This window comes from Streptomyces sp. LHD-70 (assembly GCF_031157275.1).
Classification (GTDB): Bacteria; Actinomycetota; Actinomycetes; order Streptomycetales; family Streptomycetaceae; genus Streptomyces.
The window spans coordinates 1-114,446 of sequence record NZ_JAVIFW010000019.1 but is presented as its reverse complement, the minus strand read 5'-3'; the positions used below and the strand labels follow the sequence as shown (position 1 = coordinate 114,446).

The following is a 114,446-nucleotide window of genomic DNA, read 5'->3' as shown; positions in this document are numbered from 1 at the left end:
CGGCTCTGGCGGCTCGGCCGGCGGCGCCTCCTCCAGCCTCAACAGCTACTGACGAGCGCCCAGCACCAACCCCACTGAGACCACACGAACTTGAGACAGCCGGAGGAACCATGCCCGCAAATGACGGCACGATGCTCGTCACATACGCGGAACTCGAGCGCGCCGCAGGAGACATCACCAGCCAGGCCAAGCGGCTGGACGCCGACCTGCAGGCCCTGCAGACCCGTATGAAGGACATCTCCGCCTTCTTCGAAGGCGAGGCGAAGACCGCCGCCGACGGTCTGCACCGCGAGTGGGACACGAAGTCCCGCGAGATCCACCAGGCCCTCAACGCCATCGCCAACGCCGTCCGCGAGGCCAGCGCCGCGTACAGCGCCGCGGACCGCAAGGCAGCAGCCAACTACTGATACAGCAGCAGCACATGTCGGGTTGATGGGGTGGGCACGCACGGGAGGTGCCCACCCCCTCCTGCGCATACGGACTCGGCAAGCCCTTAAGCAGGAATGGCAAGCGGACGGCCAACGTGGCCCAGAGTTGGCTCGACAGTTCGGTCAACGCCCATACGGGGGAAGGAGCCAGGGTATGGCTTGGGACGAGTGGGAACAGCTCAAGGCCGAAGCAGCCGAGAAGCATTCGACAGGCATGCAGTTGAACGGTGTGGATACGGGGGGTCTGGGCTCAGGCGCGCCGAGCGGATCTGATGTCGGGGTGCTAGCCGTCTCCCAGAAAGACTTGGCAGCGATCGGCAACGAGGCCTTCCAACTGTACAACCGCCTATGGGACAGAGCTCGCTCTGCCGGCGACAGTAGCGGCACCACAGGGAGCGATCTCTCCACTCAGGGCTTCGCCATCGGCAGTGCCCTCACCCACGTCTCAAATCGGTGGGACAAGCAACTCAAGTCCCTAATGGACGCGTGCGCGCACATCTCCAATCACCTTGAGTACACGAAGAAAACCCATCGAGATGGCGATCACTTCATCGCCCGGCACATGAGCAGCATCAGCGCCCTTGATGAGGGGTTCAACGAGACATACGCAAAGCCAGGCAAGCAGAGCGAGAAGGATAACTAATGGACTTCGACGCTCTCCGCTTTGCACGCTTCGGCCAACTCGACGACACGGTCAAAGAGTGGTCCACCGCAGTCCGAAACCTCGAAGAATTGAACAAAGATGCTCAAGACGGCCTCAGGGGGAAGGCCATTAAGGCCAACTGGGCTGGCATCAACGCCAACGTCACGCGCGAATTCGTGGGAAAGACCGCGAGTGAGTTTGGTGATGCTCTAAAACAAGCAAAGACACTTCGCGACATCATCAGTGACACGCGGGACGAACTCAAAGAGTCCCATCGCAAGCTGGTCGAAGCCATCGAACGCGGACTAAAGAAGAACCTTACGGTGGTGGCCACAGGAGACGGCGGATTCACCGTATCAATGAACGTCCACCCCGATCGCGCGGGTGCCGAATCCAAGCTGCCCGACCACAGCGAGGCGGACGTCACGGCCTTCCGGGATGAGATTCAGAGAATCCTAAACAAGGCTACGGAAGTCGACAGCTCTGCCGCCCGCGTATTGAAGGCCCTAGCAGACCAGACCGACTACGGCTTCTCAGGCGCTTCATACAAGGACAGAGAATCAGCAGCAGGCGCCCTCAAGAAGGCAGAGGAACTCGCAGCCCTAGCAAAGCAGGATCCAGGGGATCTGTCGGCCAAGGAGTTCGATATCCTCAATGCCGGCCTGAAGCGTTACAGCGGCGACGAGCTCTTCTCTCAGAGATTCGCCGAAAAGCTGGGAGCAAAAAACACACTGGACTTCTGGGCCGACCTCAACGTCCTCCCTCAGAATCCTGATCTGCGAAGCCGTGTCGACCAGTACGACGAGCTGCAGAAGAACCTGGGCATGACTCTGGCCACTGCGACACACAGCGACAGCCGCGGAATGGTCGAGTGGAAGCGAGACACCATTGACCTCGGCGGGCAACTCGTAGGCAAGGGCAGCGGTGCCGTCGGGTTCCAAGTCATGAGCAACCTTATGCGTTGGGGCAACTACGACGACGAATTCCTCAAGAGCTACGGCAGTGAGCTCATCAAGACCGAAAAGGCGCGAAGCGATAACGGCAGCAACGCTGCCGTCGCTTGGCAGCAGGCAGGCGCAGGTTCGTACCTGAACCGGACCGGGAGTGACACTGGCTCGGACCCGATGACCGGCTTCATGAAGGCTCTGTCTAACAGCCCGGAAGCGGCTACGGATTTCTTCAGCAAGGATTTTGTAACCACCGACGAAGACCACAACTTCACTGAGGAACGCAACGGAAAGGAAGTCAAGCGCGGACTCAGCAACTTTGACTACCTGTTCGAGGAGCGAGACTGGCCGGCGGACGCGAACAGTAAGGGAGAAAAGAGCAACGCCGGTAAGAACGCGATGGCTCTCGCACTGGAGGCGGCTACAACAGGACATGCCGCGGGGCAACATCCGACGGCTGAGACACCTCAACACAACGCCGACCAAGCTAAATTGGTCGAAAGCCTCGTAGCTTCAATCTCCGACGATCCAACACGCTTGACCGACCACTCCTACATGTCTGACAGCATCGGTCAAATCACTGCCGAATATCTACCGGATATCAACAGGGCCACCGCAGATGCCGACTCCGGCAATGAAAGCGTAGCCAAGCTCTTCCCCATCGATGGTGAAGCAGCCGAAATGAAGCGCAGTGACGTCACTCGATTCCTGGTGACCCTCGGTCAAAGCCCCGAAGGCTATGCAGCCGTAGAGGTTGGACAGAAGGCATATATGGCCAACCTGATTGATTACCACATGAGTCCGGATCTACCGGATGAAAAACGTTACCCTCACCCTGCCGAGGACACCATCCGAGAGATCGCCCGTCGCTCTGGAGAAGTCGGAGGGTCCCTGGCTATCGGTCGCCAAGAGTCCGTTCTCGGCACAGAAGCCGAGAAAATGGAAGACTACGAGCACTCCATGAACCAAAGGAAAAATTTCAGCTCAGGAGCCATCGCAACGGCAGTAGGCGTAAGTACAAGTTTCGTCGCCAGCCCCCTTGCCGGAGCCGTCATCGGTGGTGCGACAGGAACTGTGAGCAGCTTGGTTCTAGAGCAACTCTTTAAACAACCCGAGCCCGATGTTCAGGACGCCGGACAGGACGCGGCAGTTCTATGGGAAGCCACCGAGGTTCAGAATTCGACTCTAAGTCGCATAGCGGCAGAATCCGTAGCAGCGAAGTACGAAGCGCCCTGGGCAGATCAGGCTGAAGAGTGGACCCGGCAAGGCACGAGGGATGGTTTCAACGATGCAGCCATCGCCGGCCATCGCATGGCAGGAGACCTGGAGTCCGAAGTACCCCCAGGTTCATGAAGCACCGATCTGCCAACATCATCGGAAGCAAAGGGAACGCCTTGAGCAGGCTGCAAATCTCTGCACTCACTGTATCCACGACAGCACTCGCCTTGGCATTTTCCGTCGGGTGCTCCGCCCCGACAAAACAGTACGCCATTCCCAAGGATTTGTGCGGAATTCAAGTCAAACCAAATTTGGTCGAACCTCTACTGCCGCCTGGCGAGAAGTTGAACTTTCGCTCGAGCTCGACTGGGGAGCACAGTTGGTGTCGGGTTGAGGTCGACGGAAAGACGCCACTGTCGGTCATGCGTGAATGGTGGTCCGCCGACACCACGGTGAGTTATCTGGCACGTGGAGCCCTTGGCGTCAGCCCCTACGACAAGCAAACAAAGGATCGGCGATACATTTACTCACGCACCGGAGCAATTGGCCAGGTCGAGTGTCCGGAGAGTCGCAAAGACGGCAAGAAGCTCTTCGCCTCAGTACGTGTCACAAGTGAAGTAACGGAAGCCGAAATGAAGAGGTTCATCATCGGATACACGAAATCTGTTGCAACCTCTGAGGCGTGCGAGGCCGGAGCGTAGCAAGAGTGAGAGCCCTGGGCCGACTCGCTCAACTGCCCGCCAGAACTCCCCCTTCGGGGCGGGCTCGAAGACCTCAAATCCATGTTAGGGCCTGCTCTGATGGCATACGCGGGATACCCGTCCGACAGAGACACGAGCACCTTCGACAAGCGCTGGCGCTGGGTAGCCATAGCGCTCACCCTGGCGTGTGGCCTCTTGGTCTTCTGGGAGTTGGACGTCTACGACGAAGCGTGGAACGCGTGCCCCTTCACGACCGGCTGCAAGGACAACGTCGTCGATGCCATGGACACCTCGCAGATCTGGGCGTACGTCGGCGGTGGTGCAGGGATCGGCGCGATGCTGCTCCAGCTCCACCCCAGAAACCGGGGGCTGCGGATCGGCCTGATAGCCGTGGCAGGAGTCGTGCTGCTCGTTCGCATCGGCATCGCCATGTCGGTGTAACTGCGCAGCCGCCCCGTCCAACGCCTTGGCCCAACTGCTGCCGCCCCTGACCACGAACCCGACGCGCGGTCACACCGTCCACGGACTCCCTGGGGACCGGCCAGCTCGCCGTTCCCCTCGGACTGATCGGCAAGCCCTTCGAGCAGCGGCGCGCGGGCCTGTGGCAGGACTTCTCCAGCGAGTCCGGCCACCTGGTCGTCGGCGGCCCGCAGTCTGGCAAGTCCACGCTGATGCGCACGCTCATCGTGTCCTTCGCGCTCACCCACAGCCTGCACGAAGTCCAGCTATACGGGATCGACTTCGGCGCCGGAGGCATGGCGCACCTCGCCGACCTTCCGCGCGTCGGCGGGAGCGCCTCACGCTTCGACCCGAACGCGTACGCCGCACGCTCGCCGAGGTCGCTGGCATCCTCAACTGCCACGAGGAGTCTTTTCGCGCTCACACCATCGACTCCACGGCTGGGGAGCCTTCAAGAACGACTACGAGCTCCTCGAAGAAGTCGTGGGCGACCTCGCGGGCCGGGGACTCGGCTACGGCATCCACATCGGGGCCACCGCCTCCCGCCACATGGAGATCCGAGCCTCGATCAAGGACCAGCTCCTCGGCCGCCTCGAACTCCGGCTCGGCGACACCATGGACTCGGAGTTCAACCGGAAGATCGCCGCTAACGTCCCCGTCGGCATGCCCGGCCGCGGCCAGACCCCGGAACACCTCCACTTCATGACGGCGCTACCCACCATCGACCAGGTGGAGACAGGCGAGGACCTCGCCGAAGTCACGGCCCGCTTCGTCCAGACCGTCCGCGGAGCCTGGAACGGGCGTGCCGCCCCCACAGTCCGCCTTCTGCCCCGCAAGGTCCCGGCCGACCACCTCCCCAAGGGCTCCGAGTCGACGGACCAGGGCCTGGCGATCGGCCTGGACGAGACGAACCTCGACCCGGTCTACGTCAACTTCGACACCGACCCGTTCTTCCTCGTCTTCGGCGAAAGCGAATCAGGCAAGACAGCACTGCTGCGCCACCTCGTCCGCAAGATCTCCGAGCGCTACACACCGGACGAGGCGAAGATCGTGGTCGGCGACTACCGCCGCTCACTCCTCGAAGTCGTCTCACCCGCCCATCTCTTGGAGTACGCCCCGACAGCAAGCTCCCTCCAGATGCACATGAACGCCCTCGCCCAGCTGATGGAACGACGCCAGCCCCCGGACGACCGTCACCCCACAGCAACTCCGCGACCGCAGCTGGTGGACCGGCGCACAGCTCTTCGTCGTGGTCGACGATTACGAACTCGTCTCCACCCAGGCCGGCAACCCCCTCTCCGCCCTGGTCGACCATCTCCCCTTCGCCCGCGACACCGGCATCCGTTTCATCATCGCCCGCAGCACCGCCGGCGCCTCCCGCTCGATGTACGAGTCCTTCATGGAAGGCATCAAGGAACTCGGGGCGCAGGGTGTGGTGTTGTCCGCCGTTACATGCAAGGGAAATCTGTAGGGTTACGGCTCGGGCTTCCTGGTGAGTGCGTATGCAGTGACGTTACGCATAGCAATAGATCGGAACCTATGGGGGGAATATGCAGGAAATGCCCAAGTTGAAGCTCTCGGTATCGCAGCAGGCGCGTTTGACGTTGCCGGTGATGGCGGACGCCGGGAGCAGCTGCCGGTTCACGGGCGCGTCACCGCTCGCTCAGCAGCTGACGATGAGCGTGTCCAGGGAAGTCTCAACTCACCCTCTACGGCATGGGCATCTGACATGAATGGCCAGGACAGCGAGACTCGCCGGGCCCAACTCCTCCTAATTGTCATGGGCCTTGTGGTCGTTGCAGCCCTGGCTGGTGGAGCCCTGGCGTTCTTCCTGACGGCTGGCGGAGACGGCCCGACCGGCAAGCGGAATGTGGCCCAGCCCTCTCGGAAGCCGGCCTCGCCGAAGCCGCCCGAGGGCGAGATGACTCCGAGCAAGGCCAAGAAGTTGGTACTCAAGGCGGGCACCAAGCAGAAGGGCGGAGCGAGCAGGGGCTTCCCCTATACCGCTAACGGTGGAATCTCGGCGGTGGTGTATTTCTGGGAGGAGTACGCATTCCTGGATGACAGCGCCGCCCGTGAGCAGCTGAAGGCCGTCACTTCCCACGACTCCACCGGATACATCGAGGAACAGATCTCCGAAGTCCGCAAACTGCGAGAGTACGCCGGACTGCCGCCGAGCGGAGGAGCCCCAGCCGGGATCACCTTCACCACCAACGTGAACGCGGTGAGGGCCACCTCGCTGGATGACACCGGTGCAGTGATGCAGATCTGGCTCGCCTATGACCAGTACGCAACCAAGGCCGACGGCGGAGCCGACCAGGACCCGCTGAAGGGCGAAGAGGTCGACTTCATCGTCAAGTGGCAAGACGGCGATTGGAAGATCACCAACGAGCCTCAGTATGTGAAGCAACGCTCGTTCCCTGTCGCGTACCACCCTGCCTCCCCCTACGCGAGTCGCGACGGCTGGCAGCGGGTACGCCATGAAGAGTGAGCCAGGACGTCGTAGCCGGCGGAGGTGTGCCTCCCGATAGACCGAAACGTACGGCCCGTCCTCCGGCCTGTGTTGTGACCGCAGTGACCTTTGACTGTGCAACTCCACGGTCACCGCAGATCCGGCATCCAAGCCAACTGCACCAGCGGCGTCCCCCGCTTCCGCGACACGAAGTGTCCGCGCCCTTGGGGCATCGGCTTCGCCCGGACGTTGCCGAGGATGTCGCCCTCGTTCGGGTCAACGACCACTACGGTTGATCTGCTCATGTCGCTGGGTCACATGGATTCACGCGCACTATCGGGGGTCGGTTCCACTCTGATCCACCTGACATCCGCGATAGGAGAGCGAAGTCACAAGAGGGTTCGTGACTTGCTTTTGGCTTCCGGGTGAGGCTTCGGCTCCGGTGCGGCGGACGAGGCCCGTAGCGATGGCAGGTGACCCCTGGCTCGAGGTGGCTGGAACCGGGCGGCTCACGCCCTCACACGACTGTACGCAGCCGGCGAGCGCTTCTCGGAGGCCGTGAAAGCAGCCGAAGTGCAGCGGCAGGCCACAGTCTGGTTGCGTGGTCCCAACGCCCCCGAGCTGGTCGACATCGACGCGTTCCTTTCCCGCCTGCGTCGCTTCACCACTGAGTGATGTCTGAACTCAGCTCTGCGACGGGATGCTCGGCCCATCGCTGCGCGCCAGGCGGGAGAGGACCATGGAGTACACCGTGGTCGCTGAGGCGGCGACCGACGTGATCACCGCCAGCGCCAGGATGCCCAGAAGCGGGGTCCACTGGCGTAGGTCGCTGTGACATTCGTTGTTGCCAGGCAACGGCTCGATCAAGACACCTCGGCACAGGAGCTCGGAGGTCGACGACATGTCTGTAGGGCCCCAGGGGGCGAGCATCAGGTAGCCGAACCATCCCCAGGCGGCCGCGGCGAGGAGCATCAAGATAAACGCCGCCCTCCCCACCCGACGTGCGTCTTCGCTGACACTCCTGGGAACGAACGCTACAGGGGCCGTCTTATCGGCTGTCATTGTCTCCCCCTCTAACTCTCTGCGAACGAACGTAAGTTCATCACAGCCAAGTGCCCCGCACCGCAGGCGTATTGATCACGCAGCTCAGCGGCTCCGGCTGCGCCACAGCGGTACGGGTACTGCGTGGGTGTTGATGCTGTCGTCCACCGCGAGCTCCTCAAGTGCCGTGATCTGACGCTCAAGCGCTCGGACGTTCTCCGCATTGTTGACCGTGGCAACGCCCTGCACCGTGACGGACAGCGGGTCGGAGACGAGGGCTGCTTTCCGCTCGCGTAGAACCTCCGTGGCGACAGCCTGGAGAGAGCCGAGCCGTTGGTAGCGCGGGTCCAGGTCAGCTGGGTCCGTCGGCCCCAACTCTGATCGTAGATACGCGTAGTCGTTGTCGGTCAGTCGCATCGGACTGCCTTTCGGTGTGGCGCCGGCGAGCGGAGTGCTCGTTCACCCCGCCCGTCGACGTCAGTCGGTCGAACGGGTCCGGCGAGGGCTCCGCGGTGCCGAGAAATTCGGCTCCCAGGCGTCGGGGTGGGTGATCTGCGCAGCCAAGGCCGGGTCTTGGACCTCCGACCCGGCCTTGAGGACGACGGTGTCATGGGTGGTCGGGTCGGTCACGAAGACTGTCTCGGCGAGACGGCGGCCGCCACCGGGCGATGGCCCTTCTCTCTGGGCAGCCATGTCACAGCACCTTCGCCGTCACGTGGATATCCGGTACGTACAGCACCGGCATCGCGACCGCCGCGCCCTTCGTCCACACCTGGACCGGGTCGTCCTGATGCCCGCTCGTGATGACAATGCCCGGGGCGTCCTCGCGGAGCAGCGCGGGGTTGGAGCCGCTGGTGAGGACAAGGGACTCGGCCGTAACGCCGTACTGCGTCTCGGCCCAGGACTCGGGGTTCGGCGGGATCAGGATCCACCGATCCTCCGGGATGACGCGCTGGTACGTGTCGTCCACCGAGATCTGGACGTCGTACACCGTGATCGGAGGCAGGTTGTAGCGGGCGCGGACGACCTCGACCTCGTTCGGCGCGAGGACCGCGGTGGGCGTCGTGGAGCCGTTGACGCTGCCGTAGTACGCCGCCCGGTAGGCGTCGTTCGCCGCGAGCACGGCGCGGGCCTTGTACGACGTGATGACGCGAGCCGGGAGCGGGGCGCCGATCGACCTCAGGTACTCGATCCAGCGCAGCTCGTCCGCAATCGGATCGCTGGTCGGGTCGGACCAGGGTTTGGCCGCCGTGGGCTTGTTGGCGGTCGGTACGCCGAAGTCCGCCTCCAGGTTCAGCCCGTTCTCCCCATTGAGGGTGAAGATGCCGTCGACGAGGAGGTCACCGGCGGCCAGTTCCATACGGTTGTGGATCGACTCAACGTGCCGTTCGACGTCGTCGTAGAGCAGCTCCACGAACTCCGACGCGTCCGCTCCGCGCGCCGTGTCCAGGAGGATCTGCTCCAGTTCACCGACGATCAGCTTCTGGCCGAGCGGCGGCAGCATGCCTTCAGTGATGATGCGCTCGGCCTGGCGCCGGGCCACGGCGGTCTGCGCGTCGTAGGACCGGAACTTGGCGGCGTTCACACGACGCTTGCTGCTCTTGATCCTGAACTTGACGGAGTTCAGGCGCCGTTCGGGCATCACCGTCCGGGTCAGCTCGAAGTCGTCCGGGGTGGTGATAGTGCGGGCGAAGGCGTTGATGTCCGTCGCGTCGATGTCGCGTAGCAGGGTGTCCAGCATGGGTGCGTCGATCCCCCTGCCTAGACGAAGTGGATCTGTGCGGTGGAGCAGGTGATCGCCGCCGGGTCGAGACCGCACGGGAGCTGGGCTGCAGCGACGACGCCGTGCCAGTGCAGCGCGCCTGCCGCACGCCGCGAGCCGGGGGCGAAGTGCACCTCGGCGAGCAGGACGCCGGCGAACACCTCGCGACCGTCACAGGCGTCCGCCTCCCACGGGCCGTACAGGCCAGTCGAGGTGACCCGACCGAGGGGAATACCCGAGGTGAAGCAGGACCGCGGCTGGGTCTCATGGCCCGGCGTGTAGTGCTCGCCGGGGGAGAAGAGCGCGACGTCCAGGGTGACGCTCAGCGGGGTGTCGAGGCCGTGCCGCGATACGAGCCAGGGGCGGTCGGCGGTGACGTGCTCGGTGGTCGTGATCGGCTGAAGATCCATGGTGGGCGGTGTCCTTACGGGAGATCCGGTACGGGGGCTTTGCCAGCGCGCCACGTTGTGGCGCCGTCGTCCGTGATCTCGGGGGTGGGGCACGGTCCCTGCTGCGGCTGAACGGTGTGAGGCGGCTACGGGATGGTGGTCAGGTGGCCGCGACGCCGTGCCATCTCCAGGCCAGCCGTACCCGGTCGGGGCGGGTTCTTGCCCTGACGGGGCGGTGCACCACCGTCAGGACTTCCGGAGGGCGGCGGGGTGGCCGGACGCTGACCGAAGAGCTCCGGCCGCCTGCTCTTGAGCTTGTCCGCCGCTTTGCGGAGCGCTGCGTCGTCCGCTTCCTCGTCCGTCGTACGGGACAAGAGGACGGCCGCGTCCTCCAGCTCCACGCCTGCGGCGCCAAGGCCGACGAGGACGGATCGCCGTGCGGCGTCCCGCTCCCGGGCGGCCGCGGAGCCTTCCAGCGCGGCGACCTCTTGCTCCCGCGCGGCAAGTTCCTGCTCGCGGCGTTCCAGGTCAGACAGCCTCGACTGCTCGGCGTCCCGCTGCGACTGCACGAACTCGTGCAGTGCGCGGGCGTTGTCGAACCCGAGCTGCGCCAGAAGCTCGCGCACACCGGCCCGACGGCCCTGGTCCTTCTCCCTCGTGAAGCGACGGGACAACTCGTCCTGAGTCAGCGTGACTTGATCAGCAGCCTGGTTCGATGGAAGAGCAGGAGTTGTGCCCTCGCTGGTCTGGTCTCCGCCGATCTCGTCGTCCGCGGCGCCGAGGATCGGCAGGATCGGGCGTCCGTCTCGGCGGAAACCGAGGGGCGCGAGGGGGAGGGGCGGCCGTGCCGGGCGCGCGTTCAAGAGCACACTCTCCTTGCCCAGCCGCCCCCGCGCGGGCGCAGTCTAAACCCGGCGCGCCGCACGACCGATAGAGGGCAGATTCAGGGTGGCTTGTCGGCGGATGAGGTGACACGGCTGCCGACCCCTCGCTCAGCTCTGGCGCCGGTGGTTGTTCTTGCGTGGCCGCTGGAGTTGACGAAGCCAGAACTCGGGTGGCTGGGGATCTGTGGCTGCCCTCAGCCAGCTGTCGTCGCCTTCTTGGGGGTTTCTGGGAGCCCAGGACCGCGGGCGAGCGAGTGAGAGCACGTCTCTGACAACCGCTCCCATGGCGTCAGGAGTGTCTCGCGCAAGATCGTTCAGCATTGGCGGAACGCCCTGCGGGCCCGGCCGCGGCGCTGACGTCCGGTAGGTGACCTGGCAGAAGGAGCTCGATTCGAACACGACACCGCGAGCGTCCGCCGGTCCCTCCGCGTCCGACAACCAGACCAGCCGATCTCCGGCTACCAGGCGCTCCCGGCCGTGAAGCATGCCGTTGGGCGCGCTGCCGTCTCTGTTGAGGAACGGAACAGGGTCCTCGGAGGCGCCCGGATCGTTGTCGCTGATTCCGGCCACGTGTCCCGGATCATGCGTGGCGTGGATCTCGAGGAGGTCGTTGTCCCCGTCGGCCTGCCAGCTGTCGAGGATCTCGGCGGACGGGCTGGCCAACTGGGTGTACGCAGTCAGCGCGAACAACTGCCCGGCCTTCAGGGGCAGGACGACGCGATCTCCTGCTCGCAGGTGGTGGATGACCGGGGCAGGTGCCCAACTCCTGATCCCGGTCACCTCCGCTTGGCATCGGCGGATCGCCTCGACGGCCACCTCCAGGGAGACGTAGAAGAACTCTCTGTTCGAGGTCACCCGTTGGGCCGTGAGGAGGCGATGGACAGCACGTTCGACCTCTTCTGGGCGGGCGGTGTTGGCCCGGAAGAGCACCTCGAAGGGGAAGGGGACCGATGTCCGTGACAGGCCCCTCGCCCTGTCCTCCGAAAGCTGGTCTGTGCTGCCGATCTTGAGCATGGACGGGAAGGCGGGGTTCCGCTGGACGTACACGAAGCCGGTGGTTCGAAGCGGAGAAGCCCCGGTGCGTGCCTGCTGCGACTTGCCGGGCTTCTGACGCCCCTTGGCGCCCTTGAAGAATCCAGACAGAGCGACTGGCGGGTCAGTCGACAACGGTGAGATACCGCCCTCGAGATCGCGTTGGGACGAAGCAAGGATCTGGCGCCCCGAGGAGAAGTGCTCCACCCGAGCACGGGGCAGATGTCGCAACGCTGCGGAGAGCGACTCGACTCCCTTGTATTGATCGTGGTCGCAGTCGCGAGCCCCCGGCAGGGATCGGGTCAGTGCTTCGGTGGCGACTTCCGCGATCAGGCTGGCAAGTTCAGGGCCGATCGGCACGTACAAGGTGCCGAGGTTGGCGGACTCGATTTCGTCGTACTTGTTGACCGAGTGTGCGTAGAAATCAACGGGAATGCCCGAGCGCTTCGCTATGAGGAGCAGCTCGCAGGCGTGGGCCGGGTTGTCCAGATCGAACGTGAAGGTGGCGCGCATGCCCAGAGACTCGGTCCTCGGCTTACGGCAGATGAGCAGGAGCTGGCTTGCGTTCTCCGGATCCCGCTCGAAGCCGAGGGGCAGCACTCCCTCATCGAGTGTGGCGCGGACAGACTCAGCTTCCTCTTCACTACGAACGACGATGTTCCACCAAGGCAGAGGCCCATAAGTGCCGTGCAGCGCCTCCGCATCGAAGAGGCATGAGCCGTCGGAGTATCGCGTTCGGGCCTCGAGCGAGTGGTTCAGGAAGGTCAGGATGCAGGCGTCCTGGAAGCGTTCCCGCTGCGTACGGTCCCGCAACAGGTCGCGCTCCGTTGCGCTCAGGCATGCGACTGCCTCGGTTAGCGCCTTCAGATGGCGGTCTACCCCTTCCAGAGCGCGGGCGAAGAGCTGCTGCGCGTCTCGGCTCAGCTTGGGCGAGCGGCGTTCCTCTTGCAGGTAGGCAAGGGCGGCGGTGCAAGAAACCAGAGCGGCACCCAACTTCCACAGGTGCCCGGCTTCGTGGGCGGAAAACTGCTTCAGCCAGAGTTCCTGAGCCGGGTTGCCGCTCTTGATCATGGCCAGAGCTACGACATTCCGGACGCGTATGTCCGGCTCTGCTTCGAGTCTGGTCCAGATCGCCTCGGTGCATGTCTCCAGTGGCTTGAGTGGACCGGGAATCAGGTTATCTGGGAAGCCAAGGGTCTCGATGCTCCAGTGCCGTCGCAGTTCCTTGGCCACTTGGGAGGGGGAAGCGTTGCGGGAGAGCTGCCGAGACCACTCTTCCAGGAGGAGCCTGTACGTGCCTTCCGGGGCTTCAGTGCGCAATCCGACGCCGAACAGCATCACGGTGCTCGTGAGTCCACCATGCTCCATGCGCCAGCGGACCCGCTTGACCAAGCTGGTGAGCTGATCTGAGTCCGGCTTGGGGTCGGCGAAGACCGGGTGGTCGGCGAGTAGTTCGGTGATGTGCGTTGCAGACTGGCCGCGCGCGTCCAGGGTGGCGATCTGCAGGATGAGAAGGGAACGCAGCAGATCGAGATCGTTTGGGTTACCGGCGATCCGATTTGCATCGAGCAGCGGATCACGATGGGCGGTGGTAGCGATGCCTGCGCAGACCTTCTGGATCCACTGATCGCGCAGGTCATTTAGGGCAGTGCTGGAACGCACAGTTCTTAATCCCCCTTGGTTGCACGGCTGCGGTAAGGGCTCCGGACTGCATGGTGAGTTCCACTCCGTGAAGCTCTGCCAGCAGGTGATGACGGTGAACTACCGCGTATGCAAGCGACCTTGTAGTCGATACGTACCCGTGGGCGTTGCATCAGCGGAGTGTAGGAGCTACCACTGACAAGACCCGTACAGGGAACCAACTGTGCGATTCCACCTGCCTGCCGACCCTCTGCACCTAAGGGACTCTGACCGCAGAGTTCGCCCATCAGCCCCCCGCCGACCTCGATCGTGATCACGTGAGGCGAAGCGTGGAGAACAGCACTCGACGCGAGCAGCTGCGTGCCGAAGCTGAACGCTTCGGTGTCGATTCTGCGGCGGTTGAGTTCGCCGTGGAGGTGATCGCCGCTGTCCAGCACCATGACCGTGACGACTATCGAGTGAGCTTCGGCGGCGACCTGACCCTGGATGAATGGCTCGCGGGCTATGGGCCCGACGGGTTCCAAAAGCTGCTCGCCTTTGCCTCCCGCAAGGCTGAGTTGGGCGAGCGCGGCCCGGCACTACTGCAGCACCTCATCGGGTCAGCCGCGATCCGCGATGCGACAGGGCAGCAAGAGCCAGATGCCCAGGAGGCCGAGGACGGGCTGGGCCTCGCTGAGAGCAGTGCTGAAAGAGAGGATCTCTCTGGTGAAGCGCCCATCGTCTTCGGCGAGCACCCTGAACTCGGCTGGATCGCTGATGGTCCGTGCGGCGGTGCCGTCGCTACCGCCCTGGAGCATGCTGGATTCGTTTACGACGAGGGCTCGCCATCCGCCGCATCCCGGCAGAGGCGGACCCTTGGGCCGTCCTACACCAGGCGGTGCCCATGCTCCAGAAGATCGAGAAGAGCTTCTTCATCCTCAGCGCTCAAGACGCGACACAGGTTGCTGGCCTGCCGCTGAGCTCTGAGTAACAGCTCGACTGGCGAGGCCATCAGCGGCTGGCTCAGTTCCCCTGGAGCTCCAGGCGGAACTTGGGGCAGACGTCGGGGTCGGCGTCCTCGTAGATCACAGTCCGTTTGCTGTCGTAAGCGACGCTCAGCATGTCCACCGTGTCCTCGGGGGCAAACTCCTTCGGTTCTTCGAAGTGCAGTTGCAGCAAGGGGTACTTGACGGTCTTCGAAGCGGGCTGGATCTCCCACGTTCCGGTGCCGTCGAAGGTGGCACCCAGGGTGTCCCGGTAGTACTCCCCGGTGGGCCAGTTGTGCACCGAGAGCGTGCCGCCGTCCTCGCCGGGCTTCTCCTTCAACACGATGCCAGCGCCGTCCGCGTCCTTGGCTCCCTCGAAGGTGCCGACAAGGTCGGAGGCACTGACCGACTTCGACTTCGGCGGGACGCAACTTGCTGCGACGCCTGCTGGCGAGCAGGCGGTCAGCGGTGCCGACAACAGCGCGCAGACGGCGGCCGCAGTGGGTATGCGACGGCTTCCCCGCCAGGTTGGGCCCCACGTCATGTCCATTCCCCTTCACTGCACCAAGAGTCCCCCCATCACCTCACCATGCCTCCAGTCGTTCCCGTCACGCGTCGGCCGCACCGTCCGCAGGTTCTGTCTCCTCAGGCTCCACCTGCCGCGCAAGGGCTGATTCTTTCTCCACTCGGAGACGGCCCAACTCAAGCCCGACCTCCGGGACGGGGAAGCCGCCTTCAGACATCATCCGCACCCCAGTCTCCAGCGACAGCACGCCAGCCTGAACCCCGCGGACCACCAGGTCCAACGTTCCCGCCTGGTCGCTGGGCAGGTACGAGCCGAAAGCCACCTCAGCGCGCGGATTCTCCCCAGCGGGCAGCACACCGCCAGCCTGGTACAGGCGCATCACCATCTTCAGCAGCAGCGCGTACTTTTCGGCCCGCGCCAACCGCATCGAGCGCACCATCGCGTCCAACGGGCCGAAGCTCAGCTGCATCGCGTACCCGGAAGGCACTTCGGACGGCGCCACCGTGCCGAGAACACTGCCCGGCAGCCGACTGATCACCGACAATCGGTCACGCAGCACCCCTACGTAGGAACGCATCTCGGCGAGCTGAGCAGACGTGTCCACCGTGCTCAACTGGCCACTCTCACCGAGCGGCCACACCACGCCCGGTGCCACCTGAACGGGCAGCGGCTGACCCGTCTTGCGATCAACAGGAAGCCGGGCCCCTGACAAACCGATGATCGGCGATCCAGTCGTCGCAGCGGCGCGTTGACTGTCGGTGTCCGCGGCACCGAGGTCGTCGAGAAGCTGGGCGGCCGACAGAAGGCTGGACTGCCCGAAGTGCTCCGGCCCGGTGATGGTGTTCGGTACATGGACGATCGGGAGGAAGTCCAGCCGTAGGTCGAGCCGATTGAGTACGTCGCCGTCGGCGTTTGTTCGGAATCGAGCGTGCTTGAGCGAGAGCGCATCGATGCTGTCGGCTCGCTGAACGTGCTCCAAGTCCCATTCGGCGTCGGTGAGATAGCACGTGCGGCTGCTCGGCTGGGGTGACCAGGGGTACTGGCGTTGAGTATTGGGTTCATCATCGATGGGGCCGAGTTCGTAAGTGACTCGCCGGAGTGTTGCCCGGCGTCCGGTGGCAGGGTCTGCTGGGACCTCCCAGGCCAGATGTACCCGCTCCGGGTACTCGTCGGCACCGAGCGCGGCGTCTGTCAGAACCGGGAAGTAGAAGCCAGGGTCGATGGTCTGCAGCACGGGGCGATTCTTGGTGCGTGACCAGGCCAGCAGGTACACGGTGTCACCCAGGAGGACAGCGGTGCGCTCGGCATGCTGCATCCGCATCCAGAGGTGCTCGGACTCTGCCCACGCTTGCACGAGATGCTCGCGCTCCCCGGAGTCGGCGTCGGCGTCGGCGTCTTGGTCGTCCCCGATCACGATCTTCGGCGTCTCGCCGAGCAAGTGGCTCAGCGTTTGATCAACGATGAGGGAGGCGTCGCCGTACTCGCGGCGGTCCTCGCCCTCGTCCCCCAGCAGGGCCGCCGCCTGATTGGTGTCGTACGCGGCAAGGACCGAGTAGGCAGCCAGACGGCGCCGGTCCGTTTCCGGAATCCACGAGGCTGCCGTGGGACCGGGGAGAGTGCTGGCTCGCCCCTTGGCTGCCTGCTGGAATGCGGGCTTGTATGAGAGGGCTCCCCAGGTATCGATGATCAGGTTGCGCCAACGACTCATGGCCAGCTCCGTTCCGGGGCACGAGGAGGGCGCAGTCTAAGTCCCGCTTTGCGTACCGCCGTTGACGCAGAGAGCTCTCCGGCCCGCGGGTTGCAGCAGGGCCTACGTCCTTCGCTGTTTCCGCGCTTGCCCGGGAACAGCTGCTCGTGCCCACGGCCCCATCCGTAGCTGCCAGTTGGACTTCGCGCCCCGAAACGCGGAGGCGTCTCGGGGTGGCCATGGCGACCCGGTCGATGCTTAGCGAACCAGGGACAGTGCCCGCGCGGGAGGGCCGGACACACCCTCGCTACCCACGTCTTTTGCTGTGACCGTGGTGGTCAGGTCGAAGAGCATCTTGTTCATCTCGTCCAGGCTGATGCCGACTTCAGAGGCCACGTCAGAGGGACTGACTCCTGTCGACCAGAGACCTTGAAAGACCTTGGTCAGGACTTGCGAGGTCTCCCGCCTCTTCATGCCCTGAGGTTCGTCAGTCCGGTATCCGCGCTTGCTCAGCTCCGCGCACACTGACCGGTACTGCCAGTCGCTGAGCAGGTCCAGGTCGTGCATGCGATAGGTCAGGGCCATGGCGGACACCTTCCAGATGCGCTTGCCCTTGAGGATCTGATCAACGTGCGCCCCGGCGGGCATGTGCCCGAGGACGCTGGATTCGGGCATGAGGAAGGCACTGGCAAACGTGTTCGCCTGCCGTTCGGCCTCGGGGCCCGTGCAGTGGTGATCGCTACCGTGCATGACCAGGTGCCCGAGCTCGTGCGCAGCATCGAAGCGCCCGCGCTCCGGTGACTTCATCATGTTCAGGAACACGAAGGGCGTAGTCCCGCGCCATACCGCGAAGGCATCGACCTCCACATAGTCCGGCGCAAGCGAGAAGACGCGAATGCCATGAGCCTCAAGGAGGTGGACCATGTTGGGTGCGGGGGCGCAGCCGAGTCCCCAACGCGTCCGGAGCATCTCGGCAGCGGTCTCCGGGTCGGGCTTGCCGAGCGATGGGATATCTGGATGCGGGAGCCGGAAGCGCTGGTTGATCCACTCGTAGAGTTCGGCGGCGAGGGTGCCGGCGGAGCGGGCTGCTTCTAGCGTGCGTGGCGGTGTCTTGGTCCGAGCTCGCCAGGAGATGCCCTCTGCGGGCAGTTCGTCGATCTCCGGACCGTGGAAGAAGCTCTCCGGGAAGTCGACCGCGGAGGCTAGGCGCGCGATGGTGGCCGGGCGCGGGGTGGTCCGGCCGGTCTCGTAGTTGGACAGGCTCTGCAGGGAGACACCCGCACGCTGGGACAGCTCCGCGAGCGTCAGTCCACGGCGCTTTCTGGCCAGCGTGATACGGGATGGAGTCACCATAGTGAGACTGCCTCAGTGTTCGGTGGTGCGCGGTGCGGCACCGGGTGGCCCGGCACCGCACGTCTGTGGACGTCAGCGGAAATCGACCTGGATGTCGATCTCGTCGGGTCCATCATCGTCCGACAGTTCGATTCCGTCCATCTCGATGACGGGCAGAGGGATACGCCTCTTCCAGTCCACGACGAACCCGCGCTGCACCTGCCCCGGCAGCGAAAGCTCGCTGTGGATCCGTACCGCGTCACCTGTCTGAACGCGGTAGGACACCAGGAACCAGAGCTGGAGCTCGGCCGACTCCTCGGTGTCGAGCAGAACCTCTTTCGAGGCTGTCGGACGGGGGAACAGCTCGAGCTGAGTGTTCTTCTCCGCCGCCCTCTGTGTAGCCGCTCCACGGCGGTGGAGGTTCGTCGGGTGCAAGCGGCGGTCACCCGTTGCCGCGTCGCCCACCATCACGCCGATTGCCCGGGTGCGGGCGGGGTTGCAGACCACTTCCAAGTGGTCGTGCACGAGCCGCTTCCAGCCCGCGTGGCGAATGTGCGCCTCTCGTATGAGTCGCACGTGCTCCTGGTATGCACGGGTCCCCGGGGTGTTTGACGGGTGGTTCGGCGCTGCCGTTCGCCGCGCGGCCTCGCCTGCGTGGAGGGCCGGGTGCAGGTAATCGAGCTTGGTGCCGAGTGTGGCGAGCTGCGCGTGGACGTCATCAGGATCGGGCGCAGCGAGGGGCAGAACCATGAAGCCTCCGGTTGAAGTCGACCACAAGACCTTATAAGAACGGTACCGCATCTGCGGCGGTGAATTTATAACCTGTCTCCTCGTGTGGCGGGGACTTGGTGGTGTGGGCGGCCACGGTTCGCCGCCCTCATGCGGCCAGCCCGCCGCCGAGAGCCCGAGGGGGATTACGCCTTGAACAAGCTGACTGTAGGCATCGGCGCCTTGCTCCGTGGAGCTGTCAGCGGCGCCCGGTGAGCCGTTCGTCCGTTGGTCGTGACGGGGCGCCAGGCGCCGAAGAATCCAGGAACAGATCCGTCAGCGCCCAAACCGCCGAGTCCAACAGATCCGGCGACTTCTCCTCGTGTTCGCTGGCTCCGACGTACGCCGTCATCTGCTCCTCAAGCGCCGCGAACGTACGCGCCGGACCGGCGTGCGTGATCCTGGACTGCTCGTACAGCATCGCAACCGGGGCCGCACGTGCCCGCTTGTTGCGCGTGGCGTGGACGATGCGCCACTGCACTGTCGGGTCGACTGCTTCAAGGAGCGCCGGGAGGTACTCGCCTCCGTTGTTGGCCTCGATGACCACGCAGTCCGCCTGGTGCTCGTGGTAGAGCGTGGCTGCGCGACGCATCGCCGCTGTGGGGGTGTAGCGGTCCTGCTCGGTATGGAGGAGATAGCCGCGGGGGCGGCGGTCGCCGTACATCTGCTCCAGGGGGTACGAGCGGCCGGCCACCGTGAAGGCCGTGAAGTCGGCGTCCTCGGCCGTCGTGACCGCTGGGTCCACCGCGACGACCAGGCGGTCGAGCGGCGGGACGGCGGCACGGGCAACACGGAAGCCCTCGACCTCGAACATCCACTGCTTCCACAGCGCGCCCTCGACATCCTCCAACAGCACGCCGTCCAACTCCTGTTGGCCGAGCCGGGTCCCGCCGTACTCGGAGTCGAGCTCGGCGAGTGCGGCCGCGGAGAGGTTGGCGCGGTTGTCCTCCATGCGCCCGGTGGTCAGTACGACGCCCGGGCGGGAGGCTGATGGCGTCGTACGGCCGCGTTCAACCAGGCGCCGGATGTGTGGGAGCGGCTTGGGGGTGGTGGAGATGACCACCTGCGGGCTCGGGGCCTCACGCAGGCAGAACCAAAGCATGTCGTACACGGACTGCGCGGTGTGCCGGTTCCACGCCGCGTACTCGTCCAGCCAGCCCTTGTCGAAGGCGAAGCCACGCAGGTTGTCGGGGGTCTCGGCGCCGAAGCCGTAGATCGCCGAGCCGTTCTTCAGGCGGAGGGTCGTCAGGCCGTTTCCTGGGCTGTAGCGGCGGATGTCCTCGGGCGGGATCACCGCGAGGAGGCCGGACTTGGGGGACTCGAAGCAGATCTCCTTGACCAGCGTGGCATTCTTCGCGACAACCGCGATCATCGTGCCAGGCGTCGTAGCCCAGTCTCGTACGGCCTCGGCGGCGGTTCGGGTGTTGTGTGTGGGGATCATCCCCTCACCCGCCAGATACATGCGGTGGGGCGAGTCGACCGACAGGCACCGCATCGGTTGTGGAGGAATCGGCTCCGCACGGACGATCATTCGGTGGTGATTGCGGAGCTGTTGGGGTGCCCTGCCGAGAGCATGTCGGTCCTGCTTCCGGGGAAGCCGGAACACCGGGATTGTGGACCTCCATGCCACCCGCCACCGAGGCCCGTGATCCTTGCCCGCGTGCCTGGCGCGCTCCTCGTACACCCGTGGCTTCTGCCCCAGCGATCGGGCGAGCTCTACGACAGCGTCAGCAAGTTGGCGTTTCGTGGTGCAGAACTCGACCTTCGAAGCCTCGGCATACCCGTCCGCGTCCATCAAACCCGCGAGCAGATCCATGCGCTGCTGCCGAGAGGCCCGCAGGTAGACGCCTGGTACGTGCTTGTTGGCAAGTACGCCCAGGGTTCGAAGCCGCGGAAGCAGCCTGCTGATCGACCAACGAGGGCAGAATCCCTCGCGATGCTCTACCTGAAGCACCGGATGGCCAGCCGCTTCGAAGGCGGCGGGAACTTCTTCGTCGGCCGACGTGATGACTGCCTGCCCGCTGTCGCCATCTCCGAGCCAGACACCAAAAAGGTAGGGATCAACCGGGAGTTCGGCTTCAGGGAGCTCCAGCGGCCCGCAGGTCGGCACCGCGTGATTCGTGTCGCCGCGTTTGCCGACAGTGATGGTGTCGACGATCTGCTGCGTGGTCACCATGCGAGGCCCACTGCCGTCAGACCGTCCGATGCCCCACCTCCCGGGCGCTCTCCAGGACGGCCAGTCTTCCGGGAACTGGCCATCGGTCCCCGCAGACCGATTGAGAGCCTTGCGCGCCGCCGAGTCCCATGTGACCCATTGGTGGTCCGCGCAGGCATCGATCGTCGTGCCGTCTGAAAAGTGCAACCGGTACGCGCGGTCGGGCACAGCATCGAACACTGCCGTAACCGTGCACGGACGCCCGGACTCGTCGAATACCTGGTCGCCGACGCGGAGTTCACCATTCTTCTTCCAGCCGTTCGGCGTGGGGATGACTGTGTCCACGGCCAGCATCTTTCCCCAGCCGCGTCCAGTGAGAAGGAGCCACGAAGTCCATTCACTCGCAGGAGTGTGCTGGCTGCCGCGGGCGTGGTGATGGAGCCAGCCTTCGTGTGGCAGTCCGTCGCACTCCTGACGGTCGCAGGCCCAGCGGCGGGCTGCCTGGACGTCTGCCTCCAGGAGCGCGGCGACCTCGTGATGCAGCTGGGCATCTGACATGACGGCCGGGTTCGGGAGGGAGGCCCCTCTGTCCGTCATGACGCACCGCTTCCCAACACCCCGATACGGGCTTCGAGTTCACGTCGGAGTTGTTCCATCCGCGCTCGACGTTCCTCATCACTCAGACCGGACACGTCCGCTACGTCGATGGCGGAAGGGCTGTTGGCAGCGACCTCAGTGAGATCGATCCCGTAGGCCTGGCGCTCGATGCGGACCGTGACCTCCAGCCAGCGGATCACATCGGACGGGCTGAGCCGCGCGGGATCGAGCTGTTGCAGCTGTGCGACGAGCTTGGCCTGCGCGGCCGAGGCGAGGCGGGCGTGGCGGCGGGCGACCTCGCGAGCGGCTTGCTGGCGTTCGGTGCGCCACAGCCGGTCCTGCTCGCGGTCCCATGCCTCTGCACGCAGCACCCACTGATGCCCAACGGACCAGCGTTCGATCAGGCTGCGGTTCTTACGAACCGTATTGGTGACCTTGCCGAGACTGCGAGACAGACCGAGGTCGCGATAGCAGGCAAACGCCTCCCACGCGGCGGCCGACTCACCCGGCTGCCGCTCCCACTCTTCGGCCCGCTCTGCCATGACCGGCTGCTGCTCCTACCTTCCGCCCTCCGGATCGTCCTCGTGTCCGCCTAACTCGTCCGATGTGCGCACGCCTCGTCAGCGGGTCCGCAGTTCCTGGTCCAGAAGACCGAGCTTGTCGAGCAAGGAGCTCACGTCGTCCCGACGCTCGGCCTGGCTGCCGCCCGTGGCGTGCGCTGCCACGTACAGAGCCGCCCTTCGACGGACCTCGACCGGCAGCGGCGTCACCGAGAGTGTGCGCTGCCAGCCGACGTTGTCCTTCGCCAGGTTCATCGCTCGCCCTCCGAGGCCGGGGCCAAGTCCTCAGGTTCCAGGCCCCCTTCAAGGAGCTGGGCGAGTTGCTCAGCCGTACGAGACGGGCCGTCGGCCAGGTGCTCGGTGAGGGAGCGCGCCAGGCGTGCGGCAGCCCGGTGGACGGTCGTCAGCTGGTCGATCTCGGCGTGCAAGCGGCTGCTCTCAGCGGCGTACGGGCAGGTCACGACGTGGGCCTCCGGAAGCTCGGCGGCAGGATGGCGCGCTGCCGGGCGGGACCCAGAACGCGCAGCACCGTGTGCAGGTCGCTCGGCCGCCACAGGGCGACCTCGAAGCCGGAGTCGGACAGGTGGGCCAGCCATGCGCGCTGTGCGGGGCGGAGGCGGCCGTCGTCGGTCTTGAACTCGATGAAGAGCGTGCGCCGTTGCTTGATGTGCCCGAAGACCTCGTCCGGCCAACCAGCATCGGAACGGCGCGAGTCGGCCGTGTGGTACTGGAGCTGCCAGCTGTACCGCGTGGCTATCTCGCGGACCTGCCTGCGCCACTGCTCTTCGCTCGCGCCGCCCTGTGCTCGCTCGGCGGAGACCGCATCGCGGGGGTAGCGCTCGGCCTCGAGCTGGTCCAGAGAGCCGTAGCGCTCCTTGAGCAGCTTCGCGTAGAGCTGCTGTTCCGCACGCGTAGCCGGGTTCATGAGCCGCCTTCCACACGTGTGCCGTCATGGCGGTAGAGCAGGGTGTAACCGGTGCTCGTGGGCCGCATGCGTTCCAGAAGGATCCTGACGGTGTGGCCGACCGCGCCACCGGCTGCGGGAGAGGTGAGGACGGCGCACTGCGCGTGCCGCGCGGATACGGCAAGCACCCGCAGGGAGCGGCCGGCCATCGGCTTGTAGTTGTCGATCCAGACCTGACCTGGACGGACCTCATCGGTATGCGTCATCCCGTCGCCCCGGCGAGGTAGTCGGCCGCCCACAGCACCAGGGCGCGCCAGCGGTGCCCGGTCTCGATCTCGCCGTCCCGCTCCATCCGGTCGATGGCCTGCTGGACGACGGCCGCCGCATCCGCCGGCATGGTGCGCGTCGCAAGCACCGTCTCGATGGGGGCGCTGCCCTTGCGCGTGGCAAGGAGTGCGTCGGGGTCGTACCAGCCATCGGAGAGTTCGCCGAGGTGTCGCTCGACCATCGCAAGCAGGATCGCGAATGCGGCGGCGACATTGCCGATGTTGTGCGCGCCCTTCACCGAGTCCAAGGTGTCGAGAACGGCTTCGTATTGATCGATGCGCGCCAGCCAGCGGGCGTCCGCAGAGGCCGTCTTACGAGCTGCTTCCAGGGCCCGCTCCGCCGCCTCCTTCTCGTCGGGCAGGAACACGATCTGCACCGTGGCGAAGTCGAGGTTGGCCTCGGCCAGGCTCGGCACACTGACCTCTTCGAGGAGTTCCAGGGTCTTGTCGTCCAGGCCCGAGTACAGGCGCATGGAGACGTCCTCCAGCTCGTCGTACAGCGCCCTGAGGGTGGCCGGATCGTCCTCGCCCGTGATCGCGTTGTGCGACAGCTGAAGCGCGATTTGCCGTTGCCGGGGGAGCGGCTCTGTGATCTCCATCCACCAGATCCGCTCAAGGCCGGCCTCGATCGCCGCCTTGGTGCGGTGGTTGCCGGACAGGACGATGCGCCGACCGGAACCAGCGTCGTTCCACACCAGGGGAGTAGAGGTCAGGGTTCCGTCGTCACGGATGTTCGTGACGAGCCGCTGGAACTGCTCGTGCCGCATGAACCGGGCGTTCACGTCCAGCAGCGTCAGGTCGCGCGGGTCACCCTCGACCATGCGGGGCTTGAGTGGCTCACTCACCTCGGGTCTCCACCTGCGGTCTCCTCGTTCCTCTCCAGTTCGGGTCCCTTGAGTCCCTCTGCCTGCCCGTGCCGGTCACGCCATCGCCCGTACCCCTCGGCGAGCGACCAACGGCCGAGCTCGGCGCCGTAGTCGAGCTGGTAGCGATACGCCGGATCGGTCGACTCCTTACGGGAGTTGAGGTGCAGCAGGCCGCGGTACTTCATCGACACCGGCCGCTGGGTGAAGGCCGTCGTGTTCAGCCGGGTCAGGCGGGTGTTCATGGTGCGCTGAGCCAAAAACTGCGCCTCCTTCGACAGGGCCGCGTACAGCACGAGCTTCGCGAGACGGCCGTACGAAGTGGGCGCCACCGGGAAGTCGGACAGCAGGTACACGTTGTGCGGGTCGTACTTCGGCGTGGAGAACGCGAACGCCCCCACCACGACCCCGTCGACCAGGACCGCGAGCGCCATCGTCGGAGTGCCGGGCCGGATGTTGTGGTTCATGTACTGCGACCGCAGGGTCGCGAACTGCCCCATGCTCAGCGGCGCGATCGCGAGCCGGTCACCGAGGCACTGCCCTGGTACGAGCCGTGGAGCCTTGACCAACTCCAGCCGCTGGGACGGCCGTACGATCCGCGACCGCGGAACGGACGAGTAGACGTTGATCGGCAGACCACGGTTCGCAGTCTGGACCTGACCGCGCAGGTGGCCGCCCAGCTCCTCGACGTCGAAGTGCAGTCCGAGCACCCAGTGCGGCCGGTCCGTGATGCGCTCCACCAGCGTCTGCTTCGCCGCATCGTCCAGCGTCGGGTACTCCGGCGCCGGCCATTGCAAGTGCTTGTCGAGGGCCGCGAACTGCGACTCGTAGTCCCCGGCGAAGAACGGCGGGAAGGCCACCACGGGGGCATCGCCGGGAACCTGCTCCGCAAGCCATTGATTGACGTCCATGGCCGCGTACGAGGCCAGTGCCAGCGGCAGTGCCTCGATCTTCGCAACCGTCTTGGCGTGCAGCTCGGGGAACTGATGCCGGTAGGCCGCCAACATGCGCCCGTAGTACGGGTGATCGTCCCGGCCGAGCCATTGGAAGAACCGTGAGCCGAGGAGTACGACGGCCAGCGTCCCGGCCCGGCCGTCCATGTACGAGTCCAGCCAGTCGAGTTGGGGTGTGGACTCTGCCCGCAGGGTGATGGGCAGTTCCTGTCCGGCGAGGTACCAGCCGATCGCCGACGAGTAGAGCTGCACGTCGCAGCCATGCAGTCGGAAGCCGGAGTCGTGCAGGACTCGCTCGATCGTGAAGTTGCCCGAGCAGCCGACGTAGATGTCCTCGGCCTGCCCGGCCCAACTGGCCGTGTGCTCATGGATGATCGCGCGGAGGTCGGCGGGGATCGATCCGTGAAACATCGAGCCTCCGACTGAGGGTGCCGACTTACTTAGTTAGTTAGATAGTTAGAACGGGGTGGGATGCGGGCCCGGAGGGGCAGGGGGCTGGTCCTGCCGTGCTGGACCGCCTGGGAACCAGGAGGCGCGGGGGACGCCTGGAGGGTTGGTTCCGGGGGCTGGTCGGCTCCGCACCACGAACCCGTGCGGACGCATCCTCGAGCGCCGGGCCCGACTCGAACGGGCTCCTCCCCGCCGGGGGCGGGGCGTGCTGCCAGGTGCACTACCGGCGCGCGGCGATACCCGCCCCGAAGGGCGGGCTCTCACCAACAAGCAAACGCTATCAGACGGAGTACTGTCTATACGTATGGAGAGCGCGGATTGCCGCGCTCGCCAATCGAGCGACCCCGGGACGCCTGGGGGTGATTGCTACTCGTCAGCCTCAGTGAGGCTCATCAAGTCGATCGTCCCGTACGGGCAATCCTCAACCGCTCTGGCCTTACCGGCCTTCGGGCGGACAGGCGGCGCTTCGAACAACTCGCCCTGGCCGGGAGGGGCGGGCTTCGGCTCGGTCGGCTTCTCGAAGTCCTCCCTTGCCATCTCGGCCCAATTGCGCCTTTCAGGAGCGCAGTTCACATCAACACCCCCTGCTCATACGCGGGCCCCAGCGGGCCGAGTTCCCTGACCTGGCCGCCAGTCCGTTCCTGCCACCAGGCAGCGAACATGCGCCGATGACACCACTCGCCCGGCTCGGCCAAGTCCTCGAAACACAGCAGTACCAACCGCAGGTCTCCGGCCGCGACGGCGATCCGCTGAAACCGTGCCGCCAACGCTTCGACCCCGCAACGATCGAGCTGCGCCCGGTAGGCCAACTCGAACTCCGCACGCCCCGAGCCGAAGTACGCCCGGCTCGGAGCGAGTTCAGTCACCTTGTGGTCCAGGGAGTAGGGCAATGCCCATCGGGGAGGCGACAGGGTGATGCGTACCGGCACCCCCATCTCCGCCTTGAAATCGCGGTACCTGTGCGTGAATAGCTCGAACATCCTCAACCCTCCACCGCCCGCACCGCTCGCTCCACGGCCGGGCGTCGATACGACCTGACGGCCCGGGGTGACCGATTGGGTCCCACCGAGCCGCTTTGGCCAGTTGACTAACCCTGCTCGTTCTCGCCGTGGCCCCAATGGTCACGGAATACCCTCAGGGCCGCACTCGACTGGGCAGTCCACTCGCGGTGGAGGCCTTCGAACCCGCGGGTCGTGTCCTGGTGGTGCTCCTGAAGCTCCCGGATGTGTTCGCAGGTCGCCCCTTCCTCGATGGCTTGCGCGAGGGCCCCCGTTACCTGAGCCAGTTCCCGGCCAGCTACTCCGAGTCGACGAGCCGTTTCCCTGCTCTCGTTCGCGAAGGCCAAGGCGATCTCGGAGCTTCCGTCCTTCGGGCCCTTCATGGTGGGCTCGTACGTGACCCCGTGGAACGTGAATGCGTACATGGCATTCCCTTCTGCACTTGTCGAATAGAGCTAACTTCTGGGCAATATAATTCTATTCTGCATCAACTTTGCTCGACAAGTGTTTTTGTTCATTGAAGGTCCAAGAATTCCGCCCCCGACAGTGCGCGAGCCGCGCTCCGCAGAATTCAGGATCACCCCACTTCAGCCCCACTTTCGCCCTACCCCGGAGGCGGGTAGCTCCCTTACACGCGTGTGGCCGGGGCTCGCTCGGAGCCCCGGCCACACGCTGCGCAACCGCCCTCTCAGGCAGCCTCGGTGACGCTCTCGCTCAGCTCCTGCTCGGCCGCCGCAGTGAGCTCGGCGAGCTCCCTGGCCGCCTCGGCCAGCTCAGCCTCGGTGGGCTCCTCTGCGACCACGGCATCGGCCTCTGGAGCGTCCCGCTCGTCGCCGTTCTCCTGGTCGCCGTCGACCTTGAGATCGGGACGCACGGTCAGCTGCTTGGCCTCCGACATCGCCTTGGCCTTGCGCAGCTTCTTCACCGACTCGGCCGCCGCCTTGCGTACGCGCTCGATCGCGTCCAAGTGCTTGCCGACCTCGCCCTCGAACAGCTCCGCGAGCTCGGTCGGAGTCTTGCCCGCCAGTTCCTGCAGAAGGGCGCCAGCGCGCTCCACGTGATCGACCTTGCCCTTGGCCTGCTTACGCTCCTTGACCTTCTCCTCCTTCTCCTTCTCCGACAGCTCCTTGTCCGAGAAGAAGCCCTCCTGCTTCTCCTTCATCCGCATCGCCTGCGCGAAAGTCGAGGCGTCCGTCTCCGACCTGAAGTCACCCTTCATGTAACGGATGACGGCAGCCTTCTGATTGGCCGGAGTGAGCCGGGAGAGGTGCCACGCGAAGTCCGGCTTGATCTTCCCGTCGGCTACGAGCGCCGCGATATCGGTCGTGAGGTTGAGCAGGTCCATGCGCCACTTCACGTAGTCCGGCGTCTTGCCGAACATTTCAGCAATGCGCTCCGCGGAGTGCCCGAACCCGACCAGATCCGCGTACGCCTGCGCTTCCTCCATGAGCGTCATGTCGGCGCGGCCGACATTCTCCGAGATGCTCATCACGAACGCCTTCTCGTCGTCGACGCTCTTGACGACCTGGCCCTTGATGGTGGTGGCGTCGTCCACGAGGTGCATCGCCCGCCAGCGACGCTCGCCCATGATGATCTGAAACTTGCGCTTCCCCTTCGGCCGGCGGACCACAATCGGCTGGAGCTGGCCAACCTCTTCGAACTGCGCGGCCAATTCCTTCAGCTTGCCCTCATCGAAGAACTTGCGGGGCTGGTCGGGGTTGGGCTCGACCTGGTCGAGAGGGATGTCCAGGACTTCGGTCTTGGTGGCGTTCACGTGTGTCACTTCCTCGCACTCTGAGGGCTCAAAGAGGTGTTCTTTGAGGTGATGACATCACTTTATTTCTAAACGATCTTTACCGTCAATTCTTTTGCATCATAAAGGTGCAGGGAAAATGCCTCTCGCCCGGCGGTCCCGGATCGGCAGGGCGGGGCGAGAGGTTCACCGCGAGGGCTTCACATCTTGACCGCAGAAGACTTCACATTGTCTCCACGAGTGCAGAGTCCAAAAGAAGAGCCCCGAGGCTTACGTGTCGGGGTCGGCGTCCGCCCCGCCGAGAACCTTGAGCATGTCGTCCAAGTCGATCCCTCCGTCCCATGAGTCCGCCCTCGCCCTGCACGCCTCGGCGTCTTCGGCGCCTGCTCCCAGTGGCGAGTCGCCCGCTTCCACGTTCCAGCCCCTTGCTCCCAGGCGTGATCTCGAGGCCCACGCTGCGATCCATCGGCCCGCACGGTAGGTGCGCGCAGCCATGCCGACGGCATGTGCCAACCGCGCTACGAGTCGATGGGGCGTCAGGTTATGTCGCGCCCGCAATCGTGCGCAAACACCTGTACGAACTGCGTACAGGAGCCGAACTGCCCCTCTGCGCTGGCAACTTCCTATCGGAAGACGATGTTGAAGCGCTGCTCGTCGAACTTGTTGGAACCCCGCTTGGCGGCCGGCTCCACCCGTACTTCGCGGATCACGAGCTGCAGGAAAGCGCGCCGCTGCTCATCGCCCGCCGTGTTCTCCCACCAATCCCTGATCGCTTCCTCGGTCAACTCAGGAAGCTGGCCGAGGTACTTGCCGCGCTGCCTTGTCTCCTGGGCCGCCTTGCGAGCTGCATCCAGGCTGGCCTTGGCTTGCTTGTACTCCTGCAGCGTCAGGCCGTTGGCCCCCAGCTCACCGGCCAACTCGCCCTTTCTCTTGTCGAGTTGAGCGAGTTCAACCGCGGCCGCCTCAGCCTCGCGCTTCAGCTCGTCACGCAACTTGGCCAGCTTGTCGAGAGTGTTGGGCCGGGAGAGCCTGGCCAGAGCTCGATCAGACACGTACGCATCGAGTGGCGCGGCGGAAATCCAGATCTTGCCGCAGCCCTCCGCCTCGCACTGATAGCCGCGCACGCCCTTGGACGTCGATCGTGAGACGAGGGTCGTGTCACTCAGGTCGCACTTCGCGATCCCGCCGGAAAGCAGATAGGTGTGCTGCGGTACCTGGCCGCGCTCTCGCTCCGCGAAGTGGCGGTCGATCGCCTCGAACAACTCGCGGTCCATCAGCGGCTCGGTGACGCCAGGCACCAACTCGCCCTCGGCGTTGCGCCGTAGTCCGGCGACTGCCGGATTCCGCAGCCGACGGCGCAGGGACGTCGGCGACCACGGGCGCCCGGCCACCGTCGGCCCTGCGGTCTCCGTCATCCACGCGGCGACGCCCCCCAGCGTCGCCCCTTCTTCCTCGAGGAGCTTGCGCGCAGCGGCCACCAAGTACTCGGCCTCGCGCGGGACCTTGGTGATTCCATCGTTCTCGTGGCCGTAAGCCCTCATAACCTCTCCAGCCCAACTTCCCCCACGTACGTGACAAAAGGGTATGACAAGTCCCTCCACTGTCATCCCTAGATGTCCGATCCGACGAGCGGCCCAGCCACTCCGGCTTGGACTAAATTCCAGCCTCGGGCGGACTGTAGTAACCCGTCACGCACTGAGTCTATTGAGATCCAACGATCGTTGGTTCGACGTCGGTGACACCCATACCCGCAGGTCAGCCCATACGTTCATGCGCAAGCAAGGCCCCCACCTGCGAAAAGCGCAGGTGGGGGCAGTCAGTACTCATGTCAACCGGTTGACACGGCTCAAGGCGTCACGCCCGGTGCACCCTGAAGAGGCGGTTGCGGCCTCCCTGAGCCCAGTGGCGCAGATCACAATCAATGCCCAGTCAAGCGGACCCGCATGAGCACCTACGAACGTTCCTAGGTGCTCACGAAGTTGTGCACCGAGCCGTATGGCACAGACTCGCCGGCACGCGGCACATGCTCCCGCTTCGGGAGCCGCTCACGGGGTGACGCCCAGCGCCTTCCACAGATCTGTCGCCAGCACTCGCCTCGCACCCCCGTAGTCGTGCACCGGTACGGGGAACGCGTCAGCGTTGACCAGGTCGTACGTCTTGTTCCGCCCGAGGCTGAACGCCTTGCCGGCCGTCACCACGTCGACGGCGACCGGTAGAGCCAAGAGCTCCTCACGTGTCATCACGCTGGCCCCACCGCCAAGGGGCTGGGGCGGGTGGCTGGAAAGTGTCGATGGGGCATGTTCGGGCACTCCCGTTTCGCCCCCGCGCCTCCCGGACCGCCACGGATGACTCTAGATTCTCCTTCGGGCGGCGACAAGATCGGAACGCAGTACGTGCTCTTAGCTAGCACGTGTGTCTCTACGTACGCAGATCAAGGTCTGGCTGCAGTAGAAATCTCTGTGGCTTGTGCATCGCAAAATGGCGCTGATCTGTCTCTACGTATGATCACGAGCGCCGCCGCAAGTCAGCACACGTCATGGGAGGGATGCGTGTTCAAGGGGTCTGTGTACCGGCGTTGCACCTGCCGAACGCCCGTCGTCGACGCGGAAGGCCGACCGGAACTGGGCTCCGACGGCAAGCCGAAGCGTAGAGAACTCGGCGCCGACTGCCCGGACTTGGGCAAGCGCGACCACGGAAGCTGGTACTACTACATCGAGTTGCCGCCCGGCCTGGGAGCCACACGACGGCGCCCTCGCAAGGGTGGATTCCTCACCAAGCGGAAGGCCGAAGACGCAGCCCAAGAACTGTGGGACAAAGCGCACGGCGGTATCGACGTCACGTCGGACGAGACCTTCGAGCAGTTCGTGCGCCGCTGGTTCGAGAAGAAGGTCGACCTCAAGAAGAGCACCCGGGCCGGCTACGAGGACCACATCGAGCGCGTCTTCATCCCGGCCGTCGGGAAGTTCAAGATGCGGGACCTGCGCACCCGCCACCTCCAAGAGATGTTCGAGCAGATCTGGCGCGCCAATGAAGATCACGCGGCCAACCGCGCTGCCGTCGAGCTCGCCAAGCTGGAAGTCGAGGCCGCTCACAGCGCCTGGAAGCAGGCCGCCAGGCCGCGACCGCCGGAGCTGCGGCAGCGATGGAGCGAGGCCAAGCAGAAGCTGCGCAAGGCGCGGCGAAAGCCGTGGCACATCACCGGCCCCGGCACCCAGCTCAAGATGAAGAACGAGCTCAGCTCAGCACTCGACTACGCGCACCGCGTCGAGAAGCTCATCAGCGAGAACTGGGCCCAGCACGTCGTACTGCCCAAGTACACACCGCCCAAGCCGCTCGTCTGGACCGACGAGCGCGTAGCCCGCTGGCGTGAGACCGGAGAGAAGCCGGGCCCCGTGATGGTCTGGACGCCGGAACAGACCGGCGAGTTCCTCGACGGCGTAGCGGATCACCGCCTCTACCCGATGTTCCACCTCATGGTCTTCCGGGCCCCCAGACGAGGAGAATCAGCGGGCCTCCCCTGGGCGGAGACCGACCTCCAGACCGGCGTCGTCCACATCAGCGAGCAACTCGTCGCCTCCTCCTACGACGTGTGGGAAGACACCCCCAAGAGCGACAGCGGCGCACGCACGTTCCTCCTGGACGCACAGACCCGGGAACTCCTCTTGTTCTGGCGGCGCCGACAGCAGGTAGAGAGGGAGGAATGGCAGCAGAGGCACGAGGAGTGGAAGGCGGCGCAGACCGATGAGGCCAAGGAGAAGCTGAAGCGCTACGACCACCCGTACGTCGAATCCGGCCGCGTCTTCACCTGGGAAGACGGGAGCCCGTACCACCCGGAATACCTGTCCCAGGTCTTCATGCGGCTCGTAGAGAAGCTGAACCTGCCACCGGTGCGCCTGCACGACCTGCGGCACTGCGCCGCCACGCTCTCCCTCGCCGCCGGCGTCCATATGAAGGTCATCCAGGCCCTGCTCGGGCACTCCTCGTTCAAGCTCACCGCCGACACGTACACGAGCGTCCTGCCGCAGATGGAGCAGGCCGCCGCGGATGCGCCGATCGCGGTCGTCCCGCGAAAGGGGCAGCAGTCCGCTGCTGGTGAAGGCGCGGCATAAGGCCCTGACGCCCCGGGAGTTGACGCCGTGACAGGCAGGTCACGCAGAGCCGTGTCCCCGCACTGTCCCCGCACCCATACCGGGAGTTGATGCCGTGACAGGCCGGTCACGCAGAGTTGTGTCCCCGCATTGTCCCCGCACGCATGAAAAAGCCCTCCCGGAGCGTTCTCCGGGAGGGCTTCTCACCTTGTTTTGCCTGGTCAGGCATGGTGCCCCCGGCAGGATTCGAACCTGCGACACCCGCTTTAGGAGAGCGGTGCTCTATCCCCTGAGCTACGAAGGCAAGGCGTGCTCGTCAGTGTAGCGGGTGAGGGAGGGGCGGGGCCGGGGGTTGTGGATCAATGGCGGGGAGGGTCAGGTGCGGGTGATGTGGATGCGGTGGGTGCCGTCCTTCTCGGCCGGGCCGACCGTGACCCGGAGGTCGTTCTCCTTGTCGGTGAAGGTCTGGCCGGAGGCGAACGGGGCGTCGGAGAGTTCGGCGTGCACGTTGGGGCGGCGGGTGCAGCCGCCCGAGTCGCGGGCGGAGTCGGTGACGGTGACGGGGCCTTGGCCGGTGTCGATGTCGGCGTCGACGCGGTAGATGAGGACGCCGGGCTTGCACACCGCCTCGTCGTTGCCGCCGCGGGTGCGGACCTCGACGGCGTAGCCGGTGCGTTCGTCGAGGGGGACGAAGGCGAGCTTCGTGCCGCCGCCCTTCGCGGCGAGGGGCTTCAGGGTGATGTCGGTCGTGCCGTGCGCCGCGGCGCAGCGGATCTGTTCGTCGTCGAGCCAGCCGAGCTTCCACTTGTGCCAGCCGAGGAGGTCGTTGTTGGCGCCCCAGTCCTCGCTCATGATGTCCCAGTGGCCGACGGCCCCGCCGCCGTCCGAGGTGTAGAGGTCGGGCAGGCCGAAGACGTGGCCGTTCTCGTGCGGCAGTACGCGGTAGCCCGTCTCGCGGTACGAGCCCGAACCGTCGTCCTGTCGGGAGTAGACGAAGGAGGCGTTGGCGACGGGCACCCCGTCCGCGACGGGCGCCTCGTGGTTGCCCGCGAACGTCACCGAGAGAACCGTGTCGAGCGCCGACGGCCCGGCGTTGGGCGTCATCAGCACATTGACCAGGTCGTACTCACGGAAATCCACATCCGGATCTGCAGCCTCCACGATGTCCTCGACCAGCTGGCGATAGCCGGGGTCGAAGGGGGCGCCGCGTTCTATCCCGTACGAGGCGAACGAGCGCGGCATGCGCAGCCAGTCCTTGATCGGGGCGTGCGGCTGGTAGTCGAGGCGGCCGTAGGAGCTGGTGCGGAACCACTTCTGGGTCTGCGGGAAGAACTCGCCGAGGCGGTCGGTGGCGCGGCCCTGGCCGCGGGCGTCCGAGAAGTCGATCATGAGGTTGAGGGCGTGCACGGTGCCCGTCGAGCGGGCGTAGCCCGGCTGCGTGGGGACGCCTTCGGACATCTGGATGCTCATGGTTCCGCTGATCATGCAAGGTGCGAGCGCACCGGCTCGGCCGGGGCTGCCGGGACCCGCGGCCTGCGGGTCCGCGGTGAGGCGCCCGGTGCTTGCCGTCACGGTGACGGCGAGGACGAGGGCTGCGAGTGCGGCGAGTACGGGCCTGCGCCGCGGCCTGGATATCCAGTGTCGGGACAGCTGCATCCGCCCGCCTTCCGGTCCGTGGCAGCCGGCAGGTCCTGGCTGCGCCCTGTTCGATCACCCTGTGTCGGGGGGTGCGTAGGCGCTCGCTGAGGGCGACCGATCGTGTGCTTTTACCGGAATGACGCGTGAGGCGGGTCACATGCGAGGCGGGAAATAACCGGGGAGCCCTTCCCCGTTTACACAGGTGTTCCGCCAAGCGGGGAGAGTTTCCCCGCATCGACGGTTCCCCGCATCAAGGGAACGGATCCGCCTCGCAGCTGAGGCTCGGGCCGGTTCGTTCCTGGCCGTGTACGTAGCGATGCACGCGCCGGTCTGCCGACCGGTGCACGTATCGACCGACCTTGAGGAGTGCAGCCGTGGACGTCGACACCGCGTCGAAGCAGCCGCGCCGCATGCCGCGTCCGCGCGCCGATGCGCTGCGGAACCGGGAGCGGATCGTCGGCGCTGCGCGGGAGATGTTCGTCGAGTTCGGCCCCGAGGTGCCGCTCGATGAGGTCGCCCGCCGCGCCGGAGTCGGCAACGCCACGGTCTACCGCAACTTCGCCGACCGCTCCGTACTGATCCGCGAAGTCGTCTGCTCGGTGATGGACCGCACCTCCGAGCGGGCCGAAGAAGCGCTCGCCGAGGAGGCGGACGCCTTCCAGGCGCTGCGCCGCTTCGTGCATGCCGCGGCGGACGAGCGGATCGGCGCGCTGTGTCCGATGCTCTCCGGCACCTTCGACAAGGACCACCCCGACCTCGACGGTTCCAGGCGTCGCCTGGAGCGGCAGGTCGAGGAGGTCATGGAACGGGCGCGCGCCGCAGGGCAGTTGCGTACCGACATCGCCGTCGGTGATCTGCTCGTCGCGCTCTCCCAGCTCACCAGGCCCCTGCCGGGCAGCGACTGCACGGACTTCGACCAGTTCGTGCACCGGCATCTGCAGCTGTTCCTCGACGGTCTGCAGACCCCGGCCCGTTCCGAACTCCCCGGCAGCGCCGCGACGTTGGAGGACCTCCGCCGCCCCGCATGAACCTTCTGACCTTCTGACCTTCTGATCCTCTGTCCGCCTGACCTGGCCGTCTGGCCTGATCGTCTGACCTGGCCGTCTGACCTGACCTTCTGGCCTCCCGACCCGACCTGGCTTCTTGGCCACCTGGCCACCTGGCCTCAATCCCGAGATCGCCGTTTGACCTCGAGCTTGCTTGAGGTTGCACGCTTTTCGCAGTTACTCGTCCCTTCACCGGCTCGCTCCCGAGCCGGGTTCCGATCCGACGGGCGTAGGCGTCTTCCGCGCGTGACGAGCGCAGACGTCTCTCCCAGTCCGTCGACACCGAAGTCCCGAGGTGGGTACCCCCATGTCCGAAGCAGCACCTTCCATATCTGCAAGAAGCGGTACCTCCGACCGCCGTGGAATCTCTGACCGCCGCACCCCTGACCGCGGCATCCCTGATACCGGCCCCGACCCCACGCGCTGGAGAGCCCTCGTCTTCATCGCGCTCGCCCAGCTCATGGTCGTCCTGGACGCGACCATCGTGAACATCGCCCTGCCCTCCGCCCAGCAGGACCTCGGCATCTCCGACGGCAACCGGCAGTGGGTCATCACGGCCTACGCCCTCGCCTTCGGCGGGCTGCTGCTGTTCGGCGGTCGCGTCGCCGACCTGTGGGGCCGCAAGCGCACCTTCGTCACCGGCCTGATCGGCTTCGCCGGGGCGTCCGCGCTCGGTGGTGCCGCGACCAGTGAGGCGATGATGCTGGGCGCTCGTGCCCTGCAGGGCGTTTTCGGCGCACTGCTCGCGCCCGCCGCGCTGTCGCTGCTCGCGGTGATGTTCACCGACGCCAAGGAGCGCGCCAAGGCCTTCGGTATCTACGGTGCGATCGCCGGTGGCGGTGGCGCCGTGGGTCTCATCCTCGGTGGCTTCCTCACGGAGTACCTGGACTGGCGCTGGACGTTCTTCGTGAACATTCCGTTCGCCGTCGTCGCCGCCGTGGGCGCGTACTTCGTCATCCGTGAGCCGGCCGGTTCCCGCAACCGTTCTCCTCTCGACATCCCCGGAGTCGTGCTCTCGACGCTCGGCCTGGTGGCTCTGGTGTACGGCTTCACTCGCGCCGAGTCCGAGGGCTGGTCCGACGCCACGACCATCGGCCTGTTCGTCGGCTCGGCCGTGCTCCTCGCCTCCTTCCTGCTGGTCGAGTCCCGGGTTAAGGCGCCGCTGCTGCCGCTGCGGGTGCTGACGGACCGGAACCGCGGCGGTGTCTACCTGTCGCTGGGTCTCGCGGTGATCGCGATGTTCGGCCTGTTCCTCTTCCTCACCTACTACTTGCAGGTCGTGAAGGGCTACTCGCCCGTGATGACCGGCTTCGCCTTCCTGCCGATGATCGTCGGCATGATCACGGGCTCCACGCAGATCGGCGCCCGCCTGATGACCCGCGTGCCCCCGCGTCTGCTGATGGGCCCCGGCTTCCTCGTCGCCGCCCTCGGCATGCTGCTGCTGACCCAGCTGGAGATCGGCACGTCGTACGCGGGCCTGATCCTGCCGGCGCAGCTGCTGCTCGGCCTCGGCATGGGTACGGCCTTCATGCCCGCCATGTCACTGGCCACCCACGGCGTCGAGGCACGCGACGCCGGTGTCGCCTCCGCGATGGTCAACACCTCGCAGCAGGTCGGCGGCGCGATCGGCACGGCACTCCTCAACACCATCGCCGCCTCCGCCACCACGGCCTACCTGACCGCCCACGCGGCGGACGCGACGACTCCGGCCGCGCAGAAGCTGCTCCAGGCGCAGGCCATGGTGGACGGCTACACCAGCGCGATCTGGTGGGCGGTCGGCATCCTCGTGATCTCCGCGAGCATCGCTCTGACCTTCATCACCACCGGCCACCAGGGCGGTACGCCGGTGGCCAAGAGCGACGCCGCCGGTGCGGACGAGGAGGCCGAGGTGCGAGTCCCGGTGATCGCCCACTGACCGGCCCGGCCCGCACGACGGCCCAGGTCGTCACCTGAGCCAGGGCAGATCGGCACCCGCCTCGTTCGGCTGAAGTCCCTCCGCGATGATCCGCATGATCTCGCCGAGGGATTTCTGCTGTTCGGCGGTGAGCCGGTCGAAGATCGCCTGGCGTACGGCGGCCACATGACCGGGCGCCGACTGCTCCAGCACCTCGTATCCCGCGTCCGTGAGGATCGCGTTCTGGCCTCGCTTGTCGGAGGGGCAGTCCTCGCGGCGCACCCAGCCGTGCTGTTCGAGTCGCGCGACGGCGTGGGAGAGCCGGGAGCGGGTGATCTTCGCGTTCCGCGCGAGCTCGGTCATGCGCATCCGACGGCGCGGTGCCTGGGAGAGCTGGACGAGCAGTCCGTAGTAGACGTGCGGCATCTTGGCGTCGCGCTGCAGCTGTCGGTCGAGATGGTCCTCGAGGAGCATGGTGGCGTGCAGGTACGCCCGCCAGGTGCGCTGTTCCTCGTCGTCGAGCCAGCGCGTGTCCTCGTTGTGCGTCGTCATAAGCCCACTCTACGGAGCCTATTCTTGAAACTTCAACAAACATAACGTACCGTCCGAAGTAGGAGCTTGAACCTTCAAGCTTGCTTGTCTGCTTCGAGCCCGTCGGGCACGCCCACCCACCTGCGCGTACCCGCCCCGCCGATCACGTCCGCGCGAGTGTCAGGAGCCGTCATGAACGCCGCCGCCCCGGAGCGCATGCCCGCCCTCTATCTCAGTCACGGTGCGCCGCCGCTCGCCGACGACGCCCTGTGGCCCGGACAGCTCGCCGCCTGGTCGGCCGACCTTCCGCGCCCCAAGGCCGTACTGATGGTCTCCGCGCACTGGGAGGAGGCCCCGCTCGCCCTCGGCGCAACCGAGACCGTGCCTCTCGTCTATGACTTCTGGGGCTTCCCCGAGCACTACTACCAGGTGCGGTACGCCGCGCCCGGGGCTCCTGAACTCGCCGACTCCGTACGCAAGTTGCTGCGCAGCGCCGGCACGCCCGTCCAGGACATCGAGGATCGCGGCCTCGATCATGGCGCCTATGTCCCGCTCGTCGAGATGTACCCCGACGCAGACGTCCCGGTCCTGCAGATCTCTCTGCCCACGCTCGACCCGCAGCGCCTGATGGAGATCGGGCGCAAGCTCGCCCCGCTGCGCGACGCGGGCGTCCTGATCGTGGGTAGCGGGTTCTTCACCCATAACCTGGCCGCGCTTCGGCAGGGTGGCGTGCCGTCCTGGTCGGCGGAGTTCGACGCCTGGGGGCGCGAGGCGCTGGACGCGCAGGACGTGGACGCTCTTCTCGACTTCCCGCACAAGTCGCCCGCGGGGCAGCTCGCGCACCCGCGCACGGAACACTTCGCCCCGCTCTTCGTGGCGATGGGGGCCGCCGACGCGACCGGTGAACTCGGCGCGCAGCGCTCGGTCATCGACGGCTTCTGGATGGGGCTGGCCAAGAGGTCGGTGCAGTTCGGCTGAGCAGCGGGCGGGCAGGTGAGCGGGCGAGCGGGCATGGCGGTGCCTCCTGTCGTGAGGGGGAGCGCTTGCTCGGGAAGCAAGCGGCTCTCGCACCGTAGGAAGCTCGCGGCAGCGGACGACAGACTTCCGGAATTGGTTCACGCGTTCGAGTGAGGGCGAACCGTTTCCGCGCCCCGAAGGCCCGTCGGCCGTGGCAGGCTCGTCAGCAGTCGGGGCCGAGGCGCTTCTCGTACCAGGCCACGTCCCAGTACCGATCGAACTTGCGACCCACTTCCGCGTACGTCCCCACGTGCCGGAAGCCGAAGCGTTCATGGAGGTGGACCGATGGCGCATTGGGCAGGGCGATGCCCGCGTATGCGCGGTGGACGTCCTCGGTGGACAGGGCGTCGAAGAGAGCCGTGTAAAGCAGAGCGCCCACGCCGCGCCCGGCGGCGTCCGGAGTGAGGTAGACCGAGACTTCGACGGATGTCTCGTAGGCCGGCTTCGGGCGGAAGGCGCTGCTGGTTGCGTACCCCAGAATCGGGGAACCCGAAGCTTGCTGCGCAACCAGGAGACGGTGACGGCCGTCTTCAGGGTGGGAGCGCAGCCATGGCAGGCGTTCCTCGGGCGTGAAAGGCACCGTGTCGAACGTGATGGCGGTCTCACGGACGTAGTGGTTGTAGATCTCCGTGAGGGGGTCGAGGTCGCCTTCGGTACCCGGCCTGACCTGCACCGCTGTCGGCTCCATCGACGTCTCGCCTCCTTGGTGGCGGCACAGGGTACTGCAAGATCAGGAAAATTGTTGAGCGGCTTGGGAATTCTGTCCGGATTCCAGTCGTTGTTTCCATCGGATGCAGGGCACCCGGACGGTGTGCTCTTCGCCACGGCCGCCGTGGATCCCCGCCCCGGACCGCGGAGCCCCGTCAGAACTGCCGACCCACTCAACGCAAGGGAGCACGCATGGCAACCCGTGCCGTCGCCCGTCGTAAGTCTGCAGCCGGATCGGCCGGCAAGACCGACGCGGCAAGCAGTGTTCGCGCCGTAGGCGGGGAGATCGCCGACCGCGACCTGGTCGGCATGTATCTCGACGAGATCGCCCGCACGCCTCTGCTGGACGCCGCTCGCGAGGTCGAGCTGTCGCAGGTGATCGAGGCAGGGGTCTACGCCCAGAAGATCCTCGACGGCGACGTCGACGAGCAGAGCAAGGCAGCCGAGGGTGCGAGCCGCGAGGAACTCGAGGCGCTCGTCGCCGACAGTGAGCGCGCCAAGGACATCTTCATCCGCTCCAACCTTCGCCTGGTCGTCGCGGTGGCCCGTCGCTACCCGCGCAGCGGCCTGCCCCTCCTTGACCTGATCCAGGAGGGCAACGCCGGACTGGTGCGCGCCGTCGAGAAGTTCGACTACCGCAAGGGCTTCAAGTTCTCGACGTACGCGACGTGGTGGATCCGTCAGGCCATCACCCGATCCATCGCCGACCAGTCCCGCACGATCCGCCTTCCCGTCCACTTGGTCGAGGAGCTTGGCCGGATCCGCCGGGTGCAGCGCGAGTTCAACCGCGAGAACGGCCGGGACCCGGAGCACACCGAGATCGCCGCCGAGCTCGGCTCCACGCCGGAGCGTGTCGCCGACGTCCTGGACTGGGCTCGCGACCCGGTCTCGCTGAACATGTCGGTGGACGACGACGGCGACACCCAGTTCGGTGACCTCCTCGAGGACACCTCTGCCGTCTCGCCCGAGCAGTCCGTGCTGACGCTGCTGCGCAGTGAGGAGCTCGATGACCTCATAGGCCGGCTCGACCAGCGGACGGCGTCCATCATCAAGATGCGGTACGGCATAGAGGACGGCCGTGAGCGGACCCTCACCGAGGTCGGCAAGGAGCACGGCCTCACGCGTGAGCGGATCCGTCAGATCGAGAAGCACGCGCTCCTCGAACTGAAGCGGCTCGCCCGGGACACGGGGTTCGACGCGGCGGCGTGAGAGAAGTGGGGCGGCCTACAGCCCACTGGGTACCCGCCTCGCTCACCCCAAGGCCGAGTCCCGGCGCCGTTCCCCCGTGGCGCCGGGGCTCACTCTTGTCGGGGCCTGCGTGGCTCCGCCTGTGACGGGGCCTGCGTGGCTCCGCCTGTGACGGGGCCTCTGTGACTCGGCCTGCGGCGGGGCCTCGGTAGCTCGGCCCGCCGGGCGTTTGATGATGGGGCGACCGATCTGGCTCAACCGGCCGAACTGACCCAACGGGACCCGGGTCGGACTAGCCGGACTGGTCGGTCGCCGGACTTGGCCGACCGGACAGGCTGACCGCCCGGTGCCGACCCGACCGGCCGCGCCGGACCGAAGCCAACTGGACTGGCTCGCCCAGCGGTCCGGCCTCCCCGGCCGCACATGTCCGCTGACGGTCGCCGACCTACCCCGCCGACGGGCCACCCCCGCTGCCCGCCGCTCTGCTGAGTCGAGCACCCAACTCCCGTACGTGGTCGGTCAGTTCAGGTGGGCCGTGGATGGTGAAGTCCACGCCCATCAGGGAGAGGCGGGCCGCCAGCCACTCGATGGCGTCCGAGACTGTGGTGCGCAGACGGCAGCTGTCCGGGCCCTCCGGGGTCGGGGTGCCCAGACCGGCGGGGATGCGGGGCGCGATCAGCTCCGCCGGGGCGGCGAACGTCACGTCGAGCTCGTACGAGGGCTGGCCACCGCGCCGCATCGCGCGGCGGGTGAACTCCGCCGCGTCGCCCTCCGGGAGGGGGCGTGGGCTGAAGCGGGCACCCGTCGCGAAGGGTTCGGTGAGGCGGTCGACGCGGAAGGTGCGCCAGGCCTCGCGCTCCAGGTCGTACGCCACGAGGTACCAGCGGCGGCCCGTCGAGACCAGGCGGTAGGGCTCGACCTGGCGGCGGGACTCCGTGCCGTCGCCGGAGCAGTAATGGAAGCGGAGCTTCTCGGTGCCGGTCGTGGCCGAGGCGATCACGGTGAGGGTCTCGGGGGCGATCGTCGCACCGTCACCCGCCCCGTACACCAAGGGAGTTGTGGCGGACTGGAGGGTGGTGACGCGATGTCGGAGACGAGACGGAAGGACCTGTTCGAGCTTGGCGAGGGCGCGTACGGACGCCTCCTCGACGCCCTCCACCGCGTGGCCGGCGCCGGCCCGCAGGCCGACGGCGATCGCGACGGCCTCCTCGTCGTCGAGGACGAGCGGAGGCATCGCCTTGCCGGCCGCGAGACGGTAACCGCCCTCCGTGCCCAGCGTCGCCTGGACCGGATAGCCGAGCTCGCGCAGCCGGTCGATATCGCGCCGCACGGTGCGCCGGGAGACACCGAGCCGGTCGGCGAGCTCGCCGCCGGGCCACTCGCGCGGGGTCTGAAGCAGAGAGAGGAGCTGCAGCAGTCGTGCCGGAGTGTCCGTCGTCATGCACCCATCATGGGCGCCAATGCGGCCACCATCTGTCCTACATCCCACCTAATTTCGCTCGCATGAAGACCACCTCGCCCACCTCACCCACGACCGCACCCGCCGCAGGGCCTGCGCCGAGCGATCGGCGGCGCTGGTTCGCGCTGGCCATCGTGATGACGGCGGCGTTCATGGACCTCGTCGACGTGACGATCGTGAACATTGCCCTGCCCTCCATCCAGGCGGACGAGGGCGCCTCGTTCAGCCAGATCCAGTGGATCACTGCCGGTTACGCGCTCGCGATGGGCGCGGGCCTCATCACGGGCGGTCGGCTCGGCGACATCTACGGGCGGAAGCGGATCTTCCTCGTCGGCATAGGCGGCTTCACGCTGGCCTCGGCGCTCTGCGGATTCGCTGCGAACCCGGAGATGCTGGTCGGCTCACGCATCCTGCAAGGGGCGACGGCCGCGCTGATGGTGCCCCAGGTGCTGTCGATCGTGCACGCCACCTTCCCCGCGCACGAACGCGGCAAGGTCTTCGGCCTGTTCGGAGCGATCGTCGGGCTCGGCGCGGTGTCGGGGCCGATGCTCGGCGCGCTGCTCACCGAGTGGAACCTGTTCGGTCTCGAATGGCGCCCGATCTTCCTGATCAACCTGCCGGTGGGCATAGCCGGACTGCTTCTCGGCCGGAAGTTCATCACCGAATCCAAGGCCCCGAAGGCGCTCCGCCTGGACCCGATCGGCGTCGTGCTCGTCGTGGCCGGTCTGCTCATGCTGCTCTACCCGCTGACGCGCGGCCGGGAGCTGGGCTGGCCGCTGTGGGGGTACGTGTTGATGGGCGGCGCGCTCGTGGTGTTCGCGGCACTGGTCGCGTACGAGCGGCACAAGACGCGCAAGGACGGTTCGCCGCTGATCGAGCTGTCGCTGTTCAAGGTGAAGAGCTTCGCCGCGGGCGCTGCTGTGCAGCTCACGTTCGGCCTGGTCAGCGGGGTGTTCTTCCTGGTGTGGACGCTGTACATGCAGGTCGGCCTCGGCTGGAGCCCGCTGCGCGCAGGGGCGACGGGCATTCCGTTCTCGCTCGCGGTGTCCGTGGCGGCCGGGATGTCGGTGCAGCGCCTCGTGCCGCGCTTCGGACGCAAGGTGCTGCAGGCGGGCGCGATCACCATGGCGGCCGGCGTCGTGCTCTACATATGGGAGGCCGAGCGGTACGGGCAGGGCATCACGTCCTGGCAGATGGCGCTGCCGCTCGTGGTGATGGGCATCGGCATGGGCCTGATCGTGGCGCCGCTGACCGACGCGGTTCTGTCGGAGGTGCCGCGCGAGCACGCCGGTTCGGCGTCCGGCCTGGTCAACACCATGATGCAGATGGGCAATGCGCTCGGGCTCGGCCTGGTGTCGGTGGTGTTCTTCGGCGTCATCGACGAGCCGTTGGCCGCGACTGCTGTGGGCGCGGCGTACGCGGACGCGTTCCAGCACGCGCTGTGGTGGGTCGCGGGGGTGCTCGGTGCGATCTTCCTGCTGATGTTCGCTCTGCCGGCGCAGCACGTGGAGGGGGCGGCGGGAGCGGAGCTGGCTTCGGCGAGTGGTGAGCCGGTCGACGATGCGCTGTCGGTCGGTGACGCACGCGAGGCTGAGCTGGTGCGTTAGGCCGTCGCCTCCTTCGTACGCGGTGGAGAAGGGTGCCCGCAGGTCCCCGGGCGCGGTCCCGGGCACCCTCCCTGCCGTGGGGACGGCAGTCCGGCGCGACAGCGGGACCGAAGTCTGTTTCTGCCTGAACCACGCCCGAATGTGTTTACTTCAGGGAAACCCAGTCGTACTCTGGGCGTGAAACAACACGCTCGGGCATGAATCGGAGCTGAACCCATGTACGCACCGGAGCGCCAGCAGGAGATCCTCCGCCTCGCACGCGACAGCGGCCGGGTCGACGTGCTGTCGCTCGCCGAGGAATTCCAGGTCACCGCCGAGACCATCCGGCGGGACCTGAAGGCCCTCGACCGCGCCGGTCTCGTACGCCGGGTGCACGGCGGTGCCATACCGGCCGGGCGGCTCGACTTCGAGCCCGACCTCACCGAGCGCGAGTCCACCGCGGCCGACGAGAAGGACCGCATCGCGCAGGCCGCCCTCGCCGAGCTGCCCGCCGACGGCAGCGTGGTGCTCGACGCGGGTACGACGGTCTCCCGGCTCGCGGCGGCGCTGCCGCTGGAGTCCGGCCTCACCGTCGTCACGCATTCGCTGCCCACCGCCGCGCGGCTCGCCGACCACCCCGGGGTGCAGCTGCACCTCATCGGCGGCCGCGTCCGGCACCGCACCCGCGCCGCCGTCGACGCCTGGGCGTTGCGGGCGTACGGGGAGATCCGCGCCGATGTCGTCTTCCTCGCGGCGAACGGATTCTCGCCCGAGCACGGGCTGACCACGCCGGACCTCGCCGAGGCCGCCGTCAAGCGAGCCGCCGTCACCTCGGCCCGCCGCGTGGTGCTGCTCGCCGACTCGGCGAAGCACGGGCAGGAGCACTTCGCGCGCTTCGGAGACCTCGCCGACGTCGACCTGCTGATCACGGACAAGGGCCTCAGCGACGACGACACCGCGGCGATCGAGCGCGGCGGCACGGAGGTCGTACGCGTATGACCAGTCCTGCCGCGCCCGGAACGCCCGCCTCCGGTACCGCACCGCGCTCCGCGCCCCACAGCCCGTACGAGAAAGCAAGTGCAGGGATGATCCTCACCGTTACCCCGAACCCCTCCCTGGACCGGACCTACGAGGTGCCGGCGCTCGATCGCGGCGAGGTCATCCGGGCCACCGGCGACCGGATGGACCCGGGCGGCAAGGGCGTGAACGTCTCCCGGGCCGTCGCCGCGGCCGGGCAGCGCACCCTCGCGGTGCTGCCGCTCGGCGGCACGCCCGGTGACTTCGTCGCCGAACTCCTCGGTGAGCAGGGCATCGAGGTCGCGCCGGTCACCGTCGCGGGCCAGACCCGGTCCAACATCTCGCTCGCCGAGCCCGACGGCACCCTCACCAAGATCAACGCGTCCGGGCCGGAGCTCTCCGCCCACGAGTCCGAGGCGCTGCTCGCCACGGTCCGCGACCGGTCCGCGGGCGCCACCTGGATCGCCTGCTGCGGGAGCCTGCCGCGCGGCCTCGAACCGTCCTGGTACGCCGAGCTGGTGGCCCGCGCGCACGCCGCGGGTGCCCGGATCGCCCTCGACACCTCCGGACCGGCGCTGCTCGCCGCGCTCCGCGAGCGCCCGGACGTGGTCAAGCCCAACGCCGAGGAGCTGTCCGAGGCGGTCGGCCGCCCGCTCGCCACCGTCGGTGACGCGGTCAAGGCGGCCGAGGAGCTGCGGCAGCTCGGCGCCCGCGCGGTGCTCGCCAGCCTGGGCGCCGACGGCCAGTTGCTCGTCGACGACTCCGGTGCGCAGTTCGCGAGCGCCCGCGTCGAGACCGTACGCAGCAACGTCGGTGCGGGTGACTCCTCGCTCGCCGGATTCCTCATCGCAGGCGGCGGCGGCCCCGAGGCGCTCGCCTCCGCGGTGGCACACGGCGCTGCTGCCGTGCAGCTCCCCGGCAGCGTGATGCCCACGCCCGCCGACCTGGACCCGTCCGCCGTGACCGTCACGGCCGACGTACCGCTGGACCGTCTGCTGACGGAGCCCGTCTCATGACCCCCCTCAAGGGCCGGAGCCCGATGCGTACGAACGCTCTCCTCACCTCCCCGTCCCCCGTCCCCACCCCCGCCCGTCGGGCGATATGCGCGCGAAGGAGCCCGCGATGAGCGAGATGATCACCGCGGACCTGGTCGACCTCGACCTGTCCGCCGATACCAAGGAAGCGGCGGCCCGTTCCCTGGCCGAGCGGATGGTCGCTCAGGGCCGGGTCACGGATCTTGACGGCTTCCTCGCCGATGTGGCCGCCCGCGAGGCGCAGATGCCGACCGGTCTCGACGGCGGCATCGGTATCCCGCACTGCCGCAGCGCCCATGTCACCGAACCGACGCTGGCGTTCGGGCGCGCGACCCAGGGCATCGACTTCGGGGCCGCCGACGGCCCCGCCGACCTGGTCTTCCTCATCGCCGCACCCGCGGGTGCGGACAGCGACCACCTGACGATCCTGTCGTCGCTCGCCCGCCAGCTGATGGACGCCGAGTTCACGGGCGCCCTGCGGTCGGCGGACGACGCGGAACGTGCGGCGGCGCTGATCCGCGGAGACGCGGACGAGGCGGAGGCGGCGGACGAGGCGGGCGAGGTGACCGACGGGCCGACTGACGAGCGGGCCGACGAACGAGCTGCCGAGCGGGCCGGCGAGTCGACCGGCGAGTCGACTGGCGAGGCCGCCGACGAGCCGTCGCCCGCGCAGGTGCAGACGAAGAAGTCGGTGGAAGCGCCCGCGCACGGCGAGGGCGGGGGTGAGGGCGGGGGCCGGGGCGCCCCCTTCAAGATCGTCGCCGTGACCTCCTGCCCGACCGGCATCGCCCACACGTACATGGCCGCCGAGTCCCTGGAGAACGCCGGTCGCGAGGCCGGGGTCGAGGTCGTCGTGGAGACGCAGGGCTCGGCCGGGTTCACCCGCCTCGACCCTGCCGTCGTGGCCGCCGCCGACGGCGTGATCTTCGCGCACGACGTGCCCGTACGGGACAAGGAGCGGTTCGCCGGAAAGCCCACCGTCGACGTCGGGGTGAAGGCGGGCATCAACCGCCCCGCCGAACTGATCGCCGACGTGCGCGGCAAGGCCGAGCGCGGCGAGGTCTCCTCGGGCGCCGCCGCGGCCCCCGTCGACAGGGCGGGCGACGAGGGTGACAGCTACGGCACAAAGCTGCGCAAGTGGCTGATGTCCGGTGTGAGTTACATGGTCCCGTTCGTCGCCGCGGGCGGCCTCCTCATCGCCCTCGGCTTCGCGATCGGCGGCTACGAGATCAGCGAGGCCAAGTCCGTCGCCGAGCACTTCGTCTGGACCGAGGCCGCGAGCTGGGCCGCGCTGCTGTTCCAGGTCGGCGGGCTCGCCTTCTCCTTCCTGGTGCCGGTGCTCGCGGGTTACATCGCGTACGGCATGGCGGACCGGCCGGGTCTGGTGCCCGGTTTCGTCGGCGGCGCGGTCGCCGTGCAGATCAACGCCGGGTTCCTCGGCGGTCTGGCGGCCGGTCTCATCGCGGGCGCCACGGTCATGGCGATCCAGAAGGTACGGATACCGGCCGTGCTGCGCGGCATCATGCCGGTGGTGGTGATCCCGCTGATCTCCTCGGCGGTGGTCGGCTTCCTGATGTTCCTGGTGGTCGGAAAGCCGATCGCCACCCTGCAGAGCGGCCTCAGCGACTGGCTGGAGTCGCTCACCGGCGCCAACGCGATCATCCTCGGCGTCATCCTCGGCCTGATGATGTGCTTCGACCTGGGCGGTCCGCTCAACAAGGTCGCGTACGCCTTCGCCGTCGGCGGCCTGGGCGCCAACGCCACTGAGGGCAACCTGAAGGTCATGGCGGCCGTGATGGCGGCCGGCATGGTGCCGCCGCTGGCGATGGCCCTGGCGACGACCGTGCGCGGCAAGCTGTTCACCAAGGCGGAGCGGGAGAACGGCAAGGCGGCCTGGGTGCTCGGTGCCTCGTTCATCACGGAGGGCGCCATTCCGTTCGCCGCGGCCGACCCGCTGCGCGTCATTCCCGCCTCGATGGCGGGCGGCGCGGTCACCGGTGCCCTGACGATGAGCTTCGGCGCGACCCTGCGGGCCCCGCACGGCGGCGTCTTCGTGGTCCCGCTGATCGGCCAGCCGCTGCTGTACCTGCTGGCGATCGTCGCCGGTACGTGCGTCTCGGCGGGCCTGGTCATCCTCCTGAAGGGGATGCGCAGGACCGGCCCCGAGCAGGCGTCGGCCAAGGCGGACGAGGCGGCGTCCGCGAAGGCGGCCGAGGCGAAGAATGAGCCGGTGGCGGCGGTCTGACCGCTCGGCCTGAACGGTCCCCTCCCGGTCCCGGCACCGGTCCGGTCCGGTCCCGGAAAGAAGCCCTCGCCGCCGCGGTGCGCATCGCACTGCGGCGGCGAGGGCTTTTGCGTGTGGTTCGTGGCGTGGGCGGGGGAGGGAGGTGCGGGAGGGAGGCGAGGGATGGCGCGGGATGGCGCGGGATGGTCCTGAGGTCGTGCGGGTGGCGGGCGGGCGGTCTGCGAGATAGGTCACTTCGGGACCTAAGTCCCTTTCCGGGGCTGTCGTGCTGCCTGCTCCGTGTTGTCTACTGACCCGCATGTTCGAGCAGATATCGCCCCTTCAGCAGGTCGGCCTGACCGTGCTCGCCGCGGCGGGCGCCGTCTGGGCCGTGCGTCTGGTCCGGATGCTGCACCGCGACCGCACGGAGCCCACGGTCCCGTACGTGTCCGGCGCCTCCTTGCACGCCCTGCCCCGACAGCCCTCGCACGCCGGCGAGACGGTGGAGCTCTCGGCCGCCGAACGCGACGCCTTCGCCGGCCTGGTCCGCCAGCTGATGAGCCGACGCGGCTGAGACTCGTAAGCCGATCCGCTCGGCTCCTACGCCGATCCGCCCAGCTCATGCGCCGATCCGCTCAGCTCGTACGCCGACCCGCTCAGCTCGTACGAGAAGCTCGCCGCTCCATCGCCGCACGCGCCGTCGTCTCGCTCACGTACACCTCGCACATGTGACGGCCGTCCGGCGTGGCCGTGTGCTCGACCTCCCAGAGGCTGATCTCGCGGCCGTCGGCGAGCAGGAACGCGTGCTCGTAGAGCGCGAAGCACAGGCCGGCGGTGCCCGTCCGGCACGGGTTGCCGAAGGCCTGCGTGATCTGGTGCGCCAGCGCGGTGCGCAGCAGCGACGCCGTGTCCGCACCCGGCCGGTCGGCGTTCTCCGCGCGGCGCAGGAGGCGCCTGGCGTGGTCGGCGGAGTCGTCCGGGGCGTACGAGCGCTGGAGCGGTGCGGGCGAGACGATCAGCCGGACCGTGTCCAGCGCGAGGGGTTCGCAGCCGGGGATGCGGCCCTCCGTCGAGTCCGGGCACTCGGGGCCGCAGGTGCCGCTCGGGAGCAGCCGGGACGCCGCGATGTGCGCCTCTTCCTCGTCCGCGTACAGCTCGTGGACGGTCTCCTCGCTCCGCTTGCCGCCCGGCCCGGTGTTGTGCCGCAATTCCCAGAGCGTCAGCGCCTGGCCGTCGGCGAGCAGGAACGTGTGCCGATGCGTCTCGCGGTGCAGGCCGGCGCTGTGGTGGGCGGAGCGCAGCGAACTGTCGAACGTGAGGGCCGATTCGAGCAGGGCTATCGTCTCGTCGGGCAGCTCGAAGGAGTTCAGGGCCCGACCGAGGAGCCCTTCGAGGTGCTCCTCCGGTGTCTTCGGCGTCTCGTACGGAACGCTCAAGGCATACTCCCGGCGTCGCTCGCGTCGCTGCATGTCACCTTGTGACCGCTCACCGTAGCCCCTCGGTGGAACATCATGCCCGGGGTTCTGAAAAACGCCCGGGCGCCCCTGGAAGTTCCCGCGCTCCACGGGCAGTTCGCGCCGCCCGCGGTCGGCCGGTGCGCCCGCAGGAGGTCCGTGCGCCCCCTACTCCTTCCCGTGGAGATCCCCGTATAGATCCTCTAGATCCCCGTAGAGATCTCCGTACGAGGGGAAGAGTCCGCCCGCGCTGTCCACCGTCTCCGCGGCTTCGATCGCCCGGACGATCGCGCGGGTCACCGTGTCCGCGCCCGCCGCCAGGATCGCGTTGACCACGGTCATCTGCTCCAACTCGCCCTCGGGCAACGGGTATTCGCCGGTGGCCAGGGTGAACACCGTGTCTCCGTCGTGCAGGAGGTGCACCGGCCGGATGGCGCGGGCGAAGCCGTCGTGGCTGGTGCCCGCGAGCTTCTGCGCCTGGGCGCGGCTGAGCCCGGCATCGGTGGCGACGACAGCGAGGGTGGTGTTGAGCCTCGACCCCGCAGACCCCGCAGACCCCGCAGACCCCCCAGGCCCCCCAGGCCCCGCAGGTCCCGTCGCCCCCTCCTGCCCGGTCGCCCGCCCCGTCGCCCCCGCCGTCGCGATGCTCGGCTCGCCGCCGCCGTTCTGTCGGCGCGCGGTCTCCGCCTGTGCCTCCGCGAGCCGGGCTTGCGCGCGGGCGTGCACCTCCTGGGCCGGGCGCTCGACGGGTTCCGTGCTGTCGCCGTCCTCGAAGTAACGCCCGTACAGCACACCGGACTTCGGATCGGTCACCGAACCGACGGCGTTCACCACCACCAGCGCTCCGACCGTGTGCCCCGACTCCAGGCGCACGCTCGCCGTGCCCACGCCCCCTTTCATCCCGCCCGCCACGGCCCCGGTTCCCGCGCCGACGCTGCCCTGCGCCACCTCCGCCGTCGCCCGCTCCACCGCCTCCCGGCCGAGCACCGCAGTCGGGCGCGCCCGCCAGTCACCGCCCCTGCCGAGGTCGAAGAGGCAGGCCGCGGGCACCACCGGTACGACCCGGTCGGGCCCGCCCACTGGCACGCCGCGCCCCTGCTCCTCCAGCCACGCCATGACGCCGGCCGCCGCGTCGAGTCCGTACGCACTGCCGCCCGTGAGCACCACCGCGTCGATGCGCTGCACGAGGTTGCGCGGGTCGAGCGCGTCCGTCTCCCGAGTGCCGGGGCCGCCACCGCGTACGTCCACGGCCGCGACCGCCCCGCCGGTCGGCGCGAGGACGACGGTCGTACCCGTCAGCCAGCCGCCTCCGTCCCGTGTCGCGTGCCCCACCCGGAGGCCGGGCACATCGGTGAGCGAATCCTTGCCGCCGATCCGGCCCGCGGTGGTCTTCGAGCTGCTTGCGGAATCCCTGGAGTCCATGGACGCACCTTACGGATCAAGGGAGTTGAGGGCCGCGCCTTCGCTCCGCCCGCGTGCCTCGGAAGGTGCGTGCCCAGCCGGGGTCGGGACCAAAGGCGCAGCCAGAAAAGGGCCCTAAGGCAAGCCACAATGACGACCAATTGCTCTGATTCCTCTCCTTTGTCGCAGACACCCTGGATGAGTAAGGAATCCTCCTCACCCCCAGGAACGACGCCATGAGTCCTGCCGTAAAGGAAGAAGTGGCCACAAGCGCCGGTCGGTCCTACGACCCCGCGCAATACCGGCCCGGACGCACCATCACCGACTGGGAACCGGAGAACGAACTCTTCTGGAAGTCCATCGGCAAGCGGGTCGCCACCCGCAACCTGTGGATAGCCGTCCCCGCCCTTCTCGTCGCCTTCGTGGTGTGGCAGGTGTGGAGCGTCACCGCAACGAACCTCAAGGGCGTCGGCTTCGGCTTCAGCACCTCGCAGCTGTTCTGGCTGACGGCGATCCCGGGACTGACCGGCGGTACGGCCCGGATCTTCTACACCTTCCTCGGCCCGAAGATCGGCCAGCGCACCTTCACCGCCCTGTCCACGGTCGTTCTGATCGTCCCGCTGATCTGGCTGGGCTTCGCGATCCAGAACACCTCGACCTCCTTCACGGAGATGGCGATGATCGCCGCCCTCTGCGGTGTCGGCGGAGCCAACTTCTCCTCCTCCCTCGCCAACATCGGCTTCTTCTTCCCGAAGTCGCAGAAGGGCAACGCCACCGGCATCAACGGCGGCCTCGGCAACCTCGGCGTCTCCGTCGTCCAGCTGCTCACCCCGATCGTCATCACCAGCTCGGTCGTCGCCATCGGCTCGGCCCAGCACAAGGCGGACGGCTCGCCGGTGTACCTGCAGAACGCCGCGTTCGTCTGGGTCCCTGTCCTGATCGTCCTGGCCCTCGTCGCCTGGTTCGGCCAGAACAACCTGCAGTCCGCCTCGACCTCCTTCAGCCAGCAGAAGATCATCTTCAAGCGCAAGCACAACTGGCTGATGACCTGGCTCTACGTCGGCACCTTCGGCTCCTTCATCGGCTTCGCCGCCGCCCTGCCGATGCTGATCAAGACGACCTTCCCCGACTACTCGGTCGCCACCTACGCCTGGATGGGCCCCGCCCTCGGCGCCCTGGCGCGCTGGGCCGGCGGCTGGATCGCCGACAAGCTGGGCGGCGCCCGCGTCACCATTCTGTCCTTCGTGGGCATGGCTCTCTCGATCATCGGTGTCATCAACTTCCTGCCCGCAGACTCCGGTTCGGGCAACTTCACCGGCTTCTTCCTCTGCTTCCTCGCGGCGTTCTTCTTCTCCGGCATCGGCAACGGCTCGACCTTCCGCCAGATCCCGGTGATCTTCCGCAGCCAGCACCTGAAGGGCCTGACCGAAGGCACCCCGGAGTACGCCAAGGCCCTGAAGCAGACCGAGATGGAGTCCGGCGCCGTCACCGGATTCACCGCCGCCATCGCCGCCTACGGCTTCTTCTTCATCCCGGCGCTCTTCGCCAACTTCTCGGTCACCAGCGCGATGTGGGGCTTCGTCGCCTTCTATGCCAGCTGCATCGTGGTCACCTGGTGGTTCTACGCCCGCAAGGACGCCGAGTCGCCGTCCTGACCTCAGCGCCTTCAGCCGCGAGGCGGGTCCCTTCGGGGGCTCGCCTCGTCGCTGTTCTCGGCCGACGAGTGAGACCACCGGAAGGTGGGATTGGTGAATGCCTTCACAAAGCACTCCCGGGTCTAAAGTCCTCGGCGAACTCGCAGGTCAGGGCGGTAGTGGCGGCTCGGCGAGGGAGGGGCCCGGGTCCTCCGGCCCGAAACAGGGGACCATTGCCGACGTGAATGATCGATCAACGGGAGTGCAATGGAAGGGAGCGAAGGCACAGCGACCGGAAGGTGTGCACCATGACCGCAACTCCCTTGGAGAAGACGGCGAACCGCGAGGCCTGGGAGGGCTTCAAGGGCGGGCTGTGGCGCGACGCCATCGACGTCCGCGACTTCGTGCAGCAGAACTACACCCCGTACGAGGGTGACGGCTCCTTCCTCGCCGGCCCCACCGAGCGCACCACCGCCCTCTGGGACCAGCTCCTCACGATGTTCCCGCAGGAGATCGAGCAGGGCGTCCACGACGTCGACGTGAGGACCCCCTCGCGCATCGACGCCTTCCGGCCCGGCTACATCGACCCCGGCAAGGACCTGATCGTCGGCCTTCAGACGGACGCCCCGCTCAAGCGCGCGATCATGCCCAACGGCGGCTGGCGCATGGTCGAGGGCGCGCTCAACGCCTATGGCTACGAGGCCGACCCCGAGGTCCGCGAGATCTACACCCACCTGCGCAAGACCCACAACGACGGGGTCTTCGACGCGTACACCCCCGAGATCCGCGCCTGCCGCTCCTCCGGCATCATCACCGGCCTCCCGGACGCCTACGGCCGCATCATCGGCGACTACCGCCGCGTCGCCCTCTACGGCGTCGACCGCCTCGTCCAGGACAAGAAGTCCGTCAAGGCAGAACTCGACGCGGAGTGGCCCACCGAGGACGTGATCCGGGAACGCGAGGAGACCTCCGAGCAGATCAAGGCCCTCGGCGAGCTCAAGGCCATGGCCCTGTCGTACGGCTACGACATCTCCCGCCCCGCCGCCACCGGCCGCGAGGCCGTCCAGTGGCTGTACTTCGCCTACCTCGCCGCCGTGAAGGAGCAGAACGGCGCGGCCATGTCGATCGGCCGCATCGACAACTTCCTCGACATCTATCTGCAGCGCGACATTGAGAACGGCCTCCTCACCGAGGAGCAGGCGCAGGAGTTCATCGATGACTTCGTCATCAAGCTCCGCATCGTCCGCTTCCTGCGCACTCCCGAGTACAACGAGCTCTACTCCGGCGACCCGACCTGGGTCACCTGGTCCATGGCCGGCATCGGCGAGGACGGCCGGCCGCTGGTCTCGCGGACCACGTTCCGCGCCCTGCAGACCCTCTACAACCTGGGCCCGGCCCCCGAGCCGAACCTGACCGTCTTCTGGTCGCGGCAACTCCCGCAGGGATTCAAGGACTTCGCCGCACAGGTCGCCATCGACACCTCGGCCCTCCAGTTCGAGTCCGACGAGCTGATGCGCCCCAAGTACGGCGACGACACCGCGATCGCCTGCTGCGTCTCGGCGATGGCCGTCGGCAAGCAGATGCAGTTCTTCGGCGCCCGCGTCAACGTCGCCAAGGCCCTCCTGTACGCGATCAACGGCGGCCGCGACGAGAGGACCGGCGAGCTCGTCGTCGAGGGCTTCGAGCCGATCGAGAGCGAGTACCTCGACTACGAGCAGGTCGCCGCGCAGTACGAGGCGATGCTGGAGTGGCTGGCCAGGACGTACGTCCACGCCCTCAACGTCATCCACTACATGCACGACAAGTACGCCTACGAGCGCATCGAGATGGCGCTGCACGACCGGGCGATCCTGCGCACCATGGCCTGCGGCATCGCGGGGCTCTCGGTCGCCGCGGACTCGCTCTCGGCCATCAAGCACGCCCGCGTGAAGGTGATCCGCGACGAGACCGGCCTCGCCGTCGACTACGAGATCGAGGGCGGCTACCCGGCCTACGGCAACAACGACGACCGCGCCGACGAGATCGCGCGGAGGATCGTCTCCGGGTTCATGCAGAAGATCCGTACGTACCCGACGTACCGCGACGCCGTGCACACGCAGTCCGTCCTGACGATCACCTCGAATGTGGTCTACGGCAAGAAGACCGGCAACACCCCCGACGGCCGCCGAGCCGGAGCACCGTTCACCCCCGGCGCCAACCCGATGAACGGCCGGGACGAGCACGGCTACATCGCCTCCGCGCTGTCGGTCGCCAAGCTCGACTACGACGACGCCGAGGACGGCATCTCGCTGACCAACACCATCACCCAGGACGCCCTGGGACGCACTCCCGAGGAGCGGATCGACAACCTCGCGGGCGTGCTCGACGGGTTCATGGCCAGCGACGGCTTCCACATGAACGTCAATGTCCTCGACAAGGCGACCCTGCGGGACGCCATGGAGCACCCGGAGAACTACCCGCAGCTGACCATCAGGGTCTCCGGCTACGCGGTGAACTTCGTCCGCCTCACCCGCGAGCAGCAGTTGGACGTCATCAGCCGCACCTTCCACGGCTCCCTCTGAGCCTCCGGCTCCCCGCTGCCGAGCACGCCCCGGGGAGTCGCCCCTCAGCTGCGGCCCCGGAGCCGGGCCCTCACCCCGGCTCCGGGCGCCGCGGACATCAACTCCTGTGAGGAACACCGGAGTTACGCCATGACCGTCTTGCTCGACCAGAATCTCGCCGCTCTCCGTGCTGCCACCCCCGCGGGAGCCGCCATGCACCGCCCGATCGAGGGCACCGTGCACTCCTGGGACCTGTCGACCGGCGTGGACGGGCCGGGCAGCCGCTTCGTCGCGTTCCTCTCCGGCTGTCCGCTCACCTGCCTCTACTGCCACAACCCGGACACCTGGCGGATGCGCAACGGCAAGCGCACCTCGGCGGACGACGTGGTCAAGGAGGCCGCGAAGTACACCAGGTTCATCGCCGCGGCTCGCGGAGGTGCCACCGTCAGTGGGGGCGAACCGCTGCTGCAGCCTGTCTTCGCCGGGGAGCTGCTGCACCGCTTCAAGCATGAACTCGGCCTGCACACCGCCCTGGACACCTCGGGCTTCCTCGGTGTCCGCGCCACCGACGCCCTGCTGCGGGACGTCGACCTGGTGCTGCTCGACATCAAGTCCTGGGACCGGGAGACCTACAAAAAGGTGACCGGACGCCCTCTGCAGCCCACCCTGGACTTCGCCCGGCGCCTCGCCGACCTCGGCAAGGAGGTGCATGTCAGGTTCGTGCTCGTCCCCGGCCTTACCGACGATCCGGCGAACATCGAGGGCGTGGCCGCCTTCGCCGGCGGGCTCGGCAACGTCTCGCGCGTGGACGTGCTGCCCTTCCACAAGCTGGGGGAGGGAAAGTGGCAGGCACTCGGCATGAACTTCACGCTGCACGACACCCCCTCGCCCACCCCCGAGCAGGTCACTCTGGCGAAGGACATCTTCGAGGCCCACGGTCTGAAAGCGGTGTGATCCTGGAGCTGGAGCTGGAGCTGGAGCTGGAGCTGGAGCTGGAGCTGGTGCTGGTGCTGGTGCTGGACCTGGAGCCGCTGCCGCCGGAGCCAGCGCCGTATCCGGGGCAGAGCCCGACGGGGCGCAGGCGCCGTACCCTGGAGGCATGAGCAGCGCCGCCCCCGCACCCGGACCGCGAGACGCGAAGAACGGGCCCGAGCCGAAGGCCAAACCGGCCCCGGCCCTGAACTTCGACGATCCGCTGGACCAGCAGTCCGCGGACGACACGGACCGGGGGTGGGGCGAGCGGCCCAGCGGCGGCGACAGCGCCGCCGACCTGGCGCGCTTCCTCGACGAGAAGCCGCCCCACCACCTCTGAGCGTCCGCTACTTGCCGGTGTCCACGGGGCCACCGCCGGAACCACCGCTGTCCCTGGCACCGCCGGTCCCAGAAGTGGCACCACCGGGACCACCGCGCTGGGCGACCAGCACGTCCCGGATCTCCTTGAGCACCTCGAGCTCGGAGACCTCGAGCGTCTCCTGGACGCCCTCCTTGGCCTTCCGCCGCGCCTCCACCTTGGCGAGGTACTTCGCCATCGGCAGCACCATGAGGAAGTACACGACGGCCGCGGTGATCAGGAAGCTGAGCGTGGCGCTCAGGACCGTGCCCCAGCTGATCGGGATGCCGCTGGTGGCCTCCCCCGTCGCCGGGTCGATCTCGCACGGGCCCTTGAGGCAGGACCTGTAGCTCTCCAGATCCTTCGTGCCGAAGGCGCCGACCAGCGGGTTGATGACGCCCTTCACCACCGCGTTCACGACGTTCGTGAACGCCGCACCGATGACGACCGCGACGGCCAGATCGATCACGTTCCCGCGCGTCAGGAACGCCTTGAAGCCCTCCCACACACCCGGCTTCTTCTCCTCGCTCACCACGGAGCCTTTCCTCGTACGTTCGATTGACCGTGTCATTAGGCCCGGCACAAGTGAGGTGCGTCCAATTCGCGGACACGAACAGGTGAGTTGACAAGAACTCCGTACGGATCAGCACAGGACCACCACCAGACGGGAGTTGGCGCTTGCGCCGGCCAACCGCACTGCCTCCGCACGCGGTACGGAGAGCACGATCAGTGCGCCGTTCTCCCCGGACGCCTGCCCGCCGGCCGCGACGTCGATGACGCGTGCACCTGCGGCGATCCGACTGGCGCGAGCCCCGGACGCGGGGGCCGCGATGACGTCCACGCGGTCGCCGGGACGCAGCAGCCGTACGGTCTCCGCGTCCGCGATGCGTACGGGGGCGCGCACGAGCTGTCGTACGGACCCGGGGTGGTCGTCCGGCTCCGCCGAGGGCGCGGTGTGCTCGCCTTCGGCTTCGCTTCCGGGGGAGCCCGTCGAGCCCGCGAAGCCCGGTGGCCCCGCGGCGGCGAGCGCGGCCGCGGCCATCGCGAGCCCGGCGGCCACCGTGCGGCGGTTACGGCCGCGGCGCAGCGCACCCCGGAACCGCAGCCGCCCGCCGCGCACCCGCAGGGGAGGGAAGGCCGGGACCTCGCACGGGGGCGGAACCGGAGTCGGAGTGGAAGGGACGGAGGGGACGGGGGGCGGAGAGCCCGGGGGAGAGGTGTGGGCGCTGGAGCGCGAGGACATGGCAACCACCGCCTGCCGTAGGGGAATTCGCCTGAACGCCCCTCACGATCCACGGTTCCGGCCGATCCTGCTCAGCCCTGTGGACAACCTCGCGGTTGTGGACAACTCCCTCACTCGAACCGGGAGTTCCGCTTACCCGAACGGGAAATTCCGCCCCACGGCGCGGCCACACGGACCGAGCCGCACCCTGGGAACCTCTCAGGCTCAGGGCAGCTCGATCCCCAAGGCCCACCCGTCGTGCGCCCGCGTGCACAGGCAGTCCCGCTCGTCGGTGGCCGGAAGGCCCGCCACCGCGTCGAACAGCACGTCCCGCAGCCTGGACACGTTCTCGCCGAACACCTTGAGGACCTCCGCGTGGGAGACGCCCTCGCCGGTCTCCGCCCCCGCGTCCAGGTCGGTCACGAGGGACAACGACGTGTAGCAGAGCGCCAGTTCACGGGCGAGCACGGCCTCGGGGTGACCGGTCATGCCCACCACCGACCAGCCGGCGGCCGCGTGCCACTGCGACTCGGCGCGGGTGGAGAAGCGCGGGCCCTCCACGACGACCATGGTGCCGCCGTCGACCGCGGCCCAGTCGCGCGCGCGGGCGGCCTTCAGGGCGATGCTGCGGCCCTCGGGGCAGTACGGGTCGGCGAACGTCGTGTGCACCACGTTCGGGATGCTGCCGTCGGGCAGCGGCACCCCGTCGAAGTACGTCTGTACGCGGCTCTTCGTACGGTCGACGAGCTGGTCCGGCACCAGCAGCGTCCCCGGACCGTACTCGGGGCGCAGCCCGCCCACCGCGCAGGGGCCGAACACCTGGCGCACGCCCACGGAGCGCAGCGCCCACAGGTTGGCGCGGTAGTTGATCCGGTGCGGCGGAAGGTGGTGGCCGCGGCCGTGGCGGGGCAGGAACGCCACCTTCCGTCCGGCGATCTCACCGAGGAACAGGGAGTCGCTCGGCTCGCCGTAAGGGGTGCTCACCTGGATCTCGGTGACGTCGTCGAGGAACGAGTAGAACCCCGAGCCGCCGATCACGCCTATGTCCGCGGACGCCGCAGCGTCACCGTTGTGTGCGTTCGCCATGCGCAGCAGCGTAGTCGAGCCCTGAGGTCCGGGTTCGGTCCGCAGCCGCAGCCGTCACACAACCGAAAGCCCCGCAGTCGCGCGCGACTGCGGGGCTTTCCGGGAAAGTGCGAAGGTGCGATGCGGCCGGTCAGGCCGCGGAGCTGCTGCTTCCGGAGGAGCTGGAGGACGACGAGGAGCCGGCCGTCGAAGAGCTCGACGAGGAGGAGTCCGAGGTCGAGGACGCCGTGGACGTCGACGAGGTGGACTTCGACGCGGACGACGCAGGCGTGCTGCTCGACGACGAGTTGCGGCTGTCATTGCGGTAGAAGCCGGAGCCCTTGAAGACGATGCCGACCGCCGAGAACACCTTCTTGAGGCGTCCGTTGCAGCCGGGGCACTCGGTCAGGGCGTCGTCGGTGAACTTCTGCACCGCCTCGAGGCCCTCGCCACACTCGGTGCACTGGTACTGATAGGTCGGCACTTGCTTCCTCCTGGCACTCTCACTCGATGAGTGCTAACGACGGTCCATAGTGACGTATTCCTCGGGATCAGTCCACTGTCACCGGCGAGCGGTGACCGACGCCACGTGCCACGGTCCGGCTCTTGGCGAGCGGAGCGAGGCGGGAGCGCAGGGCCACGAGGGTCAGCAGCGCGAGCACCGTACCGGCCATGGGCACCAGGAATCCGGCGCTCGCACCATGGGCGTCGGCAAGGCTGCCGGTCAGCGTGACGGCGGCGGCCTGGCCGAGCGCGACCGCACCCGTGAGGAGCGTGAACGCCTCGGTCCGCGCGGAGGCGGGAACCAGGCTCTCGACGAGCGTGAACCCGGAGATCAGCGCGGGCGCGATGCACATACCGACGAGCAGTCCGAGTACGGCGAAAAGTGCCACCGAGTGCACGGTCCACAGCATGGAGGCGGTGACGGCCAGGGCGCTGTACCCGACAAGGAGGCGGCGGCGCGGGCCGACCTTCCAGGCGATGGCTCCGCAGGCGACACCGGCGAGCATGTTCCCCGCGGCGAAAATGCCGTACAGGAGGCCGTTGACCCCGGGCTGGCCGGCTTCTTCGGCGAAGGCGGTGAGGGCGACCTGCATGCCGCCGAAGACCGAGCCGATGCCGAGGAACGCCACTGCGAGGACGCGAGCGCCGGGCACGGAGAACGCGGAAACGTGCTCCACGCGCGCGTGGTCCGCGAGCGCACCGTGCGCCTCGGGCTGGGTGTCGCGCTGTGCGGCGAAGAGCAGGCCGCCCGCCAGGGTCAGCACGGCCTGGGTCGCGAGACCGGCACCGGGGTGCACCCAGGTGCACAGGGCGGTGGCGAGCACCGGGCCGACGACGAACGTGAACTCGTCCGTGACGGACTCGAAAGCTGCCGCAGTGGGAGTCAGGGCACGCCGCTCAGGGTGGTCAAGTACGGCCGCCCAGCGGGCCCGCACCATCGGCCCGACCTGCGGCACCGAGGCGCCGACCGGCACAGCGGCGACGAAAAGGGCCCACAGAGGGGCGTCGGCGAGGGCGAGGGCGGCGAGGGCGATCACCGAGACGGCGTTCACGAGGACGCCGGGGATCAGCACGGCGGCCTGGCCGAAGCGGTCGGCGAGCTTGCCGCTCTGCGGCGCGCACAGCGCCATGGAGACGCCGGCGACGGCGGCTACGGCGCCCGCGGTGCCGAACGAGCCGGTGGTGTGCTGCACCAGCAGGACGATCGACATGGTCAGCATCGCGAACGGCTGCCGCGCGGCGAAGCCGGGCAGGACGAACGAGAGGGCACGGGGCGTGCGCAGGAGTTGCCCGTACCCGGGGCGGGAAGTCGAGTTGACCGCGGACTCCACGGTCCTTGCCTTTCTGCTGCCTGGTGGCGGGCCCGTGTGGCGGCGCCGAGAGCTGTCCTCTTGCGCAGAAGAACGTCGGTGATACCCGGCCCACTGCGAGGACCGCGGCCGCCGTGCGGTCGCGCCAGCTCTGCGTCAGACAGAGGTGGTTCGATTCGTTGTCCCTTGATTGTACGGGGAAGTGGTCACGTACGCCTCCGAATGAGGGGGATCGCACACCGGCCACCTGTGATTGCCGGGAACGCTGGCAACCCACCTCTCACCCGGCGAAACCCGCACCTCTCACTCGGAAAACCTGCACCCCTCACCCGGCAAAACCCCCACCTCTACGAGGAAGACCGGCCCGTCCCCAGCCAGCCCGCCAGCTTGCCGCCCTGGCCGACCGCGCGCAGGCGGCGCTCGGCGGCGTCCCGCACCGGGTCCGTGGCGACGACGAGCAGCTCGTCGCCGTGCCGGAGCACGGTGGTCGGCGACGGCACAAACGATTCCTTGTCCCGGACGACGAGGGTGACGGCGGCGCCCGCGGGCAGTCGCAGTTCCGCGACCTCGACGCCGTGCATCTTGGACTTCTCGGGGATCGCCACCGAGAGCAGATGTCCGCGCAGCCGCTCCAGGGGCGCGGATTCGACGCCCAGGTCGGCCGCCTCCTCGCCCCGGCCGATCCCGAGCGCCTTGGCCAGCCACGGCAGGGTTGGGCCCTGGATGAGGGTGTAGACGACGACCAGGACGAAGACGAGGTTGAAGATCCGCTCGCTGCCCTCGACGCCGGTCACCATCGGGATGGTCGCCAGGATGATGGGCACCGCGCCGCGCAGTCCGGCCCAGGACATCAGGGCCCGCTCCCGCCAGGGCAGGCGGAACGGCACCAGGGCGAGGAACACCGAGACGGGCCGCGCCATGAGGGTCAGGACCAGGCCGATGAGGATGGCCGGCCAGATGTCGTCGAGCAGGGTGCTCGGCGTGACGAGCAGGCCGAGCAGGACGAACATGCCGATCTGCGCGATCCAGCCGAGCCCGTCCGCGAAGCCGCGGGTGGCGGGCCAGTGCGGCAGCTTGGAGTTGCCGAGCACCACCGAGGCCAGATAGACGGCGAGGAACCCGCTTCCGTGCGCCAGTGCGCCGGCGGCGTACGCCGACACCGCGATGGCCATCACGGCGATCGGGTAGAGGCCGGAGGCGGGCAGCGCGACGTGCCGAATGCCGTACGCGCCGAGCCAGCCCACCGCGAGCCCGACGGCGGCGCCGATGGCGAGCTCCAGGGCGATCTTGCCGACCAGGACGTACCACTCGCCGATGGCGCCCGTGGTGGAGAACGCCACGACCAGGATGACCACGGGGGCGTCGTTGAAGCCGGATTCCGCTTCGAGGACGCCGGTGATGCGCGAGGGCAGCGGCACCTTGCGCAGTACGGAGAAGACGGCGGCGGCGTCGGTCGAGGAGACGACCGCGCCGATGATGAGCGACTGCCGCCAGTCGAGCCCGACGAGGTAGTGCGCGCCCGCCGCCGTGATGCCCACGCTCACCGCGACACCGAACAGCGACAGGACGGCCGCCGCCGGCAACGCGGGTTTGATCTCCTTCCACTTCGTCCCCAGACCACCCTCGGCCAGGATCACCACAAGCGCGGCGTAGCCCATCACCTGGGTCAACTCGGCGTTGTCGAAGACGACGTTGCCGAATCCGTCCTGACCGATCGCGATGCCGATCCCCAGGTACAGGAGCAGGCTCGGCAGACCGCTGCGCGAGGAGACGCGCACGGCCGCGACCGCGAGGAGCAGTACGAGGGAGCAGACGAGAAGGAGCTCGTTGAGCTGATGGACAGTCAGTGGCTGTTCCTTTCAGGGGCGCGAGACGAGGCGCGAAGGAGGGGTACTTCGTTACCTTACCTAATCGTTAACGCTTCCTTGATGCCGGTCCGGGCTCAACAGCCGTCGCCGGCCTGAGTTATCCACACCGCGTCCATGGCCGTCAGGCCCTCGTCCTATGGTTGCTCCCAGCACTTCCCGGACCGCATGGCCAGCTCGGCCGACCAGCCGCTCGAAGGACAGCAAGGACAGCGATGCCCGCCAATGAAAGCGCCTCTTCCGGCCAGAAGACCGGCAAGAAGAAGGGGCGACGTGCCCGCCTCGTCGTGATTGCACTGGTCCTTGCCGTCGTCGCGGGCGTGGCCTTCGGTTCGTACTGGAGCATCAGCACGGTGCGCGCCTCGCTGCCGCAGACCAAGGGTTCGATCCAGCTCGACGGTCTGGCGGGACCGGTCGACGTCCGCCGTGACAGCAGCGGCATCCCGCAGGTCTACGCCTCGTCGGACGAGGACCTGTTCATGGCCCAGGGCTATGTGCAGGCGCAGGACCGCTTCTGGGAGATGGACGTCCGGCGTCACATGACCTCCGGTCGGCTCTCCGAGATGTTCGGCAAGAGCCAGGTCGAGAGCGATGAATTCCTGCGCACCCTCGGCTGGCACCACGTCGCACAGCGGGAGTACGACACCAAGCTGACCCCGGAGACGAAGAAGTACCTCCAGGCGTACGCCAAGGGGGTCAACGCCTATCTGAAGGGCAAGGACGGCGCGGACGTCTCCGTCGAGTACGCGGCCCTGGGCTTCACCAACGACTACAAGATCGAGGAGTGGACCCCGGTCGACTCGGTGGCCTGGCTCAAGGCCATGGCCTGGGACCTGCGCGGCAACATGCAGGACGAGATCGACCGCTCCTTGATGCACAGCCGCCTCGGCCCGAAGCAGATCCAGGACCTGTACCCGGACTATCCGTACGACCTGCACAAGCCGATCGTCGAAGAGGGCGGGCTCTCCGGGGACTCCAAGACGTACGACCCCAAGGGGAGTTCGGTCCAGGAGCAGTCCGCCGCGGGCAGCGCCGGCACAGGCACCGGAACGGGCACAGACACAGGCACCGGAACCGGCACTGGCGCGGCTGCCGGCAACGGCATCGCGGGTGGCGGCAGCACGGCGGGCGGCCTGACCACGCAGATGTCCGGCCTCTCCGACGTCCTCGACAGACTCCCCGACGCCATAGGCCCGAACGGCAACGGCATCGGCTCCAACTCCTGGGTCGTGTCCGGCGACCACACCACCACCGGAAAACCGCTGCTCGCCAACGACCCGCACCTCGCGCCCCAGCTGCCGTCGACCTGGTACCAGATGGGCCTGCACTGCCGCGGCGTCTCGGCGAAGTGCCAGTACGACGTCTCGGGTTACACCTTCTCCGGCATGCCGGGCGTGATCATCGGCCACAACCAGGACATCGCCTGGGGCATGACCAACCTCGGCGCCGACGTCACCGACCTCTACCTGGAGAAGATCCAGGGCGACGGCTACCAGTACGGCCGCAAGGTCGAGCCGTTCAAGACCCGCAAGGAGACCATCAAGGTCGCGGGCGGCGAGGACAAGAACATCGTGGTCAGAGAGACCAACAACGGCCCGGTGGTCTCGGACCGCAACGACGAGCTGGGCAAGGTCGGCCAGGAGGCGCCCGTGGGCAGCTCCGCCCCCGACCGCGCCGACGGGTACGCGGTCTCCCTGCGCTGGACGGCGCTGAGCCCCGGCAAGTCCATGGACGCCGTGTTCGCGCTCAACAAGGCGAAGAACTTCCAGGACTTCCGCAAGGCGGCGTCCGACTTCGAGGTCCCCTCGCAGAACCTGATCTACGCCGACACCGAGGGCAACATCGGCTACCAGACCCCCGGAAAGATCCCCACGCGCGCGAAGAGCCACGACGGCACGCTCCCCGCCCCGGGCTGGGACCCGGCGTACCGCTGGACCGGCTACATCCCGCAGAGCGCCCTGCCGTACGAGTACAACCCCGAGCGCGGGTACATCGTGACGGCCAACCAGGCCGTGACCGACTCCAAGTACCCCTACGAGCTCACCAAGGACTGGGGCTACGGCGCGCGCAGCCAGCGCATCAACGACCTCATCGAGTCGAAGCTGAAGAACGGCGGCAAGATCTCGACCGAGGACATGCGCACGATGCAGCTGGACAACAGCAGTGAGATCGCCAAGATGCTCACGCCCAAGCTGCTCAAGATCGACGTGTCCGACCCGTACGTCCGCGAGGCGCAGCAGCTCCTCGAGGGCTGGGACTACACCCAGGACGCCGACTCGGCGGCGGCCGCGTACTTCAACGCGGTCTGGCGCAACATCCTGAAGCTGTCCTTCGGCAACAAGCTGCCCAAGGAGCTGCGGGTCGAGGGCTCCTGCATCAACGTGCCGCCCGCCGACAAGACCGGCCCGGTCGACGACCCGGACGAGCGCGTGCGCGAGTGCGGCGAGCGGGCGGCGGACGCGGCCCAGCCGGACGGCGGTGACCGCTGGTTCGAGGTGGTCCGCTCCATCCTCGACGACGAGGACAACGACTGGTGGCAGTCGCCCTCCACGCGTACGGACTCCGAGACCAAGACCCGTGACCAGCTCTTCGCGCGTGCCATGGAGGACGCCCGCTGGGAGCTGACCGCGAAGCTCGGCAAGGACATCGACAGCTGGAGCTGGGGCCGCCTGCACCGCCTGCAGCTGGACAACCAGACCCTCGGCACCGAGGGCCCCGGCTTCATCCAGTGGCTGCTCAACCGCGGCCCCTGGGAGCTCGGCGGCGGCGAGGCCGCGGTCAACGCCACGGGCTGGAACGCGGCCGGCGGGTACAGCGTGATCTGGGTCCCTTCGATGCGGATGGTGGTGAACCTCGGCGACTTCGACAAGTCGAAGTGGATCAACCTCACCGGTGCGTCGGGGCACGCGTACAGCCCCAACTACACCGACCAGACCGAGAAGTGGGTAAAGGGCGATCTGCTCGACTGGGCCTACTCGGAGAAGGCGGTCGAGGCGGAGGCGGAGAACGACCTGGTGCTCAGGCCGTGACCGGCACCGCTGTGATCAGGACCTGTGTGATCAGGACCTGAATCTCCGGACCCCGGAAGGGGTCACCACCGCGTGCACGGGGTGGTCGTGCGGTTCCTCCGGGACCCGCGCGACCACCTCGTCGTCGTAGAGGAACACGACGAGCGGCGGCTCCACGCGCGCGTGCGAGAGCCGGGCGAGCACCCGGTCGTACGAGCCGCCGCCGCGGCCCAGGCGCATGCCGCGGTCGTCCACGGCGAGACCGGGAAGCAGCACCGCGTCGGCGCCGAGCACGGCGTCGGGCCCGAGCCGTGGCCCGTCCGGTTCCAGGAGACCGCGCCCCGCGCGTACGAGGTGCTCGGCGCCCGCGTAGACGCCCCAGTCGAGGTCGTTGTCCGGCAGGAGCACGGGCAGCAGAACCCGCACCCCGCGCGCGTGCAGGGCATCGAGCAGCGCGCGTGTGCCGGGTTCGCGGCCGACCGACACGTACGCGGCGACCGTGTGCGCGTCCGCGAGGTCGGCGAGTTCGAGGGCCCGCCGGGCGAGAACCGCGGCCGCCTCCTGCGCGTCATCTGCTGTCAATCGGCGCCTCGCTTCGAGGAGTTCTCCGCGCAACGTCGCCTTGTCAGCCTTGCCGTTGGTGTTCGGGCTCACAGCCAACTCACAAACCCCTCATATCCTGGCCTAAGCGAATCAATTAACCGGACGCACATGTTCCGCACATTCGCACCGGTTATGGTGCTGGGCATGACTGAGTCGCACCCCACGATCACCAAGGCTGTCATCCCGGCAGCAGGCCTCGGCACGCGCTTCCTCCCGGCCACGAAGGCCACCCCGAAGGAGATGCTGCCGGTCGTCGACAAGCCGGCGATCCAGTACGTGGTCGAGGAGGCCGTGGCAGCCGGTCTGTCCGACGTACTGATGGTCACGGGCCGCAACAAGCGCCCCCTCGAGGACCATTTCGACCGCAACTACGAGCTGGAAGAGGTCCTCGTCCGCAAGGGCGACCAGGGCCGCCTCGCCAAGGTCCAGGAGTCCAGCGACCTGGCGACCATGCACTACGTCCGGCAGGGCGACCCCAAGGGCCTCGGCCACGCCGTCCTCTGCGCGGCCCCGCACGTCGGCAGCGAACCGTTCGCGGTCCTCCTCGGCGACGACTTGATCGACGCCCGCGACCCCCTGCTCCAGCGCATGGTCGACATCCAGGCCCGCGAGGGCGGCAGCGTCATCGCGCTCATGGAGGTCGACCCGGCCCAGATCCACCTGTACGGCTGTGCCGCCGCCGAGCCGACCGGCGAGGGCGACGTGGTCAAGGTCACCGGCCTCGTCGAGAAGCCCGAGCCCGCCGACGCCCCCAGCAACCTCGCGATCATCGGCCGGTACGTCCTCGACCCCGCCGTCTTCGACGTCCTCCGCAAGACCGAGCCCGGCCGCGGCGGCGAGATCCAGCTGACCGACGCGCTCCAGCAGCTCGCCGCGGACGAGAAGATCGGCGGCCCCGTGCACGGCGTCGTCTTCAAGGGCCGCCGCTACGACACCGGAGACCGCGGCGACTATCTGCGTGCCATTGTCAGACTCGCGTGCGAACGTGAAGACCTGGGCCCGGACTTCCGCGCCTGGCTTCGCAGTTACGTCACCGAGGAGATGTAGCACCTTGAGCAGCAGCACGACGGCAGAGGACACCGGCCGCGCCCCCATCTGGTCGGTGTCCGAGCACCTTGAGGACATTCTCGCGACGGTCCACCCGCTGGACCCCATCGAGCTGCAACTCCTCGACGCCCAGGGCTGCGTCCTGGTCGAGGACGTCACGGTGCCCGTCTCGCTGCCGCCCTTCGACAACAGCTCGATGGACGGGTACGCGGTCCGCACCGCCGATGTCGCCGGCGCCACCGAGGAGTTCCCCGCCGTCCTCGAGGTCATCGGCGACGTCGCCGCGGGCGCCCTCGGCGGCCTCACCGTCGGCCCCGGCCAGGCCGCCCGCATCATGACCGGCGCCCCGCTGCCGCCCGGCGCCGAGGCCGTCGTCCCGGTGGAGTGGACCGACGGCGGCCTGGGCGAGGGCCCGGTCGGCACGATGACGCCGCACAGCCTGGCCCCCGAGGGCGCCTCCGGAGAGGTCCGCGTGCACCGCCCGGCCGCCGTCAGGGCCCACGTCCGCGCGCGCGGCAGCGACGTGCAGTCCGGCGAGCGCGCACTCGCCGCCGGCACCGTGCTCGGCCCACCGCAGATCTCCCTGCTCGCCGCCATCGGCCGCGGCACGGTCCGGGTGCACCCCCGCCCGCGCGTGGTCGTCCTCTCCACCGGCAGCGAACTCACCCAGCCCGGCGAGGAGTTGACCGAGGGCCGGATCTACGACTCCAACAGCTTCGCCCTCACCGCCGCCGCCCGGGACGCCGGTGCGATCGCCTACCGCGTGGGCGCCGTCGCCGACGACGCCGAGACCCTGCGCGCCACCATCGAGGACCAGCTGATCCGCGCCGACCTCCTGGTCACCACGGGCGGCGTCTCCGTAGGGGCGTACGACGTCGTGAAGGAGGCCCTCCAAGGCGCCGGTGACTGGGAGGAGGGCAGCGAGTCGGGCAGCGGCATCGAGTTCCGCAAGCTCGCCATGCAGCCCGGCAAGCCCCAGGGCTTCGGCTCCATCGGTCCCGACCACACCCCGCTGCTCGCCCTCCCGGGCAACCCGGTCAGCTCGTACGTCTCCTTCGAGCTCTTCGTCCGCCCCGCGATCCGTGCCCTCATGGGCCTCCAGGACGTCAGCCGCCCCAGCATCCGCGCCGCCCTCGACAGCCGCGAGCCGCTGACCTCCCCCTCCGGCAAGCGCCAGTTCCTGCGCGGGAGGTACGACGAGGAGAAGGGCACCGTCGCCCCCGTGGGTGGTTCCGGCTCCCACCTGATCGCGGCCCTGGCGCACGCGGACGCCCTGATCGTCGTCCCCGAGGACACCGCCGAGGTCGCCCCGGGCACCGAGCTCGACGTGATCCTGCTCCGCTGAGCCCCGCCTGGTGCGGGTACCGTGGCTGCCCACACGAGGCCCACCACGGCCCGCCCGAGCCCTGACCGGGAGCGCACAGCAGATGAGTACGCAGGACCGACTGACGCACATCGACGAGGCGGGCGCCGCCCGGATGGTCGACGTATCGGAGAAGGGCGTCACCGCGCGCACCGCGCGTGCGAGCGGCCGGGTCCTGGTCTCGCCGCGCGTGATCGAACTCCTCAGGGGCGAGGGCGTGCCCAAGGGGGACGCCCTCGCCACCGCCCGGATCGCGGGCATCATGGGCGCCAAGCGCACCCCCGACCTGATCCCGCTCTGCCACCCGCTCGCGGTCTCCGGAGTAAAGGTCGAACTCGCCGTCGCCGACGACGCGGTGGAGATCCTCGCCACCGTGAAGACCACCGACCGCACCGGCGTCGAGATGGAGGCCCTGACCGCCGTCACCGTCGCCGCGCTCACAGTGATCGACATGGTGAAGGCGGTCGACAAGGGCGCCGTCATCACCGACGTCCGCGTCGAGGAGAAGACGGGCGGCAAGTCCGGGGACTGGAACCGCGCATGAGGGCCCTCGTCGTCACCGCCTCCAACCGCGCCTCGGCCGGGGTGTACGCGGACAAGGGCGGCCCGATCCTCGCCGCGGGCCTGCGCGGGCTCGGCTTCGAGGTCGAGGGCCCGCAGATCGTGCCCGACGGCGACCCGGTCGAGCAGGCGCTGCGCGCGGCCGTCGACGCCGGGTACGACGTGGTGCTCACCACCGGCGGCACCGGCCTCTCGCCCACCGACCGCACCCCCGAGGCCACCCGCCGCGTCCTCGACTTCGAGGTGCCCGGCATCGCCGAGGCCATCCGCGCCTACGGCCGGGACAAGGTGCCCACGGCCGTTCTCTCCCGCGGCCTCGCCGGCCTCGCGGGCAGCACCCTGATCGTGAACCTGCCGGGCTCCACCGGCGGCGTACGGGACGGACTCGCCGTACTGGAACCGCTGCTCGTGCACGCCGTCGACCAGATCCGCGGCGGCGACCACCCCGGACCCGACGCAGATTCCGACGCCGGGCACGGCACCGGAGCCCCCGGGAGCCCGAGCTGAACAGCCCGTCCTGGCCCGCGCGCCTTGCGGACGGCGATGTCGTCCTCCGCCCCATAAAGCTGCGCGACCAGCGCGCCTGGCGGGAGGTCAACCAGCGCAACCGCGACTGGCTGCGCCCCTGGGAAGCCACGATTCCGCCGCCGGGCCCCGCGGGCCCGATCACGGCCCGGCCGACCTACCGGCAGATGGTGCGCCATCTGCGCGCGGAGGCCAACGCGGGCCGGATGCTGCCCTTCGTGATCGAGTACCAGGGCGGTCTGGTGGGCCAGTTGACGGTCGCCGGGATCACCTGGGGCTCGATGTGCTCGGGCCATATCGGCTATTGGGTCGACCAGTCGGTGGCCGGGCGCGGAGTGATGCCGACGGCGGTCGCGCTCGTCGTCGACCACTGCTTCAGGACCGTGGGTCTGCATCGCGTCGAAGTCTGCATTCGGCCCGAGAACGTCCCGAGCCGCCGGGTCGTGGAGAAACTCGGATTCCGTGAGGAAGGGCTGCGCCCGCGCTATCTCCACATCGACGGCGGCTGGCGGGACCACCTCGTGTTCGCCCTCACCGCGGAAGAGGTCCCGGAAGGGCTGCTCACCCGCTGGCACCAGCGGCGATCCGGAAACAGTCCGAAGGACACACCACGGAACACGGCCTGACTCCGCGAAATAAAATGTGTGTTCGAAAAAGAGCGTAGATTGACCGCGAATATGCCTCCGGTGCCTCCGGTTGCCCTGCTCTCGAAGCCTGTTGATCGCATCAGTCACAAAAAAAGTTCGAGATATCAGCCAGATCGTGCGACACACCGGCGGAATTGGCAGATGGCCTCAACGAAACCCCTCTACCGTGTGAGGCGTGAGCAGCAGCGGCCTCATCTACGCAGTCATTGTCGGGGCCTGGGCCGCCTACTTGGTGCCGATGTGGCTCCGTAGGCAGGACGAGCTCAACGAAGCCCGTCCGACGGAACGCTTCAGTACCGCCATCCGCCTGCTTTCCGGGCGGGCGGGAATGGAGCGTCGGTACGCCAAGGACCTGCGGGCGCGTACCGAAGGGGAAGAGCCCAAGGCCGACCCGGACGCCGCGACGGAATCCCTCACGGGGTCCGTCGACGTCCGGGCCTTCGCCGTGTCCGAGGACGGCGAGCAGCGCGGCGAACAGCCGAGACCGCGGGAGCAGCCGCGAGAACCCCGGCAGGAGCAGCGCCCCGCGCGCCGCCCGGCCAAGGACGAGCAGGCCGCCAAGGCCGCGCGCGCCGAGAGGGCCCAGCGGGCCGCGCGCTCGGAGGCCGCCGCGGCCGCCGCGCGCGCCCGGCGCTCCAAGGTGCTCGCGCGCCGCCGGCGTACGACGGTGGTGCTGTTCCTCGCGTTCACGCTCGGCTCGATCGTCGCGGCCGTCGGCGGCCTCGCGCTCCTGTGGGCGCCCGGCGTGCCGGCGGTCCTCCTGAGCACGTACATCGTCTATCTGCGGGCGCAGGAGCGGCGCCGCTACACGTACACGATGGACCGGCGCCGGGCCGAGGCCGCGGCGAGGCAGCTGCGGGAGCGGCGGCCCGCCGGGCGCAGGCCAGCCCCGGCCGAGGCCGCGGACGCCCCGGCCGAGGAAGGTCACGGCGCCGACTCCGCCGAGAAGCCCGGCCTCTCCGCGCTCGCGGCCGACCGCCGGGCCCTGGTCGAGCAGACCGATCACGCCGAGTGGGTCGACCAGCAGCGCGAGCGGGACCGCGGTGCGGCGCGCGGCGACAGCTGGGAGCCCGTGCCGGTGCCGCTGCCGACGTACGTCACCGCCCCGGTCGCGCCCCGCGCCACCGGCAGCATCGACCTGAGCGCCCCCGACACCTGGAGCTCGGCCCGGTCCAGCGCGGCCGGACAGCCGAAGGAGGCGGAGGCCGAGGTGGCGGCGAAGCCGGCCGAGGAGGAGCCGCGGCGGGCCGCGCGCTCCGGGAACGAGGCGCCCGCGCGCCGGGCCGCCGCACGCCGCAGCCGCGAGCGCGGGCGTACGCCGCTCTTCGACCAGTACGCGGAGGGCGACCGGCCGCGCGCGGCCAACGAGTGAGGGCCGGGGATCTGACCAGCGCGGGAGCCGCGAGGGAACGGATTTCCAAGCACCCCGGTGAGGGTGCTAATGTTTCTCTCGTTGCAAGGGCCTGTGGCGCAGTCTGGTAGCGCACCTCGTTCGCATCGAGGGGGTCTGGGGTTCAAATCCCCACAGGTCCACCGCAATTGAGAACCCCGTCGGATTCATCCGGCGGGGTTCTCGTCTTGTCGGCGCGCATGCGTCGTCACGGGCCGCGGCCTGGAGCCCCGGTACGGGGGCGGCCGCGCTCAGCGAGAAGTGTGCGGGCTCACAGACCGGCCCACAGACCGGCCCACAGACCGGCTCACAGCGGTTTGGCCATGCAGCGGCTGGCGTCGTAGTGGCGGTAATAGCCGAATTTGGCGCAGAAGGTGTAGCCCTCGGAGGCATAGAGGGCGATGGCCTCGGGCTGTTGGTCGCCGGTCTCCAGGACCATGCGGGTGCGGCCGGTGGCGCGGGCGTCGGCCTCCAGGAGCGCGAGTATGCGGCGGGCCAGGCCCTGGCCGCGGGCCTGCTCGATCACGTACATCCGCTTGATCTCGGCGTCACCGTCCGAGTAGCCCTCGTCGTTGGCGTCCTGGGTGCGCCAGCCGCCGGTGGCGACGGGGCGGTCGAGGGCGTCGTAGGCGAGCAGGAAGAGGCCGTGCGGGGGCTGGAACATCGACGGGTCGAGCGGGGTTGCGTCGCCCTCTTCCTCGCCGTAGCGCTGGGCGTACTCCCGCAGCACCTCGTTGCTGAGCTTGATCGCGTCGGGGTGGTCGTACGGCGTCGGTCTGATGTCCATGCGCTTCAGTGTGCCGGTACCGTGTCGGGGTGCTGACTGTGACCACCGTGAACGTGAACGGGCTGCGTGCCGCCGCCAAGAAGGGCTTCGTGGAGTGGCTGGCCGCGACCGACGCCGACGCCGTGTGCCTCCAGGAGGTGCGGGCCGAGGCGGCGCAGCTGCCGGACTCGGTGCGGGCACCGGAGGGCTGGTACGTGGTGCACGCGCCCGCGACCGCGAAGGGCCGCGCGGGCGTCTCGCTCTACACGCGGCGCGAGCCCGACCGGGTGCGGATCGGCTGGGGTTCGCAGGAGTTCGACTCCAGTGGGCGGTACGTCGAGGTGGATCTGCCGGGCGTGACGGTGGCGAGCCTGTATCTGCCCTCGGGTGAGGTCGGCACGGACCGGCAGGACGAGAAGGAGCGGTTCATGGCCGAATTCCTCGTCCACCTGCGGGAGTTGAAGCAGAAGGCCGCGGCCGACGGTCGCGAGGTCGTGGTGTGCGGCGACTGGAACATCGCCCACCAGGAGGCCGACCTCAAGAACTGGAAGGGCAACAGGAAGAACGCCGGGTTCCTGCCCGAGGAGCGGGCCTGGCTGAGCGAGGTCCTGGAGGGCTACGTCGACGTGGTGCGCGAGCTGCACCCGGACGTCGAGGGGCCGTACTCGTGGTGGTCGTACCGCGGGCGGGCCTTCGACAACGACACGGGCTGGCGGATCGACCTAGTTTGCACAACGCCCGGCATCGCGAAGCGGGCCGTGAAGGCGTACGTGGAGAAGGCCGCGTCCCACGAAGAGCGCTGGTCAGACCATGCGCCGGTCACTGTCGTCTTCGATCACTGACGCGCCGATGTGACTTGCGACATAGAAGGCCCCCGGCCGAAGCCAGGGGCCTTGGCGAGCCCTACCCGTCCCGTCGGAGTCGGTCAGGGTGTCGCCGTCCGGTCCGCTGAACTGTCCTGCTCGCCGTCGTTCAGCGGGTCGGAGAGCGTGGGAGTCGGGCGGGTGGAGCCGGGGTCATCGGGTGTGCTGACCGCTGGCGTGGGAGCGGATCTCCGAAGCGTGCCTGGCGGCCTCAGTGATCTTGTCTTTCGCCTTCAACGCCTGGAGCTGGTCCCAGTTCGCCGCGCACACCTTGCAGCGCGGCACGGGTACGCAATCGAGTAGCCACGCATTGAAGCCGATGGGCAGTACCACGGGCTTTTCCGGCGTCGTCTGCGTCATGGCCGCTAACCCCTCGTCGTCCGATTGACGACAAGCGTCACGCGATCTTGTGGGACGTAGGAACCTCGTACGTTTCCCACTTTGGGACGTCCCGAAGGGGGTAGAACGTCCCTATGGCTGGCAACGAACGACTACGCGTGACTATGGCGTCCGGCGGATGGACCCACGCAACTCTCGCGGACGCAACGGGGGTTGACCCGAAGAGCGTGGAGCGCTGGGTGAACCTCGGGAGGGTGCCCCGGAGGGTCACGGCCCTGAAGGCAGCGGAGCGCTGGGGGAGGACGTTCACGCGCTGTGGCCAGCCCTGAGACAGGCCCGGTCGGCACGGGCCGTGAGCCCCGAACTGGTGGCCCTCTACGAGCAGCGGGCAGACCTCCCCGTATCCGTGTTCGTGGACCTCCTGTCGTCCGCCCAGGAGCGGGTCGACGTGTTGGTCTACGCCGCCGTGTTCCTGCATGAGGCGTACCCGCGTCTCAATGACCTTCTGAGGGAGAAGGCGGAGGCCGGGTGCCAGGTGCGCATCTGCCTGGGGGATGCCGACTCGCCGAACGTCCAACTCCGTGGCCAGGAGGAGAAGTTCGGGCACGGCATCGAGTCGCGGTGTCGGCTGGCGCTACTCCACTACCAGCCCTTGTTCGGGGCCCCTGGGGTGGAGATCCGGACCCACGGAACGACCCTCTACAACTCCATCTACCGGGCCGACGACCAGGCCCTGGTCAACGCCCACGTGTGGGGCGTGAACGCGTACGGTGCGCCCGTGTGGCACCTGCGCCGGACCGACGGCGGGACCATGTTCAACACCTACGCCGAGAGCTTCGAAGCCGTCTGGTCGACGGCCCGACCCGTGGAGGCCGCTGCCAGTGGCGCGCACTGAGTACTACGACGACCCGCAGGCCCCGGAGCCCAACAGCCTGGTGGTAGCGGCCTCCGCCGTGGTGACGGACGACCAGGGCCGCATCCTCCTTCAGCGGCGGGCCGACTCGGGCAAGTGGGCCTTGCCGGGCGGCGGCATGGAGATGACCGACAGTCTCCCCGGCACGGCCGTCCGTGAGGTCAAGGAGGAGACCGGCCTGGACGTCGAAGTGACGGGCCTGGTCGGCACGTACACGGACCCCCGGCACGTCATCGCGTACACGGACGGGGAGGTCCGCAGACAGTTCAACGTGTGCTTTCAGGCACGCGTCGTGGGCGGCAGTCTGGCCATCTCGAATGAGTCGCTGGAACTCCGCTGGGTCGACCCCAGCGACCTGGACGCCCTCCCCATGCATCACACTCAGCGGCTCCGCCTCCGCCACTATCTGGAGGACCGACCGGCCCCGTACCTGGGGTGACCGCCCGGCGGACAGGCGCGGACAACGACAGAAGCCCCAGCGGCCAGCCTGGCGGACAGGCGGTCACTGGGGCTTCGTCGTGTCCGGACATGCGGACACCGTGAACACAGACGCGGACAGGCGGCGGCCAGGCCCATGGCATTGCGCCTGGCCGTCAGCCTGACCCGACAGCGGACAGGGCGGAGCGTCTGCGGCGGACAGAGTTCACGGGAGCACGGACAGGGGCGCGGCAGGCGGCGGCCAGGTCCCGGCGGATCTCCAGGATCACGGCCAGGATGTCCGCGACGGTCGGCGTTGGCTCCGCCGGTCGGCCGGTCGGCCGGTCACCGGGGCCTCTTGTGTCGTGGCTCCGGCGACATCCGCCACGGCTGTCCCTTGGCCAGCATCCGGGCCTCATGGCGGTCGAATGCCTCCAGGTGCGGGCAGTCTGCCGACGCGCACGCGGCGTGCTCGGCGCGGATGCGGTTCAGCTCGACGTCCGCTGTCCCGATCGTCATGTCTAGGAGCGCCATATGGACTGTGTGGTCACGGTCCAGCGCCTCATAGTCCGTGCGGTCGACAGTCTTGTCAGGCTCGACGCTGGCACGCTCGGCAGCGGCGGCAATGGCACGGCGGCGGGCGCTCATGACGGCCACCCCGGGAGACGGAAACCGGCGCCGGACAGGGCCTGGGGCGTCAGGAGCAGATCAGCCAACAGGCGCCGGTACTCGGTGAGTTGGGCCGCTTGTAGAGACCCTGAAGCCTGGGCCGCCTCCAGGTCGACCAGGAGGGCGACGGCGCCAATCTGGGAGTCGTCGTACAGGACCGCCGCCGGGCCGCCCCAGATGCCCGCCCAGCGCTCACGCTGCCAGTCGGCCCAGTGGGCACGGTTTGCCGGGACGTCCGGCACGGGGTGCGGGCACTCGGCGGGCAGCTCGACGGCACGTGTGCCGCCGCCCCACTTCCCGCGCTTCAGGTTGATATCGTTGGCCACGACGTGGCCTCCTTCCATGATCGATTGAGGTCGTTCTGGTCACGCAGCGTGCGCGGCCCCGGATTTTCGCCCGAGAGCACCTCTGACCGCCCTCCCCAGCGCTGAGGGCCCCCGGGGGGCAGGGGGGCACCCCCCACCCCCTTAGTCACGCAACGTGAACGCATCACGTGCCAGGCAGCGACACAGGGGCAAGACAGAGCGCGCGGTGTCGGCGTCAGCGGCCGAATGATTCGCTCGCTGTCTTGCGTGAGTGACACGACTTACAGAGCGCTTGCCAGTTGCTCGGGTCGAAGGATCGCGGACCCTGAAGGCCCAAGCCGTCCACGTGGTCCACCTCAGTGGCTGAAGGGCGCAGGGGCGCAGCGATGGCGGAGCACGACTCCGATTCGCACAAGGGATGCTCCCGCAGGTACGCACGGCTGGCACGGGCCCAGCGGTCTCGCTGCGATGATCGGTAGCTGTCTCGGTACCGGCGGCCAGTGCTGGACGACCGGGCGTGCGCACGGCACTTGCCGCGCCAGGTGGGGCAGGGACAGCCAGCGACAGGGCACGTCTGCATGGAGCGTGTGCCCTTCGGCTGGGGGCCAGGGTCGCATTCGCCATCGCAGGCACTGGCCTGGGCGTCCTGGTCCGCTGAAGGCTCTGTGCGGCCCTGTGCGGGGCTGGCGGGAGCCTGCCGGGGTGAGGGAGCGTCAGGCAGGTACAGGGCGTCAGGGACGTCGTCCAGGGCTACGACCAATCCAGCGCGCATGAGGTTCACGGCGACGTCATCCGGCAAGTCGAGTTCGTCTCCTGCATGGCGGACGGTGCCGCCGAACTCGAAGGAACGGGCGAAGGGGACACTCACCTTCATGGGGCCTCCTTCAGGGGCCTAGTGGGGAGCCTGGCAGCGGTCAACTGGGCAGGCTCCGCACGGGTGTTGGGTGTCAGGAGGCGTCAGCGTCGCTGTCGTCCAGGATGACCAGGTCCAACGAGTTGTTGGAGGAGCCGACCACGGCCCGCGCCTGGTCCGGGGACAGTTGAAGCTCCATCCCGGTCTTCGTGTTGCGGACCGTCACCAGGGTCGGCGTGGTGTCCGGCGTGCCCTCTTCGCCGAACACGTCCGTCATGCCAACGTCCTTGAACGAGTCGATGACTTCGCGGATCTCCATGGAGCCAGGGGCGGCGATCACGTTGAGGCCGTCGCCACGGAGCGGCATCCCGCCCAGGTTGAAGTCCGGACGCTCCACGCCCGCCCACTTGAACAGGAACCGCCGGTAGTTGGCGGCGGCACCGAAGCGCGACCGGGCAGCGTGGAACGCCCGCTCCGCCTCCTGGTACGCCTCCGCAGCCTCCTTCAGGCCCTGCCCAGCGTCGGGGACCAGGTCCCGCACCTGGCGCTTGAAGGCGGCGGCCAGGGCGCGATCCTTCGCGATGACGTCACGGGCCAGGGCACGGGCAGCGCCGATGACGCGGGGACGCAGGTCCCGGGCTTCAGCCAGCTCAGAGGGGATCTTCAGGGGGTCCTGGCCGTTCACGACAGCTTCGGCAGCGGCCACCATGTCCCTGGTTTCGTAGCTCTTCTCCCAGCCGTCGCTGAGCAGGAGGCTGTACTCGCCCTGGTGGTCCACCCAGCGCTCGTACGCGGCGTCCCTGGTCTCCAGGAGGGGCAGGAGCGACCCCGGCAGCATCTCCGCCGGGGGAAGCTGCGTGGTATCGACGTACTCAGGGGCAGCCGGGGCGTTCTGAAGCTGGCTGGCAGCGGGCACGTTCAGGTCTTCGTAGGACACGGGGAATCTCCTTCAGGAGTGAGGGGTGAGAAGGGGCCAGGCGCGCGTCTGTCGAGCCTGGCGGGACCCCCCCTGGACGTCGGATGCCAGGGAGGCGGGATAGGGCTTCAGGGCCCGCTACGGGGCGTCCTCGCGGAGGTTCAGGCCAGCGAAGTACCAGGTCTGGCGGCCCTTGTTCCTCCAGGACTTGCGAGCGAAGCCAGCGGCGCGCACGAGTCGTGTGAACGACCCCATCGGAATCGTGGGGAGGCCCGCGTCCCGCAGAACCGTCGTGACTGCGTGATACAGGGCGATATCGAACGTCACCCCGTCTGGGTCGGCGTACGACACCTTCGGCAAGGCGAAGTCGAGTAGCGGCGCGTACTCCAGGTCCTGAGGCTTCGTGCTCACGCGCTGGCCTCCTTCGATGCCTTCGCGGCGTAGAACTGAGCCCGCTTCAGGCCGACTTCATGAGACCGCGTCTGGGCGTCCAGGAGCTTCGCCAGCGCCTCCATGGCGTCCAGGTCGATGTCAGTGGAGGCGGTCAGCTTCAGCGCGGTACCCGTGATCAGATCGCGGACCGCCTTGCGTTGGAGAGCGTCCGGGGATGGGGCGCGCGGAGGCATGTCGGCAGGGGAAGGGGAGTCGTTCACGGGAGGTTCCTTCAGGTAGTCAGGTGCCCTGATAGGGGCGGCTGGATATGGACTCCGTTGCGGAGTCAGGGGAGTTGGGTGGATCGGCGGTTCCGAGAAGATCCAGGAGCCGATCGGCGGGGGCGGCCAGGCGGTCAGCCAGGTCCAGGAGTCGGAGGAGGGCAGGAGAGATCGCGGCAAGGGGGCTCCAGGAGTCAGCGGGGGAGACAGCGGCAGTGGCGGGGAGGAGGTGGCACAGGTGGCACAGGCTGTTCTGGCCGAATCCCTACGTATCGAGTTACGTATGAGATCTGGCGAAATTGCCTGTGCCACCTGTGCCGGGCAGGCGGCTACTGGGTGAGGCCGGGGAACGCGTCCTCCGCTGATGCCGGACCGGTGCCGTCAGTCCAGCGCAGGCCCGTGACCAGTCGGGCCCTGGCTACCTGTTGGCCCTGGATCGTCCACTGTGAGGTTCGGACAGGGTTCCGGGGTCGGTCGGCCTTCCCGTTCCGAAACCAGGCGTGCTGTTCAGCGCGGGACCAGAAGGTGTCCGCCGACCACTGCCGCTGACCGTTGCTCCTGGCCCACTCCGTGAACGCCTGGAACACCTGGGCTGATGGGATGGCGTGGCCTTCAGCGGGCTCCGTGAACTCGTCCAGGAACTCGACTGCCTTGTTGCTGCCGTGGCGCCGCTGGTCGGTGTCTGCGCGGACGCTGTCCGGCATGGCGGGGATGATCCGGCCAGCCGCGTACCAGCGCTGTGCGCCGTCGACCAGCCAGGCCAGGGCCGCTTCGTGCTGGCCGCCGTGGCCGTCGTTCAGGCGCTGGCGAAGCGTGGGGTCCTTCGGCCTGGCGGGGTCGCTGCCGTCGAAGGTGTACGGGGAAGTTCACCAGGGCCAGGCGGCGCCAGGTGCCGTTGTCCACGGCGTCGATGCGGACCTGGTGGTTCGTGGTGACCATCAGGCTGTGCGTCGCTGTCCAGGAGACGGAGTCCTGGCCGATGTAGCGCGCCGTCATGCCGTCCGTGCCCGCTGCCTTCTTCAGCCTGACAGCGTTCAGGAAGTCGCCCTCCGGTAGCTCTTCGATGTAGCCGAAGCGGGCGCCCTTCAGCGTCATCAGCTCCGTGGGGTGGTCGTTCTGAGAGCCCAGAAGGACCTTGTCCGGGATGATCGTGGCGTAACCGTTGCCCTCAGCCTTGCCCAGTGCGCCGATGACGCCAGCGAGGACGGAGGACTTGCCGTTACCGCCACCGCCGAACAGGAACGGGACGACGTCGTCAGACGCCGCGTAGCCGGTCGCTGCCTGGCCGAAGCGAACCTTCATCCAGTCGGCCACGTCGTCCGGCATCGCTGACAGGGCCGCCGCCCAGTCGGCATGCTCAGCGCCAGGCACGAACCGAGTCGGGCTGATCTTCGTAAACATCAACTCTGGGTCATGCGCGGCCAGTTCGCCGGTCTGGAGGTTCACGACACCGTTCGCGACGTTCAGCAGATCGCGGTGCGTGTCGAAGTCCTCGTACCTGACGTACAGGACCTCCCTGGCGCCCTGGAGAAGGGTCTTGATCCGGCCGACCCAGAACAGGTTCCGCAGGGCCTTCATCCGGCGTGCGTGCTCCGCCGTGGCCTCAGCGCGGGCCGACTTTGCCCGGTCCTCGTCCTGGACCCTGCTCGCCGCTGTCATGGCGCCCTCCAGGGCGCGGTTCGCTGCCGCCGTCTCAGCGTCGACCAGGGAGCCGACAGCGGCACGCATGGCGCCGTACGCCTCCGCTTCGTCACAGTGCTGCCAGACCTGGCCGGTCCAGCGGGACCAGCGTGAACGGCCCCAGGCGACGTACCGGCCCTTCAGGTACTCGACCCCCAGGCGCGCGGCCAGGTCCGTCTCAGCAAGCGACCCAGGGCGCCACAGGGGCGCGTCAGCGGCAGGGGTGCGGGCCTCGCTTACGGACACAGGGTCGCAGTCGCAGAACAGGTCCAAGTACGGGACGCCGTTGGCGGTGTCGACCCAGATAGCGTCAGCCACGCGGCAGACGGGGCACGTCTCGTAGGCGCCGGAGAGAGTAGGCGTACTCACTTCGTGCTCCCAGAGGCTAGGTCCGGACGACCCGGCAGCGGAGTGGGGTTGACGATGTCGTAAACGCCCTGGTCGTCCTTGCAGTGGCTGACGCGGACGCCGAACCGTGCTGGGTGCTCGCCGCCGCCTCCGCCGTGCGTGTGGAGCTTGGAGCACAGCGGGCAGCGGAAGGTGTAGAGCCAGACGCCATCCCAGGACTTCGTGATGACCGGGATGACTCCGGGGACGTTGTTGTTGGTGCTCACTGAAGTGACCTCCTGCGGTCGTCGTGTGGGTTCTCCTGCGGGCATGGCGGAGCGCCCAGGGCGACTGGATGCCGACCTGGGACGCTGTGACCCATCAGGAGGTGCGCGTGATGACCCGACGCGCGGCGGGAAACAGAAAAGGGCCCCATCCGACGCGGCGTCTCAACCCTGGGCACCCCTGCCTGGGTCGAGACCTGGCGTCAGCCAGGGCCCTACGCGACTTGACCCAGTCGCCGGGTGTCGTTGACGCTGCGGGTCCGAAGGGGGTGCCGACCGCATGCGATGGAGTAACGGAGGAGGCGCCGTAGCGTGCCTCACCTCTCTACCGGAGAGAACCTCTCCCGTTTGAGTGAGGCGCCGTAGCGGCCCCTACCCATAGACCGGGGAGGATGTGAGAAGGCGCCGTAGCAGCCCTCCCATCAACTACAGGTGAGGACCTATCCCGCCATCGGTAACGCCAGGTCAGCGGCATGACGAAGGCCCCCAGCCGAAGCCAGGGGCCCTGTCGTGAACAGTTGTGGTGCTGTTCAGCGAGTCACTCGTACGACGCGGCGTACTCCTCCGCTTCGACCTCTTCCAGGCGCGCCGCGTGAAGGTCCTCATGAGACGCCAGCGTGAACTTCAGCCGCTCAGGTGCCGGGCCCTTCAGCCGTTCAGCCCCTCCGCCTGAACGGCCCTTCGCCACGGTCGCGCGTGCGCCAGCATCCAGGAGGAGTTGGCGGCGGCCAGCGGCGTCATGTCGGGCCCAGAAGCTGGCGTACGTCTCGCCGGTCTCCACGGTCTCCGTCCGGGCCTCCGTGCGGGGCGTCGCCTCAAGGGCCTCTGCCCGGCGCTCCAGGGCGTCCACCTCCTCTTGCCAGATCATCCGGCCAGTTCGGGACTTGCGAGAGTCCTTGTCGGCGTACAGGGCGCGCAATTCCGCCTCTACCTCCCGGAGTTCTGGCGTCGGGTCGTACCCCTTGTGCGTGATGACCTTCGTCATCTGGGAGTCCCCGATGCGGGCCATGACCTCCGCCTCCACGTACGCCTCCAGCCAGTCAGCGCGGATGCCAGCGGAGGCCGGGCACCGCTCGCCCCTGGCCGTGGCGCGGCAGTTGTAGTCCATGCCTCCGGCCCGCTTCGAGAGGTACAGATTCCCGCCGCACCCACGGCACTTCGCGACGCCCAGGAGCATGGCCTGGGTGTCCTTGCGGGTGCGGTTCTTCTGGGGCGTCAGCGTGGAGAGGTGGTCCTGAAGGGTGTCGAACTCCTCCCGCGACAGGACAGGCTCCCCGATCAGGACCGGGTTCCCGTCGCGATCCCGGACAGGCTTCCCCTGGTGGAGCCGGTACCCCATCAGCGCGGGGGACCGGAGGACCTTGGACAGGGTCCCCGCCGTCCACTTGAAGCGGTCGTGACGGCGACCGGCGCGCATCCCGCCAGGCTCGCGGCCAGCCTTCACGGCCTGGTAGTCGCGAGGGACCAGGGTCCCTGCCTCATTCAGCGCCATGGCGACGGCAGTGAGGGACTGGCCGTCCAGGACGTCACGGATGATGCCGGACAGGACCTTCACGGCGTCCGGATCGGGAGCCAGCTTGAAGCCCTCACCGTCAGGGTTCTTCACCTTCCCGTACCCGTACGGGACCAGGCCGCCGGAGTACCGACCCTGGGTGCGGAGGGCCGCCTGGGCGCCCGTGACGCGCTCCTGGATGGCCAGCGCCTCCATCTGGGCACTGAAGGCCAGCATCATCATGATCAGCTCAGACACGGGCGACACGGTCCGCATGTCCAGCTCCAGCGGGGCACCGCCAGGGCCCTCAGCAAAGACCAGGAGTTTCCCGTTCTCCTTCGCCCAGCGGCCCAGCTCTGCCATGTCGGCCATGGAGCGGACGGCGCGGTCCATGCGCCACCAGATGATCATGTCGAAGTCGTCCGGGCGGGCCAGCCATGCGCCCAGCTCCGGCCGGTTGAACGGCGTCGTCTTCGTCGCTGAGACGTCCAGGTCCTCAGCCTCACCGACGATGACAGCGCCACGGCGTGCGGCCTCATTGGAGTTGGCAGCGCGTTGACGGCCTGGTGACGTCGTCTCATCCGTCCTGACGGACAGTCGGATGGCGCTCAGCGCCCGCAGTTGGTTCGTCATGGCTGGGAGCGTACTGGAATCTATTTCGACCGGCTGGCGGATCGACTACCAGATGGCGACCCCGGGCCTCGCGGGCAAGGCGGTCAAGGCGTACGTGGAGCGGGCCGCGACGCATGCCGAGCGGTGGAGCGACCACGCGCCGGTGACGGTGGTCTACGACCTCTAGGCCCTGTCTTCAATCTCCCGTCTGCCCCGCGGCGTCATGCACGCTCCCCCAGCCTCCGGCCGGGGGGACCCCCACTCGCCGCACCGGGCGAAGACCCAAGTAGCTCCGCTACGAGGGCCTGCGCCCGGCACGCCGAGAGCACGCACCTGACGCCGCGGGGCCGCCCTTCGGGCGACGACGGGAGATTGAAAGACAGGGCCTAGGGGCGTCTCCCCGTCCCCTGGGCGCCCGGGCTTTACGGATTGCTGAGGCGGCGGTCCATGGCCAGGGAGAGTTCCGCCTCCACGACCGCCTTCGCGAGCGGGCGCAGCTTCTCGGGGGCGGACTCGGGGGCGTGGTCGCGCAGGATCGTCATGAACAACTCGGCCATGGCGTCGGCGTGTTCACGTACCTGGCGGCCGGCCGCGAGCACCTCGGCGAGCGGGACGCCTTCGCGGACGAGGGCCGCCGAGACGTCGAGCAGGCGGCGGCTGATGTGCACGATCTCGTCGCCGTCGGTGCCGATGTACCCGAGGTCCAGGGCCGCCTGGAGGTTCTCCGTGGTGACCTCGCCCTCGAAGTAGTCCGCCAGCTCCTCGGGGGTGAGGCGGACCGGGGTCTCCTCGGTGGGGGCTCCGGCGAGGCCGAGGATCTCGCCGACGTCGCGGCCGGCCTCGAAGGCGTCGGTGAGGTCGGCGATGGCGTTGAGGGTGTGGCCGCGTTCCAGGAGTGCGGTGATCGTGCGCAGGCGGGCCAGGTGGTGCTCGTCGTACCAGGCGATGCGGCCCTCGCGGCGGGGCGGTGGGAGCAGCTTGCGCTCGCGGTAGAAGCGCAGGGTGCGCACGGTGATGCCGGCCGCCGCGGCCAGTTCGTCCATGCGGTATTCGCGGGGGGTGCGGTTCTGCGGTTCTTCGGGCACGCCCCGACCCTATGGCAAGCACTGTGGCCCGTAAGGGCCTCGTTGAGGGGCGGCGGTCGGGCGACGGGTGGGAATACCGGCGGTAACTTTCTTCGGCCAGACCCCTACCCATGAGTAAGGAGCTGCTCTACTCTCCGAACTGCGCCAGTAATCACTGGCATAGTCGTGGAGTGCGGGAGGCGGCGGCATGGCCGAGCAGGAGCGCGAGCGCGAGCACGTGCGGGTGGCGGTGATCGGGTCGGGGTTCGGCGGGCTCGGTGCCGCCGTCCGGCTGCGCCGCGAGGGCATCACCGACTTCGTCGTCCTGGAGCGGGCCGACGCCGTGGGCGGTACGTGGCGGGACAACAGCTATCCGGGGTGCGCCTGTGACGTGCCCTCGCACCTGTACTCCTTCTCGTTCGCCCCCAACCCGGACTGGCCGCGCGCCTTCTCCGGGCAGCGGCACATCCGGGCGTACCTGGAGCATGTCGCGGACGTCTTCCGGCTGCGGCCGCACATCCGCTTCAACTCCGAGGTGACGCGGCTGCGTTGGAACGCCGAGGAGCTGCACTGGGAGATCGAGACGGTACGCGGGCACCTCACCGCCGACGTCGTCGTCTCGGCGGCGGGGCCGCTCTCCGACCCGAAGACGCCGGACATCCCCGGCATCGACTCCTTCGAGGGCAAGGTCTTCCACTCGGCGCGCTGGGACCACGACTACGACCTGCGCGGCAAGCGCGTCGCGATGGTCGGCACGGGTGCCTCGGCGATCCAGATCGTGCCCGCGATCCAGCGCGAGGTCGCCGGACTCACCCTCTTCCAGCGCACCCCGCCGTGGGTCATGCCGCGCGCCGACCGGGCCATCAGCGGCGTCGAGCGCTGGCTGCACCGGCAGCTGCCGTTCACCACGCAGGCGCGGCGCGGCGTGCTGTGGGGCCTCCGGGAACTCCAGGTGCAGGCCTTCACCAAGCGGCCGAACGAGCTGGGCCTGGTCGAGTCCCTGGCCAAGGCCAACATGCGGCGCGCGATCAAGGACCCGGCGCTGCGGGCCAAGCTGACCCCGGACTACCGCATCGGCTGCAAGCGCATCCTGCTGTCCAACACGTACTACCCGGCCCTCGCGCAGCCCAACGTGGACGTCGTCGCGAGCGGTCTCACCGAGGTGCGGGGCAACACGGTCGTGGCCGCCGACGGCACCGAGGCCGAGGTCGACGCGATCATCTTCGGCACCGGCTTCCACGTCACGGACATGCCGATCGCGGAGCGCGTCATCGGCGCCGGGGGCAGCTCGCTCGCCGAGCACTGGAAGGGCGGCGTGCAGTCGATGCGCGGCGCCGCCGTCGACGGCTTCCCCAACTTCCTGACCGTCATCGGCCCCAACACCGGGCTCGGCAACTCCTCGATGATCCTGATGATCGAGGCCCAGCTGAACTATCTCGCCGACTACATGCGGCAGTTGGACGTCCTCGGCGGCAGCGCGGCGCTCGACGCCAGGCCCGCCGCCGTCACCGCCTGGAACGCGAAGGTCCAGGAGCGGATGAAGCGCACCGTGTGGAACACCGGCGGCTGCAACAGCTGGTACCTCGACGAGAACGGCGTCAACACCACCATCTGGCCCGGCACCACCACCGAGTTCCGCGCGGCCACGAAGCGCGTGGACCTCGGGGAGTACGAGGTCGTACGGCCGCCCAAGGGCGTCGAGGCGGGGCAGCCTTCCGGGAAGGGCCGCAAGAAGAAGGTCGAGGCAGGAGCATGAGCCGACTGACCCACGCCGCATCCGGGCCCTACGCCCCGCCCGCCGCCGCCCGCGAGCTCACCGCGGTCTCCGCGGACGGCTCCCGCATCCACGTCGAGATGCACGGCCCCCTCGACGACCCCACGGCACCCGTCGTGGTGCTCGCGCACGGCTGGACCTGCTCGACCGCCTTCTGGGCGGCGCAGATACGGGAGTTGGCGCGCGATCACCGTGTCGTCGCGTACGACCAGCGCGGGCACGGGCGCAGCCCGGCGGCGCCCGACGCCTCCGGCTACAGCACGCGGGCGCTCGCCGACGACCTGGAGGCGGTGCTCGGCGCGACCCTCGCCCCCGGCGAGAAGGCCGTGCTCGCGGGGCACTCCATGGGCGGTATGACGCTGATGGCCGCTGCCGGGCGCGCGAAGCTGAAGGAGCACGCGGCGGCCGTACTGCTCTGCAGCACCGGCGGGTGGAACCTCCTCGACGAGTCCACCGTCGTCCCGATCCGCGCGGGGAAGCTGCGCCGGCGGCTGACGAAGTCGGTGCTCGGCTCGCGGGCCCCGCTCGGGCCGGTCACACCCGTCGGGAAGAAGGTGCTGCGGTTCGCGACCATGGGCCCCGGCTCGGCGCCGGACCAGGTCGAGGCCTGCGCCCGGATCGTGCACGCCTGCCCGCGCCTCGTGCGGTACGGCTGGTCGCACGTACTGGACACGCTCGATCTGGCCGCGGACGTACGGAAGTTGACCGTGCCGACCGCCGTGCTCGTCGGTGCCGTCGACCGGATGACACCCGCCGTGCACTCCCGGGCCCTGGTCGCCGCGCTGCCGAACTGCGTGGGCCTCACCGAGCTGGCGGGACTCGGCCACATGACCCCGGTCGAGGCGCCCGGGGTGGTCAGCGGGAAGATCCGGGAACTCGTCGGTACGTACGTACGGAACGAAAAGGTCAGGGAGGGCGCATGAGCAAGGTCAGCCTGGAGGGGCAGGTCGCCGTCGTCACCGGGGCGGCGCGCGGCGTGGGTGAGCTGCTCGCCCGCAAGCTGTCGGCGCGCGGGGCCAAGGTCGCGCTCGTCGGGCTCGAACCGGACGAGCTGAAGCTGGTCTCGGAGCGGCTGCACAGCGAGAGCGACTACTGGCACGCCGACGTCACCGACCACGAGGCCATGGCGCGGGTCGCGCGGGAGGTCAAGGAGCGGTTCGGGAAGGTCGACATCGTCGTCGCCAACGCGGGGGTGGCCAGCGGCGGCCCGTTCGCCGAGTCCGATCCGGTGGCGTGGCGGCGGGTGATCGAGGTCAACCTGATCGGCTCCGCCGTGACCGGCCGCGCGTTCCTGCCGGTCCTGATGGAGTCGCGCGGCTATCTGCTGCAGATCGCCTCGCTCGCGGCGCTCACCCCGGCGCCGATGATGAGCGCGTACTGCGCGTCCAAGTCCGGCGTGGAGGCGTACGCGCACTCGCTGCGCGCCGAGGTCGGCTACAAGGGCGTGAAGGTCGGCGTGGGCTACCTGTCGTGGACCGACACCGACATGGTGCGCGGGGCGGACTCGGACGACGTGATGCGGGAGCTGCGGCAGCGCCTTCCGTGGCCGTCGAACAAGACGTACCCGCTCGGCCCTGCCGTCGACCGGATCGTGGCGGGGATCGAGCGGCGCTCGGCGCATGTGTACGCGCAGTGGTGGCTGCGTGGCATGCAGTCCCTGCGGGGCTATCTGCCGGGGATCATCGCGACCGTGGGGCAGCGGGAGATGCGGAGGTTCGAGCCTCGGCTCGGGGAGGTTTCGCGGGGGCTCGTCGGAGCGGGGGGTGCGGCGGACGACGCTGCTCGTCGGGGCTGAGGCCGGACGCCCGCAGCAGCGCAGAAAGGTGCGCCCGTACGTTTCGTACGGGCGCACCTTCAGTGCCTGCGGCGAGCGTCAGGACTCGTAGTTCTGGTTGAACCGGTCCTGCTGTTCCTGCGTCGTGCGCTCGCGCTCCTCGCGGAGGTCCGAGCCGCGCTCCGAGGACTGCTCACGGTCCTGCTGGCCGCGCTGCTGGTCCTGCTGACCGCGCTGCTGCTCCTGCTGGCCGCGCTGGTCCTGCTGGCCGCGCTGCTGCTGCTGGCCGCGCTGCGAGGTCTCTTCCTGCGAGCCCATCGCGTCCTTGGCCTTGTTGCGGAGCTCTTCGGACTTCTCGTTGAACTGGTCCTTCATGCCCATGTGTTTTCACTCCTGGGAAGTGGTGGGGTGGGGCGTGACCCAGCCTTGCATGAGGGGATGAAAGCCGCATTTCGATCCGTTGCGCTCCGTGACCGGCCAGGTCACGGCCTCCTCGGCGGCAGTTTCGGCCGGCGTCGGTCCGGGACGTCGGAGTGGTCCGGCGGTACGGCCGCCGGGTGCCGCTCCAGGAGGTCGAGCGCGAGCCTTACGGCGTCGTCGAGTTGGGCGTGCCGGCCCTCCGCCCAGTCCAGCGGGGTGCGCAGCACTTCGAGGTCCGGCTCGACGCCCTTGTTCTCGATCTCCCAGCCGTACGCGTCGAACCACGCGGCGTTCATCGGCACCGTGATGACCGTGCCGTCGCCGAGCCGGTGCCGCCCGGTCATGCCGACCACGCCGCCCCAGGTGCGCTGCCCGACGACCGGTCCGAGCCCGAGCAGCTTGAACGCGGCCGTGATCATGTCGCCGTCGGATGAGGTCGCCTCGTCCGCGAGGGCAACGACCGGGCCGCGCGGGGCATTTGAGGCGTACGAGACGGGCTGGGCGTTGCGGGTCAGGTCCCAGCCGAGGATCGTGCGGGTGAGCTTCTCGACCACCAACTCGCTGATGTGGCCGCCCGCGTTGCCTCGTACGTCCACGATCAGGGCAGGGCGGGACATCTCCATGCGCAGGTCGCGGTTGAACTGGGCCCAGCCGGAGCCGCCCATGTCCGGGATGTGCAGATAGCCGCACTTGCCGTGGCTCAACTCCCGTACGACTGCCCGGCGTTTGGCCACCCAGTCCTGGTAGCGCAGGGGGCGCTCGTCGACCAGCGGGACCACCGCCACGCGGCGCGCGCGCCCCTCGCCCTCGGCGGGCTTGAAGGTCAGCTCGACCGTCGTGCCGCCCGCGCCCGCGAGCAGTGGATAGGGGCCCGTCACCGGGTCGACCGGCCGGCCGTCGACGTGGGTGAGCGCCGTGCCCTCGCGGATGCCGGCGCCCGCGAGCGGGGAGCGGGCCTTGGAGTCCGAGGACTCGCCGGGCAGGATCCGCTTGACCAGCCAGACCCCGTCCCGGCAGACCAGGTTGGCGCCGAGCAGGCCCTGGGCGCGCTGGTAGTGCGGCGGGCCCTCGTTGCGCCGCGCGGGCGTGACGTACGCGTGCGACGTGCCCAGTTCGCCGAGGACCTCGCGGAGCAGGTCGGCGAACTCGTCGGGGGACGCGACCCGTTCGACGAGCGGGCGGTACTGGTCGAGCACCGCGTCCCAGTCGACTCCGCACATGCCGGGGTCCCAGAAGTAGGCGCGGATGATCCGGCCCGCCTCCGCGTACGACTGGCGCCACTCGGCGGCCGGGTCGACCTCGTGCATGACGCGCCGCAGGTCGATCCAGACCGTGGAGTCGCCGTCGCCGGGCTCGGTGGCGGGCACGGCGCGCAGGTCGCCCTCGTCGACGACGACCAGGCGGCTGCCGTCGCCGCTGAGCGAGAACATGTCGAGGTGGTCGACCAGTTGGGTCCTGCGGGCCTTGGCGATGTTGAAGTGCTCCAGACTCGGCCGGCCCGAGGTGTCCGTGGGGTTGGCGAAGGTCTCGCCGAGCGCGCCGGAGATCGGCCAGCGCATCCAGACCAGGCCGCCGTCGCTCACCGGCTGCAGCGCTGAGTACTTGGAGGCGGCCACGGGGAACGGCGTGACCCGGTTCTCCAGGCCCTCGGTCTCCACGATGACGATGTTGCCCTCGCCCGCGTTCTCGGCCGGATCGAGCCCGCCCGCCGCGGGCCGCCCGTCCGGCGAGAGCGCGAACGGCGAGGGCGTCGCCGAGGACAGCGGTACGAGATAGGGGCGGCAGCCGAGCGGGAAGGAGAGGTCGCCGGTGTGCACGTCGTACACCGGGTCGAAGCCGCGCCAGGACAGGAACGCCAGATAGCGGCCGTCCCGCGTGAACACCGGATTCTCGTCCTCGAAGCGGCCGTTGGTGACGTCGACGATCGTGCGGTCCTTGATCCGGGCCAGCTTGATCTGCCGCAGCGAGCGGCCGATCCCCGGGTGCGACCAGGCGAGATAGGCCCCGTCGGGGGAGAACGCGAGGTCGCGCACGGGTCCGTTGATGGACCGGATCAGCTCGGTGACTTCTTCGGTGACCTCCTCGGTGGACTCCTCCGTCCCCGCGGCGGCAGCCGCATTTTCGGACACAGTGAGGAGCAGCAGCCGCCCGTCGTCCGAAGCGATGGCGAGGCGTTCGCCGTCCGGGTCGGCGATCATCTCCTGGACGATGCCGAGCTCGCCCGAGGCGAGCCGGCGCGGCTCCCGGTCGCCGCTGGCCCGCGGCAGGTAGGCGATCTCGACGGCGTCCGCGCCGTCCGCGTCGGTGATGTACGCGACCTGGCCGCCCGAGCCGGTCATCTCCGGCAGCCTGACCCGTACGCCAGGGCTGTCCGTGATCGTGCGGGCCGGGCCGTCGCGGTGGGTGAGCCAGTAGAGGCTGCCGCGGACGACGACCGCGCTGGCCCGGCCCGTCTCGTCCACGGCGAGCGCGTCCAGGTTGCTGGCCGCCGGGGCCTGGTAGACGCGACGCCCGGCGCGCGGGCCGCCGAGGCGGACGTCGAGCTTGCGGGGCTTGGAGGCGGGACCCAGCTCGTCCACGATCCACAGCCCGCCCGCGCACTGGTAGACGACCCGCTCGCCGTCGCTGGAGGCGTGCCGGGCGTAGAAGCTGTCGTGGTCGGTGTGGCGGCGCAGGTCGGAGCCGTCGGGACGGCAGGAGTAGAGGTTGCCGATGCCCTCGTGGTCGGAGAGGAAGGCGATCCGGCCGTCGACGAACATCGGGCTGGAGAAGTGCCCGTGCAGATCCGGGAGCAGCCGCTCGCCGTGCAGCCAGAGCCGTCCGGTGGCGCCGCCGCGGTACCGCTTCCAGGCGGCCGGCTCGTGCGGGGGCCGGCCGGTGAGCAGCAGGGTGCGGCGCTCCCCGTCGAGGTCGGCGACCGCGATGTCGTCGACCGGGCCCCAGGGCAGCTGGCCGCCGGGGGAGCCGTCGGTGTGCACGGAGTAGGCCCAGGTGAAGTACGAGAAGGGCTGGCCGTGGGAGGCGACGGCGAGGATGTCGCCGTCGGGGGACCAGCCGCACACCTTGGTGTCGGTACTGCCCCAGTAGCTGAGCCGGGTGGCGGGTCCGCCCGAGACCGGGACGACATGGATCTCCGGGTCGAGACTGCGCCAGGTCGTGAACGCGATCCGGGTGCCGTCGGGGGAGAAGCGGGGATGGCCGACCCGGGTGCGGTCCACGGTCAGCCGCCAGGCTCGCTCGGGGACCGCTCCCTCCGGGGCGATGGGGGCCACCCAGAGATCGTCCTCGGCGGCGAAGCAGAGGAGGGTGCCGTGCAGATGCGGAAAACGGAGGTATGCGGCGTCTCTCACCCAACCATGCTTTTCCCGTCCGAAGGGTGCGGCAACCCGAACAGGCAATCGTCGGAGGGGCTTGCCGGTGTGTACTCTCTAAGTGAACGAAACGGTTTCGTTCACCTCGGAGTCCGGAAGGAGCCCACCGTGGCGCGCAGCCGCATCACCCCCGAGCGCGAGGCCGAGCTGTACGCGGCCGTGCTCGACCTGCTGCGCGAGGTCGGGTACGACGCGTTGACCATGGACGCCGTCGCCACCCGCACCAGGTCCAGCAAGGCCACCCTCTACCGCCAGTGGGGGAGCAAGCCGGAGCTGGTCGTCCGGGCGCTGCGCTCGGACAAGCCGGTCAGCCTCACGGAGATCGACACGGGATCGCTGCGCGGCGACTTCCACGCCGTGGTCGACCGGATCGACGACTGCCGCCTGGAGAAGGACTCCGCGCTGATGCGGGGCCTCGCCCAGGCGATCCACGGCAACCCGGATCTCCACCAGGCGATGCGGGAGCTGCTGTTCGAGCCCGAGCTGACGGGGCTCGACGCGCTGCTGCGGCGCGCAGTCGAACGGGGCGAGGTGCAGGAGGGCCACCCCGCCCTGCGGTACGTCGTCCACATGATCGTCGGTGCCTTCGTGGCCCGGCAGCTCATCGAGGACAGAGCGCCCGACCAGGCCTTCCTCGCCGATTACGTCGATGCTGTGGTCCTCCCCGCCCTCGGCATCTGACCTTTCCCGTACCGCCCCACCTGACGCACCGCTCACGTCGTCGGGCCGGTTCGACCTGCCCTGAACACACCACGACTTGACCGGGAGTAGCCCCAGTGGCCACGTTCCTCTACAAACTCGGCCGGTTCTCGTTCCGGCGACGGCACTTCGTCGTCCTGATCTGGGTCGCGCTGCTCGCCCTCGCGGGTGTCGGCGCCGCAAACGCGTCGGGCACGGGCTCGACCTCGTTCTCCATCCCCGGCACCGAGGCGCAGCGCGCCTTCGACCTGATCGAGCAGCGCTCGCCGGGCGCCAAGGCCGACGGGGCCACCGCCCGCGTCGTCTTCAAGGCGCCGGACGGCGAGAAGATGACCGACCCGGCCCACAAGGCCGCCGTCGAACAGGTCGTACGGGAGCTGCAGGGCGGCGACGAGGTCGCCTCCGTCGTCGACCCGTACCAGGCCAAGGCCGTCAGCAAGGACGGCTCGACCGCGTACGCCCAGGTCTCGTACGACGTCTCCGGGATGAACCTGGAGGAGTCCTCGCGCGAGGAGCTGAAGGCCGCCGGGTCCGAGGCGCGGGACGCGGGGCTCACCGTCGAGATCGGCGGTGACGCGCTGCAGGCCGTACCCGAGACCGGGGCCACCGAGATCATCGGCGTCGGGGTCGCGGCGGTGGTCCTCGTGATCACCTTCGGCTCGCTCGTCGCGGCCGGACTGCCGCTGCTCACCGCCCTGATCGGCGTCGGCATCGGCGTCTCCACGATCACCGCGCTCGCCACGGCACTCGACCTGTCCAGCACCACGTCGACACTCGCGATGATGATCGGCCTCGCCGTCGGCATCGACTACGCGCTCTTCGTCGTCTCCCGCTACCGGGCCGAACTGGCCGAGGGGCGCGGGCGCGAGGAGGCCGCGGGGCGGGCCGTGGGCACCGCCGGGTCCGCGGTCGTCTTCGCCGGACTCACCGTCGTCATCGCCCTGGTGGGCCTGGCCGTCGTCAACATCCCGATGCTGACGAAGATGGGCATCGCGGCGGCGGGCACGGTCGCGATCGCGGTCCTCATCGCGCTGACCATGATTCCGGCGCTGCTGGGGTACGCGGGGAAGCATGTGGTGGGCCGTAAGGCTCGTCAGGGCACCACCGAGTCCGCGTCGAAGGAGAACATGGGCACCCGCTGGGCCCGCTTCGTGCTGCGCAAGCCGCTGCTCGTGCTGCTCGTCGGCGTGATCGGGCTCGGCGTGGTCGCGCTCCCGGCGAGCAAGCTGGAGCTCGGTCTGCCGGACGACGGCGCGCAGCCGACCAGCACCACCCAGCGCAAGGCGTACGACCTGGTCTCCGAGGGCTTCGGCCCCGGCTTCAACGGCCCGCTGATGGTGGTCGTGGACGCGGCCGAGGCCGACGATCCGAAGGCGGCCGCGGGCCAGGTCGCCCGTACCGTCGGGAAGCTGGACGGGGTCGCGGCGGTCACCCCGGCCCAGTTCAACAAGGCCGGCGACACCGCGATGCTCACCGTCGTACCGAAGTCCAAGCCGAGCAGCGCCGAGACCGAGACGCTGGTGCACGACATCCGGGACGCGGGCACGGGGATCACCGCGGAGACCGGGGCGAAGGCCATGGTCACCGGCACCACGGCGATGAACATCGACGTGTCCGAGAAGCTCAACGAGGCGCTGCTGCCCTATCTCGCGCTCGTCGTCGGCCTGGCCTTCCTGCTGCTGATGGTGGTCTTCCGCTCGGTGCTCGTCCCGCTCAAGGCGGCGCTCGGCTTCCTGCTCTCCGTGGTCGCCGCGCTCGGTGCGGTCGTCGCGGTGTTCCAGTGGGGCTGGCTCGGCTCGCTGTTCGGGGTGGAGCAGACCGGCCCGATCATGTCGATGATGCCGATCTTCATGGTGGGCGTGGTCTTCGGCCTGGCGATGGACTACGAGGTCTTCCTGGTCACGCGGATGCGGGAGGCGTACGTCCACGGGGAGCGGCCCGGCCAGGCGATCGTCAGCGGGTTCAAGCACGGGGCCCGGGTGGTCTCGGCGGCCGCGGTGATCATGATCGCGGTGTTCGCGGGCTTCATCGGGTCCGGCGAGCAGATGGTCAAGATGATCGGCTTCGGCCTGGCCATCGCGGTCTTCTTCGACGCGTTCGTCGTACGGATGGCCATCGTGCCCGCCGTGCTCGCGCTGCTCTCGCACCGTGCCTGGTGGCTGCCGAAGTGGCTCGACCGGATCCTGCCCGACGTCGACGTGGAGGGCGAGCAGCTGCGCGAGCGGCTCGGCGACTCCTCCGGCGCGCGGCCCGAGGGGCCGGACAAGGAGCGGGAGTTGGCCGGGGTCTGATCAGGGGCTGTACGGAGAGGGCCGGGGCCCGGGAGCGAACGCTCCCGGGCCCCGGCCGCTGCCTACGGGTGACTCACACGGTGGAAGACGTGGTGGGGGTGGCCGTGACCGCGTACGTGCGGCGCAGGAAGCGGACCAGGGCGACGCAGTCGAACTGCAGCACCATCACGCCGGACTCGGAGTGGAACTCGATCACCGCCTGCACCCGGCCGCACGGCCAGACCCGTACCGAGCCGCTGCCGGTCGGTGTGCGCAGGCCCTTCTCCAGGAGTGCGCGCGGCAGGTCCCACTCGATGTCGCCCGGCGATCCGGGGACCGCGACGCGGATGTCCGCGTCCGGGGCCTCGGGGTCGTACCGCAGGGCGACGCGGATCGCTCGGTGGCCGTCCGGGGCGTCGGTGACGAGATGGGCCCGTGCTTTTTCCTCGACCACGGCGGCGGACATCGCGCGCTCCTCAAATCATCGAACTGACGGCGAACACTCAGGGCGTTCCGGCGTTCCGGCGATACATCCCTAATGTCGCATATTTTCCAGGTGGTGCCCTGGGTGAAGTGAGTTCCGCCTCACGTGACATACCGGACAAAGCGCCGCAGTGATCGGGTGGTTGAGCAGCCACGATCAGGGGTAGCGCACGGCAGTCGCACCAGCTCCGCTTCCTCCTCGCCCCGACGCCTGCCCGAAAATCCTGCGCGCAGCCCCCTGAGCGCCCCGGAATCCGCATCGGTGGATGAACGTTGCACCATAGAGGGTCGGCACGTGACGAAGCCGGACACAGCAGGAGACGGAAAGGGCACGGACGTGGACGTCCAGGGCAGTGTGGCGTCGGGGTTCGAGCCCGTCGAGGACGCCTTCGTGAAGAACTTCGCCGAGCGGGGCGAGCGCGGCGCCGCCGTCGCGGTCTACCGGCACGGCCGCAAGGTCGTCGACCTGTGGGCCGGCAGCCGGGACGTGGACGGCGACGAGCCCTGGCAGCAGGGCACCGCCCAGATCGTCCGCTCGGCGACCAAGGGCGTGGCCGCCGCCGTCCCGCTCCTGCTGCACCAGCGCGGACTGCTCGACCTGGACGCCCCCGTCGGCACGTACTGGCCCGAGTTCAAGGCCCACGGCAAGGAGCGGACCCTCGTCCGCCACCTGCTCTCGCACCGCGCGGGCGTGCCCGTGCTCGACCACCCCATAGCCATGGCCGACCTCGGCACCGGACCCGAGGCGGTCGCCGCGCAGGCCCCCGCCTGGGAGCCCGGCACCGACCACGGCTACCACGCGCAGACGTACAGCTGGCTCGTCGGTGAACTGGTGCGGCGCGTGACCGGGCGGACCATCGGGCGCTGGCTGGCCGAGGAGCTGGCCGGGCCGCTCGGCCTCGACCTGTGGCTCGGGCTGCCCGCCGGGCAGGCGCACCGCGTCGGCCGGGTCGGGCCCGTCGAGCCGCCCGAGCCGCCGGCCGGCAGCGCGCTGCGGCTGCGCCCCAAGCGGAACGTCGCCGAGGCGTACGCGGACCCGTCCTCGCTGACCCGCCGTGCCTTCGCCGCGCTCAGCACGCCCGACGAGAACTCCGCCGCGTACCGCGCCGCCGAGCTGCCCGGCTCCAACGGCATCGCCACCGCCCCCGCCCTGGCCCGCTTCTACGCCGGGCTGATCGGTGAAGTCGACGGCCACGCCCGCCTGTTCGCGCCCGCGACGCTCGCTCTCGCGCGTACGGAGGAGTCGGCGGGGCCCGACCGGGTGCTCGTCGTGAACACCCGCTTCGGCCCCGGCTACATGCTGCACGGCCCCGCGTCCCCGCTGCTCGCCCCCGGCTCCTTCGGCCATCCCGGCCGCGGCGGCCCCCTCGCCTTCGCCGACCCGGAGTCCGGGATCGCGTTCGGGTACGTGACGAACGGGTTCCAGAAGGGGGTTACGGCGGATCCGCGGGCGCAGGCCCTTGTACGGGCGGTACGCGGGGTCATCGGCTGAGGTCGGCTCAGGTCCCCCCAGGGGGCTCCGCCCCCGGCCCCCGGGTCCTCAAGCGCCGGACGGGCTGATTTGGCCGTCGTTCGGCTGCGGCTCCGTAGTGGCTGGTCGCGCCCCGCGGCGGAGCCGCACATGTCACAGCCCCGCGCCCCTATCGGGGCACTTCACCCAGCGCCGCCCGCACAACAAAACCGCCTACCCCGTGTGCAGCATCAAGCCGATGCCCACCACCATCAAGCCCGCCGCGGCGATCCTCGGTGCGCCGAACTTCTCCTTGAAGAAGATCGCGCCGATCGCCGCGCCCACGATGATCGACGACTCCCGCAGCGCCGCGATCGGCGCGAGCGCCGCGCGGGTCTGTGCCCACAGCACGAGCCCGTACGCCGCGACGGAGAGGCCCGCGCCGAGCAGGCCGTGGACCGCGTGCGGGCGCAGCAGCCCGGGGAGTCGGGAGCGGTGCCGGTAGAGGGCGTACGCCGGGATGGAGACGCCCTCGAGGATCATCAGCCAGGCGATGTAGCCGAGCGGGGTGCCGGAGGCGCGTACGCCCACGCCGTCCACCACCGTGTACGCGGCGATGGACAGCCCCGTCGCGAGCGCGGCGAGCAGCGCGGGCCAGTGCGGGCGGCGGCCCGAGCCGCGGATGCCCCACAGGGCGAGGCCGACGAGGCCCGCGCAGGCGACGGCCACACCGGTCAGCTGCCAGCCGTCGATGCGCTCACCGACGAAGACGGCCGCGGCGACGGTCACGACCAGCGGCGCCGTACCGCGCGCGATCGGATACATCTGCCCGAAGTCGCCGAGGGTGAACGACCGCATCAGCAGCGCCTGGTAGGCCACGTGCACGACCGCGGAGACGATCAGGGCGGGCCAGGCACCGGCGGCCGGGAACGGGGCGAAGCAGGCGAGGACGGCGCCGATCAGGGCGCCGCCGCCGGATATCAGGGTGAACGCGACCAGCTGGTCCTTGATGCGGTGGGCCAGCGCGTTCCAGCTGGCGTGCGTGACCGCGGCCAGGACGACGGCCCCCGCGACGAGCGGCGTCATCGGCCGGACTCGCGGGCCTCGCGGATCTCGCCCGCCTCGCGGACGTCCACCAGCGTGCCGCCCGCGTGCGCGACCAGGTCCTTCGGGTCCATCGGGAACACCGTGTGCGGGGTGCCCGCGGCCGCCCACACCAGGGCGTGGTCGAGCAGGCCGCGGTCGGCGAGGACCCGGGTGCGGGTGCGGTGCCCGAAGGGCGGCACCCCGCCGATCGCGTACCCGGTGGTCTCGCGTACGACGTCCGCGTTCGCCCGCGTGACCTTCTCGGCGCCCAGCTCCCGCCGTACGAGCTCCATGTCGACGCGCGAAGCCCCGTCCATCAGGACGAGTACGGGCACCCCTCCCCCAAGCTCTCGGCTGCGCTCGAGCAGGGGGGACCCCCATGCCGCGAAGATCAGCGACTTGACGATCTCGCCGAGCGCGCAGCCGACCGCCTCGGCGGCCTGCGCGGCGGTGCGGGTGGCGTCCGGGAAGGAACGGACCCCGGAAAGCACGGATTCCAGGCCGAGTTCACGCAGGGCCTCGGCGAAACGGGGGTGAGCGTCGGTGTGGGGTGAGCTGGTCATGGCCGCACGCTAGCCGTACGTGTAGGCAGCATGCGACCACGAATCAGTCCGTAGGACTCACGCCCCGCCCCGCAGCACCGCCGCCACCAGCGGGCCCGCCGAGGAACCGCCGCGGCCGCCCTCCTGGATGACCGCCGCCGACGCGAGGTCGCCGCGCCAGGCGGTGAACCAGCCGTTGGGCTTCTTCTGCCCGTCGACCTCGGCCGAGCCGGTCTTGCCGCCGATGTCGGGGCCGAGCCCGGACATCGCCTCGGCGGCCGAGCCGGACGTGGCGGTGTAGGTGAGGAGCTCCTTCAGCTGGGCCTGCGCGGAGGCGTCCAGCTTCCGCGGAGCCGTCGCGAGCGTGCGGTCGTCCACGTCGGGGGAGACGAGGTACGGCTGGCGGAACGTGCCCGTCTTGGCCGTCGCGATGAACGACGCCACGTTCAGCGGGTTCATCCGCACCCCGCCCTGACCGATCAGCGAGGCGGCCATCTGCGCGTCGGACTGCACCGGCACCCTGCCGTCGAACGTCGAGACGCCGCTGGTCCAGTCGCCCTTGCCGAGCCCGAAGACCTCCTGGGCCTGCTTGGTCAGATCGTTGTCCTTGAGCTTCTTCGCCTGCGAGATGAAGGCCGTGTTGCAGGACGCCGCGAAGCTGGAGCGGAACGTGCCGTTCTTGATCTCGAACTTCTCGACGTTCTGGAACTTCCAGCCGCCGTACGTCTCGTACTTGGGGCACGGGTGCGGCTTGTCGATGCCCGCGAGGCCCTTCTCCAGGAGCATCGACGCGGACACGATCTTGAACGTGGAGCCGGGCGCGAGCGAGCCCTGCAGCGCGACGTTCATCCCCGACGTGTTGGAGTTGGCGGCCGCGAGCACCTCGCCCGTGGACGGCTTGAGCACCACGACGGAGGCGCGCTGCCGCTTGGCCACCTCCGCCTCGGCGTTGGCCTGCGCCTTCGCGCTGATCGTGGTCTCGACGGTGCCCGGGGTGCCCTTGCTGAGCGTGAGCAGCGTCTTGTCGGGCAGCGCCTTGTCGTCGGAGTCCGACGTGCCCGCGCCCTTCTGAGCCGCCTCGGAGTCCTTGCGCACGATGCGGAGCTCGACGCCCGGCTCGCCGCCCGCCTTGTCGCCGTACTTCTCACGCAGCGAGTCCAGGACCGTGCCGAGCGAGGGGTACTTCTGCGTGGTCAGCTCCGTACCGTCCCGGTCCACGGCCTTGATCGGCGGCTTCCCGGACTCGTCGGCGCGCAGCGAGTCGCCCTCGCGCAGGTCCGGGTGGACCACGGACGGCTGCCAGCGCACGACGGGCTCGCCGCTCTTCTCGTCGCGCACGACGGTCAGTTCGGACTCGTAGGCGAAGGGCTTGCTGGTTCCCTCGTACGAGGCAACGGCCGACACCGAGAACGGCACCTTCTGGCCCGACGCCTTGCCCGGCTCCAGCTTCACCTCGGTGAGATGGGCGTCCTTGCGGTACGAGGCCAGGGCGGCGCGGGCGGCCTTGGCGTCGTCGGTCTGCGCGGCCGCCGCGGCGGCGTCGCCCTTGGCCCACGCGGTGAGGAACTCCGCGCCGGTGGACCGGACTTCGGCGGCGCTCGGCGGGCCCTGCTCCTTCTTCGGCTCACCGGCGGCGGTCCTGTCGCTGCCCTGGGTGCCGTCGTTCTCGCTTCCGCCGCCGGTCAGGGCGTACGCGGTGAAGCCCGCACCGGCCGCGACCGCGACCACGGCGGCCCCGATCAGGGCGATCTTGGCCTCCTTGCGCATCCCGCTCCTGGAGCCCACTGCTCCGGTGCCGTGCCCGCCCTCGGGTTCCATGCGCTCTCTCCTGCCCACAGCTGCTCGTTCCGCGGATGCCCGCGCTTGCCGGTTCCTGCTCGCGGATGCCCGCGCCTTCCGGTTCTCTCTTCGCGGACGCCCGCGCTTGCCGGTTCCTGCTCGCGGATGCCCGCGCCTTCCGGTTCTCTCTTCGCGGATGCCCGCGCTTGCCGGTTCTTGCTTCGCGGACGCCCGCGCCTTCCGGTTCTTGCTTCGCGGATGCCCGCGCCTTCCGACCGGACCTGCCGGATGGGCACCCTATAGGCCGTAAGTGACGACGCTCACCGGCCGGGTCGCCCGGCCCGCACCACTCCTGGTCAGCCGCCTGCCGCTGCCGCTCCGTACGGGGACGGACCCGCGGCTCTCAGCCGCCCGCCCGCAGCACCTCCGCGACGATCGGCCCGGCGACGTCCCCGCCGTGCCCGCCCTTCTGCACCATCGCGGCGGCGGCCACGTCCCCGCGGTACGCGGTGAACGCGCTGTCGGACCGCTCCTGCCCGTCGACCTCCGCCGAGCCGGTCTTGGCGCCGATGTCCCCGCCGAGCCCCGCCATCGCGCGGGCCCCGGTGCCGCTGAGGGCGGTGCGGCGCATCATCCGGCGCAGCTGGTCGGCGGTGGAGCCGTTCAGCGGGGTGGCCGTGGCGAGCGTCCGGTCGTCGAGGGAGCGCGGCACGATCACCGGCTGCCGGAAGGCGCCCGCCTTGACGGTCGCGGCGATCGACGCCAGGTTCAGCGGGTTCAGCTGCACCTGGCCCTGGCCGAGCATCGCGGCGGCGGTGTCCGGGCCGCCGGACGCGGGCACGCTGCCGTCGAACGTGACGACCCCGGTCTTCCAGTCGGCGCCGATGCCGAAGTGGCGGCGGGCCTCGGTGCGGAGGTCGTCCACCCGCACGTCGTCGGCGAACTTCACGAACGCGGTGTTGCAGGAGCGGGCGAAGCCGTCGGAGAGCGTGCCGTTCCCGTTCGGCGCGAGGCCCCGCAGGTTGGGGAATCTCTGGGACTGCCAGACCGCCGTCTCCGGGCAGGGCGCCTTGCCGTTCTCGCTGGTCAGGCCCTTGTCGATGAGCATCGCGGCGGAGACGATCTTCATCGTGGAGCCGGGCGCCAGCTTGCCGAGGAAGGCCGCGTTGAAGCCGTCCTCGCGGTGGTTGGCGACCGCCAGGATCTCCCCGCTGCTCGGCCGGAGGGCGACCACCGACGCATCGGCGTACCGCGCGACCGCCTGCTCCGCCGCCGCCTGCACCTTCGCGCTGAGCGTCGTGCGCAGCTCGCCGGGGCGGCCCTCGGCGAGGGTGAGGAGGGTGTCGTTGGCCGTGGACTCGCCCGCCCGCTCGACCCACAGCTCCACGCCCGGGGTCCCGCCCGCCCGGTCGCCGTACCGCTCGCGCAGCGTGTCCAGGATCGGCCCGAGCGAGGGGTGGTCGGCCCGCTTCAGCTCGATGCCGTCCCGGTCCACGGCCTTGATCGGCGGCTCCGGTGCCTCGCCGACCCGCAGCGCATCGCCCTCGCGCAGCTCCGGGTGGACCACGGACGGCTTCCAGTCGACCAGGGCCCGGCCCGAGCGCTCGCCGCGCACGATCCTCAACTCCGAGTCGTAGCGCAGCTTCTCGCTGTGCTTCTCGTGACGGACCGTGGCCGTCACGGAGAACGGCACGGTCCTGCCCTTCGGCGTGCCCGCCTTCACCTGCACCCGCTCGAACCCGGCGTCCGAGGCGAGCGCGTCGAGCGTGCGGGACGCCTCCTGCGTGAAGTCCGTGTGCGACGCGGCCTGTTCGGCGTCCCCCTCCGCCCACGCCGTCAGGAACGCCTCGGCCGTCTCGCGCACCTCCGCACGGTCCGGCGGCCCGCTCCTCACGGCCGCCTTCCCGTCCCCGGACCCGCCGCCCGCATCGCCGACCAGTACGTACGCCCCGTACCCGGCGGTCCCCACCATCGCGGCGAACACCCCGCCGACCAGCGCGAGTTTGGCCCCTCCACGCATCGTGCCCCTCCCCAGGGTTCCTTGAACGTGTTCAAGAATGAGGGGAGCGTACGGCGCCCATGCGGGCGGACAGGGCGCCGTTATGCGAATGGGATCAACAGGGCGTCAACGGGACGGTCATACCCACGTGTCGAACCACATCCGAGCCCGCCACGAATCCATCGGAATCGGCGTCCCGGTGTAAATCGGCCAAAAATAGATGAAGTTCCACGCGATCAGCAGGACCAGGACGCCCGAGCCGACCGCGCCCACGATGCGGCGGCGTTCCGTCGAGCCGGGCGGGCCGAGGATCGCGCCGATCATCATCGCCACGGCCAGACACAGGAACGGCACGAAGACCACGGCGTAGAAGTAGAAGATCGTCCGCTCCTGGTACGCGAACCAGGGCAGGTACCCGGCCGCGATGCCGCACAGGATCGCGCCCGCCCGCCAGTCCCTGCGGAACAGCCAGCGCCACAGCACGTACGCCACGGCGAAGCAGGCCGCCCACCACAGCAGCGGGGTGCCGAGCGCGAGGACCTCCGCCGCGCACTTCTCCGCCGCGTTCGCCGGGCAGCCGTCCACGCCGGGCGCGGGGGACTCGTAGTAGTACGAGACGGGCCTGCCGAGGACCAGCCAGCTCCACGGGTTGGAGTCGTAGGTGTGGCCGGAGGTCAGGCCGATGTGGAACTGGTAGACCTCGTACTCGTAGTGCCACAGCGAGCGCAGCCAGTCCGGCAGGAATGTCCAGCTGCCGCCCTTGCCGTCGGTGGCGGCCCAGTTCCGGAAGTAGCCGTTGTCGGTGACGATCCAGCCCGTCCACGACACGACGTACGTGCCGATCGCCACCGGCACCGTCGACACGAACGCCGGGAGCACGTCCCGCTTCAGGACCGCGAGATACGGCCGTCCGGCCCCGGCGACGCGGCGGGCGCCGACGTCCCACAGGACCGACATCAGGGCGAACGCGGCCAGGATGTAGAGGCCGTTCCACTTCGTGGCGAACGCGAGGCCCAGGCAGACCCCGGCCGCGATCCGCCAGGGCCGCCAGCCGAGCCGGGCGGTCTCCGCGATGTCCGCGTCCGGGCGGACCAACCCGTCCTCGTCCACGGGCAGTTGGGCCAGGAGCCGCGCCCGCGACCGGTCCCGGTCCACCACCAGGCAGCCGAACGCCGCCACCACGAAGAACATCAGGACCAGGTCGAGCAGCGCGGTCCGGCTCATCACGAAGTGCAGGCCGTCCACGGCGAGGAGCGCGCCTGCCAGGCAGCCGAGGAACGTCGACCGGAAGAGGCGCCGCCCGATCCGGCAGATCAGCAGCACCGACAGCGTGCCGAGCACGGCCGTCATGAACCGCCAGCCGAACGGCGTGAAGCCGTGCATCCACTCGCCGAGCCCGATGACCCACTTGCCGACCGGCGGATGCACCACGTACGCGGCGTCGGTGCCGAGCGGCACGTCCGAGCCGAGCCGGATGACCTCGTCGTTGTAGTCCTTGGGCCAGTTCACCTCGAAGCCGCGGTGCAGTAGCGCCCAGGCGTCCTTGGCGTAGTACGTCTCGTCGAATATCACCTTGTTCGGCCGGCCCAGGTTCCAGAACCGCAGGGCCCCCGCGAGCAGGGTGACGAGCAGCGGCCCGACCCAGGCGAGCAGCCGGTTCAGGGACGGGATCCGGTCGGCGCCCACCCCGAGCGCGGCCCAGACGCGGAGCCCGGGTTCGGGGTACGGCGGGACCAGCCGGGCCCGGACATCGCCGCTGGGCCGCGCCGTGTACCCGAATCGCCGCAGCCGCACCTGCCAGGCCGGCGGCCGTTCCTGATCGGCGGCTTCGGCGGCTTCGGCGGCTTCGGCGGCTTCGGCGGCTTCGGCGGCTTCGGCTGTTTCGGCGGCCGGTCCCGCTTGCGCGTCGGTGGAGTCCGTCGTGGACGCTGCACTGGTCACCGCGCCATCGTAGGGAACGCGACTGCGGGAGCACCGGGGTACCGGCCTCCCGGGCGGGCCACCACCGCATCCGCCGCGAGAGGGCTCCCGTATCCCTGCGAGGATGGGCCCGTGACAGCAGGAACGCTCGTACTCGCAGGCACCCCCATCGGCGACACCTCCGACGCCCCGCCGCGGCTCGCCGCCGAGCTGGAGACGGCGGACGTCGTCGCCGCTGAGGACACCCGGCGCCTTCGCCGCCTCACGCAGGCGCTCGGGGTGCAGCCCGGCGGGCGGATCGTGTCGTACTTCGAGGGGAACGAGGCCGCCCGTACGCCGGAGCTGGTCGAGGCGCTCGCCGGTGGGGCGCGGGTGCTGCTCGTGACCGACGCCGGGATGCCGTCCGTGTCCGACCCCGGGTACCGGCTCGTCGCCGCCGCCGTCGAGCGGGACATCCGCGTGACCGCCGTGCCGGGACCGTCCGCGGTGCTGACCGCGCTCGCGCTGTCCGGGCTCCCCGTGGACCGGTTCTGCTTCGAGGGGTTCCTGCCGCGCAAGGCGGGCGAGCGCCGCGGCCGCCTCGCCGAGGTCGCCGACGAGCGCCGCACCCTCGTCTACTTCGAGGCCCCGCACCGCCTCGACGACACCCTCGCCGCGATGGCCGAGGTCTTCGGCGCCGACCGTCGCGCGGCGGTGTGCCGCGAGCTGACCAAGACGTACGAGGAAGTGAAGCGCGGCCCGCTCGGCGAGCTCGCCGCCTGGGCCGCCGAGGGCGTACGCGGCGAGATCACCGTCGTCGTCGAGGGTGCCCCCGAGACCACCGAGGAGCTCGACGCGGACGAGCTGGTGCGGCGGGTGCGGGTGCGCGAGGAGGCGGGGGAGCGGCGCAAGGAGGCGATCGCCGCGGTGGCCGCCGACGCGGGCCTGCCCAAGCGCGAGGTGTTCGATGCCGTGGTCGCGGCAAAGAATGCGGCTCGCAGCGCGCCATCGGACGGCAAAGGACTATCGTGAAAGGCAAAGCGAAGGCCGCGCACCAGGCCTTTTCCGCATAGAGAAGGCCAAGAACGCTCCAATACTCGACAGGCCTGATGCGCTCCCCCCGGGCGGAGGCGTCCACTGGTGTCAGGGACGCAGACCCGTCCCGGTATGTGCTTGTCCGGAGGACAAGAGGAGCTGGCATGAGTGAGACCACCGGCCGCGTCGCCACGGGTATGCCGCACGAGGCCGTAGCCACCGTTCAAGAGTCGTACTCCTTCGCCTGTATGCGCTGCGGCCACGGCTGGGAGCAGTCGTACGACATCGAGCACTTCGTCGACGGCGCGGGCAGGGAATTCGTGATGTACGTGGTCGACGGCCAGCGGGTGCCGTCCCCGCTGACCCGGCCCACCTGCATGAACTGCGGTGGCCATGTCGTACGGATCATGCGGGCGGGGCAGGTGTCCTCGGTCCTCGACCTGATGCACGCGCACGACCACCGGCGGGAGGAGCCGGACGAAGCGGCGGCCCCGGAGCCCGGCGAGGACGCCGCACGGGAGCCGGAGCGCCACTGGCACCTCTCCGACCTGCTGCACCCCTTCCGGCACCACCACCAGAAGAACCGGCCGTCCGCACGTTCGTAGGATCGGGGCATGAGCCCCAAGGACGTCAAGGACGCCAAAGACGCGCCGCCGCCGCTGCCGGAACCCCTGCGGGTTCCGGTCGCGGACTCGCACACCCACCTCGACATGCAGTCGGCGACCGTCGCCGAGAGCCTCGCCGACGCCGCGTCCGTCGGCGTGACGACCGTGATCCAGGTCGGCTGCGACCTCAAGGGCTCCCGCTGGGCGGCGGACACGGCCGCCGCGTACGAGGCCGTGCACGCCACCGTCGCCCTGCACCCCAACGAGGCGCCCCGGATCGTCCTCGGCGATCCTGGGGGCACCTCCCAGCCCCCTGGGGCTGGGGGAGGCTGGTCGAGGCAGGGCGCGCGCGGGCCCGGTGGGGACGCGGCGCTCGACGAGGCGCTCGCCGAGATCGACCGGCTCGCCGCCCTCCCGCAGGTCAAGGGTGTCGGCGAGACCGGACTCGACTACTTCCGCACCGGGCCCGAGGGCAAGGAGGCGCAGGAGCGGTCGTTCCGCGCGCACATCGAGATCGCCAAGCGGCACGGCAAGGCCCTCGTCATCCACGACCGCGAGGCGCACGCCGACGTGCTGCGCGTCCTCAAGGAGGAGGGCGCCCCCGAGCGCACCGTCTTCCACTGCTACTCCGGCGACGCCGCGATGGCCCGGATCTGCGCCGAGCAGGGCTACTACATGTCCTTCGCCGGCAACGTCACCTTCAAGAACGCGGGGCCCCTGCGGGACGCCCTGGACGCGGCGCCCCTCGACCTCGTCCTGGTCGAGACCGACGCGCCCTTCCTGACGCCCGCGCCCTACCGCGGTCGGCCTAACGCGCCCTATCTCATTCCGGTCACGCTGCGGGCCATGGCCCAGGTCAAGGGCGTCGACGAGGACACCATGGCGGAGGCCGTACGCGACAACACGGCGCGCGCATTTGATTACTGACGGATAACGGGCGCGGTGCGGAAGCGTGGGGCAACGCGGCGACGCTCCGTGACCGTACGAGTGTGAAGAGTGACGGTCGGCCGTCGGCTCCGCTAGGTTCTGCTGGCCCGAAGTCAGGACCGTGGACGTCACTGGAGCGCTTCGTCGTGAACGTTGATGAATGGCGCGGCTCGACCGTCGCACCGCCGCGGGGCTCCGCCCCGGACCCCGCTCCTCAGCCGAATCCGGGCCGGGCCGCAGCCCGGCGCGCGGCCAAGCGCAAGCAGAGCGCCGAACGCCCCGAGGCCCTGAGGCGGCTGCTGCCGCAGGCCCTCGTCGTCGCCTTCCTCGCGGGCGGCACCACCGCGTTCGTCGCGAAGGACAAGGCCGTCCAGCTCTCCGTCGACGGCAAGCCGCGCACCCTGCACACCTTCGCGGACGACGTCGGCGAACTCATCGCCGACGAGGGCCTGCACGTCGGCGCCCACGACATCGTCGCGCCCGCCCCCGGCACCCCGCTGGCCAGCGGCGACGACGTCGTCGTCCGGTACGGGAGGCTCGTCCGCCTCACCCTCGACGGGGAACGCCGCCAGGTGTGGACGACGGCCGGCACCGTCGAGGGCGCGCTGCGCCAGCTCGGCGTGCGCGCGGAGGGCGCCCATCTGTCCGCCGACCGCTCGCAGCGGATCGGCCGCGGCGGCCTGGAGCTCGACGTCCGCACCGAACGCACCGTGACCGTCATGGCCGACGGCCGCGAGCGCACCATCCGCACCAACGCCGCGACCGTACGGGAGGCCGTCGCCGAGGCCGGGATCTCGCTGCACGGCCAGGACACCACGTCCGTACCGCCCGAGTCGTTCCCGCGCGACGGCCAGACCCTCACCGTCCTTCGCGTCACCGGCAGCCGGGAGGTGCGCGAGGAGCCCATCGCCTTCGACGTGCGGCGCACCGACGACGCCATGCTCTACCGCGGCACCGAGGTCGTCGAGCGCGCCGGACGGCAGGGCGCCCGCCGCGTCACGTACGAGCTGCGCACCGTGAACGGCGTGCGGCAGCGGCCGCGGCGGATCGACTCGCAGCTGGTGCGCGCCCCGCGGACCCAGCACGTGAAGGTCGGCACCCGGCCGCTGCCGACCAGCGTGCAGGGCGCCGACGGCCTCGACTGGAACGCGCTCGCGCGGTGCGAGTCCGGCGGCCGGCCCGACGCGGTGGACCCTTCGGGGACGTACGGCGGGCTCTACCAGTTCGACACCGGCACCTGGCAGAGCCTCGGCGGGACCGGCCGCCCCCAGGACGCGAGCGCGGCCGAGCAGACGTACCGCGCGAAGAAGCTGTACACGCAGCGCGGAGCGAGCCCCTGGCCGCACTGCGGGTCGCGGTTGTAGCCGCGGTTGTAGTCGCGGTTGTAAGGGCCGTTTCCGCGGCCCCTTACGCTTATGCGGTGAGCAACAGCCCCGACTCCCTCCTCGGCCCGGCCGACATCCGTGAACTGGCCGCCGCCCTTGGCGTACGCCCCACCAAGCAGCGCGGCCAGAACTTCGTCATCGACGCGAACACGGTCCGCCGGATCGTCCGCACCGCCGAGGTGCGCCCCGACGACGTGGTCGTGGAGGTCGGCCCGGGCCTCGGCTCGCTGACGCTCGCGCTCCTGGAGACCGCCGACCGGGTCACCGCCGTCGAGATCGACGACGTGCTCGCCGCCGCGCTGCCCGCCACCGTCGAGGCCCGCATGCCGGAGCGCGCCGACCGCTTCGCGCTCGTGCACTCCGACGCGATGCACGTCGACGAGCTGCCGGGCCCGGCGCCCACGGCACTCGTCGCGAACCTGCCGTACAACGTCGCGGTGCCCGTCCTCCTGCACATGCTGGCCACGTTCCCGAGCATCGACCGCACGCTCGTCATGGTGCAGGCCGAGGTCGCCGACCGCCTCGCGGCCACTCCCGGCTCGAAGGTGTACGGAGTGCCGTCCGTGAAGGCCAACTGGTACGCGGACGTCAAGCGCGCCGGAGCGATCGGCCGCAACGTCTTCTGGCCCGCGCCGAACGTCGACAGCGGCCTGGTCTCCCTGGTCCGGCGCACCGAGCCGGTCGCGACGACGGCGTCCCGCGCGGAGGTGTTCGCTGTCGTCGACGCCGCGTTCGCCCAGCGCCGCAAGACGCTGCGCGCAGCCCTTGCCGGCTGGGCCGGTTCGGCCGCGGCCGCCGAGGCCGCGCTCGTCGCCGCCGGGGTCTCCCCGCAGGCGCGCGGCGAGGCCCTCACCGTCGAGCAGTTCGCGAAGATCGCCGAGAACCGGGGAGCGGGCCAGTGAGTGTGACCGTACGCGTGCCCGCCAAGGTCAACGTCCAGCTCGCGGTGGGCGGCGCCCGCCCCGACGGCTTCCACGACCTGGCGAACGTCTTCCTGGCGGTGGGCCTGTACGACGAGGTCACGGCGACCCCGGCCGATGAGCTGCGGGTGACGTGCTCGGGCCCGGACGCCCACCAAGTCCCGCTGGACCGGGGCAACTTGGCGGCGCGCGCGGCCCTCGCCCTCGCGGAACGGCACGGTGTGGCACCCGACGTCCACCTGCACATCGCGAAGGACATCCCCGTCGCGGGCGGGATGGCGGGCGGCAGCGCCGACGCGGCGGGTGCGCTGGTGGCGTGCGACGCGCTGTGGGGGACCGGTGCCTCCCGGTACGAACTCCTCGACATCTGCGCCGAGTTGGGCAGTGACGTGCCGTTCAGCCTGGTCGGCGGGGCGGCGCTGGGTACGGGGCGGGGCGAGGTGCTGACGCCGCTGGAGGTGGGCGGCACGTTCCACTGGGTCTTCGCCCTCGCCGACGGCGGCCTCTCCACCCCCGCCGTGTACCGCGAGTTCGACCGCATGTGGGAGGGCCACGACGTCCCCGCCCCGGAGGCCTCGCCCGCGCTCATCGACGCCCTGCGCGCAGGGGACGCGGAGGCTCTCGCGGCCGTCCTCACCAACGACCTGGAGCCCGCCGCGCTCTCCCTCTTCCCCGCCCTGGAGCGGACGCTCGTGGCCGGCACGGACGGCGGCGCCCTCGCGGCCCTCGTCTCCGGCTCGGGCCCGACCACCGCGTTCCTCGCCCAGGACGCCGCGTCCGCGGAAGCCGTCGCCGAGGCCCTGCTGAAGTCGGACACCTGCCGCACGGTCCGCGTCGCCTCGGCCCCGGCACCGGGTGCGACGGTGATCGACCCGGCCGTCTAGGGCCCGCAAAGATCGGGGAGACGGGCCCTGGACGTACGGACGACTCAGGTACTCAGGCCCAGTTGAGTACCCGAGCCCTGTCGCCCTGCCCGGGCGTTTCGGGACGGTGGCGGGCATGGACTCCACCTCCGTCGCCACCGCCGCCCGACTCGCAGCGGCCACCCCGGACACCCGGGACCGCTACATCGACCTGCTGCGCGTCGCCTCGCTCGGTGCCGTCGTGCTCGGGCACTGGCTGATGGCCGCCGTGGCCACCGGCCCGGGCGGGCGGGTCGAGGTGGGCAACCTGCTGGCCGTCGTCCCCGAGCTCCAACTGCTCACCTGGGTCCTGCAGATCATGCCGGTCTTCTTCTTCGTCGGCGGCTTCGCGCACGCCCGGTCGTACCGCTCGCTGCGCGGCAGGACCGGCCCCGCACAGCTCTACTCGACGTTCCTGCGGGCGCGGTTGTCGCGGCTCCTGCGCCCCACCATCGTGTTCGTCCTCGTCTGGGGCGCGGCCGCGCTGCTCGTCCAACTCCTGGGCACGGGCGGGGGGTTGATCGACATCACGTTGCGCCTGGTCGCGCAGCCGCTGTGGTTCATCGGCATCTACCTCGCGATGGTCGCCTGCACACCGCCGCTGCTCAAGGCGCACGAGCGGTGGGGCTGGGGCGTGTTCGGCGCGCTTCTGGGCGCCGCGGGCGCCGTCGACGTCCTGCGCTTCGCCCTCGGCGTCCCGTACGTGGAGTTCCTCAACTTCGCCCTCGTCTGGCTCGCCGTGCACCAGCTGGGCTTCCTGCGCGCGGACGGCCGGCTCGCCGTCCGGGGCGTGCCCGCCGCGCTGGCCGGGTGCGGGCTCGTGGGTGCGGTGGCCCTGGTGACGTACGGGCCGTATCCGCTGTCGATGGTCGGGATGCCCGGCGAGAAGATCTCCAACATGGCCCCGCCCACGTTCGCGCTGCTCTGCCACGGGCTGTGGCTGGTCGGCGCGGTCGAGCTGGTGCGGCGGCCGGTCGGGGCGTGGCTGCGGCGGCCGCGGGTGTGGCGCGGGGTGGTCGCCGCGAGCGGCATCGCCATGACCGCCTTCCTGTGGCACCTCACGGCGATGCTCGCGGTGTACGGCGCGCTCCTCGCCCTCGGCGTCCCGCTGCCGGAGCCCGCAAGTGCGGTGTGGTGGGCGCAGGTGCCGGTGCGGGTGGTTGCGGCGGCGCTGGTCACGTCTCTGCTCGTGACCGCGTTCCGGCGCTTCGAGCGGCCGGTCCCTGTCGCGGCGACCACGGGTTCCGGGCCGCCGGCGGCCCTCGGCATCACGCTCTGCCTGCTCGGCGTCCTCGGCCTGTCGATGGTCGGCTTCGGGGGCCTGCTCGAGGGCCGGACGGCGCTGCTGATCGCGGTGGAGGTGTCGGCGCCGGGGGCGGTGGTGATGGTGCTGGTCGGGTGGGCGCTGGTGGGGCGCGGGCGTCTCACGTGCCCCCGATAGGGGCGCGGGGCTGTGACATTTGCGGCTCCGCCGCGGGGCGCGACCGGCCACGACGGCGCGGTAGCCGAACGACGGCAGAACCAGCCCGTCCGGCGCTTGAGGACGAGCCCGCAGGGCGATCGGGGGGCCTGGGGGCGGAGCCCCCGGTACCGAGCCCCGGGGGACCTGGGCGTTGCGACTACGCTGGGACGTCGATCTACCCCCGTCCCAGGAGTGAAATGGCCGTCAATCTGGTCAATGTCGAGGCAGTCAGCAAGGTGTACGGCACCCGTGCCCTGCTTGACGCGGTCTCCCTCGGCGTCTCCGAAGGGGACCGCATCGGCGTCGTCGGCCGCAACGGCGACGGCAAGACCACCCTCATCCGGATGCTCGCCAAGCTGGAGGAGGCCGACACCGGCCGCGTCACGCACAGCGGCGGCCTGCGTGCCGGCGTCCTCACGCAGCACGACTCGCTCGACCCCGAGGCCACCGTCCGGCACGAGGTCATCGGTGACATGGCCGACCACGAGTGGGCGGGCGACGCCAAGGTCAGGGACGTACTGACCGGGCTGTTCGGCGGGCTCGACCTGCCGGGCTTCGAGAAGGGGCTCGACACCGTCATCGGGCCGCTCTCCGGCGGTGAGCGCCGCCGTATCGCGCTCGCCCAGCTGCTGATCGCCGAGCAGGACCTCATCGTCCTCGACGAGCCCACCAACCACCTCGACGTGGAGGGCATCTCCTGGCTCGCCGGACATCTGCGCACCCGCCGCTCGGCGCTCGTCTGCGTCACCCACGACCGCTGGTTCCTCGACCAGGTCTGCACCCGCATGTGGGACGTGCAGCGCGGCGACGTGTACGAGTACGAGGGCGGCTACAGCGACTACGTCTTCGCGCGGGCCGAGCGCGAGCGGATCGCGGCCACCGAGGAGGCCAAGCGGCAGAACCTGATGCGCAAGGAGCTGGCCTGGCTGCGGCGCGGCGCCCCCGCCCGTACGTCCAAGCCGCGCTACCGCATCGAGGCCGCCAACGAGCTGATCGCCGATGTGCCGCCGCCGCGCGACACCTCCGAGCTGATGAAGTTCGCCAGCGCCCGGCTCGGCAAGACGGTCTTCGACCTGAAGGACGTGACCGTACAGGCGGGCCCGAAGGTGCTGCTCAAGCATCTGACCTGGCAGCTCGGCCCCGGTGACCGCATCGGCCTGGTCGGCGTGAACGGCGCGGGCAAGACCTCGCTGCTCCGTGCGCTCGCGGCGGCCGCCCGCAGCCAGGGCGAGGAGCAGCCGGTGGCGGGCGAGGTCGTGGTCGGCAAGACGGTGAAGCTGGCGTACCTCTCCCAGGAGGTCGCCGAGCTGGACCCGACCTGGCGGGTGCTGCAGGCCGTGCAGCAGGTCAAGGACCGGGTCGACCTCGGCAAGGGCCGGGAGCTGACCGCCGGCCAGCTCTGCGAGCAGTTCGGCTTCGGCAAGGAGAAGCAGTGGACGCCCGTGGGGGACCTGTCCGGTGGTGAGCGGCGGCGGCTGCAGATCCTGCGGCTGCTCATGGACGAGCCGAACGTGCTGTTCCTCGACGAGCCCACCAACGACCTCGACATCGAGACGCTGACGCAGCTGGAAGACGTGCTCGACGGCTGGCCCGGCTCGATGGTGGTCATCTCGCACGACCGGTTCTTCATCGAGCGCACCACGGACGAGGTGTTCGCCCTGCTCGGCGACGGCGCGCTGCGGATGCTGCCGCGCGGCATCGACGAGTACCTGGAGCGCAGGCACCGCATGGAGGAGGCGGCCGCCGCCTCGGCCGCCCCGGCGGCGGCGCCGGGCGCGGCGCCCGCCAAGTCCTCGGCGGACGCCCGTGCCGCGAAGAAGGAACTCCAGAAGATCGAGCGACAGTTGGACAAGATCTCCGAAAAGGAGACAAAGCTCCACGCGCAGATCGCCGAGAACGCCACGGACTTCGGCCGCGTCGCCCAGCTCGACGCCGAGCTGCGTGAACTCGACGGGGAGCGCGAGGAGTTGGAGATGCGGTGGCTGGAACTGGCCGAGGACGCCTCCTGAGCCCCTCCCGCAACGGCCCGCCCAGGGCCCGCGCAGGGCGGTAACGACGGCATCACAAGCCGGTCCTCCCTTGGGAACAAGGGGCCGACCGACGCGGCTGGATGTCAGCGGTCAGTGGTAGAAAGAACTCCCGCTCGACTAGACATTCAGGTACGGGGACAATGCCCGATTCGCTCCTTTCCGGGGGGATTTGACCAACGGAATTGCGGGGGAGGTCGGTTGGGCAGCGGGACCCGTGTGAAGAGGTACACCGCTGATGAGTCAGCCGCCCAGCCAGCCGCCGCAGCCGCCAGGTGGTGCCGGGGCACCGCAGGACCCTCAGCAGGGGATGTCCAAGGGGCCCGGTCAGCCGCCGCAGACACCTCCCGTGCCACCGGCGCCGCCGTCCGCGCCGCCCACCGCACCGCCGCCCGCGGCTCCGCCGACACCCCCCGCGGCCCCGCCCGCCGCACCTCCCGGCACCCCGCCGCCCGCACAGCCCGGGTACGGCTACCCGCAGCCCGGCCAGCCCGGCCAGCCCGCCGCCGACAACCCGTACGCCCAGGCGCAGCCCGGTCCGTACGGCCAGCCGGGGCAGCCCGGAGCGCCCGGCCAGGCGCCGTACGGATACCCGCAGCAGCCGCAGTACCCGGGCGCGCCCGCGCCCGGCATGCCCGGCGGCCCCGTCGGTCCCGGCGGCGGCTCGGGCAGCCCGTTCAAGGGCAAGCCCGCCGCCATCATCGGTGCGGCCCTCGCCGCGGTCCTCGTGATCGGCGGCGGCGTCTGGTTCGCCACCAGCGGTGACGAGGAGCCGAAGAAGAAGCAGCCCATCGCCAAGGGCGGCGACAACAAGCCGACCGACGCAGGCGAGGAGACCGCGGGCAGCCGCGACGGCGGCGAGGACGACCTCAACTCCGGCCGCAAGCCCGGCGAGGCGAAGGCCTGGGTCGCCAAGAACGACCTCGACACCCCGCGCAACGGCGCCGAGCTCATGAACATCTGGACCGTGGGCGACCACGTCATCCAGGCCGGGTACAAGGAGGTCACCGCCTTCAAGACGAGCGACGGCAGCAAGGCCTGGAGCGTCAAGCTGCCGCACGCCGTGTGCGACACCCCGCCCCGCCCCTCCGAGGACGGCATGGTCGTCGTGGCCCACAAGGACACGGACAGCCAGGAGAAGAGCAAGTGCAACCAGCTCCAGATGATCGACCTCAACACGGGTGAGAAGGGCTGGCAGAAGAAGACCGAGACGGGCGGCCTCTTCGACTCGACCGTCACGCTGGACCTGGAGATCGCCGGCGAGAACGTGATGGTGGCCCGCTCCCAGTCCGGCAGCGCGTACAGCCTGAAGGACGGCAAGGAGCAGTACACCCTGAAGAAGGACCGGGGCTGCTTCCCCAACTCCTTCGCCGCCGACGGGGATTCGGTGCTCGCCGTCGACTCCTGCCTGGCCCAGCCGGACAAGAACGAGCAGCTCAAGTCGATCGACCCGAAGACCGGCAAGGTCAAGTGGCGCTTCATGACGCCCAAGGGCTTCGAGGTGCAGAAGGTCTACTCGGTCAAGCCGCTCGTCGTCTCCCTGGTGAACCGCAGCGACAAGTCCTGGAACATCGTCGCGTTCAAGGACAACGGCAAGGTCCGCTCGCAGCTCGACGGCGGCAAGGACTCGTTCACGCAGCGCTGCGGCATGTCCATCCTGGAGAAGGAGCTGCAGAGCTGCCAGGGCATGGTCGCCACCGACGACCTCTTCTTCATGGCCACCGAGACGAAGAAGTCCGGCGACTACGACCGCAGCAACGAGATCATCGCCTTCGACCTCGACAGCGGAAAGCCCAAGTGGCGCGGGAAGACCGAGGACCCGCGCTCGCTGCTCCCGCTGTCCGCGGACGCCTCCGGCAACCTCGTCGCGTACGTCGAGCCGACCTTCGACAAGGCGGGCCAGACCGTGCGGTTCGGCCCGGACGGAGGCAAGCCGAAGGTGCTCCTGCAGCACCCGGAGACCACGGCGAGCGTCGAGAACTCCATGACCGGCATGGGACAGATGGCCTATGCGGACGGCCGGTTCTACGCCACGTCCTCGCGGCTGATGGGCCGTGACGGCGAGGAGGAGCCCCGCATGCTGTCCTTCGGCAAGTGACGCCCGGGGGCCTGCCGTTCGGATCCGGCCGATCCGCACGGCAGGCCCCCGCC

105 protein-coding genes, 3 tRNA genes and 4 pseudogenes (1 of these 112 running past the window's edge) are annotated in these 114,446 nt (G+C 69.2%); 51 read left to right on the top strand and 61 right to left on the bottom strand.

Annotation, left to right across the window (positions count from 1 at the left end; all coding sequences use genetic code 11):
* The 8 genes and pseudogenes from RCO28_RS30880 to RCO28_RS30845 all read left to right on the top strand — a co-directional run.
* On the top strand, positions 1–52 hold the 3' end of the coding sequence (locus RCO28_RS30880) for a WXG100 family type VII secretion target (RefSeq protein ID WP_308944603.1). The gene continues 314 nt to the left of window position 1, outside the view; the window shows 52 of its 366 coding nt (coding positions 315–366); the start codon falls outside the window, past its left edge; the stop codon is at positions 50–52.
* Between the two features lie 58 nt (positions 53–110).
* On the top strand, positions 111–407 hold the full coding sequence (locus RCO28_RS30875) for a WXG100 family type VII secretion target (RefSeq protein WP_308944602.1): 297 nt from the start codon (positions 111–113) through the stop codon (positions 405–407).
* A gap of 175 nt (positions 408–582) precedes the next feature.
* Entirely contained in the window at positions 583–1,071 is a 489-nt protein-coding gene (locus tag RCO28_RS30870) for a hypothetical protein (RefSeq protein ID WP_308944601.1), read from the top strand.
* Positions 1,071–3,371 (top strand): DUF6571 family protein, encoded by a 2,301-nt coding sequence (locus tag RCO28_RS30865; protein ID WP_308944600.1) that lies wholly within the window; start codon positions 1,071–1,073, stop codon positions 3,369–3,371. The genes RCO28_RS30870 and RCO28_RS30865 overlap by 1 nt, the downstream gene beginning before the upstream one ends.
* The gene (locus RCO28_RS30860) at positions 3,368–3,937 is read left to right on the top strand and encodes a hypothetical protein (protein WP_308944599.1); all 570 of its coding nucleotides are present in this window, start codon (positions 3,368–3,370) and stop codon (positions 3,935–3,937) included. The genes RCO28_RS30865 and RCO28_RS30860 overlap by 4 nt, the downstream gene beginning before the upstream one ends.
* A gap of 99 nt (positions 3,938–4,036) precedes the next feature.
* On the top strand, positions 4,037–4,378 hold the full coding sequence (locus tag RCO28_RS30855; protein WP_308944598.1) for a hypothetical protein: 342 nt from the start codon (positions 4,037–4,039) through the stop codon (positions 4,376–4,378).
* Positions 4,379–4,394: 16 nt separating this feature from the next.
* Positions 4,395–5,864: pseudogene (gene eccCb / locus RCO28_RS30850) on the top strand (type VII secretion protein EccCb); the annotation flags it as partial.
* Between the two features lie 312 nt (positions 5,865–6,176).
* A complete protein-coding gene (locus RCO28_RS30845) occupies positions 6,177–6,887 on the top strand; it encodes a hypothetical protein (protein WP_308944597.1) in 711 nt (236 codons plus the stop codon).
* Between the two features lie 645 nt (positions 6,888–7,532).
* On the opposite strand, the gene RCO28_RS30840 is transcribed toward RCO28_RS30845, so the two are convergent.
* The 7 genes from RCO28_RS30840 to RCO28_RS30810 form a co-directional block, all read right to left on the bottom strand.
* A complete protein-coding gene (locus tag RCO28_RS30840) occupies positions 7,533–7,823 on the bottom strand; it encodes a hypothetical protein (RefSeq protein ID WP_308944596.1) in 291 nt (96 codons plus the stop codon).
* A 171-nt stretch (positions 7,824–7,994) separates the two neighbouring features.
* Positions 7,995–8,306, bottom strand: a complete 312-nt coding sequence (locus RCO28_RS30835) for a hypothetical protein (RefSeq protein ID WP_308944595.1) — start codon at positions 8,304–8,306, stop codon at positions 7,995–7,997.
* Between the two features lie 60 nt (positions 8,307–8,366).
* Entirely contained in the window at positions 8,367–8,582 is a 216-nt protein-coding gene (locus RCO28_RS30830) for a hypothetical protein (RefSeq protein WP_308944594.1), read from the bottom strand.
* Between the two features lies 1 nt (position 8,583).
* Positions 8,584–9,630 (bottom strand): major capsid protein, encoded by a 1,047-nt coding sequence (locus RCO28_RS30825; RefSeq protein ID WP_308944593.1) that lies wholly within the window; start codon positions 9,628–9,630, stop codon positions 8,584–8,586.
* A 20-nt stretch (positions 9,631–9,650) separates the two neighbouring features.
* Complete coding sequence (locus RCO28_RS30820) at positions 9,651–10,061, bottom strand: head decoration protein (RefSeq protein WP_308944592.1); 411 nt, start codon at positions 10,059–10,061, stop codon at positions 9,651–9,653.
* A gap of 125 nt (positions 10,062–10,186) precedes the next feature.
* On the bottom strand, positions 10,187–10,903 hold the full coding sequence (locus RCO28_RS30815) for a hypothetical protein (protein WP_308944591.1): 717 nt from the start codon (positions 10,901–10,903) through the stop codon (positions 10,187–10,189).
* A gap of 129 nt (positions 10,904–11,032) precedes the next feature.
* Entirely contained in the window at positions 11,033–13,618 is a 2,586-nt protein-coding gene (locus RCO28_RS30810) for a GIY-YIG nuclease family protein (protein ID WP_308944590.1), read from the bottom strand.
* Positions 13,619–13,926: 308 nt separating this feature from the next.
* Here RCO28_RS30810 and RCO28_RS30805 point away from each other — a divergent pair, with 308 nt between their 5' ends.
* Positions 13,927–14,556 carry a hypothetical protein gene (locus RCO28_RS30805; protein ID WP_308944589.1) on the top strand — a complete coding sequence of 210 codons (630 nt, stop codon included), beginning with the start codon at positions 13,927–13,929 and terminating at the stop codon, positions 14,554–14,556.
* 43 nt (positions 14,557–14,599) lie between these two features.
* Here the strand turns inward: RCO28_RS30805 and RCO28_RS30800 are convergent, their stop codons facing one another.
* The 19 genes and pseudogenes from RCO28_RS30800 to RCO28_RS30710 form a co-directional block, all read right to left on the bottom strand.
* Positions 14,600–15,106: a hypothetical protein gene (locus RCO28_RS30800; protein ID WP_308944588.1), complete on the bottom strand. Its 507-nt coding sequence runs from the start codon at positions 15,104–15,106 to the stop codon at positions 14,600–14,602.
* 64 nt (positions 15,107–15,170) lie between these two features.
* Positions 15,171–16,796, bottom strand: coding sequence for a hypothetical protein (locus RCO28_RS30795; protein WP_308944587.1), 1,626 nt, complete (start codon positions 16,794–16,796; stop codon positions 15,171–15,173).
* A 237-nt stretch (positions 16,797–17,033) separates the two neighbouring features.
* Positions 17,034–18,128, bottom strand: coding sequence for an XRE family transcriptional regulator (locus tag RCO28_RS30790; protein ID WP_308944586.1), 1,095 nt, complete (start codon positions 18,126–18,128; stop codon positions 17,034–17,036).
* A gap of 72 nt (positions 18,129–18,200) precedes the next feature.
* Positions 18,201–18,857, bottom strand: coding sequence for a hypothetical protein (locus tag RCO28_RS30785; RefSeq protein WP_308944585.1), 657 nt, complete (start codon positions 18,855–18,857; stop codon positions 18,201–18,203).
* A gap of 217 nt (positions 18,858–19,074) precedes the next feature.
* Positions 19,075–20,316 carry a terminase large subunit domain-containing protein gene (locus RCO28_RS30780; protein ID WP_308944584.1) on the bottom strand — a complete coding sequence of 414 codons (1,242 nt, stop codon included), beginning with the start codon at positions 20,314–20,316 and terminating at the stop codon, positions 19,075–19,077.
* A gap of 264 nt (positions 20,317–20,580) precedes the next feature.
* Positions 20,581–20,670, bottom strand: a pseudogene (locus RCO28_RS39500) (hypothetical protein); the annotation flags it as partial.
* Positions 20,671–21,623: 953 nt separating this feature from the next.
* The gene (locus RCO28_RS30770; protein ID WP_308944582.1) at positions 21,624–22,169 is read right to left on the bottom strand and encodes a hypothetical protein; all 546 of its coding nucleotides are present in this window, start codon (positions 22,167–22,169) and stop codon (positions 21,624–21,626) included.
* 78 nt (positions 22,170–22,247) lie between these two features.
* A complete protein-coding gene (locus tag RCO28_RS30765; RefSeq protein WP_308944581.1) occupies positions 22,248–22,442 on the bottom strand; it encodes a hypothetical protein in 195 nt (64 codons plus the stop codon).
* Positions 22,439–22,648 (bottom strand): hypothetical protein, encoded by a 210-nt coding sequence (locus tag RCO28_RS30760; protein WP_308944580.1) that lies wholly within the window; start codon positions 22,646–22,648, stop codon positions 22,439–22,441. The genes RCO28_RS30765 and RCO28_RS30760 overlap by 4 nt, the downstream gene beginning before the upstream one ends.
* Complete coding sequence (locus RCO28_RS30755) at positions 22,645–23,112, bottom strand: VRR-NUC domain-containing protein (RefSeq protein ID WP_308944579.1); 468 nt, start codon at positions 23,110–23,112, stop codon at positions 22,645–22,647. The genes RCO28_RS30760 and RCO28_RS30755 overlap by 4 nt, the downstream gene beginning before the upstream one ends.
* A complete protein-coding gene (locus RCO28_RS30750; protein ID WP_308944578.1) occupies positions 23,109–23,357 on the bottom strand; it encodes a DUF6354 family protein in 249 nt (82 codons plus the stop codon). Before RCO28_RS30750 ends, RCO28_RS30755 begins: the two co-directional genes overlap by 4 nt.
* Positions 23,354–24,262 (bottom strand): ParB/Srx family N-terminal domain-containing protein, encoded by a 909-nt coding sequence (locus RCO28_RS30745; protein WP_308944577.1) that lies wholly within the window; start codon positions 24,260–24,262, stop codon positions 23,354–23,356. The genes RCO28_RS30750 and RCO28_RS30745 overlap by 4 nt, the downstream gene beginning before the upstream one ends.
* Positions 24,259–25,644: a hypothetical protein gene (locus RCO28_RS30740; protein WP_308944576.1), complete on the bottom strand. Its 1,386-nt coding sequence runs from the start codon at positions 25,642–25,644 to the stop codon at positions 24,259–24,261. The genes RCO28_RS30745 and RCO28_RS30740 overlap by 4 nt, the downstream gene beginning before the upstream one ends.
* Positions 25,645–25,841: 197 nt before the next feature.
* A tRNA-Gly gene (locus RCO28_RS30735) sits at positions 25,842–25,913 on the bottom strand.
* A 339-nt stretch (positions 25,914–26,252) separates the two neighbouring features.
* The gene (locus RCO28_RS30730) at positions 26,253–26,663 is read right to left on the bottom strand and encodes a hypothetical protein (protein WP_308944575.1); all 411 of its coding nucleotides are present in this window, start codon (positions 26,661–26,663) and stop codon (positions 26,253–26,255) included.
* Positions 26,664–26,770: 107 nt separating this feature from the next.
* Complete coding sequence (locus RCO28_RS30725; protein WP_308944574.1) at positions 26,771–27,106, bottom strand: hypothetical protein; 336 nt, start codon at positions 27,104–27,106, stop codon at positions 26,771–26,773.
* A gap of 263 nt (positions 27,107–27,369) precedes the next feature.
* The gene (locus RCO28_RS30720) at positions 27,370–28,455 is read right to left on the bottom strand and encodes a ParB/RepB/Spo0J family partition protein (RefSeq protein WP_308944573.1); all 1,086 of its coding nucleotides are present in this window, start codon (positions 28,453–28,455) and stop codon (positions 27,370–27,372) included.
* Positions 28,456–29,057: 602 nt separating this feature from the next.
* Entirely contained in the window at positions 29,058–29,975 is a 918-nt protein-coding gene (locus RCO28_RS30715) for a recombinase family protein (RefSeq protein ID WP_308944572.1), read from the bottom strand.
* A 504-nt stretch (positions 29,976–30,479) separates the two neighbouring features.
* Positions 30,480–30,656, bottom strand: coding sequence for a DNA-binding protein (locus RCO28_RS30710; RefSeq protein ID WP_308944571.1), 177 nt, complete (start codon positions 30,654–30,656; stop codon positions 30,480–30,482).
* 327 nt (positions 30,657–30,983) lie between these two features.
* Here RCO28_RS30710 and RCO28_RS30705 point away from each other — a divergent pair, with 327 nt between their 5' ends.
* Positions 30,984–32,543: a site-specific integrase gene (locus RCO28_RS30705; RefSeq protein WP_308944570.1), complete on the top strand. Its 1,560-nt coding sequence runs from the start codon at positions 30,984–30,986 to the stop codon at positions 32,541–32,543.
* Between the two features lie 207 nt (positions 32,544–32,750).
* Here RCO28_RS30705 and RCO28_RS30700 read toward each other — a convergent pair.
* Positions 32,751–32,826, bottom strand: a tRNA-Arg gene (locus RCO28_RS30700).
* 71 nt (positions 32,827–32,897) lie between these two features.
* Positions 32,898–34,178, bottom strand: coding sequence for a M6 family metalloprotease domain-containing protein (locus RCO28_RS30695; RefSeq protein WP_308944569.1), 1,281 nt, complete (start codon positions 34,176–34,178; stop codon positions 32,898–32,900).
* A gap of 392 nt (positions 34,179–34,570) precedes the next feature.
* Here RCO28_RS30695 and RCO28_RS30690 point away from each other — a divergent pair, with 392 nt between their 5' ends.
* Both RCO28_RS30690 and RCO28_RS30685 read left to right on the top strand, forming a co-directional pair.
* Positions 34,571–35,188, top strand: a complete 618-nt coding sequence (locus RCO28_RS30690; protein WP_308944638.1) for a TetR/AcrR family transcriptional regulator — start codon at positions 34,571–34,573, stop codon at positions 35,186–35,188.
* A 325-nt stretch (positions 35,189–35,513) separates the two neighbouring features.
* The gene (locus RCO28_RS30685; protein WP_308944568.1) at positions 35,514–37,121 is read left to right on the top strand and encodes an MFS transporter; all 1,608 of its coding nucleotides are present in this window, start codon (positions 35,514–35,516) and stop codon (positions 37,119–37,121) included.
* Positions 37,122–37,151: 30 nt separating this feature from the next.
* Here RCO28_RS30685 and RCO28_RS30680 read toward each other — a convergent pair whose 3' ends face one another.
* Positions 37,152–37,652: a MarR family transcriptional regulator gene (locus RCO28_RS30680; RefSeq protein ID WP_308944567.1), complete on the bottom strand. Its 501-nt coding sequence runs from the start codon at positions 37,650–37,652 to the stop codon at positions 37,152–37,154.
* A 171-nt stretch (positions 37,653–37,823) separates the two neighbouring features.
* Here RCO28_RS30680 and RCO28_RS30675 point away from each other — a divergent pair, with 171 nt between their 5' ends.
* Positions 37,824–38,609, top strand: a complete 786-nt coding sequence (locus RCO28_RS30675; protein ID WP_308944566.1) for a class III extradiol ring-cleavage dioxygenase — start codon at positions 37,824–37,826, stop codon at positions 38,607–38,609.
* Positions 38,610–38,811: 202 nt separating this feature from the next.
* Here the strand turns inward: RCO28_RS30675 and RCO28_RS30670 are convergent, their stop codons facing one another.
* Positions 38,812–39,336: an N-acetyltransferase family protein gene (locus RCO28_RS30670; RefSeq protein WP_308944565.1), complete on the bottom strand. Its 525-nt coding sequence runs from the start codon at positions 39,334–39,336 to the stop codon at positions 38,812–38,814.
* A gap of 212 nt (positions 39,337–39,548) precedes the next feature.
* Here RCO28_RS30670 and RCO28_RS30665 point away from each other — a divergent pair, with 212 nt between their 5' ends.
* Positions 39,549–40,565, top strand: coding sequence for a sigma-70 family RNA polymerase sigma factor (locus RCO28_RS30665; protein ID WP_308944564.1), 1,017 nt, complete (start codon positions 39,549–39,551; stop codon positions 40,563–40,565).
* Between the two features lie 424 nt (positions 40,566–40,989).
* On the opposite strand, the gene RCO28_RS30660 is transcribed toward RCO28_RS30665, so the two are convergent.
* Positions 40,990–41,985: a YafY family protein gene (locus tag RCO28_RS30660; RefSeq protein ID WP_308944563.1), complete on the bottom strand. Its 996-nt coding sequence runs from the start codon at positions 41,983–41,985 to the stop codon at positions 40,990–40,992.
* Positions 41,986–42,047: 62 nt separating this feature from the next.
* Here RCO28_RS30660 and RCO28_RS30655 point away from each other — a divergent pair, with 62 nt between their 5' ends.
* From RCO28_RS30655 to RCO28_RS30635, 5 genes are all read left to right on the top strand, one after another.
* A complete protein-coding gene (locus RCO28_RS30655; protein ID WP_308944562.1) occupies positions 42,048–43,610 on the top strand; it encodes an MFS transporter in 1,563 nt (520 codons plus the stop codon).
* Positions 43,611–43,826: 216 nt separating this feature from the next.
* On the top strand, positions 43,827–44,588 hold the full coding sequence (locus RCO28_RS30650; protein ID WP_308944561.1) for a DeoR/GlpR family DNA-binding transcription regulator: 762 nt from the start codon (positions 43,827–43,829) through the stop codon (positions 44,586–44,588).
* Between the two features lie 86 nt (positions 44,589–44,674).
* On the top strand, positions 44,675–45,622 hold the full coding sequence (gene pfkB / locus RCO28_RS30645; protein WP_308944560.1) for a 1-phosphofructokinase: 948 nt from the start codon (positions 44,675–44,677) through the stop codon (positions 45,620–45,622).
* Between the two features lie 106 nt (positions 45,623–45,728).
* Positions 45,729–47,885: a fructose-specific PTS transporter subunit EIIC gene (locus tag RCO28_RS30640; RefSeq protein WP_308944559.1), complete on the top strand. Its 2,157-nt coding sequence runs from the start codon at positions 45,729–45,731 to the stop codon at positions 47,883–47,885.
* Positions 47,886–48,183: 298 nt separating this feature from the next.
* Positions 48,184–48,438: a hypothetical protein gene (locus tag RCO28_RS30635; protein ID WP_308944558.1), complete on the top strand. Its 255-nt coding sequence runs from the start codon at positions 48,184–48,186 to the stop codon at positions 48,436–48,438.
* Between the two features lie 82 nt (positions 48,439–48,520).
* On the opposite strand, the gene RCO28_RS30630 is transcribed toward RCO28_RS30635, so the two are convergent.
* Positions 48,521–49,300, bottom strand: coding sequence for a DUF6227 family protein (locus tag RCO28_RS30630; protein WP_308944557.1), 780 nt, complete (start codon positions 49,298–49,300; stop codon positions 48,521–48,523).
* A gap of 186 nt (positions 49,301–49,486) precedes the next feature.
* Positions 49,487–50,740, bottom strand: coding sequence for a P1 family peptidase (locus tag RCO28_RS30625; protein ID WP_308944556.1), 1,254 nt, complete (start codon positions 50,738–50,740; stop codon positions 49,487–49,489).
* A gap of 215 nt (positions 50,741–50,955) precedes the next feature.
* Here RCO28_RS30625 and RCO28_RS30620 point away from each other — a divergent pair, with 215 nt between their 5' ends.
* From RCO28_RS30620 to RCO28_RS30600, 5 genes are all read left to right on the top strand, one after another.
* Positions 50,956–52,374, top strand: a complete 1,419-nt coding sequence (locus tag RCO28_RS30620) for a NarK family nitrate/nitrite MFS transporter (RefSeq protein WP_308944555.1) — start codon at positions 50,956–50,958, stop codon at positions 52,372–52,374.
* Between the two features lie 287 nt (positions 52,375–52,661).
* Entirely contained in the window at positions 52,662–54,914 is a 2,253-nt protein-coding gene (pflB, locus tag RCO28_RS30615; protein ID WP_308944554.1) for a formate C-acetyltransferase, read from the top strand.
* A gap of 129 nt (positions 54,915–55,043) precedes the next feature.
* Positions 55,044–55,847 (top strand): pyruvate formate-lyase-activating protein, encoded by an 804-nt coding sequence (pflA, locus tag RCO28_RS30610; protein ID WP_308944553.1) that lies wholly within the window; start codon positions 55,044–55,046, stop codon positions 55,845–55,847.
* Positions 55,844–55,996 (top strand): hypothetical protein, encoded by a 153-nt coding sequence (locus RCO28_RS30605; protein ID WP_308944552.1) that lies wholly within the window; start codon positions 55,844–55,846, stop codon positions 55,994–55,996. The genes pflA and RCO28_RS30605 overlap by 4 nt, the downstream gene beginning before the upstream one ends.
* The gene (locus RCO28_RS30600; RefSeq protein ID WP_308944551.1) at positions 55,993–56,205 is read left to right on the top strand and encodes a hypothetical protein; all 213 of its coding nucleotides are present in this window, start codon (positions 55,993–55,995) and stop codon (positions 56,203–56,205) included. The genes RCO28_RS30605 and RCO28_RS30600 overlap by 4 nt, the downstream gene beginning before the upstream one ends.
* Positions 56,206–56,212: 7 nt before the next feature.
* On the opposite strand, the gene RCO28_RS30595 is transcribed toward RCO28_RS30600, so the two are convergent.
* The 6 genes from RCO28_RS30595 to RCO28_RS30570 all read right to left on the bottom strand — a co-directional run bounded on the left by RCO28_RS30595 (position 56,213) and on the right by RCO28_RS30570 (position 62,171).
* Complete coding sequence (locus tag RCO28_RS30595; protein ID WP_374991282.1) at positions 56,213–56,794, bottom strand: MscL family protein; 582 nt, start codon at positions 56,792–56,794, stop codon at positions 56,213–56,215.
* A 72-nt stretch (positions 56,795–56,866) separates the two neighbouring features.
* A complete protein-coding gene (locus RCO28_RS30590) occupies positions 56,867–57,343 on the bottom strand; it encodes a hypothetical protein (protein WP_308944549.1) in 477 nt (158 codons plus the stop codon).
* Positions 57,344–57,670: 327 nt separating this feature from the next.
* Positions 57,671–58,531 carry an S-methyl-5'-thioadenosine phosphorylase gene (locus RCO28_RS30585; RefSeq protein ID WP_308944548.1) on the bottom strand — a complete coding sequence of 287 codons (861 nt, stop codon included), beginning with the start codon at positions 58,529–58,531 and terminating at the stop codon, positions 57,671–57,673.
* Between the two features lie 130 nt (positions 58,532–58,661).
* Positions 58,662–58,994, bottom strand: coding sequence for an FmdB family zinc ribbon protein (locus RCO28_RS30580; protein WP_308944547.1), 333 nt, complete (start codon positions 58,992–58,994; stop codon positions 58,662–58,664).
* A 67-nt stretch (positions 58,995–59,061) separates the two neighbouring features.
* The gene (locus RCO28_RS30575; RefSeq protein WP_308944546.1) at positions 59,062–60,345 is read right to left on the bottom strand and encodes an MFS transporter; all 1,284 of its coding nucleotides are present in this window, start codon (positions 60,343–60,345) and stop codon (positions 59,062–59,064) included.
* A gap of 326 nt (positions 60,346–60,671) precedes the next feature.
* Complete coding sequence (locus RCO28_RS30570) at positions 60,672–62,171, bottom strand: potassium/proton antiporter (RefSeq protein ID WP_308944637.1); 1,500 nt, start codon at positions 62,169–62,171, stop codon at positions 60,672–60,674.
* 233 nt (positions 62,172–62,404) lie between these two features.
* Here RCO28_RS30570 and RCO28_RS30565 point away from each other — a divergent pair, with 233 nt between their 5' ends.
* The gene (locus RCO28_RS30565) at positions 62,405–65,218 is read left to right on the top strand and encodes a penicillin acylase family protein (protein ID WP_308944545.1); all 2,814 of its coding nucleotides are present in this window, start codon (positions 62,405–62,407) and stop codon (positions 65,216–65,218) included.
* Between the two features lie 30 nt (positions 65,219–65,248).
* Here the strand turns inward: RCO28_RS30565 and RCO28_RS30560 are convergent, their stop codons facing one another.
* Positions 65,249–65,851 (bottom strand): 5-formyltetrahydrofolate cyclo-ligase, encoded by a 603-nt coding sequence (locus RCO28_RS30560; protein ID WP_308944544.1) that lies wholly within the window; start codon positions 65,849–65,851, stop codon positions 65,249–65,251.
* Positions 65,852–65,944: 93 nt separating this feature from the next.
* Between RCO28_RS30560 and galU the strand changes: the two genes are divergently transcribed.
* The 7 genes from galU to RCO28_RS30525 all read left to right on the top strand — a co-directional run bounded on the left by galU (position 65,945) and on the right by RCO28_RS30525 (position 71,476).
* A complete protein-coding gene (galU, locus tag RCO28_RS30555; RefSeq protein WP_308944543.1) occupies positions 65,945–66,847 on the top strand; it encodes a UTP--glucose-1-phosphate uridylyltransferase GalU in 903 nt (300 codons plus the stop codon).
* A 4-nt stretch (positions 66,848–66,851) separates the two neighbouring features.
* Positions 66,852–68,192, top strand: coding sequence for a gephyrin-like molybdotransferase Glp (gene glp, locus RCO28_RS30550; RefSeq protein WP_308944542.1), 1,341 nt, complete (start codon positions 66,852–66,854; stop codon positions 68,190–68,192).
* Between the two features lie 82 nt (positions 68,193–68,274).
* Positions 68,275–68,754 (top strand): cyclic pyranopterin monophosphate synthase MoaC, encoded by a 480-nt coding sequence (moaC, locus tag RCO28_RS30545; protein ID WP_308944541.1) that lies wholly within the window; start codon positions 68,275–68,277, stop codon positions 68,752–68,754.
* Entirely contained in the window at positions 68,751–69,278 is a 528-nt protein-coding gene (locus RCO28_RS30540; protein ID WP_308944540.1) for a MogA/MoaB family molybdenum cofactor biosynthesis protein, read from the top strand. The genes moaC and RCO28_RS30540 overlap by 4 nt, the downstream gene beginning before the upstream one ends.
* Complete coding sequence (locus RCO28_RS30535; protein ID WP_308944636.1) at positions 69,275–69,922, top strand: GNAT family protein; 648 nt, start codon at positions 69,275–69,277, stop codon at positions 69,920–69,922. The genes RCO28_RS30540 and RCO28_RS30535 overlap by 4 nt, the downstream gene beginning before the upstream one ends.
* Before the next feature lie 196 nt (positions 69,923–70,118).
* On the top strand, positions 70,119–71,315 hold the full coding sequence (gene glpR / locus RCO28_RS30530) for a gephyrin-like molybdotransferase receptor GlpR (RefSeq protein WP_308944539.1): 1,197 nt from the start codon (positions 70,119–70,121) through the stop codon (positions 71,313–71,315).
* An 87-nt stretch (positions 71,316–71,402) separates the two neighbouring features.
* A tRNA-Ala gene (locus RCO28_RS30525) sits at positions 71,403–71,476 on the top strand.
* 164 nt (positions 71,477–71,640) lie between these two features.
* Here RCO28_RS30525 and RCO28_RS30520 read toward each other — a convergent pair.
* Complete coding sequence (locus RCO28_RS30520; protein ID WP_308944538.1) at positions 71,641–72,120, bottom strand: GNAT family N-acetyltransferase; 480 nt, start codon at positions 72,118–72,120, stop codon at positions 71,641–71,643.
* An 8-nt stretch (positions 72,121–72,128) separates the two neighbouring features.
* Here RCO28_RS30520 and RCO28_RS30515 point away from each other — a divergent pair, with 8 nt between their 5' ends.
* Positions 72,129–72,941, top strand: a complete 813-nt coding sequence (locus RCO28_RS30515; protein ID WP_308944537.1) for an exodeoxyribonuclease III — start codon at positions 72,129–72,131, stop codon at positions 72,939–72,941.
* A 174-nt stretch (positions 72,942–73,115) separates the two neighbouring features.
* On the opposite strand, the gene RCO28_RS30510 is transcribed toward RCO28_RS30515, so the two are convergent.
* Positions 73,116–73,322, bottom strand: a complete 207-nt coding sequence (locus RCO28_RS30510; RefSeq protein ID WP_308944536.1) for a hypothetical protein — start codon at positions 73,320–73,322, stop codon at positions 73,116–73,118.
* Between the two features lie 143 nt (positions 73,323–73,465).
* On the opposite strand from RCO28_RS30510, the pseudogene RCO28_RS30505 reads away from it, so the two are divergent.
* Positions 73,466–74,196: pseudogene (locus RCO28_RS30505) on the top strand (XRE family transcriptional regulator).
* Positions 74,183–74,653 (top strand): NUDIX domain-containing protein, encoded by a 471-nt coding sequence (locus RCO28_RS30500; protein WP_308944535.1) that lies wholly within the window; start codon positions 74,183–74,185, stop codon positions 74,651–74,653. Before RCO28_RS30505 ends, RCO28_RS30500 begins: the two are co-directional and overlap by 14 nt.
* A 323-nt stretch (positions 74,654–74,976) precedes the next feature.
* Here the strand turns inward: RCO28_RS30500 and RCO28_RS30495 are convergent, their stop codons facing one another.
* The 10 genes from RCO28_RS30495 to RCO28_RS30455 all read right to left on the bottom strand — a co-directional run bounded on the left by RCO28_RS30495 (position 74,977) and on the right by RCO28_RS30455 (position 82,443).
* Positions 74,977–75,279: a hypothetical protein gene (locus RCO28_RS30495; RefSeq protein ID WP_308944534.1), complete on the bottom strand. Its 303-nt coding sequence runs from the start codon at positions 75,277–75,279 to the stop codon at positions 74,977–74,979.
* Positions 75,276–75,626, bottom strand: coding sequence for a hypothetical protein (locus RCO28_RS30490; RefSeq protein ID WP_308944533.1), 351 nt, complete (start codon positions 75,624–75,626; stop codon positions 75,276–75,278). The genes RCO28_RS30495 and RCO28_RS30490 overlap by 4 nt, the downstream gene beginning before the upstream one ends.
* Before the next feature lie 214 nt (positions 75,627–75,840).
* The gene (locus tag RCO28_RS30485; RefSeq protein ID WP_308944635.1) at positions 75,841–76,185 is read right to left on the bottom strand and encodes an HNH endonuclease signature motif containing protein; all 345 of its coding nucleotides are present in this window, start codon (positions 76,183–76,185) and stop codon (positions 75,841–75,843) included.
* A 367-nt stretch (positions 76,186–76,552) separates the two neighbouring features.
* A complete protein-coding gene (locus tag RCO28_RS30480; RefSeq protein WP_308944532.1) occupies positions 76,553–77,395 on the bottom strand; it encodes a hypothetical protein in 843 nt (280 codons plus the stop codon).
* Positions 77,396–77,512: 117 nt separating this feature from the next.
* Entirely contained in the window at positions 77,513–77,785 is a 273-nt protein-coding gene (locus RCO28_RS30475) for a hypothetical protein (RefSeq protein ID WP_308944531.1), read from the bottom strand.
* Positions 77,782–78,027: a hypothetical protein gene (locus RCO28_RS30470; RefSeq protein ID WP_308944530.1), complete on the bottom strand. Its 246-nt coding sequence runs from the start codon at positions 78,025–78,027 to the stop codon at positions 77,782–77,784. The genes RCO28_RS30475 and RCO28_RS30470 overlap by 4 nt, the downstream gene beginning before the upstream one ends.
* A gap of 329 nt (positions 78,028–78,356) precedes the next feature.
* A complete protein-coding gene (locus tag RCO28_RS39495; protein ID WP_374991281.1) occupies positions 78,357–78,731 on the bottom strand; it encodes a primase-like DNA-binding domain-containing protein in 375 nt (124 codons plus the stop codon).
* Positions 78,640–80,025 (bottom strand): phage/plasmid primase, P4 family, encoded by a 1,386-nt coding sequence (locus tag RCO28_RS30465; protein WP_308944528.1) that lies wholly within the window; start codon positions 80,023–80,025, stop codon positions 78,640–78,642. The genes RCO28_RS39495 and RCO28_RS30465 overlap by 92 nt, the downstream gene beginning before the upstream one ends.
* 47 nt (positions 80,026–80,072) lie before the next feature.
* Positions 80,073–80,321: a hypothetical protein gene (locus tag RCO28_RS30460; protein ID WP_308944527.1), complete on the bottom strand. Its 249-nt coding sequence runs from the start codon at positions 80,319–80,321 to the stop codon at positions 80,073–80,075.
* A 535-nt stretch (positions 80,322–80,856) separates the two neighbouring features.
* Entirely contained in the window at positions 80,857–82,443 is a 1,587-nt protein-coding gene (locus RCO28_RS30455; RefSeq protein ID WP_308944526.1) for a recombinase family protein, read from the bottom strand.
* A 28-nt stretch (positions 82,444–82,471) separates the two neighbouring features.
* Here RCO28_RS30455 and RCO28_RS30450 point away from each other — a divergent pair.
* Positions 82,472–82,609 (top strand): annotated as a pseudogene (locus RCO28_RS30450) (exodeoxyribonuclease III); the annotation flags it as partial.
* Between the two features lie 235 nt (positions 82,610–82,844).
* On the opposite strand, the gene RCO28_RS30445 reads toward RCO28_RS30450, so the two are convergent.
* Positions 82,845–83,465, bottom strand: coding sequence for a MerR family transcriptional regulator (locus RCO28_RS30445; protein ID WP_308944634.1), 621 nt, complete (start codon positions 83,463–83,465; stop codon positions 82,845–82,847).
* A gap of 229 nt (positions 83,466–83,694) precedes the next feature.
* On the opposite strand from RCO28_RS30445, the gene RCO28_RS30440 reads away from it, so the two are divergent.
* Genes RCO28_RS30440 through RCO28_RS30430 form a run of 3 tightly spaced genes read left to right on the top strand, consistent with a single transcriptional unit; the run spans position 83,695 to position 87,055 of the window.
* Positions 83,695–85,242, top strand: a complete 1,548-nt coding sequence (locus RCO28_RS30440; RefSeq protein WP_308944525.1) for an NAD(P)/FAD-dependent oxidoreductase — start codon at positions 83,695–83,697, stop codon at positions 85,240–85,242.
* Positions 85,239–86,183, top strand: a complete 945-nt coding sequence (locus RCO28_RS30435) for an alpha/beta hydrolase (RefSeq protein ID WP_308944524.1) — start codon at positions 85,239–85,241, stop codon at positions 86,181–86,183. The genes RCO28_RS30440 and RCO28_RS30435 overlap by 4 nt, the downstream gene beginning before the upstream one ends.
* Positions 86,180–87,055, top strand: coding sequence for an SDR family oxidoreductase (locus tag RCO28_RS30430; RefSeq protein WP_308944523.1), 876 nt, complete (start codon positions 86,180–86,182; stop codon positions 87,053–87,055). Before RCO28_RS30435 ends, RCO28_RS30430 begins: the two co-directional genes overlap by 4 nt.
* Positions 87,056–87,133: 78 nt before the next feature.
* Here the strand turns inward: RCO28_RS30430 and RCO28_RS30425 are convergent, their stop codons facing one another.
* Positions 87,134–87,415 carry a hypothetical protein gene (locus RCO28_RS30425; protein ID WP_308944522.1) on the bottom strand — a complete coding sequence of 94 codons (282 nt, stop codon included), beginning with the start codon at positions 87,413–87,415 and terminating at the stop codon, positions 87,134–87,136.
* 101 nt (positions 87,416–87,516) lie between these two features.
* Positions 87,517–90,804, bottom strand: coding sequence for a S41 family peptidase (locus tag RCO28_RS30420; protein WP_308944521.1), 3,288 nt, complete (start codon positions 90,802–90,804; stop codon positions 87,517–87,519).
* Between the two features lie 129 nt (positions 90,805–90,933).
* Between RCO28_RS30420 and RCO28_RS30415 the strand changes: the two genes are divergently transcribed.
* Together RCO28_RS30415 and RCO28_RS30410 are read left to right on the top strand one after the other, a co-directional pair.
* The gene (locus RCO28_RS30415; protein WP_308944520.1) at positions 90,934–91,506 is read left to right on the top strand and encodes a TetR/AcrR family transcriptional regulator; all 573 of its coding nucleotides are present in this window, start codon (positions 90,934–90,936) and stop codon (positions 91,504–91,506) included.
* Positions 91,507–91,601: 95 nt separating this feature from the next.
* Entirely contained in the window at positions 91,602–93,815 is a 2,214-nt protein-coding gene (locus RCO28_RS30410; protein WP_308944519.1) for an MMPL family transporter, read from the top strand.
* Positions 93,816–93,888: 73 nt separating this feature from the next.
* On the opposite strand, the gene RCO28_RS30405 is transcribed toward RCO28_RS30410, so the two are convergent.
* Complete coding sequence (locus RCO28_RS30405) at positions 93,889–94,260, bottom strand: SsgA family sporulation/cell division regulator (RefSeq protein WP_308944518.1); 372 nt, start codon at positions 94,258–94,260, stop codon at positions 93,889–93,891.
* A 354-nt stretch (positions 94,261–94,614) separates the two neighbouring features.
* Here RCO28_RS30405 and RCO28_RS30400 point away from each other — a divergent pair, with 354 nt between their 5' ends.
* The gene (locus RCO28_RS30400) at positions 94,615–95,769 is read left to right on the top strand and encodes a serine hydrolase domain-containing protein (protein ID WP_308944633.1); all 1,155 of its coding nucleotides are present in this window, start codon (positions 94,615–94,617) and stop codon (positions 95,767–95,769) included.
* Between the two features lie 192 nt (positions 95,770–95,961).
* Here the strand turns inward: RCO28_RS30400 and RCO28_RS30395 are convergent, their stop codons facing one another.
* From RCO28_RS30395 to RCO28_RS30375, 5 genes are all read right to left on the bottom strand, one after another.
* Positions 95,962–96,813, bottom strand: coding sequence for a DMT family transporter (locus RCO28_RS30395; RefSeq protein ID WP_308944517.1), 852 nt, complete (start codon positions 96,811–96,813; stop codon positions 95,962–95,964).
* Positions 96,810–97,376: a YbaK/EbsC family protein gene (locus tag RCO28_RS30390; RefSeq protein ID WP_308944516.1), complete on the bottom strand. Its 567-nt coding sequence runs from the start codon at positions 97,374–97,376 to the stop codon at positions 96,810–96,812. The genes RCO28_RS30395 and RCO28_RS30390 overlap by 4 nt, the downstream gene beginning before the upstream one ends.
* 57 nt (positions 97,377–97,433) lie before the next feature.
* Positions 97,434–99,122 (bottom strand): penicillin-binding transpeptidase domain-containing protein, encoded by a 1,689-nt coding sequence (locus tag RCO28_RS30385; RefSeq protein ID WP_308944632.1) that lies wholly within the window; start codon positions 99,120–99,122, stop codon positions 97,434–97,436.
* A 415-nt stretch (positions 99,123–99,537) separates the two neighbouring features.
* Positions 99,538–101,154 (bottom strand): penicillin-binding transpeptidase domain-containing protein, encoded by a 1,617-nt coding sequence (locus RCO28_RS30380; RefSeq protein WP_308944515.1) that lies wholly within the window; start codon positions 101,152–101,154, stop codon positions 99,538–99,540.
* Between the two features lie 117 nt (positions 101,155–101,271).
* Positions 101,272–103,074 (bottom strand): phospholipid carrier-dependent glycosyltransferase, encoded by a 1,803-nt coding sequence (locus tag RCO28_RS30375; protein ID WP_308944514.1) that lies wholly within the window; start codon positions 103,072–103,074, stop codon positions 101,272–101,274.
* Positions 103,075–103,185: 111 nt separating this feature from the next.
* On the opposite strand from RCO28_RS30375, the gene rsmI reads away from it, so the two are divergent.
* From rsmI to RCO28_RS30330, 9 genes are all read left to right on the top strand, one after another.
* A complete protein-coding gene (rsmI, locus tag RCO28_RS30370; protein WP_308944513.1) occupies positions 103,186–104,064 on the top strand; it encodes a 16S rRNA (cytidine(1402)-2'-O)-methyltransferase in 879 nt (292 codons plus the stop codon).
* 167 nt (positions 104,065–104,231) lie between these two features.
* A complete protein-coding gene (locus RCO28_RS30365) occupies positions 104,232–104,672 on the top strand; it encodes a hypothetical protein (RefSeq protein ID WP_308944512.1) in 441 nt (146 codons plus the stop codon).
* Between the two features lie 9 nt (positions 104,673–104,681).
* Positions 104,682–105,599 carry a TatD family hydrolase gene (locus tag RCO28_RS30360; protein ID WP_308944511.1) on the top strand — a complete coding sequence of 306 codons (918 nt, stop codon included), beginning with the start codon at positions 104,682–104,684 and terminating at the stop codon, positions 105,597–105,599.
* A gap of 131 nt (positions 105,600–105,730) precedes the next feature.
* On the top strand, positions 105,731–106,963 hold the full coding sequence (locus RCO28_RS30355; protein ID WP_374991284.1) for a ubiquitin-like domain-containing protein: 1,233 nt from the start codon (positions 105,731–105,733) through the stop codon (positions 106,961–106,963).
* A gap of 56 nt (positions 106,964–107,019) precedes the next feature.
* A complete protein-coding gene (gene rsmA / locus RCO28_RS30350; protein ID WP_308944509.1) occupies positions 107,020–107,886 on the top strand; it encodes a 16S rRNA (adenine(1518)-N(6)/adenine(1519)-N(6))-dimethyltransferase RsmA in 867 nt (288 codons plus the stop codon).
* Complete coding sequence (locus RCO28_RS30345) at positions 107,883–108,788, top strand: 4-(cytidine 5'-diphospho)-2-C-methyl-D-erythritol kinase (protein WP_308944508.1); 906 nt, start codon at positions 107,883–107,885, stop codon at positions 108,786–108,788. Before rsmA ends, RCO28_RS30345 begins: the two co-directional genes overlap by 4 nt.
* Positions 108,789–108,903: 115 nt before the next feature.
* A complete protein-coding gene (locus RCO28_RS30340; RefSeq protein ID WP_308944507.1) occupies positions 108,904–110,247 on the top strand; it encodes an acyltransferase in 1,344 nt (447 codons plus the stop codon).
* Between the two features lie 218 nt (positions 110,248–110,465).
* Entirely contained in the window at positions 110,466–112,277 is a 1,812-nt protein-coding gene (locus RCO28_RS30335) for an ABC-F family ATP-binding cassette domain-containing protein (RefSeq protein WP_308944506.1), read from the top strand.
* Positions 112,278–112,644: 367 nt separating this feature from the next.
* Complete coding sequence (locus RCO28_RS30330) at positions 112,645–114,393, top strand: PQQ-binding-like beta-propeller repeat protein (protein WP_308944505.1); 1,749 nt, start codon at positions 112,645–112,647, stop codon at positions 114,391–114,393.
* The last annotated feature ends 53 nt before the right edge of the window (positions 114,394–114,446 follow it).

Bases quoted from the DNA above. Each gene is read 5' to 3' on its own strand.
- galU (WP_308944543.1), top strand. From the start codon at position 65,945: ATGACTGAGTCGCACCCCACGATCACCAAGGCTGTCATCCCGGCAGCA.
- pflB (WP_308944554.1), top strand. From the start codon at position 52,662: ATGACCGCAACTCCCTTGGAGAAGACGGCGAACCGCGAGGCCTGGGAG.
- RCO28_RS30380 (WP_308944515.1), bottom strand. From the start codon at position 101,154: ATGCGTGGAGGGGCCAAACTCGCGCTGGTCGGCGGGGTGTTCGCCGCG.
- RCO28_RS30660 (WP_308944563.1), bottom strand. From the start codon at position 41,985: ATGACGACGGACACTCCGGCACGACTGCTGCAGCTCCTCTCTCTGCTT.
- RCO28_RS30830 (WP_308944594.1), bottom strand. From the start codon at position 8,582: ATGGCTGCCCAGAGAGAAGGGCCATCGCCCGGTGGCGGCCGCCGTCTC.
- RCO28_RS30485 (WP_308944635.1), bottom strand. From the start codon at position 76,185: ATGCAGACGTGCCCTGTCGCTGGCTGTCCCTGCCCCACCTGGCGCGGC.
- RCO28_RS30640 (WP_308944559.1), top strand. From the start codon at position 45,729: ATGAGCGAGATGATCACCGCGGACCTGGTCGACCTCGACCTGTCCGCC.
- RCO28_RS30725 (WP_308944574.1), bottom strand. From the start codon at position 27,106: ATGTACGCATTCACGTTCCACGGGGTCACGTACGAGCCCACCATGAAG.
- RCO28_RS30685 (WP_308944568.1), top strand. From the start codon at position 35,514: ATGTCCGAAGCAGCACCTTCCATATCTGCAAGAAGCGGTACCTCCGAC.
- RCO28_RS30595 (WP_374991282.1), bottom strand. From the start codon at position 56,794: ATGACACGGTCAATCGAACGTACGAGGAAAGGCTCCGTGGTGAGCGAG.
- RCO28_RS30510 (WP_308944536.1), bottom strand. From the start codon at position 73,322: ATGACGCAGACGACGCCGGAAAAGCCCGTGGTACTGCCCATCGGCTTC.
- RCO28_RS39495 (WP_374991281.1), bottom strand. From the start codon at position 78,731: ATGCCGGACAGCGTCCGCGCAGACACCGACCAGCGGCGCCACGGCAGC.
- RCO28_RS30520 (WP_308944538.1), bottom strand. From the start codon at position 72,120: ATGGACATCAGACCGACGCCGTACGACCACCCCGACGCGATCAAGCTC.
- RCO28_RS30680 (WP_308944567.1), bottom strand. From the start codon at position 37,652: ATGACGACGCACAACGAGGACACGCGCTGGCTCGACGACGAGGAACAG.
- RCO28_RS30335 (WP_308944506.1), top strand. From the start codon at position 110,466: ATGGCCGTCAATCTGGTCAATGTCGAGGCAGTCAGCAAGGTGTACGGC.
- RCO28_RS30635 (WP_308944558.1), top strand. From the start codon at position 48,184: ATGTTCGAGCAGATATCGCCCCTTCAGCAGGTCGGCCTGACCGTGCTC.
- RCO28_RS30655 (WP_308944562.1), top strand. From the start codon at position 42,048: ATGAAGACCACCTCGCCCACCTCACCCACGACCGCACCCGCCGCAGGG.
- RCO28_RS30620 (WP_308944555.1), top strand. From the start codon at position 50,956: ATGAGTCCTGCCGTAAAGGAAGAAGTGGCCACAAGCGCCGGTCGGTCC.
- RCO28_RS30690 (WP_308944638.1), top strand. From the start codon at position 34,571: ATGCCGCGTCCGCGCGCCGATGCGCTGCGGAACCGGGAGCGGATCGTC.
- RCO28_RS30825 (WP_308944593.1), bottom strand. From the start codon at position 9,630: ATGCTGGACACCCTGCTACGCGACATCGACGCGACGGACATCAACGCC.
- RCO28_RS30565 (WP_308944545.1), top strand. From the start codon at position 62,405: ATGCCCGCCAATGAAAGCGCCTCTTCCGGCCAGAAGACCGGCAAGAAG.
- RCO28_RS30650 (WP_308944561.1), top strand. From the start codon at position 43,827: ATGTACGCACCGGAGCGCCAGCAGGAGATCCTCCGCCTCGCACGCGAC.
- moaC (WP_308944541.1), top strand. From the start codon at position 68,275: ATGAGTACGCAGGACCGACTGACGCACATCGACGAGGCGGGCGCCGCC.
- RCO28_RS30440 (WP_308944525.1), top strand. From the start codon at position 83,695: ATGGCCGAGCAGGAGCGCGAGCGCGAGCACGTGCGGGTGGCGGTGATC.
- RCO28_RS30820 (WP_308944592.1), bottom strand. From the start codon at position 10,061: ATGGATCTTCAGCCGATCACGACCACCGAGCACGTCACCGCCGACCGC.
- pflA (WP_308944553.1), top strand. From the start codon at position 55,044: ATGACCGTCTTGCTCGACCAGAATCTCGCCGCTCTCCGTGCTGCCACC.
- RCO28_RS30670 (WP_308944565.1), bottom strand. From the start codon at position 39,336: ATGGAGCCGACAGCGGTGCAGGTCAGGCCGGGTACCGAAGGCGACCTC.
- RCO28_RS30845 (WP_308944597.1), top strand. From the start codon at position 6,177: ATGGGCCTTGTGGTCGTTGCAGCCCTGGCTGGTGGAGCCCTGGCGTTC.
- RCO28_RS30730 (WP_308944575.1), bottom strand. From the start codon at position 26,663: ATGTTCGAGCTATTCACGCACAGGTACCGCGATTTCAAGGCGGAGATG.
- RCO28_RS30740 (WP_308944576.1), bottom strand. From the start codon at position 25,644: ATGTTTCACGGATCGATCCCCGCCGACCTCCGCGCGATCATCCATGAG.
- RCO28_RS30765 (WP_308944581.1), bottom strand. From the start codon at position 22,442: ATGAACCTGGCGAAGGACAACGTCGGCTGGCAGCGCACACTCTCGGTG.
- RCO28_RS30865 (WP_308944600.1), top strand. From the start codon at position 1,071: ATGGACTTCGACGCTCTCCGCTTTGCACGCTTCGGCCAACTCGACGAC.
- RCO28_RS30625 (WP_308944556.1), bottom strand. From the start codon at position 50,740: ATGGACTCCAGGGATTCCGCAAGCAGCTCGAAGACCACCGCGGGCCGG.
- RCO28_RS30365 (WP_308944512.1), top strand. From the start codon at position 104,232: ATGAGTGAGACCACCGGCCGCGTCGCCACGGGTATGCCGCACGAGGCC.
- pfkB (WP_308944560.1), top strand. From the start codon at position 44,675: ATGATCCTCACCGTTACCCCGAACCCCTCCCTGGACCGGACCTACGAG.
- RCO28_RS30795 (WP_308944587.1), bottom strand. From the start codon at position 16,796: ATGAGTCGTTGGCGCAACCTGATCATCGATACCTGGGGAGCCCTCTCA.
- RCO28_RS30755 (WP_308944579.1), bottom strand. From the start codon at position 23,112: ATGAACCCGGCTACGCGTGCGGAACAGCAGCTCTACGCGAAGCTGCTC.
- RCO28_RS30780 (WP_308944584.1), bottom strand. From the start codon at position 20,316: ATGATCCCCACACACAACACCCGAACCGCCGCCGAGGCCGTACGAGAC.
- RCO28_RS30695 (WP_308944569.1), bottom strand. From the start codon at position 34,178: ATGCAGCTGTCCCGACACTGGATATCCAGGCCGCGGCGCAGGCCCGTA.
- RCO28_RS30430 (WP_308944523.1), top strand. From the start codon at position 86,180: ATGAGCAAGGTCAGCCTGGAGGGGCAGGTCGCCGTCGTCACCGGGGCG.
- RCO28_RS30860 (WP_308944599.1), top strand. From the start codon at position 3,368: ATGAAGCACCGATCTGCCAACATCATCGGAAGCAAAGGGAACGCCTTG.
- RCO28_RS30715 (WP_308944572.1), bottom strand. From the start codon at position 29,975: ATGAGGGCTTACGGCCACGAGAACGATGGAATCACCAAGGTCCCGCGC.
- RCO28_RS30870 (WP_308944601.1), top strand. From the start codon at position 583: ATGGCTTGGGACGAGTGGGAACAGCTCAAGGCCGAAGCAGCCGAGAAG.
- RCO28_RS30455 (WP_308944526.1), bottom strand. From the start codon at position 82,443: ATGACGAACCAACTGCGGGCGCTGAGCGCCATCCGACTGTCCGTCAGG.
- RCO28_RS30600 (WP_308944551.1), top strand. From the start codon at position 55,993: ATGAGCAGCGCCGCCCCCGCACCCGGACCGCGAGACGCGAAGAACGGG.
- RCO28_RS30390 (WP_308944516.1), bottom strand. From the start codon at position 97,376: ATGACCAGCTCACCCCACACCGACGCTCACCCCCGTTTCGCCGAGGCC.
- RCO28_RS30445 (WP_308944634.1), bottom strand. From the start codon at position 83,465: ATGGACGAACTGGCCGCGGCGGCCGGCATCACCGTGCGCACCCTGCGC.
- RCO28_RS30800 (WP_308944588.1), bottom strand. From the start codon at position 15,106: ATGACGTGGGGCCCAACCTGGCGGGGAAGCCGTCGCATACCCACTGCG.
- RCO28_RS30790 (WP_308944586.1), bottom strand. From the start codon at position 18,128: ATGGTGACTCCATCCCGTATCACGCTGGCCAGAAAGCGCCGTGGACTG.
- RCO28_RS30540 (WP_308944540.1), top strand. From the start codon at position 68,751: ATGAGGGCCCTCGTCGTCACCGCCTCCAACCGCGCCTCGGCCGGGGTG.
- RCO28_RS30360 (WP_308944511.1), top strand. From the start codon at position 104,682: ATGAGCCCCAAGGACGTCAAGGACGCCAAAGACGCGCCGCCGCCGCTG.
- RCO28_RS30585 (WP_308944548.1), bottom strand. From the start codon at position 58,531: ATGGCGAACGCACACAACGGTGACGCTGCGGCGTCCGCGGACATAGGC.
- RCO28_RS30665 (WP_308944564.1), top strand. From the start codon at position 39,549: ATGGCAACCCGTGCCGTCGCCCGTCGTAAGTCTGCAGCCGGATCGGCC.
- RCO28_RS30855 (WP_308944598.1), top strand. From the start codon at position 4,037: ATGGCATACGCGGGATACCCGTCCGACAGAGACACGAGCACCTTCGAC.
- RCO28_RS30750 (WP_308944578.1), bottom strand. From the start codon at position 23,357: ATGACGCATACCGATGAGGTCCGTCCAGGTCAGGTCTGGATCGACAAC.
- RCO28_RS30785 (WP_308944585.1), bottom strand. From the start codon at position 18,857: ATGGTTCTGCCCCTCGCTGCGCCCGATCCTGATGACGTCCACGCGCAG.
- RCO28_RS30340 (WP_308944507.1), top strand. From the start codon at position 108,904: ATGGACTCCACCTCCGTCGCCACCGCCGCCCGACTCGCAGCGGCCACC.
- RCO28_RS30875 (WP_308944602.1), top strand. From the start codon at position 111: ATGCCCGCAAATGACGGCACGATGCTCGTCACATACGCGGAACTCGAG.
- RCO28_RS30435 (WP_308944524.1), top strand. From the start codon at position 85,239: ATGAGCCGACTGACCCACGCCGCATCCGGGCCCTACGCCCCGCCCGCC.
- RCO28_RS30495 (WP_308944534.1), bottom strand. From the start codon at position 75,279: ATGAGCGCCCGCCGCCGTGCCATTGCCGCCGCTGCCGAGCGTGCCAGC.
- RCO28_RS30425 (WP_308944522.1), bottom strand. From the start codon at position 87,415: ATGGGCATGAAGGACCAGTTCAACGAGAAGTCCGAAGAGCTCCGCAAC.
- RCO28_RS30385 (WP_308944632.1), bottom strand. From the start codon at position 99,122: ATGCGCAAGGAGGCCAAGATCGCCCTGATCGGGGCCGCCGTGGTCGCG.
- RCO28_RS30675 (WP_308944566.1), top strand. From the start codon at position 37,824: ATGAACGCCGCCGCCCCGGAGCGCATGCCCGCCCTCTATCTCAGTCAC.
- RCO28_RS30770 (WP_308944582.1), bottom strand. From the start codon at position 22,169: ATGGCAGAGCGGGCCGAAGAGTGGGAGCGGCAGCCGGGTGAGTCGGCC.
- RCO28_RS30405 (WP_308944518.1), bottom strand. From the start codon at position 94,260: ATGTCCGCCGCCGTGGTCGAGGAAAAAGCACGGGCCCATCTCGTCACC.
- RCO28_RS30835 (WP_308944595.1), bottom strand. From the start codon at position 8,306: ATGCGACTGACCGACAACGACTACGCGTATCTACGATCAGAGTTGGGG.
- RCO28_RS30395 (WP_308944517.1), bottom strand. From the start codon at position 96,813: ATGACGCCGCTCGTCGCGGGGGCCGTCGTCCTGGCCGCGGTCACGCAC.